Raw genomic sequence first — 115,343 nt, 5'->3', positions numbered from 1 at the left:
ACGACCTGCGTGAGGTTTGCGAGTGCCTGAACGTCACGTTGCAAGATGACACGAATCTGCCCGCGGCAGCAGGAAAAGCCATCTACCAACTCCGCAATAGGATCGTCCATTACCGGCCGGCACTGGCCACGTCCCGCTGAGTGGTGGTCTTTCGTTTCCACTCGATGATCAGCTGGTTGCAGTTTAGGCGGCCGTGATCTCGGGCAGCATCACCGCGTCCTCGACCGAGTTGGTGGCGGCGAGTTCGGCCATAGACGCTTCGGAGAAGTAGCGGCGGTCGCCGGCTTCCCATTCGTCGTGCTGCTCGATCAGAACGGCGCCGGTCAGGCGCAGCAGGCTGGCAGCGTTCGGGAACACTCCGACGACGTCGGTGCGACGTTTGATCTCCCGGTTCAGCCGTTCCAGCGGGTTCGTCGACCAGATCTGCCGCCAATGCCGGGCTGGGAAGTGCTTGAACGCCAGCACGTCGGCTCGGGCATCGTGGAGCATCTCAGCCGCCTTGGGGTGAACGCGGTCGATCATGCGTGCAACCTCATCGAACTGTGCATCAATGTGCTCAGCGTCGGGTTGGGCGAAGATCGTGCGGATGATCGAGGCGACCATCTCCTGCCGACCCTTGGGTAAGGCGGTGAGCACGTTGCGCATGAAGTGCACGCGACACCGCTGCCAACTGGCTCCCTGCAACACCACTGCGGCGGCTGCTTTCAAGCCAGCGTGTGCGTCGGAGATCACCAGCTTCACCCCGCCAAGGCCTCGGGCTTTCAGGGACCGTAAGAATGCTTTCCAGAACTCCTCGGTTTCGCTGTCGCCCACGTCGAAGCCGAGCACCTGACGGTGCCCGTCAGCGGTTATCCCGATCGCGACGACAACCGCTTGGGACACCACCCGACCGTCGATGCGAACCTTGCAGTAGGTGGCGTCCAGGAAGACGTAGGGGTAGGCGATCTGGGACAGGGAGCGGTCGCGGAATGCCGCAACCGTCGCGTCAAGGCCTTCGCAGATGCGCGACACCTCGGACTTCGAGATGCCGGTGTCGGCGCCGAGCGCTTTGACCAGGTCGTCGACTTTGCGGGTGGACACGCCGTGCAGGTAGGCCTCCATCACGACGGCGAACAGCGCCTGATCAACCCGACGGCGCCTCTCCAACAGCGACGGGAAGAAACTGCCGGCCCGTAGCTTCGGGATTCGTAACTCCAGATCTCCCGCAGTGGTCGACAGGGTGCGCAGCCTCGCCCCGTTGCGGGTAGCGGTGCGCTCGACGGTGCGCTCGTAGGGTCCGGCACCGATCACCGACGCGGCTTCAGCGTCGATGAGTTCTTGGTAGAGCCGTTCGGTCATCTGACGGATCCGGTCGGTGGTGTCGGTGAGTTTCAGCTCGGCGAGCAGCTCGAGCAGGGCAGACTGATTGAGGGCCATCGTGCGATCTCCTGTCGTGAGTAACTTGGTCGTTCTCACTGACCATCGCACGGTGGCCCCCCACGTCAATGACACGACGCTCAAGACCGGAAAGTCCACCACTCAACGGGACTCAGGCCCGGCACTCGCCCCCGTCGATTCCGCGGAGATCGATTGGAACCGCCTGTGCATCGCACTGGTATCCGTCGCGCACGCGGTCTTCTACACCGCGTACGGTCAGGAACGTGCGGCGTAGTCGCGTTGCACCCCTGATTCGGCCGGCCGGACGGACTCGACAGAACGCCTAGATCCCGCACGAGACTGCTCTGGGCTCACGTAGAGCAAACACCAATTGCTCGACCATGAGCTCCGGGGGAACTCGGCGGCCATCGCTGCCCTCGACACAGGGCGCAGTGCGGCAAGTCGCCTCCCTCGGCGACCGCGATGCGCTCGTCGTTGAGACAGGCTTCGTGCCCCGAAAAGTGTCACGACAACGTCGAAGCAGCGGGTCTGAAAGTTGCCTCGCGACGTGACATCCAGTGTCATCTCACTGCAATATCGACACCGTCTGTCAGTGCAAGATGACATCGAGTCCGGCGACCGCGCCCCTCCCCAGCCCGTTCGACCGCGGCAAAGTGCGGGTCTCAACGGCGCGCACCCGCAGGATGCCGCGGTTGAAGCGGCCGGCGCACCCCTAGGGCCGGCGCGACCCTAGGCCTGCGGGACCGGGACCACCAGCGGCGTGGCGGTGTGCGGGTCGGGGATGATCGTGCAGGGGAGGCCGAAGACGTCTTCGACGAGCGCGGCGGTGAGCACGTCGGCGGGACGCCCGCTCGTGACGACGGCGCCGTCGCGCATGACGATGAGGTGGTCGGCGTAGCGCGCCGCCTGGTTGAGGTCGTGCAGCACGGCGACGAGCGTGCGCTCGCCCGCGCGGTGCAGGCGCCGCAGCAGGTCGAGCAGCTCGTACTGGTGCGCGATGTCGAGGAACGTCGTGGGCTCGTCGAGCAGCAGCAGGGGCGTCTGCTGGGCGAGCACCATCGCGACCCACACGCGCTGCCGCTGCCCGCCCGAGAGCTCCTCGACGAGCCGTCCCGACAGGTCGGTCGTGCTCGTCGCGGCGAGCGCGTCGGCGACCGCCTGCTCGTCGGCGCGCGTCCACTGCCGGAACATCCCCTGGTGCGGATGCCGGCCGCGCGCGACCAGGTCGGCGACCGTGATGCCGTCGGGGGCGATCGAGGTCTGCGGCAGCAGGCCGAGCCGGCGCGCCACCTCCTTCGGCGGGTACGACGCGATCGTCTTGCCGTCGAGCAGCACGGTGCCCGCGGCGGGGGCCAGCACGCGCGCGAGCGCGCGCAGCAGCGTCGACTTGCCGCACGCGTTCGGGCCGATGATGACGGTGAACGAGCCCTCCGGCACGTCGACGGAGAGGTCCTCGGCGATGACGCGGCGATCGTACGAGAGCGTCACCCCCTCGGCGCGCAGCGGGCTCTCGGCACGCCGCGGACCCCCGTCCGCCCGCGGACCGGCATCCGCCGCCGAAACCCCATCCACACGCGAATCCCCATCCACACGCGAGCCCACGCCCGTCGCCGAACCCCCGGCATCCGTCACCGTCTTCTCCCCTCTCTGATCAGCAGCCAGATCAGATACAGGCCGCCGACGGCGACCGTGACGATGCCGACCGGCAGCTGGGTCGGCGCGAACAGGCGCTGCGCCGCGAAGTCGCTCGCCGCCAGCAGCAGGGCGCCCATCGCGGCGGATGCCGCGAGCGTGACGCTCGCGGAGCGCGTGAGGCGCCGCGCGAGCTGGGGCGCGGCGAGCGAGACGAACGCGATCGGCCCGGCCGCGGCGGTCGCGGTCGCGGTGAAGGCGACGCCGGTGCCGACGAGCGCGAGCCGCACGCGGCCTCCCCGAACGCCGAGCGCGATCGCGGCGTCGTCGCCCATCTCCAGCAGGCGCATGCGTCCCGCGAGCGTGGCCGCGACGGCCCACAGCACGAGCAGCACCGCGACGGCGGGCGTGGCCTGCGCCCAGCCGACCGTGTTGAGCGACCCGCTCCCCCACGCCCCGGCGGCGATCGCGACGTACAGGTCGGCGTTGAGGATGATCCACGTGTTGAGGGACATCAGCATGGCGGCGACGGCGATGCCCACGATGATGAGGCGGAATCCCTGGAACCCCCGCCGGTAGGCGATGAGGTACACGGCGAAGGCGGTCGCGAGGCCGCCCGCCATCGCGCCGCCCGCGACGGCGGCGTAGCCCGTGCCGATCGTCGTGATCACCAGCAGGGCGCCCGTGTAGGCGCCCGCGTCGAAGCCGATGATGTCGGGGCTGCCGAGCGGGTTGCGCGTGAGCGACTGGAAGATCGCGCCGCCGACGCCGAGCCCCGCGCCGAGGGCGACGGCCAGCAGCACCCGCGGCATCCGCCATTCGAACACGACGAGCCGGGTGCGGTCGTCACCCTGGCCGAGCAGTGTCGCGACGACGTCGCCGACGGGGATGAAGAAGTCGCCCGTCGCGAGGCTGACGACCGCGACGGCGAGCGTCGCGAGCACGAGCGCCGCGACGACGATCGTGTGACGGATGCCGATGCGCATGCCGTAGCGGCCGTCGCGGCTGCGCAGGGTGACGGCGCGGTAGCCGGGGTCGACGACCGGCGCGGACGCGGCGGCGATGGGCGTGACGGTCACAGTCCGCTCGCCTTTCGCCGGCGCACGAGCACGATGAGCACGGGCGCCCCGACGAACGCCGTCACGATGCCGACGGGCAGCTCGCCGCTGCTGAGCACGAGCCGGCCGACGATGTCGCTCGCGAGCACCAGCACGGGAGCCGCGACGGCGCTGCCGGCGAAGATCCACCGCTGGTCGGGTCCGGTGAACCAGCGCACGACGTGCGGCACCATGAGCCCGACGAACCCGATCGGCCCCGCCGCGGCGGTCGCTCCCGCGCACAGCAGCGTCGACGCGACGATCGACACGACACGCGTCGTGACGACGCGGGAGCCCAGGGCGGCCGCGAGCTCGTCGCCCAGCGCGACGGCGTTGAGCGGCTTCGCGACGAGGAACGCGAGCACGAGCCCCACGACGATGAAGGGCACGATGCCGTTCATCAGGTCGGCCGGCACGCTCGCGATGCTGCCCGCGTTCCAGCCGCGCATGCGGTTGAACACCTGCGGCAGCAGCAGGCTGACCCCCGACGTCACACCGCCGAGGAACGCGCCGATCGCGATGCCCGCGAGCGTGATGCGCAACGGGTCGGGGGCGCCGCGCCCCGCGGTGCCGATGAAGTAGACGGCGACCGTGGCGACGACGGCACCGGCGAACGCGAACCAGATCGTGCCGCTCAGCGACGTGAGCCCGAACGCGGCGGCGCCGACGGCGACGGCGAACGCGGCGCCCGCGTTGACGCCGAGGATGCCGGGGTCGGCGAGCGGGTTGCGCGTGAAGGCCTGCATGAGGGCGCCCGCGACGCCCAGCGCGGCGCCGACGAGCACGCCGAGCACGGTGCGGGGCACGCGCATGTCGCGCACGATCGTGCCGGCGTCACCGGGCGCACCGGAGAGCGCGTCGACGACCTCGGCCAGGCTGAGCCGCTGCGAGCCGATCGCGAGGCTGAGCAGGCAGCACACGACGAGCACGACGAGCGTGACCGCGAACCCGAGGGCGCGGCGCCGCCGCAGCGCGCCGATCGTCTCGGCGGCGGCCGAGACGGCGGTCGCCGGGGCGTCGTCGGCCGTCGTGGTCGTCATCCCTGGTGCACGCCTCATCCGCCGTGCGCGCCTCAGAGCCCGAGCGACTCGAGGGTGGCCTCGTACTCGTCCTCGACCTCTTCGACGTCACGGGTCTCGTCGGCCCACATGCTGCTGAGCCGCTCGCGCACCTCGTCGGGCAGCGCCTCGTACTTCTCGGTCCACTGCTCGGCGTTCTCGGTCCAGTAGCCGACGATCTTGTAGGCCGTGGCGGGCAGCTTGAGCTCGTGGCGCAGGTAGCGGCGCACGCCGCGCGTGACGCGCGTCTCGCCCGCGACCCACACGTAGCCGGGCTCCCTCGGGAACTCGCTGGAGCGCACGATCTCCTCGACGCGGCTCGGACCGTGCCCGTTGCCGCCGTGCACCCACGTCAGCTCGACCCCGGCGGGAAGGTCGGCGGGCTGCTCGTGCTCGGGGCTCTCGACCTCGATCACGACGCGCGTGCGCACGGTCGCCTGCTCGGCCAGCCGCAGAGCGGCCGGCAGGCCCGTCGCGTCGGCGACCAGCAGCTGCCACGCGATGCCCTCGGGCGGTGCGTAGAGCCCGCGGGGCGTGTTGACGCCCACGACGTGCCCGGGCCGGGCTCCCAGCGCCCACGCCGCGGCGATGCCGCCCTCGTGCACGACGAAGTCGATGACGAGGCGCCGCCCGTCGGCATCCCACTCGCGCACCGTGTAGGTGCGCACCTGCGTCTCGGCGCCCTCGGGGAACTCCCAGTACCCGTCGTCGGTCGGCGTGGGCAGCACGGGCTCGTCGTGGCCGGCCGGCGGCAGGAACACCCGCAGGTACTCGTCGCCGACGCCCGAGGAGACGAAGCCCTCCAGCCCGGCGCCGGTGAACACGATGCGCACCATGCCCGGCGTCAGGCGGACGACGTCTGCGACCTCGACGCGGTGCACGAGGTTGACGTCGCGACGGTTCGCGGCGCTCACGGCAGCAGGGCCTTCGCGACGATCTCCAGCAGGGCGCTCTGGCCGCTGGGCGAGCCGTAGCTCATCTCGTAGTTGTAGCCGAACACCTGGCCGTTCGCGACGAACGGCAGCGCGGTCCACAGCGGGTTGGCCGTGAGGGCGTCCTCGTCGGTGATCAGGCCCGAGCCGTCCTCGTTGACGCCGGTGAAGATGACGTCGATGTCGGAGAGCTGGCCGAGCTGCTCCATGCTGAGGGCACGACCCGTGCTGTCGACCTTCCCGTCGCCGTCGCCGTCGGCGAGCGGGCTGATCTCCAGGCCCAGGTCGGCGAAGACGAGGCACGAGATGCTGTAGCAGCCGATGTTGACCTGGCCGTCCCAGAACGAGACGTCGGCGACGGTCGGCGCGATGCCGTTCTCCTCCAGCTCGGCCTTGATCTCGGCGGCGCGCGCCTCGTACGCGTCGAACCACGCCCGGGCCTGCTCCTCGCGGCCGAGGTCCGTCGCGACGGCGAGGAACTTCTCGCGCCAGTCGCCGCCGTCGAAGCCGTTGTAGGTGTAGGTCGGCGCGATGGGGGTGAGCTTGTCGTGCAGGTCGGTCTCGTAGCCGAGGCCGTTGAGGATGAAGTCGGGGCCCACCTGCAGGATGTGCTCGAGGTTGAACTCGGGGTAGTTGTGGAAGCCCGTGATGCCCTCGAGGTCGTCGAGCGGGAAGAAGCTGGGGAAGGTGTCCCAGTCGTCGCGGATGGGCTGCTCGGCGGCGAGCGGGTAGCCGAGCGTGATGAGCATGTCGACGTCGGTCGTGTAGAAGCCCAGCGCGGCCTTCGGCTCGGCCGGGATGGTGACCTCGCCGAAGTCGGTGTCGATCGTGATCGTCTCGGCGGATGCCGTGTCGCCGCCCGGCTCGTCGCCACCGGGGGACGAGGCGCACGAGGCGAGCAGGAGGGTGGATGCGGCGATCGCGGTCGCCGTGCGCAGCAGGCGTGCGGTGGTGGAGGTCATGGTGCCTTCCGTGCGGGAAACGGTGTGCGGGAACGGGTGCGGGGGCGCGTCGACCATGCGGCGAGTTAGCGAAGCCTCACCTCATGCGGCCTTCCGATTCTGCACCCGCGGAATGTCGCGTACCCGCCAGAGTGCGTCGCCAAGCCGCTGAGTTCTACGAAATGTCTTGCGGGCGGTGTCCGATCGGGTGCGCGACCGGCGTGAACCGGCCGCCCGCGTTCGCGAAGGTGCCCGGTGTGATGCCCAGCTCGCGGCGGAACGCCTGCACGAACGCGCTCGTGGTGCCGTACCCGATGCGGCGCGCGACGACGGCGACGGGCTGGTCCATCGCGAGCAGCTCGACGGCGGCGCGCAGCCGCGCCCGGGTGCGCCAGTCGGCGAACGACATGCCCGTGTCGCGGCGGAACAGGCGCGACAGGTTGCGCTCGCTCGCCCCCACGACGGCGCCCCACTGCTCGAGCGTGCGCACGTCGGCGGGATCGGCGAGCACCGCGTCGGCGATGCGGCGCGTGCGGTCGTCGACGGGCAGCGGCAGGTCGAGCCGGGGCAGGTCGGCGACGTCGAGCATCCGCACCGCGACGCGCTCGGCGAGCGCGCGCGTCTCGGGATCGAGGTCGCGCAGCCGCAGCTCCGAGAGCAGGGCGCGCACGGCGGGCGTCACGCCGACCGCGCCGACGTCGGCGCGAGGCGGCTCGCACAGCTCGGGGGCCAGGTAGGTGCACGAGAACTGCGTGCCCGATCCGGCCATGACGCGGTGCGGCTCGCCGGCGGGGATCCACAGCCCCACGCTCCACGGCACGGCGCGCACGCCGTCGCGGCACTCGACCACGAGCGAGCCGCGCGTGCCCCAGAGCAGCTCGTGCTGCTCGTGCCAGTGCCAGTCCCACTCCTCGTCGCGCACGACGTCGAACGCGTTCGTGACGACACCGAACCATGCGACCGGGTCGTCGGGGTTCTGTCCGATCTGCGACATGATCGGTCGTCCTATCGTCGAAGCCGCCTGGTGAGGCGATCCTAAGCTACCGGGGTGAGCCGCTCCGCTTCGTTACGCATCCTGCTGTCGCGCCGCCGCGCGCTGTTCGCCGTGGCGACCGCGGGTCTCATCGGCCATCAGATCGCCGAGGCCCTCGTGCCCGTCGTGATCGGCGTCGTGATCGACCGCGCGATCGAGCCGGGCGACGGCGTGCAGCTGGCGCTGTGGCTGGGCGTGCTCGCGCTGCTGTTCGCGGGCCTGCTGCTCTCGTGGCGGTACGGCGAGCTCGCCTCGGTGCGTGCGAGCGAGAAGGGCGCCCGGGCGCTGCGGCACGCGCTCGTGGCGCGCATCCTGGCGCCGTCGGGCTTCGCGTCGCCGCGCCGCTCGGGCGATCTGCTGAGCGTCGCGGGCACCGACGTGGAGCGCGCGACGGGACTCGTGTGGGTCGTCGGCTCGTCGCTCGCGCAGCTCGCCGCGGTGCTCACGGCCGCCGTGTCGCTGCTGATCATCTCGGTACCGGTGGGGCTGCTCGTGCTCGTCGCGACGCCCGTGCTCGTGCTCGTGCTGCACGTCGTGACCGCGCCCCTGGAGCGGCGGATGGATGCCGAGCAGGCCGCCGCCGCGAGCGCGAGCGCCGTCGCGGCCGACCTGCTGACGGGCCTGCGCGCGCTGCGCGACATCGGCGCCGAGGCGGAGGCGAGCGCGCGCTTCGCGGAGGCGAGCGGGCGCGCCCGCGTGGCATCGCGCCGCGCGGTCGCCGCGAAGGGCGCGTTCGCGATGGTGAGCATGTCGGCGTCGGCGCTGCTGCTCGCGGCGATCGCATGGGCGGGAGCCGCGCAGGCGCAGGCGGGCGCACTGAGCGTCGGCGAGCTGGTGGCCGTGCTCGGCCTCGCCCAGTTCCTGCACGGCCCGGTGAGCGGCCTCGCGTTCGTGGGCGCCGAGCTCGCGGGCGTGCGCGCGTCGGCCAAGCGCACGGATGCCGTGCTCGACGCGCCGCCCGCGCTCGAGGTGCGGCCGGTGCCGGATGCCGCGCGCGACGGCACCGTCGCCCTCGAGGGGGTCACGACCCCGCACGCGGGGCCCGTATCGGCGACGATCCCCGCCGGCGCGTGGGCGGCGCTGCGGGTCGCCGACCCGCGCGGCGCACGCGAGCTGCGGGAGGTGCTCGCGGGCGTGCGGCTGCCCGACGCGGGCCGCGTGACCGTCGACGGGGAGACGGTCGTGGATGCCGGGGCCGCGGCATCCGTCATCCTCGCGCCGCCCGCGCAGCCCGCCGTGTTCGCGGGCACGCTGCACGACAACGTCGTCTTCCACGGCGACGGCGCCGGGAACGGCGCGGCGCAGGCGGCGGCGCACGCCGCAGCGCTCGACGACGTGCTCGAGCTCGCGCGGCACGACTGGGACATGTCGATCGGCGAGCGCGGGCTCACCCTGTCGGGCGGCCAGCGCCAGCGCGTGTCGCTCGCGCGAGCGCTGGCGCGCGACGCCGCCGTGCTGGTGCTGCACGCGCCGACGAGCGCGGCCGACTCGGTGACCGAGGCGCTCATCGCCCAGCGCACGCGGCGGCTGCGCGCGGGCCGCACGACCGTGCTGATCGACGCGGCGCCCGCGCTCGTGCAGGGCGCCGACGTCGTGATCGACGTGGAGGCGGGCCGATGACCGCGATCCCCGTCGCCGAGCCGCGGCAGACCCGCCGCCTGCTCGGCCGCATGCTGGGCGAGCGCCGCGGCGCCCTGGTGCTGTCGGCGCTGACGCTCACGGTCGCGTCGTCGGCGAGCCTCGTGCTCCCCCTCGCGCTCGGCGCGATCGTGGACGCCGTCATCGCGGGCGATCCGGCGCGGCTGCCGCTGCTGATCGGCGCGGTCGCCGTCGCGGGCGTCGTGCACGGCGTGCTCACCGGCGTGGGGCGGCTGCTGATCGCCCGGCTCGGCGAGGACGTGCTCGCCGAGCTGCGCGAGCGCGTCGTCACGCGGCTGCTCGCGCTGCCGGCGCGCCTCGTCGAGAGGGCCGGCCGCGGCGAGCTCGTCTCGCGCGCCGCAGGCGACTCGCGCGTGGTCGGCGACGTCGTGACGGGCGTGGTGCCCGCGTTCATGTCCGCCGCGTTCGCGGTCGTGGTCACCGCGGTCGGGCTCGGCGCGATCGATCTGCGGTTCATGCTCGCGGCGGCGCTCGCCGTGCCCGTGCAGGTGCTCGCGGTGCGGCGGCTGCTGCGCCGCGCGCGGCCCGCGTACCAGGCGGCGCGCGAGGCGGAGGGCGAGCGGTCGCAGCTCATGCTCGAGTCGATCGACGCGTCCGACACGGTGCGGGCGATGGGCGTGTCGGCGGCGCGGGAGGCGCGCATCGACGAGGCCGCGGGCGTGGTGGTCGCACGCGAGCTGGCCGCGACGCGCGTCGTCGTGCGGTTCTGGAACAGCCTGAACCTCGCCGAGCTGATCGGCCTCGCGGCGGTGCTCGCGGCGGGGTTCGTGCTCGTGCGCGACGGGTCGACGACCGTCGGCGGCGCGACGGCGGCGGCGCTGTACTTCCACGCGCTGTTCGGGCCGATCGGCATGGTGCTCGGCGGCGTCGACGAGCTGCAGAAGGCCGGCGCCTCGCTCGCGCGCATGGCGGGCGTGCTGCAGCTGCCGGCGCCGGACGCGCCCGCCGCGCCGACGTCGCGCGGCCCGGTGGACGTCGTGCTCGACGACGTGACCTTCGCCTACGACGGCGGGTTCGCCCTGCACGACGTGAGCTTCACGGTCCCCGCGGGCGCGACGGCGGCCCTCGTGGGCGCGAGCGGCGCGGGCAAGAGCACCGTCGCGGCGCTCGTGCACGGGTCGCTCGCGCCGTCGGCGGGGCGCGTGCGCTTCGGCGGCGACGCCGTTCCCCGCATCGGCATGGCGGGTCAGGAGCCGCACGTGTTCACGGGCACGGTCGCCGACAACCTGCGTCTCGCCCGGCCCGACGCCGACGAGGCGGCGCTGCGCGAGGCGCTGGATGCCGTGGGCGCCCTCGCCGCGTTCGAGCACCTGCCCGAGGGGCTGGAGACCGAGATCGGCGCGGGCGGCCATGCCCTCGGGCCCGTCGAGAGCCAGCAGCTCGCGCTCGCCCGCGTGCTGCTGCACGACCCCGACGTGCTCGTGCTCGACGAGGCGACCGCGGCGTCGGACGACGTGCTCGACCGCGCCGTCGCACGGCTCGCACGGGGCCGCACCGCGATCACGATCGCGCACCGCCTCGACCAGGCCGTGCGCGCCGACCTCGTGGTCGTGATGGAGCACGGCCGCGTCGTCGAACAGGGCCCGCACGCCGAGCTGCTCGACCGCGGCGGCACCTACGCCCGCCTCTGGACCGCCTGGTCCGCAGGCCGCAGCGCCGATTAGGCCCCGAGGGACACGGTAGGCCCCGGGGCGACCCCAGGTGAGGCACGAGTAGGCCCTAAGTAGGCCCCCGGGGAGCACGCTTCCACCCCGCCCTCACCCCTTGCTCCCAACCCCACCCACTTTCAACCGCGGCAAAGTGTCAGTCCCCGGCATCCACACCCGCAGGATGCCGCGGTCGAACGGATGACGCCGGGCGGCGCCCGGCGGTCCAGCGCATGGCGGCGGCCGGATCAGGTCAGCGCGACCCGATCAGGTCAGCGCGGCCGGGGCGACCGCGAGTCCCTCGGCACGGGCCGCCGTCCACAGCCGGCGGTCCCACGTGATGCAGACCGTGGACGCGGGGCCGAGGGCGTGCGCGCTGGCGAGGTGCACGGCGTCTGCGCCGCTCAGCACATGGGCGACGGCGCGCGCGCCCGCCGCGCGCGCGATGCCCGGGGTCAGCTCGACCCAGCGCACCGAGCCGGCGAGCCCGTCCCACACGGCGAGCGCCCTCTCGACGTCGGCGGGCGACAGGCGATGCGCCCGTCCGGCGCCCGCGATCGCCGCGGGGACCTCGGCGCACGCGAGCCGGCTGGACGTCACGACGTCGCATCCGTCCCAGAGCGCGGAGACGAGCTCGCCGTCCGGCTCGTCGACGAGGAGCTTCACGAGCGCGCTGCTGTCGAAATAGCCGATCACAGGCCGCGCGACCGCCGTTGCTCGGCCACGAGCGGAGACACCGGCTCGCTCGCCGGCACGCGCTCGATGCCGCTCGCGAGCGGTCGCGACGCGACCTCGGGCCTGCTCAGGATGCCGTCCTGCACCAGCTGCTCGATCCGGGTCGCGGTATCGACGGGCGAGAGCCGCGCAACCGGTACGCCCCGATCGGTGACGACCACCTCCTCGCCCGCGCGCACGCGCTCGATCCAGCGCGCGAGCTCGGAACGCAGCGCGCTCACGGAGACGTCCATGCTCACATCGTACATTTCAACCGCTCCCATTCGTACATCTCCCTTTCGATGACGCCGCCGTCACGACGCCCAGCATGGCCCGCACAGACGGGGCGCTCGCCGGCATCCGTGCGATCGGTGGACAGCTGCGTGGATGGCACGGCTGTGGACGAGGCGACGCCGCCGCTCTCCCCCGGCATCCGTTCACCCGTTGTTCTCCTGGGACCGCATGATCGGGCATCCGGGTCCGCTAGCGTCGCGCGCGCATCCCCGCATGACGAAAGTAAGGAAAGACACACATGCCGACAACGACACGGAGGCCGGCCTTGCGCTCAGGCCGCGCCCTGCTGGCATCCGGCCTCGCCCTGGGCGTCTGTGCGCTCGGCGTCGGCGTGGTCCCGGCGTACGCCGACGCGGCGCACCCCGACCACGTCGCGCTGTTCGGAGAGTTCGGCACGTACTGGCAGGCCGAGGCGTTCGACCCGACCGACCACGACACGAAGGCCGCCACCGCCTTCCGCGGCCGCGTGCTCGACGAGGGCCGCGACATCCTCGGCGCGAACGACGCCATCCTGCAGCAGATCAACGCCCTCGGCGCGACCGATCCGGTGCAGTCGAAGCGCGCGCTCGTCGACGCCGACCTCGACTGGAAGCAGACCTTCGCCGACGCCTTCGGTCCCGTGCTCGGCGCCTACTTCGTCGAGGGCATCGCCGACGGCTCGCTCCCGAAGACCACGGCGATGTACGACGCCATCGGGGTGAGCCTCGCGAGCACCGGCGACGCCAAGAACGTCTACAACTACCCGCGTCCCTTCCTCGACGACCGCAGCTTCGGCGCGCCCGAGAAGCTCAACGGGCTCGCGACCAACCTCGGCATCGTCAAGGTCGACCCCTGGACCGATCCCGCGACCGGCCTCACCCACGACGGCACCTACGACCTGGTGCTCGACCACTTCAGCCAGGCGTTCCCCTCCGGCCACACCGCCTACGCCTACGGCGAGGGCATCGTGCTGGCGTCGCTGCTGCCCGAGCTGGGGCCCGAGATCCTCACCCGCGCCTCCGAGGCCGGCCTCGCGCGCAACGTGCTCGGCGTGCACTACCCGCTCGACGTCATCGGCGGCCGGGTGTCGGGCCACGTCAACGTCGCCACCCTCTACGCGGATGCCGCCTACATCCCCGACACGATCGTGCCGGCGCGCGCGGAGCTCACCGCCTACCTCGCCGACCGGTGCGACGACGACGGGTTCGGCGCGACGCTCGAGGAGTGCATCGCCGCGGTGGGCGCGAACGCCGACCGCGGCTACCAGAACGCCTTCACGGACGTCGTGTCGACGGCACCGGTGACCGACCGCGCCTCGGCCCTCGCCGCCTACGAGGCGCGCATGACCTACGGCTTCCCCCAGGTCGGCGACGCCGGCCAGCCGGCCGTCGTTCCCGAGGGCGCCGAGACCCTTCTGGTCACCGCGTTCCCCGACCTCACCGACGAGCAGCGCCGCGCGGTGCTCGCAGCCACCCAGATCGACTCGGGCTACCCGCTCGACTCGACCTCGGAGGGCTGGCAGCGCATCAACCTGCCCGCCGCTCTGAGCGCGAAGGTCACGCTCGACTCGGCGGGCGCGGTCGTCGCCGTGGAGCCGGGTCAGCCTGCGGCATCCGTCGTGCAGCAGGAGGTGCCCGCTCAGCCGAAGGACCGCATCACGACGCTCCTCGACGAGTTCGAGATCTACTGGACTCCCGAGACCTTCGACATGACGAACGACGCCACGAAGGACGCGACCGCCTACCGCGGCCAGGTCACCGACGCGGGTCGTGACGTTCTCGCGCAGAACGACGCGATCGTCCAGCAGATCAACGCCAAGGGCGCGATCGATCCGGTGCAGTCGAAGCGCGCGCTCGTCGACGCCGACGCGGACTGGAAGCAGACCTACGCCGATGCGCTCGGACCGGTGCTCGGCGGCTATCTCGCGAAGGGCCTGGCCGACGGGTCGCTGGCCCTGACGGCCGAGCTGTACGACCACCTCGGGCACTCGGTGGCGGGCACGGGCAACGCGAAGTACTACTACAACTACCCGCGCCCGTTCCTGGAGGACCGCAGCTTCGGCGATCCCGCCCGGCTCAACGGCCTGGCGACGAACCTCGGCATCACCGAGGTCGCGCCGTGGACCGACCCGGCGACCGGCATCACCCACGACGGCACCTACGACCTGATCCGCGAGCTCCGCAACCAGGCGTTCCCGTCGGGCCACACCGCCTACGCCTACGGCACGGGCATCGTGCTGGCCACGCTGCTGCCCGAGCTGGGACCGGAGATCATCACGCGCGCCTCCGAGGCGGGCCTGGCGCGCAACGTGCTCGGCGTGCACTACCCGCTCGACGTCATCGGCGGCCGGGTGTCGGGTCACGTCAACGTCGCCGAGCTGTACGCGGATGCCGCCTACCTCACCGACACCATCCTCCCCGCGCGCGCGGAGCTGACGGCCTACCTCACGGCCCAGTGCGCGGCCGACGGCCACGGCATCACGCTCGCCACGTGCATCACCGCGGTGGGCGCGAACGCCGACCGCGGCTACCAGAACGCCTTCACGGACGTCGTGTCGACGGCGCCGGTGACCGACCGTGCGTCGGCTCTGGCCGCCTACGAGGCCCGGATGACGTACGGCTTCGCGCCGGTCGGCGACACCGGCCAGGCGGCCGTCGTCCCCGAGGGCGCCGAGACGCTGCTGGTCACCGCGTTCCCCGCGCTCACGAACGAGCAGCGTCGCGCGGTGCTGGCGGCGACCGAGATCGACTCGGGGTACCCGCTCGACTCCAGCTCCGAGGGCTGGCAGCGGATCAACCTGGCCGCCGCGCTCAGCGCCAAGGTGACGCTGGACGCCCAGGGCACCGTCGTCTCGGTGGAGCCCGGACAGCCCGCTCCGTCGGTCGTGGCGCCCTCGGTGACCCCGACGCCGACGCCGACAGGGACGCCCACCGTCACCCCGACGCCCACCCCGACGGGGACGCCCACCGTCACGCCGACGCCGACCGTCGCTCCCACCCCGACCGTCACGCCGGCTCCGACCACGGTGCCCACCCCGACGACCGCGCCGACCGCCGCACCCACCCCGACGGTCGCGCCGACCGCCGCACCGGCACCGACGACCGCGCCGACCGCTGCGCCCGCGCCGACCGCGCAGCCGCAGGCCGACGCTCAGCGGCAGCTCGCGCAGACCGGCTCGACGTACGGCTTCATCCTGCCGGTGGCCTCGCTGCTGCTGATCGGGGGCGGAATCGTCGCCCTCGTCGTGGCGCGCCGCAGGACGACGGCCGAGTAAGGCGCCGTCGCCGAACAGACGCCGAGGGGCGCATCCGCGATCCGTGCGGGTGCGCCCCTCGGCGTTCCGTCGTCCGGCATCCCGGCGTCACCGCAGCAGGGGGCCGACCTGCTCGGCGATGCGGGCGAGCTCCTCGCGGGCGGGCGACGACTGGATGAGCAGCAGGGTGACCCCCGCGTCGGCGTAGGCGCGGATGCGCTCGGCGACCTGCGCGGGCGTGCCCACCAGGTCGGGACGCAGGCCGCGCGTGCCGACCGAGTACTCGCGGCGCGACACCTCGACGTCGAGCTGCGAGTTGCGCACGAACTCCTCGAACGAGGCGTATCCGGGCGAGGCGGGGTCGACGGTCGTGATGCGCTCGAGCTCCCGCCGCGCCTCGGCCTCGGTGTCGCGCACGATGACGTAGGCCGACATCGCGAACTCGTCGAACGGCCGGCCGTGCCGCCGCACGCGGCGCGCGTTCATGTCGGCGACCTTCTCGCGCACCTCGTCGAGCGTGCCGCCGTGCAGCGCGTACGAGTCGGCGAAGCCCGCGATCGTCTCGCGCCCGTGCTCGCTCTCGCCGCCCGCGAAGATCGCGGGCGCGACGCGCGGCTTGGGCTCCAGGATCGTCTCGGTCACCTGGAAGTGCTCGCCCGCGTACGAGAACGGCGTCGTCCGCCACGTGCCCCGCAGGATCTCGACGAACTCCCGCGCCTGCTCGTAGCGCTCGTCGTGGCGCGTGAACCGGCCGCCGTACTGGGCGGCCTCCTGCTCCCACCAGGCCGCGACGACGTTGAGCGCGAACCGGTCGCCGCCGATGTCGGCGAGCGTCACCGACTGCTTGGCCGCGACGGCGGGCAGGTGGAACCCCGGGCGCACGGCCGTGAGCACGCGCAGCCGCTCGGTCGTCGCGAGGATCGCGCTCGACAGCGACCACGCCTCCAAGCTCGGGGCGTGCAGGCCCTTGCGGTCGTTGAGGTACAGCTCGGGCACGAGCGTCGTGTCGTATCCGAGCCGGTCGGCCTCCTGCGACAGCGCCCGCACGTACTCCCAGGTCGCGGGCATGCCCTCGTCGCCGACGTTGCGGAGGAAGCCGCCGTACACGGGCGTCCAGTATCCGAGGCGGAGCCCGGTACCGGATGCCGCGGGCGCCGTGCGGAGGGGAGGATTCGACATGTGGTCAGGCCTTTCGAGGGGAGGTGTCACGAGGGGGCGTGCGCGCCGGCATCCGGTCCGCCAGGGGCGTCCGAACGTCCGCCGGTGCCCGGATGTCCACCGGCATCCGGCCGTCCGTCGGTCGACAGCCGCCACAGGGCGTGCAGCGCGGCGTACTCGCCGCCGGCGGCGAGGAGCGCGGCGGGCGGCCCGTCCTCGACGATGCGCCCGTGCCGCAGCACGACGATGCGGTCGGCCGACTCGACCGTGGAGAGCCGGTGCGCGATCACGAGGGCGGTGCGGCCCTTCAGCAGGGTCGCGAGCCCGCGCTGCACGAGCGCCTCGCTCGGCAGGTCGAGCGACGCGGTCGCCTCGTCGAGGATGAGCACGGCCGGGTCGGCCAGGAACGCGCGCGCGAAGGAGATGAGCTGCCGCTGGCCCGCCGAGAGCCGCCCGCCGCGCTTGTGCACGTCGGTGTCGAGCCCGTCGGGCAGCAGCGACACGAAGCGATCGGCGCCCACGGCGCGTGCGGCCGCCTCGATCTCGGCGCGCGTGGCCGACGGACGGCCGATCGCGATGTTGTCGGCGATCGTGCCGCTGAACAGGAAGCTCTCCTGCGTGACCATCACGACGGCGCGTCGCAGGTCGGCGAACGGCAGCCGCCGCACGTCGATGCCGTCGATGCGCACGGCCCCGTCGCTGACGTCGTAGAAGCGGGCGACGAGCTTCGCGATCGTCGACTTGCCGGCGCCCGTCGAGCCGAGCAGCGCGACCGTCTGCCCCGGCGGGAGGCGCAGGTCGAGGCACGGGATGACGTCGGCGCCGGGGGTGTAGGCGAACCGGGCGGCGTCGAACTCCACGCCGCCCTCCGCGCGCGGCAGCGGCACGGGACGCGTCGGCGCCGCGATCGTCGGCTCCTCCTCGAGCAGCCCCGAGATCTTCTCCAGCGCCGCGATCGACGACTGCAGCGAGTTGTAGAACTGCGCCATCTCCTGCGCGGGGGCGAAGAACCGCTTGGCGTAGAGCAGCGCCGCGATGAGCACGCCGACCTGCAGCTCGCCCGCGAACACGCGGAAGCCGTCGACGGCGAGCACGGCCGCGACCGTCATGTTGCCGATCAGCACGAGCCCCGGGTTGTAGACGCCGATGAGGCCCACGGCGCGCTGGTCGGCGATGCGGTAGTCGTCGGAGAGCTCGCGGTGCCGCGCGATCTCGTGCCGCTCCCGGTGGAACGCCTGCACGGCGCGGATGCCGGCCATCGACTCCACGAACTGCACGATGAGCCGGGCCGACGTGACCCGCGACGACCGGTAGTGCAGCTGCGAGCGCCGGTGGAACCAGCGCGTGAGCAGGGCGACCGGGATCGCCGCCGCGACCAGCACGAGACCGCTCCACGGGTCGAGCCCCAGCAGCATGACAGCCACGAACAGCATGAACAGCAGGCCCGACAGCAGCTGCGTGACGCCGGAGTCGAGCAGCTCGCGCACGGCGTCGAGGTCGGAGGTCTGCCGCGCGATGATGCGCCCCGAGGTGTAGGTCTCGTGGAACTCCAGGCTGAGCCGCTGCGTGTGCCGGAAGACGCGGCGGCGCAGCTCGAACAGCACCGCCTGCGCCAGCTTCGCGCTCAGCCGGATCGACAGCAGCGCGAGCGCCCCGCCGGCGAGGGCGACGGCGAGGTAGCCGGCGCCCGCGGCGAGCACGACCGCCGGCTCTCCGTCGGTGAGGCGCGGCAGGCCCGCGTCGATCACGAGCGCGACGAACAGCGGACCCGCGGCCTTGGCCGCCTGCGCCGCCGCGACGAGCGTGAGCATGAGGGCGAACTGCCACCGCACGGGGCGCAGCAGCGATCCGAGCAGGGCCGTCGACCGTCGGCGCACGCGCCGCGCGAGCGAGCGCTCGAGCTCGATCTGGTCCTCGAACTGCACGCCGCTCATGCGATCGCCCCCGCCCCGACGACGCCGCCGGCCTCGGCATCCACCGTGATGACCGCGCGATAGCGCGCATCGGTGGCCAACAGCTCGGCGTGCGTGCCCAGCGCGACGATGCGGCCCCCGTCGAGCAGCGCGACCCGGTCGGCGAGCGCGACGGTCGACGGGCGGTGCGCGACGACGACCGTGGTCGTGTCGTGCAGGTGCGCGCGCAGCCGCCGCGTGACCGCCTCCTCGGTGTGCACGTCGAGCGCCGAGAGGGGGTCGTCGAGCACGAGGATGCGCGGGGATGCCGCGATCGCGCGCGCCAGCGAGATGCGCTGCCGCTGCCCGCCCGAGAGGTTGAGGCCCTCCTCGCCGATCACGGTGTCGACGCCCTCGGGCAGCTCGTGCACGAACTCGGCGCCCGCGGTCGCGATCGCGGCGTGCAGCACGTCGTCGCCGGCATCCGGAACGCCCAGCAGCACGTTCTCGCGCACGGTCGCCGAGAACAGCACGGGGTCCTCGAAGGCGATCGACACGTGCCGCCGCAGGGTCGTGCGGGCGAGGTCGCGCACGTCGACACCGCCGATCAGCACGCTGCCCTCCGTCGCCTCGTGCAGCCGCGGGACGAGCTGCGCGATCGTGCTCTTGCCCGACCCGGTGACGCCGACGAGCGCGAGCGTCTCGCCGGGCTCGACGACGAGATCGACGCCCCGCAGCACCTCGGGGGCGTCGGCGTCGGCGTCGGGATGCCGGAAGCGCACGCCGCGGAGCTCGAGACGACGCGCCGACCGGGGCACGTCGACGGGAGCGGCCGGATCGAGGATCGTGTTCGGCACGTCGAGCACCTCGAAGAAGCGGTCGATCGCGGCCTTGGCATCCATCGACATCGCGAACTGCTCCCCCAGGCGGCCGAGGGGACCGCTCACGACGGCCGCGGTCGCGAAGAACGCCACGATCGCGCCCGGCGTGAGGTCGCCCGCCGCGATGAGGAAGGCGCCGACGACGAGCGCGGCGGCGAGCGCCGCCTCGGGGAGGGCGGTGAGGATCATCGACACGGTCGACAGCGATCGCGCCTTCTCGATCTCGGTGGCGCGCAGCAGATCGGCCTGCGCCGAGAACGACGCGAGCGCCGAGCGGCCGCGGCCGAACGCCTTGAGCACGCGGATGCCGCGCACCGCCTCCTCGACGGTCGTCGCCAGGTCGCCGGCCTGGTCCTGCGCGAGGCGCGAGGCCGACTGGTACGTGCGGCGGAAGTGGAAGCTCGCGACGACGACGGGCACGGCGGCGACGGCGAAGATCGCACCGAGCACGGGTGCGGCGACAACCATGAGCACGACGCCCGCGACGATCGTGAGCGTGTTGACGCAGATCATGATCATGCCGAAGCTGATCCAGCGGCGGAACCGCCGGATGTCGCTCATCGAGCGCGAGAGCAGCTGGCCGCTGCTCCAGTCGTCGTGGAACGAGACGGGCGCGTCGACGAGGTGCTCGTAGAGCCGCACGCGCAGGTCGGCCTCGAGCTTCGCGCCGGGCGCGAGCACGAGCTGACGCCGCGCGACGAGCAGGCCCGCCTCGGCGACGCCGAGCACCAGCACGATCGCGACGCCGAGCCACAGCCCGCCCGCATCGTGCGCCGCGAACAGCGGGCCGTTCACGATCCACTGCAGCGCCTGCGGGATGGCGAGCGCGATGCCGCTCGCCAGCACGGCGGTGGTGAGGCCGAGGGCGAGGCGTGGCACGACGGGCCGGGCGAGCGGATACAGACGCCGCAGCGAGTGCGTGAGCGTCGACTCCCGCGTTCTCACGAGGTGCGGTCGAGAGGGATCTTCTCCCCCGCCTCCACGGCGAACGGCAGGTGGTTCTCGGGCGGCGCGAGCGGGCAGGGCGAGTAGTCGGTGTACGCGCACTGCAGGTTGGTGGCGCGGTTGAAGTCGAGCACGACGCGGTCGCTGCTGTCGTCGGGGAGCGGGACGGCGAGCGTGCGGCTCGCGGCATAGGTCGTCACGCCGCTCGTCGCGTCGCGGAAGAGCAGCGTCGCGACGCGGGGCCCGCGCGAGATGAGCGTGAGCGCGTACGAGGCGCCGTCCACGGTGAAGCGCACCCGGCCGGGCGTCGAGTGCGTGTGCGTGATCTCGGGGATCGCCGCGGAGATGGGGATGTCGCGGGGCTGCTCACGCTCGAACACGGCCTCGATCACCCAGCGGGGGTCGGGCGCGTACGCGGGAGTGCCGCGGTAGCCGACGCGCAGCACGTGGTCGGGGCGCAGGGGGCGCACGATGTCCTGGCCGCCCCGGCGCGACAGCTCCACGACGACGTGACCGTGCTCGGGCGTCACGTGGTCGGCGGAGTGGAAGGTGCGCTCACCGATGACGCCGTACTCGTGCCGGCCCGTCACCGGCGTGCCGCCGATCACGAGCGTCTCCCCGTCGGCGAGCTCGACGACGGGGCCGCCCTCGCCGGTCGACCATGCGCCGGGAACGCCGTCGAACCGCCGCGGCTCGGCGCCCAGCACGTGGAAGCCCGCGTAGGCGAGGAAGCCGTGCGGCGCGCGGCGGCCCTCCTCGAGGGTCTCGTGCCAGTTCTCCCAGTCCCGCGCGAACGCGTCGACGTCGGTGACGGTGTCTGCAAGGGTCATGTGCTCGTTCCTGTCGTTCGGGGTGTGTTCGGGGAGCGGGCGTTCAAGCGGCCGCCGGCGCGGCGGGCACGGCCGGCGCGGCGGCGCGCTCGGGCGCGGGACGCCAGCCGAGGGCGGGGGCGACCTCGGTGGCCAGCAGCTCCAGCGCGCGGATCGAGGCGTCGAGGCCGGGCCGGCCCGGATTGAACTGCGCGAGCAGGTCGGTCGCCAGCGGCAGCACCCGCTCGGACCGCAGCTGCGCGATCACCTCGTCGGGGTGGCCGTAGTGCGCGTGGTAGCGGAACAGCGCGTTCTCCAGCGTCTCGGGTCCGAGGGGCCGCGCGCCCGCGTTCGAACGGCGGATGCCGTCGATCAGCGCGTCGCCGATCTGGTCGAGCGCGGTCTTGCGGTCGTCGGCGGCGAAGATGAGCCGCGAGAGGCCGATGCGCGGCCGCCGCTGCCCCGTCCACGCGGCGAGGTAGCGCTCGGCCCAGGCGCGCTGCACGACGTCGGTGGGCTCCTCGTATCCGTAGGTCGCACGGTTGAGCAGCAGGTTCGCGCCCTCGCCGGCGACGTGTGCGGCGCCCTCCGCGCTGAACACGCCGTGCCACGACCGGGTGTCGGCCAGGTCGGGCGACGCGGCCTTGACCACGGTGCCGTCGGCGTCGAGCGCCTCGCCGCGCAGGGCCGACCGCACGGCCGCGAACGTCTCGGTCGTCAGCTCGCGCCGGCGGTCGAAGTCCTCGCCGAAGATCGAGTAGGCCGTGCGGTCGAAGCCGGTGCCGACGCCCAGCTCGACGCGACCGTTCGTGATGGCGTCGAGCACGCCGACGTCCTGCGCCAGCTGCACCGGATGGTGCAGCGGGATGAGCGTGACCGCGGTGCCGATGTGGATGCGGCGGGTGCGCGCCGCGGCGTTCGCGAGGAAGATCCACGGCGACGCGAGCCCGTCGGCCTCGCCCGGCCCGAAGTGGTGCTGGGCGACCCAGCCCGAGTCGAAGCCGAGCTCGTCGGCCGCGACGAAGAGCTCGAGCGCGTTGCGATACGTCTCGGCGAGGTCGCCGCCGCCCTCCACGTGCGTGAGGAAGCCGAGACGGAAGGGACGGTCGTCGCTCATGGTTCTCCTTCGGGATGCGGTGTGCGACCGACGGTATCCATTGTTCTCGACGTGTCGAAGAATGTTTGACACAATCCGTCGCTTTTGATTCGGCAGTATTGTGATGTCGGCGAGGGAAACGCGGGGAGACCGACATGACAGTGGCCGACACGACCGCTCGGACGACGACGGCCGGATGGCTGCTCGAACGGCTGCCCGGACGGGGCGCGCGCGACATCGCCGACGGGATCGCGGGGCTCATCGCCTCGGGCGACCTCGCGATCGGGGCGCAGCTCCCCACCATCCGCGACCTGGCGCGCGCCGCCGACGTGAGCGCGGGCACGGTGCTCGCCGCGTGGAACCAGCTGCGCGCGGCGGGCCTCATCGAGACGCACCGCCGCGGCGGCACGATCGTCGTCGACGACGGCGGCACGGCGGCATCCGCCGACGCGTCGCGGCAGCGCGCACGCACGAACGGTCCGCGCACGGGCGGGCCGCGCACGTGGGCGACGATCGACCTGCTGCAGTGCGCCCCCGACATCTCGCTGCAGCCCGGCCTGCGCGACGCGCTCATGGAGAGCCTCTCCGACGAGAGCCTCAACGTCTTCGGCCGCGAGCACATGACCGAGCGGCTGCACGACGCGGTCGCCCCGACGTGGCCGTTCGCCGCCGAGGCCTGGGCCACCGCGGGCGGAGGCACCGAGGCCCTGCTGCTCGCCGTCGCCGCGGCGGCCGAGCCCGGCTCGCTCGTCGCCGTGCACGAGCCCGCGAGCCCCGGCCTGCTCGACACCCTGCGCGTGCTCTCGCTCACCCCGGTCGGCGTCGCGTGCGACGACGACGGCCCGCTGGTCGGCTCCCTGCGCGCGGCGATCGACGCGGGCGCCGTCGCGTTCGTCGTGCAGCCGGGCGGCGAGTTCGCGCTGAGCGGCCGCGTCACGGCGCAGCGCATGGACGACCTCGCGGCCGCGATCGCCGCCGCGCCGCAGCACGTCTGGGTCGTCGAGGACGACGCCGTCGGCCCCCTCGCCGCGACCGAGAGCCCCAGCATGGGCACCGCGCTGCCCGGCCGCACGATCCGCGTGCGCAGCTACTGCAAGGCCTACGGCATCGACGTGCGCACGTCGGTGCTCGGCGGCAGCCGCGAGCTCGTCGAGCGCAGCATCGCGCTGCGCAGCCACGGCGTCGGCTCGAACAGCCGCATCCTGCAGAACGCGCTCGCCCACCTCATCGACAGCCCCGCGGCCGCCGAGTCGGTCGAGCGCGCACGCCGCGTCTACGCGTCGCGCCGCGAGGCGCTGCGCGACGCCCTGGAGCGCCACGGGCTCACCGCCGCCGCGGCGCCGGAGGGCCTCGTGCTGTGGGTCGACGTCGTCGACGAGACCGATGCGCTCGTCGCGCTCGCGACCAAGGGCGTCTCGGTCGCGCCTGCGAGCAAGGTGTTCATCGCTCCGCCCGAACGCCCCATGATCCGCATCTCCCCCCTGCAGCTGCCCGACGACCCCGCCGCGATCGACGAGCTCGCGACCCTCGTGTCGGGAGCGGCACGCGGGACGACGCGCGAGTTCTTCGACTGACGGACGCCTCGGGCGTGCCATCAGGTTTCGTTATGTAACAGGCACAAAATCTGGACAATACTCCGCGAGTGAACATTGCCTCTGTTCACCGACCGGAGGTTCCCCCATGACTGCCCAGAACGAGATCAGCCGCGGAGAGCGGCACGTCGACTCCGTGCTGCTCCCGCACGGCGTGCCGCCCCGCGAGGTGGAGGTGCTCGTCGTGGGCGCCGGGCCCACGGGCCTCGCCACGGCGCTCGACCTGCACCGGCACCGCGTCGACGCGACCGTCGTCGACGCCACGACGTCGTTCCGGCTGCCGCGCGCCGGCGCGATGGGGCACTCCGCACGCACGGTCGAGCTCTTCCGGCAATGGGGCGTCGCCGACCGCGTGCGCCGCGGATGGACGTTCCCGCCGGAATGGAACCTCGGCATCCGCCTGCGCACGTCGCTCGCCGGGCACGACCTGCGCGCCGTCGCGCGCCCCGTGTTCGACTCCCGCCCGACGAACCCGCACTCGTTCGCGCTGCAGATCCGCCGCCCGCAGACGGCCCTGCAGCAGGCGTTCCTCGACCAGCTCGCCGAGCTCGACGTGGTCGTGGCGGGCGGATGGCGGCTGATCTCCGCCGACGAGGACGCCGACGGCGTGACGTCGACGCTCGAGCACACCGAGACGCGCACGACGCGCATCGTGCGCTCGAAGTACGTCGTCGGCGCCGACGGCGCGCGCAGCACGGTGCGGCAGCTCGCCGGCATCGAGCGCGAGGGCGCGTACGCGACGGCGCGGCACTACCGGTTCGTGGTGCGCACGCTCGGGGACTACCCGGGCCGGCATCCGTTCCCCAGCGGCACGAACGTCGTCGTCAACGGCGTGCACTCGGGCTTCCTCGCGGCGCTCAACGAGACCGACTGGCGGGTGTACGCGGGGCCGTTCCCGATCGACCGCACGCCCTCCGACGACGAGCTGCTGGGCCTGGCGCGCGCCGCGTTCGGCTCCGACCTCGAGCTCGAGCTGCTCGACGCGACGCCGTACTTCAAGAGCACGCGCATCGCACGGGAGTTCCGGCGCGGCCGCACGCTGCTCGTGGGCGACGCGGCGCACGTGCGCACGCCCGGCGGCAACCTCGGCGAGGGCTTCGGCGACGTGCTCAACCTCGGCTGGAAGCTCGCCGCCGTGCTGCGCGGCACCGCCGGCGACGCGCTGCTGGACTCGTACGACCGCGAGCGCCGTCCGCACAACCACCGCGTGGCCGCGGCGGCGAAGGCGCGCTCCGACGCCTCCGAGCGCAACGTCGCCGCCGCACGGGCGCTCGGGTTCCCCGCCGACGACGATCTGAGCCCCGAGGCCGGCGCGCGCCGCGCCGAGATCGCGGCGCTCCTCTCCCGGGATGCGGCGCCGAGCTGGGGCATCCACTTCGACGAGCGCTACGACGACTCGCCCGCGGTCTGGTACGAGCCCGAGCAGGCCTCGCGCGAGAAGCCCTGGGACCCGGGCGTCTACGAGCCGGGCGGGCTGCCCGGCCACCGCGCCCCCGACGGACTCGTCGACCCGTACGGCGGCACGCTGTACGACCGCATCCGCAGCGACGTGGCGCTGCTCGTGCTGTCGGACGAGCACGACGCGGTCGCGGCGTTCGAACGCGCCGCCGCCGAGCGCGCGATCGACATCGAGGTGATCCACCTGCCCGACGAGAGCGCCCGGGCGCTCTACGGCGCCCCGTACGCGCTCGTGCGTCCCGACCACCACGTCGCCTGGCGCGGCACCGCCGCCGACCTCGACGCCGGCGCCGTGCTCGACCTCGTCTACGCCCGCCCCGCGCCCGCGGCATCCGCCCCGCACGAGCACGCCGCCGCCCACGCCTGACGCCCCTCCCCCTAGCTTTCCCGCGAGACTGCACGGGCGCAACGAGACTGCCGATCTGGCGTGCTGTCTCGTTGCGCCCGTGCAGTCTCGCTAGGTGCGCGGGTCAGAATCGGGTGGCGTGGCGCGCGGCGTTGACTCTGGCATCGCGCGCTGACGGTCGCGAACGGGAACGGGCGGGCCGTTGCGGTGTGAGAGCGTGCGGGATCGCACGGCGAGGGGCTCGTGGCGACTGTCGGTGCGTGCTGTGACGCCCCGGGACCCCTGGGGAGGCCTATGCGGGCGCCAGCCCGGCGGCTGTAGCGACGCGGAGCTTGCGGAGGTTGTGGCAGATCGTGTGGAGTAGCCATTCGCCTTGGGCGCCGGCGAGTCCGCGTAGCCGGAGCTGTCCGGCGTTTTGCCGGGTCTTCATCTGCCCGAACGCGGGTTCAACGATGGCTTTGCGGCGCGCGTAGTCGGTGCGGCCCTGCTCGGTGCGCAGCGCGTGCGCCATCCGCTCCCGCCGGCTCGCGTCCTCTGGGGCCGGGTCCGGGGCGCCGGCGGTAGGGAAGCTCTCGCCGTGACGTTGCCGTCCCGTCGCGATCAACACCTGTGCGTCCAGATCGTCGGCGGCTTCGAGGTTGGCTTCCGAGCAGTAGCCCGCGTCAGCGAGGACGACCTCTGGGGAACGCTCGATTCCTGCCGCGTCGAGGTTCCGTAGGGTCTGCTCGGCCATCGGGACGAACTGCTGGATATCGGTGGCCTGCTGGGTGACCTCGGCGCTCAGCACGATCTGGTGGCCCTCATCGACAACGGCCTGCGCGTTGAACGCGTAATCGAAGCCGCGGACCGTCTTCATCATCCGCGCCTCAGGATCGGTGAAATTGCGTTGCGCTTTCGGCTTCGGCGCCGCCGTGTCCACTGCAGTCGCGACGGCCGCGTCGGCCTGTTCAGGGGGCTGACCGGCGGCGTCGGCCTTCTTCCGCGCTACGGCTGCCGCCTTCTCGGCGGCGTCGGCCTCGATCGCGTCCTTCGCGGCACGTAGTTTTGCCAGGCGCCCCTCACGGCGGGCCAGCTCCGGGGCGACCTCGTCCCCGCGCCGGTCCTGGCCGAACTGCTGATCCTCGGCCTCATCGACCGCCTCCGCCTCGGCGAGCAGCGCAGCGACCTCGGCTTGGAGCTGATCGATCTTCGGCACGATCCGGTCGTAGCTCATCGCCTTATGCCGCGACGCGTTCGCGGCCAGCTTCGTGCCATCCAGCGCGACACGCCCCAACCGCACCAGCCCCGCCTCCGCGCAGACCCGCAGCACCTGCAGGAACAACCCCGGCAGGGCATCCAGGTGACGCCGACGAAACCGGGCCAGCGACCGGTAGTCGGGCGCCTGGTTGCCCGACAGCCACCGGAAGGCGATATCGCGCTTGCAGCGCCGCTCCAACTCACGAGACGAGGTCACGCCCGTCGCGTACGCGAACAGCAGCAGCTTCAACATCATCCGCGGGTCATACGGAGGCGCACCCGAGGCGGACGCGTACGACGCGTAGACCGGCGTCAGATCCAAGAGCTCTTCGACGACCTCGGAGATGAACCGGGCCTCATCATCCTCGTCCAGCCAGTCATCCAGACTCGGCGGGAGCAGGAAACACTGCCCCTGGTCATACCCACGGAACGTCTTGCCCGCACCCGCCGGTGCAGCCGAGCCCGGCGCCCGCGCCTCACCCGGCTCGACCTCGAACAGACCCTCCAGGCTGGCAGTCACCGTCATGAATCGATTCTCCCAGCACCCCGCGCTATCCACCGGATTCACCCCGGCGCGTTAACGGAAGGATCTGACCCACGCACCTAGAAGAGACGAGAGGGAGAGAGGGGATGCCAGGGGGTCAGTGCGCGGGGGCGGGGGCGGGCAGGCGGGGGTGGATGGCGTGGGCGACGGTGGCGAGGGCGTCGCGGTACTCGGGGGCGTCGAAGGGGAGCGGGATGCTGAAGAGGATGTCGGTGGAGCGGAGGGCCGCGGCATCCGCTCGGAGCGTGCGCACGATGTCGTCGGGCGAGCCGAAGGCGATGTTGGCCTCGACGAGGTGCGTCTCGGTGTCCCTCCCGAGGTCCACCCGGCGGTAGTACTCCGGGCGCTCGAGCACGTAGCGGCGGTACAGCGCGACGGCGGCGTCGCGGTCGCGCGCCGGGAGCACGACGCGTGACACCGCGATGCGACCCGCGACGCCCGGCGGCAGCGCGGCACGGTACACGTCGATGAGCTCGGCCTGCACGGTGCCCGTGTCGCCCTGCGCCGCCTTGCGGTGCAGCTGCAGTCCGTCGCCGGCCGCGCCCGCGGCCCGGGCGGTCGCGGCGCGGCTCGTCGCCTGCCAGATGCGCCGCCGCAGGTGCTCGCGCCGGGGATGGAGCGACAGCTCGCGTCCCTCCGCGATCCCGGCGAGCGCGTCGTGGAAGCGCGCCAGCGCGCTCGCGAAGAGGGCGTCGCGCTCGGTCTCGTCGAGCGCGAACGCCTCGAAGGCCCGCGACGACCACCCGCCGCCGTTGCTCTTGCCGAGCCCCAGCTCGAGCCGGCCGCGGCTGAGCACGTCGACGACGCCCGCGGTCTCGGCGAGCGCGATCGGGTTCTCGAACGCGAGCGTCACGACGGCCGTGCCCAGGCGCAGGGATGCCGTGCGCTGCGAGAGCGCGGCGAGGAACGTCAGCGCGGCCGGCAGGCCGTTCGTCGCGACGTGCCCCTCGGCCACCCAGAACGAGTCGTAGCCGTGGCGCTCGGCCTCGACGGCGAGGCCGATGATCGCCTCGTAGTCGCGCTCCGCGTCGTCGGTCACCTGCGGCACCGCGAAGTGCCCGAGGCGGGGCGGGAGGTCCGCCCGCTCGTCCGCGATCGAATCCGCGTACGCCGCCGAATCCGCGTGTGCCCCATCGCTCATGGCGCCTCCCTCTCGCGAGCCCGCGCTCGCCTCTCGTCGCGGGCCCTCGCCCACCCTCGCGGGCCCGCGCCCGCGTCGCCGCGTCGCGGATCCGTGCCCGCGGCGCAGTTCGACCGTAATGACACAGATACAAACGGCACAAATGTGCGCACTCGGTGACGGATATGTATGTCACATTGTGACCGTTTGTGTGTCATGGTGTCGCATCGCCCCGCGCCCCCGGCATCCGTTCCCGAGACTGGCCCCGGCGCTGCCACCGACCCGGCAGACGCTCGAACCCCGGCAGACGCACGGAACGCACCGAGAGGCATCCCGATGACCATCCCCTTCCCCACCCGGCCGACGCGCCGCCGAGCGCGCACGCGCGCGGCGCGGCGCTCACGGATCACCGCCCTGCTCGCGGCCGCCGCGATCGCGCTGTCGGCCTGCGCCTCGCCGGCGAACGGCGCCGCGGGCGACGACGAGCAGGCCGAGCAGGTCGTGCGCTGGGCCGTGTCGGCCTCGTTCGCCAACTGGGATCCCATCGTCACCGGCAGCACGGCGAGCACCCGCTACCTCACGCCGATCTACGAGTCGCTCACCTCCATCGACGAGTCGGGCAGGCTCGCCCCCGGCCTCGCCGAGAGCTGGGAGTACAACGAGACGGGCGACGCGGTGACCTTCCGCCTGCGCGAGGGCCAGACCTTCCACGACGGCACGCCCGTCGACGCCGAGGCGATCAAGGCGTTCATCGAGCGCGCGAAGACGCAGCAGACGTCGGCGCTCATCGGCGACTACGCGACGATCGACCGCGTCACCGTGGAGGACGACCTCGTCTTCACTGTGCACCTCACGCAGGTCGACTACCAGATCCCCTACCTGCTCAGCGTGCGCGGCGCCCTCATCACGAGCGCCGAGGCGGCCAAGGATCCCGAGCGGCTCAACGTCTCGGCGCCCGTCGGCGCCGGCCCGTTCAAGGTCGTGGAGCTGGTTCCCGAGAGCCGCATCGTGCTGGAGAAGTTCGACGACTACTGGGATGCCGACAACATCCACATCGATCGCATCGAGATCGAGTTCGGCATCGACGGCTCGACGATCGTGAAGGCGCTGCAGACGGGCGTCTACAACTTCGCCATCATCGACGCGAAGAGCGTGAAGGAGGCGCAGGAGTCCGCGCTCGACGTGTGGTTCGGCGACGAGTACGCCTGGTTCGTCAACTTCCTGAGCATCAACGTCCACAAGGAGCCCTTCACGGATCCCGCCGTCGTCGAGGCGGTCAAGCACGCGATCAACCGCGACGAGCTGGTCGAGAAGGTCACGCTCGGCTACGGCAAGGCCGTCGACCAGCCCTTCCCGCCCGGCTACATCGCCTACGACGAGGAGTCGGAGGACGTCTGGCCCTACGACCCCGAGAAGGCGCGGCAGATCCTCGCCGACGCCGGCTACGCGCCCGGCGACATCTCCGTGCCGCTCACCATCTCGGCCGAGAACCCCTCCGCCGAGATCATCCAGGAGCAGCTCGGAGCGATCGGCATCGAGACCCCGATCGTCATCGACAAGAACTGGCGCGTCGGCTACTTCGGCAAGGAGACGGCGCTGTCGCTCTACGGCTACTTCGGCCGCGACTCGCACGTGCAGGCGCTCACGGCGAACTACGACCGCGACGGCGTGCTGAACCTCAGCTCGCCCTACGTCTCCGACGAGTTCACCGCGGCGCTGCGCACGATCCGCGAGACCCCGCTCGACTCGCCCGACTACGAGCGCCTGCTCCGCGAGGCGACGCGCGCCGGGGTGAGGACGTCGCCCACGGTGCACCTCTACACGGTGCCCGCGTTCTACGCGAAGTCGCCGGAGATCTCCGATCTGCCGACGATCCAGGGGCAGCTCAGCTGGAAGGGCGTCACGGTCGGGCAGTGACCGCCGCGGGGTGGGGCGCCCGCGACGCCGCCCCACCCCGCCCGCGCCGGGCCGCCCCGCCCCGCCCCGCCCCGCCAGGATCCGATTACCCCGTATTTCCCATGGGATCGCGAACATTGCTCGCGACTCTCATCCTGTTACAACACCACCGATTGAAACGGATATGTCATGGCTCGCAAAAGCACAAAACTCCGCGCCGCCCTCGCCGCGGCCGTCGTCGGCGTCCTCGCGCTGACGGGGTGCGCCGCGTCCGCCGCGGAGGAGGCGGCCGAGACCCGCGAACCCACGGTCCTGCGCTGGGCGGCGACGCTGCCCGCGAACTGGGACCCGGTGGTGCAGGGCAGCGGCTTCAACTTCAACCTCACGGCGCTCGTGCACGCCTCCCTCACCGAGATCGACGAGCAGGGCAACGCGGTTCCCGGCCTCGCGGAGAGCTGGGAGTACAACGACGCGGGCGACGCCGTCACCTTCCACCTGCGCGAGGGCCTGGAGTTCCAGGACGGCGCCCCCGTGAACGCCGAGGCCGTCAAGCTCTACATCGAGCGCGCCAAGACGCAGGAGAACTCGGCGCTGCACGGCGACCTGACCTCCATCGACCACGTCACCGCCGACGGCGAGCACGACGTGACCGTGCATCTCACGCAGGTCGACCATCAGATCCCCCTGCTGCTCGGCCGCCGCGTCGCGCAGATCACGAGCCCGAAGGCCGCCGAGGACCCCGCCGCGCTCAACCAGTGGCCCGTGGGCGCCGGCCCGTTCCAGGTCGTCGAGTACGTGCCCGAGTCGCACATCACGCTGGAGAAGTTCGACGGGTACTGGGACGCCGAGAACATCCACATCGACCGCGTCGAGCTCTCCGCCGCTCCCGAGCCGTCGACGCTCGTCGCCTCGATCAGCACGGGCGTGTACGACTTCGCGTTCGGGCTCGACCCGTCGCAGTACGACGCCGCGATCGCCGCGGGGCTCGACGTGTCGCAGCATCCCGTGTACTCGGCGCAGAACATCAGCCTCAACGTCAACAAGCCGCCGTTCGACGATCCCGCGGTGGTCGAGGCCGTGCGCCACGGCGTCAACCGGCAGGAGTTCCTCGACAAGGCCGCGTTCGGGCACGGCTACCTCACGACGCAGCCCTTCCCCGAGGGCTACATCGCCTACGACGAGGGGTCGGCCGACCTCTGGCCGTACGACCCCGAGAAGGCGAGGAAGATCCTGGCGGATGCCGGATACGCGCCGGGCGACCTCACGGTGGACTTCGTCGTGAGCCGCGAGTCGGTGTCGAACGAGATCGTGCAGTCGCAGCTGGCGGCCATCGGCATCACGGCGAACCTGCGCGTCGCGCCCGACTGGTCCGGGCCGTTCTTCGCGAAGGACCTCACCCTCTCGACCTACGGCACGACGGGCCGGGAGTCGCCCGTGCAGACGCTCACGGCGCACTTCGGCCCCGACGGCCCGCTCAACCTGTCGAGCCCCTACGAGCCCGAGGGGTTCGAGGAGGCGATCGCGATCGCGCGGGAGACGCCGCTCGACTCGCCCGACTACGCGAAGAACCTGCAGGCGGCCACGCGCGCTGGCCTGCAGAGCGAGGCCCTGATCTTCACGATCGGCGTGCCGCAGCTCATCGTGTCGTCGCCGAAGGTCTCCGCGCTGCCGCAGATCCCCGGTCAGATCCACCTGACCGGCGTCACGATCGAGCACTGAGCCGGGAGCACGGGCACCACCATGACGGTCACGACCCTCGACCACCGGCCGGGCGCGAGCGCCGCGGGCGCGGCGTCCGCCGCTGCGGCGACGCGTCCGCGGCGGGCCGCGCGCGGCCACGGAACGCTCCGGTTCCTCACGCACTCGCTCGTCGTGTTCACGACGGTGTTCTTCTTCGCGACGCTCATCACGTTCGCGCTGCAGGGCCTCAGCGGGCTGAGCCCCGCGCACCTGCTGCTGTCGGAGTCGGCGACCGCCGAGCAGATCGCGGCGCTGGAGCACCAGTGGGGGCTCGACCGCCCGTTCGTCGTGCAGTACTGGGACTGGTTCACCGGCATCCTGCAGGGCGACCTCGGCAACAGCTGGTACAACGACGCGAGCGTGTCGGAGCTGCTCGCCTCGCGCGCCGTCATCAGCCTGTCGGTCGCGGGCCTCGCCCTCGTCATCGGCGTCGTCTTCGGGTTCGCGTTCGGCGTGCTGGCCGCGGTCTTCCAGACGACGTGGATCGACCGGTCGATCACGGCGTTCACGACGTTCATCTCGGTGATGCCGTCGTTCGTCGTCGGCATCGCGCTCGTCGCCGTCTTCGCGGTGGGGCTCGGCTGGTTCCCCTCGGCCGGATACGTGCCGATCGAGCGCGGCGGCTTCGGGTGTGGCTCTGGCATCTCTGGCTGCCCGCGATCGCCCTCAGCTTCGACACCGTCGCCGACGTCGCCCGGCAGATGCGGGTGGGGCTCGTGCAGGCCTACCGCGACAACTACGTCACAGGTGCCGTCGTGCGCGGCCTCAGCCCGCGCCGCATCTTCTTCGTGCACGTGCTGCGCAACGGCAGCGGGCCGGCGCTCACCGTGCTGGGCATGAAGTTCCCGAACCTGCTCGGCGGCGCCGTCGTGACCGAGGCGATCTTCGGCCTCGCGGGCTACGGCAAGTTCGCGGCCGACTCCGCGAGCCGCGGCGACGTGCCCGCGGTGCAGGGCGTGCTCGTCGTCGCGATCGTGCTGGTCGTGCTGTTCAACCTGCTCGTCAACGTGCTGCTCGTGCGGCTCAACCCCGCATCCGCGAGAGGAGTGTGACGTGATCCGCCGCATCCTGAGCCTCCCGTCGGGGCGCTACGCCGTCGCCTTCGTGCTGTTCATCGCGCTGCTGGCCGCGTTCGGCCCGCTGCTGGCGCCCTACGATCCGCTGCAGGGCACCGATGACGCGCTCGCGCACCCGTCGGCGGAGCACTGGCTGGGCACCGACTACCTGGGCCGCGACGTGCTCAGCCGCATCCTCGCCGGCTCGACGATCAGCGTGCTCGGCGCCGTGCAGGTCGCGCTCATCGCGCTCGTTGTCGGCGCGATCCCCGGCATCCTGTCGGTCTATCTCGGCCGCGTGTTCGAGTGGTTCACGCTGCGCTTCGTCGACACCCTCATCGCCCTGCCGTTCCTCGTGTTCGCGGTCGCGATGACGGCGCTGCTCGGCAACGGCATCCCGCAGGCGATGCTCACGGTCGGCGTGCTCGTGTCGCCCCTCTTCTATCGCGTGGCCCGCGCGGCCACGCTGTCGGTCGCGCGCTCGCAGTACGTGGAGGCCGCGATCCTCGCGGGGGCGTCGACAGGCTGGATCGTGCGCACGCACGTGTGGTCGAAGGTGCTGCCGCCCATCGCGATCGCGCTGGCCAACACGATGGGCATCGGGTTCGTGGTGGTCTCCAGCCTCACGTTCCTGGGCATCGGCGTGCAGCCGCCCGCGCCCACGTGGGGCGGTGTGCTGGCATCCGACCTCGGATACCTGAACTACCGGCCGTATGCGCCGTTCTTCACGACCGTGCTGATCATGCTCACCGTGTGGGCGTTCAACCTGCTGGCCGACGTCATCCGCGACGTCGCCGGCGAATCGGGCCGCGCACTGCTCGCCGAACGCGAGTCGGCGAGGCGCGACAAGAGAGACGCGACGAGCGAGCCCGCCGTCGCGCGCGTATGAGGAGGGCGACATGACCGACACGCTCACGACCCAGGCGCTCGACACCGTGCGCACGGCCCCCGACGACGAGGCGGTGCTGCGGCTCGTCGACGTGCGCATCGGCAACCGGCACACCGGGAAGGAGGTCGTGCACGGCGTCTCGTTCGCGCTGCGCCGCGGCCACGTCGTCGGCATCGTCGGCGAGTCGGGCAGCGGCAAGACGCTCACGTGCCGCGCGGTCCTCGGCATCCTCCCCCGCGGGTTCCGCGTGACGGGCGGGCGTATCGAGGTGCTGGGGAGGGATGCCGCGGCCCTCACGCCGCGGGAGTGGACGCAGCTGCGCGGCACGAGCATCACCGCCGTGTTCCAGGATCCCGGGTCGTACCTCAACCCGTCGATCCGCGTCGGGACGCAGATCGCGGAGGTGATCCGGGTGAAGCGGGGCGTGCGGCGCCGCGAGGCCAAGGCGCGCGCCCTCGCGCTGCTCGGCGACGTGCGGCTGCGCGATCCCGAGCTCGTGTACCGGCAGTATCCGCACGAGCTGTCGGGCGGCATGCTGCAGCGCGTGCTCATCGCGGCGGCGCTCTCGCTCGACCCCGACATCCTCATCGCCGACGAGGTGACCACGGCGCTCGACGTGACGATCCAGGCCGAGATCCTCGACCTGCTGCTCGACCTCACGGCGAGCCGCGGGCTCTCGCTCATCGTCGTCTCGCACGACCTCGCCGTGGTCGCGCAGACGTGCGGCGAGGTGCTCGTGCTGCGCGAGGGCGAGGTCGTCGAGCACGGCGCGACCGCCGACATCCTCTTTCACCCGACACACGACTACACGCGGCTGCTGATCGACGAGCACGAGCGCTACGGCCTCGACCGGTTCCTGCGAACCGCGAATGCTGCGAATGCCGCGGACGCGGGCGACGGAGGAGAGGTGCGCCGTGTCGCGTGATGCCGAGGCCACGACGCCCGGCGATCAGAGGGCACCCGGGCCGGAGGCGCTCGTCTCGGTCGATGCGCTCGACGTGCACTACGGCTCGGGACGCGACCGCGTGCACGTGCTGCGCGACGCGACGCTGCACGTCGGCGCCGGGGAGTCGGTGGGGCTCATCGGCGAGACGGGGTCGGGCAAGTCGACGCTGGCCCGCGCCATCGTGGGCCTCGTGCGGCCGAGCGCGGGCCGCGTGCGCATCGCCGGGGAGGACGTCACGAGGCTCACGCAACGCCAGTGGCAGGGCTTCCGGCGTCGCGGCGTCGTGCAGTACGTGTTCCAGGACCCGCTGCGCTCGCTCGACCCCGACCTCACGATCGAGGAGTCGCTCTCGGAGCCGTTGCAGGTGCAGCGGCGGCTGTCGCGGCAGCAGATCCGCGACCGCATCGCGTTCCGCCTGGAGCAGGTGCGGCTCGACACCGCGCTGCTCGAGCGGTTTCCCGGCGAGCTGTCGGGCGGGCAGCGCCAGCGCGTGCTCGTGGCGCGCGCCCTGGCGACCGAGCCGCGCGTGCTCATCCTCGACGAGCCGGTGAGCGCCCTGGACGCCGCCAACCGCGTCGCGGTGCTGGAGATCCTGAACGCGCTGCGGGCCGGCGGCACCTCGCTCGTCTTCATCTCGCACGACCTCGGATCGGTGGCCGGCGTCACCGACCGCGTCGTCGTGATGTACCGCGGCGAGCTCGTCGAGACGGCGGCGACCGGCGACCTGGTCAGCCGCCCGCAGCATCCCTACACGCGCCTGCTCGTGGGCTCGGCCCCCACGCTGTCGGCCGGCGCGATCGACCGCGAGCGCCGCGAAGAGCTGCGGCAACTGCTCGAAACATCCTGATCAACACACATTCTTGGAGCATCATCATGTCGGAACGAAAGCTCAAGCTCGCCCTCAGCGTCTACGGCGTCGGCGGTCCCGGCCAGCACAGCCTGTGGAAGGACCCGCGCATCCCCCGGAACGCGAGCATCGACATCCGCTGGTACATCGCCCGCGCGCAGCAGGCCGAGGCGGCGCTGTTCGACGCGCTCTTCATCGTCGACAGCCAGTTCATCGACGCGAGCTATCCCGCGCACTACCTCAACCGTCTCGAGCCGCTCACGCTGCTGTCGGCCGTCGCGACGCACACGACGCACCTCGGGCTGATCGGCACCGCGAGCTCGACGTACAACTCGCCGTTCAACCTGGCCCGCCGGTTCGGCTCGCTCGACCAGATCAGCGACGGCCGGGCGGGGTGGAACGTCGTGACGAGCTTCGACACGGGCACGTCGCGCAACTACGGGCTCGACGAGCACCTCGACTACGCGACGCGCTACGGCCGGGCGCGCGAGGCCGTCGAGGTCGTGCGCGGGCTGTGGGACTCGTACGAGGACGACGCGTTCGTCGCCGACGTCGAGCGCGGGGTGTTCCTCGATCCCGCGAAGCTGCACGCGCTGAACCACCACGGCGAGCACTTCCGCGTCGACGGCCCGCTCAACCTGTCGCGGTCGCGGCAGGGGCAGCCGGTGATCTTCCAGGCGGGCGTCTCGGAGGAGGGCCGCACCCTCGCGGCGCACGTCGCCGAGGGCATCTACGCGCCCGGCGAGAGCTTCGAGGCCGCCGCGGCGTACTACGCCGACGTCAAGGGCCGGCTCGCCGCCGTGGGCCGCGAATGGGACGACCTCGTCATCCTCGTCGGAGCGACGCCCGTGATCGCGTCGACGGATGCCGAGGCGCATCGCCTCGCGCGCGACATCTTCGAGGCCGACAACGACTTCGACCGCAAGCTCGCGGCGTTCGGGCGTGCGTTCGGCGCCTACGACTTCTCGGTCCACGACCTCGACGCGCCGTTCCCCGACCTCACCGCGCAGGCGGAGCGCGGCGGGCGCACGCGGGCCGCGAAGATCCTCGAGCGGGCGCGCGAGGGCGGGCTGTCGCTGCGCCAGACGGTGCAGGAGTTCACGCAGTTCACGCCGTCGCCGTTCATCGGCACGCCCGCCACCGTCGCCGACACGATCGAGCGCTGGTTCCGCGGGCGCGCCGCCGACGGGCTGAACCTGCGGCTGCGCACGCCCGACGACATCGACGCGCTCACGGGCGAGGTCGTGCCGATCCTGCAGCAGCGCGGCCTCTTCCGCACGGAGTACGAGGCCGACACGCTGCGCGGCAACCTGGGCCTACGGGTGCCGCAGAACCGGTATGCGGCGGGGCGCTCGCTCGTCGGTGCGGGCGTCTGAGGGGGTCGCGCCATGACCGGACGGCAGCTCAAACTCGGCCTCGTGCTCACCGGCGCCGGCGGGCCCGGCAATCACAACCTGTGGCTCGACCCCGCGATCCCCGCGAACGCGAGCGTCGACATCGAGTGGTACATCGCGAACGCGCAGCGGGCCGAGGCGGCGAAGTTCGACCTCGTGTTCATCGTCGACAGCCAGTTCATCACCCCCGACTCGCCGCCGCACTACCTGAGCCGGCTGGAGCCGCTGACGCTGCTGTCGGGCGTCGCGACGCGCACGAGCCGCATCGGCCTCGTGGGCACGCTCACCACCTCGTACAACGCACCGTTCAACGTCGCCCGCCGGTTCGCATCGCTCGACCACATCAGCGGGGGCCGCGCGGGATGGAACGTGGTGACGAGCGGGGATGCCGGCACCGCCGGCAACTACGGACTCGACGAGCACTACGACTACGACACCCGGTACGGCCGCGCGAGCGAGCACGTCGCGGTCGTGCGGGCGCTGTGGGACTCGTACGAGCCCGACGCGCTGCCGCGCGATCGCGAGACCGGGCGGTTCCTCGACCGCGAGAAGCTGCACGCGCTGCACCATCACGGCGAGCACTTCTCGGTGGCGGGGCCGCTCAACCTGGAGCGGCCGCCGCAGGGGCAGCCGGTGATCTTCCAGGCCGGCGACTCGGCGCAGGGCCGCGACCTCGGTGCCGAGGTGGGCGAGGGAATCTTCACCCACGCGGCGACGCTCGCGCAGGCGAAGGCCTTCTACGACGACATCAAGGGCCGTGCCGTCGGCACGTACGGGCGGCGGCCCGAAGACCTCGTCGTGCTGCCCGGCGTCTCCGTCATCCTGGGCGACACCGACGACGAGGCGCGGGAGCTGGAGCAGCACTACCGCGCGTCGGACCACTCGTTCGAGCAGGCACTCGCGGAGCTCGGCCGGTCGTTCGGCTGGCACGACTTCCGCCAGTACGACCTCGACGAGCCGTTCCCGCAGCACACGCTCGTGTACGCGGAGAACAGCTTCCGCACGGGCGCGCAGAAGATCGCGGCTCTCGCCGCCGACCGCGGCTGGACGCTGCGACAGGTGGTGCAGAACAGCCTGCGGCGAGCGCCCGGCCCGTTCGTGGGCACCGCGGAGACCGTCGCGAACACGCTGCAGGAGTGGTTCGAGGCCTACGGCGTCGACGGCTACAACATCCACGCGGGCCACCCCGCGCAGCTCGACCGCTTCATCGACGAGGTCGTGCCGATCCTCGTGGAGCGCGGCGTCTTCCGCTCGGAGTACGAGTCGGACACGCTGCGCGGCAACCTCGGGCTGCCGGTGCCCGCGAACCGGTACGCGGCGGGGAGGGTGGTGGGCGCGGGGGTGTGAAGGGGTGAGGGGCGCGGGGGTGTGTGGTCGGTGCGGCCGTGCGGGGCTCGTCCGGCTGTGCGGAGCTCGTGCGACCGTGCGAGGGCGAGCGCCACATTCCTGCAGTGGCGCCGTCAGGAATCAGCGCCGCGAACGGATTCTGGCGCCATCGCGTGACCCCGTCGGGTGCGCAGCGCCCCCTACATGAGGTCGTCCGGCGCGATCACCCGCAGCCCCTTGGAGTGCAGCAGCAGCTGCGCACGCACGCACGCGCCCTCGGCGACGAGCTCGTCGCGGAGGGTACGGGCCCAGCGCAACGTCTCACCGGCGAGCTCGGCGTCGCCACGGCGTTCCCACACCATCAGGATCTGCGCGAGGTCGCTTCGCGCCATCATGCCCGCGAAGCGGATCGCGAAGAACTGCGCCATCGTCACGGATCCGAACTCATCGCTCCTCACGACGCGGTCGGGATCGCGCGGATAGTCGCCGAACGGCATCACCGGGCCGAGGGGACGGTCGTTCTCGTCGAGGAAGAGGAGCCAGAGCTGCCGCCATCGGGCTCTGCGGAGCAGAGGCGTGACGTAGTCGAGAAGGCTGGTGTCGTCGGTGAGCGGCGAGGCTGTGATCGGGGTGTCCATGCCGACGAGCATGGCCTGAACGGATGCCGCGCGATGCGGCATCCGGCTGATCGGTGGACAGATCCGCGAATCGGATGATTGTGGACGAGGCTGCGCGGGCGCTCCTGGCCAGCTTGAGGGGGATGGGCGGATTCTCGCGTTGCAGGGCGTCGTGGCGCAGCATGGCATCGTCCGCCAGACGGGGGTGGCGGCCAACCTGATGCGTGGCTTGCGCCTCTGCCCGCAGCCGGCAGAGTGAATCCTGAGTCGCCATTGACTCGGACGCGCCGCGGCGCGCATCGTGCTGTCGCCGATCGGCCACGATGCGACCGCGCAGGTGTCATCATCGGGGCACGTGATGGGCGTCACGCTCGATCTGCTCGACACCTGGCTTGTCGAGCCAGGTTGGGCCGCCGGCATCCGCGTTCCCGCGTGGAGAAGCGGGCACGGTGGTGTCGCCGACGACATCCTCGCACTGACGCACAAGGCGCCTATTCGATGCGCGCCACTCGCTGATCGGGCGGTATGGTCGCCTGTACGTATGCGAGGGCTCGGCGCTCGCCGGGCCGGCGGCGATCCGGCAGGTCTCGAAGCTGGGTATTCCCGTTTCCGACGTCGCCCACGACCTGCCCGCGAGCAGCGCCGACATCGAGGGGACGGATGCTGCGGTCCGTCCGGCCGCGACGGTTTCTTCGGCGTTCACACGAAAGCCTGCGTCGGGGAGCAAGCGAGCTACGCGACGCGAAGCAGCAAAACGCGATGCGCACGTGTTGCGAACGTTCCAGCGCTGGCTCTCGCGCTAGGGAAGAGATCCCTGAGCCGTCGGTCGACGACGTCCTGCACGTGCTCGAGGTGATCCTCCCGCTCGCACGCGATGCAGGCATCACCCCTCAGCCGCAGATGGCCTCGAACCCCTCATCGATATCGAGGAGGAGAGCAACGGCTCCGAGGGCATCCTCATGCCGCTGCGCATGGCCCTTGACGAGTATGTGCACTTCGATCCCCAAGGGGATTCGCTCGCTCGGTAGTGGCGCACCGGGCGGCGATCGCAGTGGAGATAATAGGGGCTTTGGCGGGTGATGGGATATGCGGCACAACGCCTGGGCACGGCTGCGGCTGCGGGCGGGATCACCACCACGAGCACAAGGAGGACGGCGGAGCTGCTCCCGAGCTCGACAAACACGAGCCTGCCCCGTGGACCCCAACGATCCGACTGCCGACCTGAGTCCGCTATAAGGGCTTGCTCCTGCAAAACCGCCAAGGGCTGGTCTGCAGTCTCATCGATCACGCATCCGCTGGACGAAGTGAAGCAATTTGGCCCGCAACCCTCAATAAAATGCTGATCAGCAAGAGTGCTCCCCGCTATGCGGGGATGATCCCATCTCCTCGGTGACGCTGCACCAGCTCGTCGAGTGCTCCCCGCTATGCGGGGATGATCCCAGGACCTTGGCTCGCTCGATGACGGTCTCGCCGTGCTCCCCGCTATGCGGGGATGATCCCAGGTCGACGGTCGTCTGCCCGGGCACGTCGATGTGCTCCCCGCTATGCGGGGATGATCCCACCCCCGTCGACGACGTCACCCCGTCTGACCCGTGCTCCCCGCTATGCGGGGATGATCCCTCAACGAGAAGCGGTTCGCCGTGTTCTCCGGCGTGCTCCCCGCTATGCGGGGATGATCCCTCGGCCGTGACGATCAGACTGTCACCGTCAGGGTGCTCCCCGCTATGCGGGGATGATCCCTACCCGTCTGGGGTGCTGTTGTCGCGGTGGCGGTGCTCCCCGCTATGCGGGGATGATCCCCCCCACGCACTCCGCCACGCAGGCGCAACCGCGTGCTCCCCGCTATGCGGGGATGATCCCTTGTGGCTGGTGGGTTTGTTCGTGAAGGGGATGTGCTCCCCGCTATGCGGGGATGATCCCTCGACCGTCACAGCGCCCGCTCACGCAGATGAGTGCTCCCCGCTATGCGGGGATGATCCCACGGTGCCCAGGTCGACCTCCGCCGACGCGTCGTGCTCCCCGCTATGCGGGGATGATCCCGACTCGCCCAGCGTGCGGACGCCGATCGTCGAGTGCTCCCCGCTATGCGGGGATGATCCCGTCGCCGGGAAAGCTGATGCAGGTCACACGACGTGCTCCCCGCTATGCGGGGATGATCCGTCCTGCGCGATGTTCCCGGACCCGGCGGTGAAGTGCTCCCCGCTATGCGGGGATGATCCCGTCCCGGCGATCATCCGGGGGAGGAACTCGAACGTGCTCCCCGCTATGCGGGGATGATCCGTCCCCGTACGCGAACTTCCGGATCGTGCGCTCGTGCTCCCCGCTATGCGGGGATGATCCCAGCAAGAAGCGCGCCCGCCTCATCGCCCCCATGTGCTCCCCGCTATGCGGGGATGATCCCGCGCGCGGCTCTCACCCGACCTACCACGACGGGTGCTCCCCGCTATGCGGGGATGATCCCCGCACGACGGAGGTCGGCGGGTGGGTGGACGAGTGCTCCCCGCTATGCGGGGATGATCCCATGGTCGGCGCCGGGCCGTTCCCGAACGGGTCGTGCTCCCCGCTATGCGGGGATGATCCCATCATCCGACCCATCGACGGGAGCCCCAATGTGTGCTCCCTGCTCGCGCAGGGATGATCCCGCCGTGGCGATCATCAGCCAGGCAGACCCGAAGTGCTCCCTGCTGGCGCAGGGATGATCCCGATCCAAAGGGCGAACTGCTGGTCAAGTACTAGTGCTCCCCGCTCACGCGGGGATGATCCGGCCAGAATTGAGAAGACGTACGCCTTGCAATCAGTGCGAGAGCAGGTCGTACTCAAGCAAGTGTGGGCTTGAGACAGGAATCATCCCCAGTAGTGCCCCTTAACGTGGTGTAGCGCGCGGTGGCTGCCGGTCCTGTCTTGGACGTGGGCGCGGTCACCGTGTGATCCTTCGAGGAAACTCTCACATCCCACTCGAAAGGCATCATCACGATGACCGCACCTCATATTGTCGACCCTGCCCGCCTGCTCGGTGAAGCCCTTGCCGACGGATCTCCCGATCTGATGCGGCAGTTGCTGCAGACGATGATCAACGCGCTGCTGTCCGCCGACGCGGACGCTGTTGTCGGCGCCGAATGGGGCAAGCCCAGCCCCGACCGCACCGCCCAACGCAACGGCTACCGGCACCGCGACCTGGACACTCGTGTCGGCACGATCGACGTTCAGATCCCGAAGCTGCGCACCGGAACCTACTTCCCGGAGTGGTTGCTGGAGCGCCGTAAGCGGGCCGAGACGGCGCTGATCACCGTGGTCGCGGACTGCTACCTCGCCGGCGTCTCCACCCGACGGATGGACAAGCTCGTGAAGACTCTCGGGATCCACTCGCTGTCGAAGTCGCAGGTCTCGCGGATGGCGGCGGACCTCGACGAGCACGTCGACCAGTTCCGTCACCGCCCGCTCGATGATGCAGGCCCGTTCACGTTCGTCGCCGCCGACGCGCTCACCATGAAGGTCCGCGAAGGCGGCCGCGTGATCAACGCGGTCGTGCTCATCGCGACCGGCGTGAATGGGGACGGGCATCGCGAAGTCCTCGGCCTGCGCGTGGCGACCAGCGAGACCGGGGCGGCCTGGAACTCGTTCTTCGCCGACCTCGTCGCCCGCGGCCTCGGCGGGGTCCGCCTGGTCACCTCCGACGCGCACGCCGGGCTGGTGGAAGCGATCTCGGCGAACCTGCCCGGAGCTGTCTGGCAGAGATGCAGAACCCACTACGCGGCGAACCTGATGAGCGTGACACCGAAGGCCATGTGGCCGGCGGTGAAAGCGATGCTGCACTCCGTCTACGACCAGCCCGACAAGGACGCCGTGCACGCCCAGTTCGACCGGCTGCTGGACTACGTCGACGGGAAACTCCCCGACGCGTTCGAGCACCTCGACGCCGCGAGGGCGGACATCCTCGCGTTCACCGGGTTCCCCGACGGGCTCTGGCAGCAGATTTGGTCGAACAATCCGAACGAGCGCCTCAACCGGGAGATCCGCCGCCGCACCGATTCCGTGGGCATCTTCCCCAATCGCGACGCGATCATCCGCCTCGTCGGCGCGGTCCTCGCCGAGCAGACTGACGAATGGGTCGAGGGCCGCCGCTACCTCGGCCTCGAGATCCTTGCCAAGTCCCGCCTCACCCTCGTCGCCGACACCGGAGAGGAGGTGAACACCGACACCGTCCTCGAGCTCAGCGCCTAACCGAAATCAACAACAGAAGGATCACCGTCCGCTACACCACGTCCCGGGGCTTGACCTCATCCCCGTGATGCGAGGAGCATCTTGCTGGCCTGAGAACTGTAGAACGACATCGACGGCATCCCTTCCAGAATGTGTCGGCTGCCCCGCTCAACCAATGACATCCGAGCGGCTGACTGGCGCAACACCCCTCACCTGTTCGGCATGTGATGTCTGACCCGTCCGATACTCTGCCGCCAAGGATCGGAGGTCCATGCCGCATACCACCCCGCCGTCACTGAGCGACCGTGCGCTCACTGTATGGGCGAAGTCGTTCCTCGACCATGCAGACGGCCACGCACTGGTCGGCTGGCTGCCGCTCCACCAGCACCTCGCTGACGCCGCCGGCGTCGCTGCGCGGCTCTGGGATGAGTGGGCGCCCCGTTCCATCAAAGATCTCCTCTCCCGATCCGTTGGCTCCGACGAGGCGGCGCGCTCGCAGCTCGTCTGGCTGGCGGGAACACACGACATCGGCAAGACGTCCCCTGCGTTCGCAGTGCAGGTCGGCGGGCTCGCCGATGGCATGCGTCGCGCTGGTCTCGTCGCAGACCCGCGCATTCGCGATGACGATCAGCGCCGCAGCACCCGTCATGAGCTGGTGAGCTTCCTCGCGATCCGCGCACATCTGCGCGACCGGCACGGATTCGACGCAGACGTGGCCGACCGGATCGCCAGCGTCGCCGCAGCACACCATGGGCGTCCGGCGGATGCCGCGAACATCCGTGCCGCCCAAGATCTGCCGCACTTCATCGGCGAAGGACCATGGATTGAGACGCGTGACGAGCTGCTCCACTGGGCAGACGGGCAGTTCACGGATGGCGACAGCATCCGCGCCTGGCGCGACAGTTCCCTCACGCAGCCCGCGCTGGTGGTGCTGAGCGCGCTGGTCATCGTCGCCGACTGGATCGCAAGCAGCGATCTGTTTCCCTCCGCCCCGCTCGGCGCACAGCCGACGGAGACGACGGATGCGCGCGTCACACGCGCATGGTCTCGTCTCGGCTTCCCCGGGCCCTGGCACGCGCAGCCAGAGAGCACGGATGCCGCCGCGCTCCTCGCCGCCCGATTCGACCTTCCCGATGACGCCACACCGCATGCCACGCAGATCGCTCTGGTCGAGCAGGCGCTCCGTCTGGAACGTCCCGAGCTGCTGATCCTCGAGGCCGAGATGGGCTCGGGCAAGACCGAGGCGGCGCTCCTCGCCGCTGAGATCCTCGCCGGAAGATTCGGCACCAGCGGGATCTTCGTGGGCCTGCCCACACAGGCGACCTCCGACGGCATGTTCTCCCGTGTCCTCGCCTGGGCCGACCGCCTGCGCCTCGACACGCCCTCGAGCGTGTTCCTCGCCCGTTCGAGAGCACAGCTCAACGAGGAGTATGCGCAGCTCGTCGAGGAAACGTCCTTCCGCTCGATCGCGCCTGACAATCCCGCTCGAGACGACACCGAGAGCGACACTTCATCGCTCATCGCCCACCGCTGGTTCAGCGATTCCCGCCGCGGGCCACTGTCGAGCTTCGTCGTCGGAACCGTCGATCAGGCGCTCTTCGCAGGCCTGCGCAGCCGCTACCTGATGCTCCGCCACCTGGCGCTCGCCGGCAAGGTGGTGATCATCGACGAGGTCCACGCATACGACGACTACATGGACAGGTTCCTCACCCGCGTCCTCGAATGGCTCGGCGCATACGAGACTCCCGTCATCCTGCTCTCGGCGACACTCCCCTCACAGAAGCGACGCGACTACATCGCGGCGTATGACCGCGGGCGCCGGTCCCTCCAGCCATCCCCACCGCGCGTCAAGCGCTCCTGGTCGGAGAAACGCAGGGCACAGGATGCCGGAGAGCCCACACCTGTGCCGTACCCTGGCATCGGCGGACTGATCGGCTATCCGGCCATCACCGTGTCCAACGGCACGGAGGCCCCGACCGTCGCCACACCAGCCGCGTCTTCTGCACCGCGCCGAGTTCTCCTCGGCCGCATCGATGACGATGAATCGGGCCTGGCCGGCCTCTTGCGCGATGCGCTCGCAGACGGCGGCAATGTCGCCGTCATCCGCAACACTGTGCGACGTGCGCAGGAGACCGCAGCCGTGCTGCGAGAGATGTTCCCCGACATCCCCGTGACCGTCGCGCACTCACGATACCTCGGTGTGGACCGCGCCCGCAAAGACAGAGAGCTGCTCGGCCTCTACGGGCGACACGGTGCGCGTCCCCCGCGGAGCATTGTTGTCGCCACCCAGGTGATCGAGCAGTCGCTCGACGTCGACTTCGACCTGCTCGTATCGGATGTCGCGCCCATCGACCTCCTCCTGCAGCGGACCGGACGGATGCATCGCCATCACCGCGCCGACCGCCCTGAAGCGCTGCGAACGCCGCGGCTGGTGATCACCGGCGTCGACTGGTCGACGAACCCGCCCGGGATCGACCGCGGCAGCTCCGTCGTCTACGGCGAGGCGCTGCTGTTGCGCACCCTCGCCGCGGTGCGCGAACGCGATGCGCTGACGCTGCCCGACGACATCGCCCCCTTGGTCGAGCAGGTCTACGGCGACGATGCTGACTTCATTCCCGACGATTGGATGCCGGCTCACGACGAAGCCGTCCATGCACGCCGCGAGGAGATCGCCGACAAGCAGCGCCGCGCGCAAACCTTTGCCCTCGGCGCCGTCACGGGCGATGATCCCAGCCTCATCGGATGGATCCGCAACCCGGACGAGGATCCGGATTTCGCACCCCCGGGCCGCGCGACGGTGCGCGACACCGAGGAGACTCTCGAGGTGGTCGTCGTGCAACGAGGTTCCGATGGCATCCTGCGCACGCCTGCCTGGCTGGAGGAGCACGGCGGAGAACAGATACCCGACAACGAACCACCGGATGCCGCGCTCACGCGGACCCTCCTCGGATGCTTCCTCCGCCTGCCCGCCGGCATGTGCCACGGCAATGCGCTGGACCGCCACATCTCCGAGCTTGAGCGCACATTCGAGCTGCCGTCATGGCATGCGAGTCACGCGTTGAAGGGCGAGCTGACTCTCGTGTTCGACGAAGACGGGTACGCGCGCCTCAACGAGTTCGACCTCTTCTACTCCTTCGAGGACGGACTCGACTACCAGCGCCGCACGTGACCAGCCCTCTGCCAGGCCTCGGTGGTTCGACCCCCAAGAGCCGCTACGTCAGGGCATGTTCTCGTACACGGCCCGACGGTGGGCCACGCGGACGATCCGGACGGTGACGACCTGATCCAGCACCCGGTAGAGAACGCGATAGTCGCCGACACGGATGCGCCAGATCTCCTCGTTCCCGACAAGCCGCTTGGCGCCAGAGGGTCGTGGCGCGACCTCCAGCTCTGAGATCGCGCCCAGGATGCGTCGACGGATCGGCGGGTCGAGCTTGCGCAGTTCGCGGGACGCAGCCGAGCTGAACTCGACCGTGTATGACATTCTCAGCCCAGTTCGTCACGCAGTTCGGCCAGCGAGATGCGCACGCCGTCGTCGGCTTCCTCAGCCGCCCGGAACTCCGCAAGATCCCGCGCATCCTCCAGCGCCTCGAGGAGCTCGAAGTCCTCGACACCGATCACGACCGCCGCCAGCTTGCCGTGGCGAGTGATGCCGATGCGCTCGTTGCCGTACGAGACTCGCCCAACGACATCGGCGAGCGTCTCGCGGAGTTCACGAGTGCTGAGCGAGCGGTCGAGCGTGTCCATAGCCGACACTATATCCGTTATGTACATAATTCCCCTTTTGGCCTTCACGAGGTAAGGTCGTCACGCTCCCTGCACTGCGGGGATGATCCCATGTGACCTGCCGAACGGGCGTGCTCCTCGCCTCCGCGAGGATCCATTTGTGCAGTTCTGCGATGCAAATCGCTAACATGTGACCTGTGGAGCGGGCAAAGGGAGAGGTTTGTTTTATTTGCATTCTCGCATCATCTCCGCTACATTGGCCTCCTAGCCACACCTTGCCACCAACCTCGGACACGACCCCGACGCGACAACCAGAGGTATCGAAGCCAAAGGAGCACAGATGCTTTCCACGAGCAGCACGGCCTCAAGCAGCGTCGAGCCCTCGAACCTCAACCTCATCGACGATCCCTGGATCTCGGTGCGCCGGCTCGACGGGCGTACGACCGAGGTGTCGATCCGTGAGGCGTTCCATCGCGCACATGAGATCCGCGACATCGTCGGCGAGCTCCCCACCCAGACCTTCTCGATCCTCCGACTGCTGCTGGCGATCCTTTACCGCGCGATCAGCGACGACGTCACGCCCGACTCCTGGAGCAGACTCTGGAAGAACGGGCTCCCCCTCTACGACATCGACGACTACCTCGACGCGTTCCACGACCGCTTCTGGCTGCTCGACGGCGAGCGCCCGTTCTTCCAGGTAGCTGATTTGACGATTCAGAATGCCAAGCTTCTCAGCGAGAAGAAGAAAGATGTCTCTCCACTTATTTTCGACGTGCCCAGCAACAACCGTCACTTCACCAGCCGCGCAGGGGCTGGGCTTTCCTCCTTGCCGCTCCCAGAGGCTGCACGTTGGCTGGTCAACATCCAGGCGTTCGATATATCAGGAATTAAGTCAGGGGTTCCAGGTCATTTCTCGTTCTCGAACGGCCGAGGTTCTACAATGGGCATACCAGCCTGGAGCGGCCTCCTTGGAGGAGTATACGCTCGAGGTCGGAACCTATCCGACACGCTACTCCTCAACCTTGTCGGGAATAAGTCTGGAATCACGAGGGATCTCGAGCGCGACATTCCGCCCTGGGAAGACCACGAACCGGATTCAGCCGCAGAGCGAGTCAATCTCGCACCCAACGGACCAGTACGGCTATACACGTGGCAGTCGAGGAGAGTACGGCTCTTCGCTGAAGGCAATCAAGTAGTCGGGTGTCTAGTCGCTAACGGTGATCGCCTCGGTGCTCAGAACCTCCAAGTACATGAACCAATGACGGCTTGGACATATAGCCCCGACCAAACGAAGAAGGCTCCAGGCAAGCAACCAACCTACATGCCACGAACTCACAGGAGGGATCGAGCCCTATGGCGCGGCATAGGTGCATTGCTCCCCGGCATCACTCAACCGTTCCCGAAAACCTCCGTCCCAAGCAACTGTATTCCGGGAATCATGGAGTGGCTGTCGCACCTGGATAACAAGGACCTCCTGGACGGCTCTCCTCGGATCCAGCTTCGGGCAATCGGCGTTGCATACGGAACGCAGAATTCCAAAGTCGATGAGCTGATCGACGACACGGTGCTCCTTCCCCTCGCACTCCTTCGCGAGCGCAACCGCTCGCTCGCTGTCCAGGCCGAGCACGCCGTCAGCCTCGCGGATGAGGGCGTCTCTGCCGTCCGCCGGCTCGCGGAGAACCTCGAGCGCGCCGCCGGGGGAACAGGCGAGGCGTCACGTGACCGCGCCGTGGAGGCCGCCTACGCAGCGCTCGACCGCCCCTACCGCTCCTGGCTCGCCTCACTGGACGACGATGTCGACCCTCTCGACGCGATCGAGACGTGGAAGCACACCGCCCGCGGCATCCTGCGCCGGATCGGGGCCGACATCCTCGCCCAGGCGGGCCCTGCCGCGTGGAAGGGCCGCGAGGTCAGCCGCGGCGGGAGCACCGAGCTCGTCACCGCCCCCCGCGCCGAGGGCTGGTTCCTCCGCGCCCTCGACAAGACCTTCGGCAAGCCCACCAGAGAGGATGCCGCAGCATGAGCACCGAGACCAGCACCGCGCCGACCGCGGAGAAGCGCACCGAGACCCCCGTGGAACGGCTGGAGCGCATCGTCGCCGCACGCACATCCCGACTGCAGAAGGAGTATCAGGGCAACGTCAGCACCGCCGTCGCTGCGCTCGCCCTCCTCCGCCGCGGCATCAACCAGGGTCCCGGGGCCGACGCGCGCATCCTCGGTCACACGGTCGCCGACGTCGAGCCTGCTCCGGAAAAGCTCCGCGGCGATCACCCGACTCACGCCGAGATCGCCGCCCACGCGGCCATGACCCTCTTCGCGCTCCATCAGCAGTCGCAGCGCACGGCATCGATGCATCGGGTCGGCTACTCGTTCGGGCGGTCCGCACGACTGCTCGGCCGGCACACGGGCAACCCGGATGCCGTCCGCGCGCGCTTCACCGCCGTCGCGACGGCGACCTCCTGGGAGGAGCGCCTCCACCACGCACGAGGCCTCATACAGCAGCTGCGCGCGAACGGCATCCCCCTCGACTACGGACGCTTCGCCCGCGATCTCTACTACCTGCAGTTCCCCTCCGGGGCCGACAGCGTGCGCCTCGCCTGGGGACGCGACTTCTACCGCGTCCGCAACGCAGACGACCCCGAGACCGAAGACTCAGACGGCGACGACGCCGACGACAACGACTGACCTCGAAGATCCAGGAGCCCACCATGACCCGCACCATCGTCGACATCAACATCCTGCAGACGGTCCCGCCGAGCAACCTCAACCGCGACGACACCGGCAGCCCGAAGTCCGCAGTGTACGGCGGCACCCGCCGCGCCCGCGTATCGAGCCAGGCGTGGAAACGCCCCACCAGGCTGCTGTTCAACAGCGTGCTCGACGGCTCGCAGCTCGGCGTGCGCACCAAGCGCGTGGTCGAGCTTCTCGGCGAGCGCATCCTGACCCGCAGCCCGGAGATCAGCGCGGAGCGCGCACAGGAGCTCGCCGGCCTCGCCTTCACCGCCGCCGGTATCAAGCTGAGCGCGCCGCGCCGCTCCACCCCGGAGAGCCCGCTCCCCGACGAGTCGGGCTACCTCCTCTTCCTCAGCTCTCGCCAGCTCGATCAGGTCGCCGACATGTGCATCGAGGCCGACAGGGCCGACGATCCGAAGGCTCAGCTCAAGGGCGATGGCGTGAAGAAGGCGCTCACCGAGGGCAACTCCATCGACCTCGCGCTGTTCGGGCGCATGGTCGCCGACTCGAGCGATCTCAATGTCGACGCCGCCTGCCAGGTCGCGCACGCGATCAGCGTGCATCCCGTCGACAACGAGTTCGACTACTTCACGGCCGTCGACGACCACAAGAACGCCGACAGCGAGGAGGACGCCGGCGCCGGCATGATCGGCACGGTCGAGTTCAACGCATCGACGCTGTACCGGTACGCGACCGTCGACGTGGATGCACTGCAGCGCAACCTCGGTGACGCGAAGGCCGCGGTCCGCGCTGTGGAGGCCTTCGTCCGCGCCTTCACCACCAGCATGCCCACCGGCAAGCAGAACACCTTCGCGAACCGCACCCTGCCCAACGCCGTGGTGATCAGCATCCGCAACACGCAGCCGGTGAACCTCGCCGGTGCGTTCGAGGAGGCCATCACCGAGCAGCCGCGCCTCCGCCTGGCCAGCGAGCGGCTCGCCGACGAAGCCCAGCAGATAGACGCCGCCTACGGCACGACTCCCGTGTCGACGTGGGTCGTGCGCACGGGCGCTGCGACCGAGGCACTCGACGCCCTCGGAGAGCGGGTGTCGCTCGACGACGCCGTCACCAGGCTCGGATCGGCTGTCGCGGAGCGCCTCGAAGGACAGTCGTGAGCGCACAGACGCTGCTGCTCACCCTGCGCGGCCCGCAGCAGGCCTGGGGCTCGCGCAGCCGGTTCGCGACCCGCGGCACTGAGCGGGCGCCGACGCGCAGCGGCGTGCTCGGGCTGGTCGCCGCCGCCCTCGGCATGGATCGCACCGAGCCCCTCGACCGCTTCGATGACATCCGCTTCGGGGTCCGCATCGACCGGCCAGGGCGTGTCGAGACCGACTTCCAGACCGCGCGCACCCTCGACGGGAAGACCTCGATGCCACTGTCGTATCGCGCGTACCTAGCGGATGCCGTGTTCGTGGCGGGCCTGGAGAGCACGGATGCCGCTCTGATCGCCGAGTTGCGCGAGGCGCTCAGCGCCCCGCGCTACCCGCTGTATCTCGGCCGCCGCGCCTTTCCGCCGGCCGGCCCCGTTCCTGCCGACGTCATCGATGCGTCGCTGCTCGATGCGCTCCACAGCCACCCCTGGCAGGGTGCCGCGAAGGGCGGACGGCGCGCTGATCGGCAGGTGGTGCCCGCAGCCCTCGACGCGCTCGTCGACGCCGCGTCCGACGAGCAGGCCGATCTGAGCCTCGAAGACGTTCCGGTGAGCTTCGATCCGCGCCGACGTCGCTATGCCTGGCGCGACGTGCGGTTTCTCAGCATCCCCACCCCCGGTGTCGAGCCCGAAGCGGATGCCGCCGAGCCCGGCGCCGCCAGGTGGAGCGGCGTGGGCGCCTCCGCCCCGCGCCGCGGCTTCGCCCCGCCTGCGCACGACCCCATGCTCCTCGTGAGCGACAAGGAGGTCTGATGTTCCTGTCCCGCATCCAGCTCAATCCTGCGCGCCGCACCGGTCGGCCTCTGCTCACGTCCCCTCACGCGCTGCACGCGGCGGTGCTCGCCGCATTCCCCGATCCGAGTCCCCGCGACACTGGTCGCGTGCTCTGGCGCCTCGACGCCGAGCCGCACCGTACTCACCTGTACATCGTGAGCCCGGAGCCTCCCGACCTCACGCACATCGCGGAGCAGGCGGGGTGGCCGACCCGGGAGGACAGCTGGCAGGTGCGGCCCTACGCGCCGCTCCTGGAGCGCGTCGAGAACGACCATCGCTATCTGTTCCGTCTCACCGCGAACCCGGTGCGCAGCGAACGACTCCCCGGGGGCACCCGCGGCAAGGTGTACGGCCACGTCACGGTGCGCCAGCAGGAGCAGTGGCTTCTGGATCGGCAAGAACGCCTCGGCATCCACATCGACCTGCTCGGCCCCGATGAGGTCGAAACAGGCCCGGATGCCGATCCGGCGCACGCTCTGCTCGTCAAAGACCGACGCACCCTCAGCTTCACCCGCAGGGAGACCGCGGTCACCCTGCGGGTCGCCACCTATGAGGGGCGCCTGATCGTGACCGACCGCGACCGGTTCGTTCACGCGCTCGGTCACGGCATCGGCCGCGCGAAGGGCTACGGATGCGGTCTGATGACGATCGCGCCGGTGCGGTGACGCCATGGCGAAGGGACCGAAGCCACCCTCGCTCCCTGAGCTGGTGCGTGCGCAGGATCGTCTGACCTTCATCTATCTGGAGCGCTGCAAGATCCACCGCGACGCGAACGCGATCACGGCGACCGATGAGCGCGGTGTGATCCACATCCCGGCGGCCACCCTCGGCGCCCTCATGCTCGGTCCCGGCACGACCGTGTCGCAGCAGGCGATGGTGCTGATGGCCGAGAGCGGGTCGACCGTGGTGTGGGTGGGCGAGGAGGGCGTGCGCTATTACGCACACGGGCGCTCGCTCGCGCACAGCTCGCGGTTCCTCGAGGCACAGGCGAAGCTCGTCACCAACCAGTCCGCGCGCCTGCGGGTCGCGCGCGAGATGTACGCCATGCGGTTTCCCGGGGAGGACACCACAGGGCTCACGATGCAGCAGCTTCGCGGCAGGGAAGGCGCCCGCATCCGCCGTGCATACCGCGAGCACTCGCGCCGCACCGGCGTGAAGTGGAGCGGTCGCGACTACGACGTGGAGTCGTTCGAGAGCAGCGATCCGGTGAACCAGGCCCTCTCCGCAGCCAACATCAGCCTGTACGGCGTCGTGCACTCGGTGATCGTGGCCCTCGGCTGCTCGCCCGGGCTCGGCTTCGTGCACACCGGGCACGTGCGCTCCTTCGTGTACGACATCGCCGATCTCTACAAGGCTGATCTCACGATCCCGCTCGCCTTCGACCTCGCCAAGGAGGAGCCGTTCGACATCGGAGCCGAGGCCCGGCGGGCCCTGCGCGATCAGATGCACGGCGGAGCGTTTCTCGACCGGTGCGTGCACGACATCCGTCATCTGCTCCTGCCGGACAACGAGGATGCTGCAGACGACGAGCTCGCCGAGAACGTCGTGCGGCTCTGGGACGGCTCGCAGCGCAGCGTCGCCGCGGGCACCGGATACGGGACCGATCTCTGATGGTCGTGCTGGTGCTCTCGGCCTGCCCACCTGGCCTCCGCGGCTACCTCACCCGCTGGCTGCTGGAGATCTCCGCCGGCGTGTTCGTCGGTCGCGTCTCGCGGCGCGTCCGAGAGCTGATGTGGCAGCGCACAATTGAGATGGTGCGGACTGGACGCGCGATCATGGTCTTCTCTGCCCGCAATGAGCAAGGCCTGTCCTTCCTCGTGCACGGCCATCACTGGGAGCCCGTCGACATCGATGGCATCACGCTGATGCTGCGACCCAGCACGGACGGGCCTCCTAGGGAATCGGCCAGCAAAGCAGGGCAGCCCTCTCGTACCGGATGGAGCAAGGCAGCGCGACGTCGGGCACGCTAGATTGTCGAGGCGTGAGACGATGAGCTGAGAGCTTTGGATGCGCGCTCGACTCCTCGCCCACGCGAGGATGATCCTTCCCTCTTATACGGGGCATCATCGTCAGTAAAGTGCTCCTCGCCATTGCGGGGCAATGAACTCCCTCTTATATGGGGTTTCCGAATCCAGATAAAATCCTGATCAGGGGGATTTAGTAGCATTGTCACGTCCGGCATCCCAACATTCAGGAGTTCAGCCGCGTGAGCACCCCCGTCGCAGACACCGTCGAAAACGCGATCGCCACCCCTGAGAAGGAGCAGCCGTACGGCGCCCTGGGCCTCAAGGACGACGAGTACGCGAAGATCCGCGAGATCCTCGGCCGCCGGCCCACGAGCGGCGAGCTGGCGATGTACTCGGTGATGTGGAGCGAGCACTGCTCCTACAAGTCCTCCAAGGTGCACCTGCGCGAGTTCGGTCGCGACATGACCGACGAGATGAAGAAGAACCTCATGGTCGGCATGGGGCAGAACGCGGGCGTGATCGACATCGGCGAGGGCTGGGCGGTCACCTTCAAGGTCGAGAGCCACAACCACCCGTCGTACATCGAGCCGTTCCAGGGCGCGGCGACCGGTGTCGGCGGCATCGTGCGCGACATCATCTCGATGGGGGCCCGCCCCGTCGCGGTGATGGACCAGCTGCGCTTCGGCGCGGTCGACGACCCCGACACGGCGCGCGTGGTGCACGGCGTCGTGAGCGGCATCTCGTTCTACGCCAACTGCCTGGGCCTGCCCAACATCGGCGGCGAGACCTACTTCAACTCCGTCTACCAGCGCAATCCGCTCGTCAACGCGCTCGCGGTCGGCGTGCTGCGTCACGAAGACCTCAAGCTCGCCAACGCCTCGGGCGCTGGCAACAAGGTCGTGCTGTTCGGCGCCCGCACGGGCGGCGACGGCATCGGCGGCGCGAGCATCCTGGCATCCGACTCGTTCGACGAGAAGGGTCCCACGAAGCGGCCCGCGGTGCAGGTCGGCGACCCCTTCGCCGAGAAGGTGCTCATCGAGTGCTGCCTCGAGCTCTACAAGAGCGACCTCGTCGAGGCGATCCAGGACCTCGGTGCCGCGGGCATCTCGTGCGCCACGAGCGAGCTCGCCGCGAACGGCGGCTCGGGCATGCGCGTCGACCTGGAGAACGTGCTGCTGCGCGACCCCACGCTCACGCCCGAGGAGATCCTCATGAGCGAGAGCCAGGAGCGCATGATGGCGATCGTCGCGCCCGAGAAGCTCGACGACTTCCTCGCCGTCACCACCCGGTGGGACGTCGAGACGTCCGTGCTCGGCGAGGTCACCGGCGACGGCCGCTTGCAGATCTTCTGGCACGGCGAGCAGATCGTTGACGTCGACCCCGCCACCGTCGCGGTCGACGGCCCGGTCTACGAGCGTCCCATCGCGTACCCCGAGTGGATCGACGCGCTGCAGGAGGACACCGCCACCAAGCTCGAGCGCTCGAACGACCCTGCCGTGCTCACGGAGCAGTTCCGTGGCCTCATCTCCAGCGCCAACCTCTCCGACAAGTCGTGGGTCACCAACCAGTACGACTACTACGTGATGGGAAACACCGCCCTGAGCTTCCCCGACGACGCGGGCATGATCCGCGTCGACGAGCACTCGGGCCTCGGCTTCGCGATCTCCACCGACTGCGACGGCCGCTTCTGCCAGCTCGACCCCTACGCGGGCGCCCAGCACGCCCTCGCCGAGGCGTACCGCAACGTCGCCGTCACGGGCGCGACCCCCGCCGCCGTCACCGACTGCCTCAACTTCGGAAGCCCCGAGAATCCCGAGGTCATGTGGCAGTTCCAGCGCGCCGTGCAGGGTCTGGCCGACGGATGCCGCGAGCTCGGCATCCCCGTCACGGGCGGCAACGTCAGCTTCTACAACCAGACCGGCGACACCCCCATCTTCCCGACGCCCGTCGTGGGCGTGCTGGGCGTCATCGACGACGTCGCCCGCCGCATCCCGTCGGGCTGGCAGGACCCGGGCGAGAACATCTACCTGCTCGGCGTCACGGCGATCGAGCTGAGCGGCTCGGAGTGGGCCGAGGTCGTGCACGACCATCTCGGCGGACGCCCCCCGAAGGTCAACTTCGAGGCCGAGCGCAAGCTCGCCGACCTGCTGCGCGCCGGCTCCGACCAGGGCCTCGTCTCCAGCGCGCACGACCTCTCCGGCGGCGGGCTGGCGCAGTCGCTCGCCGACGGCGTGCTGCGCTTCGGCGTCGGCGCCCGCGTGTGGCTCACCGAGATCATGGAGCGGGACGGCGTGGATGCCGCGACCGCGCTCTTCTCGGAGTCCACCGGCCGCGTCATCGTGACCGTGCCCCGCGAGGAGGACGTGAAGTTCCGCGGCCTGTGCGAGGGGCGCGGCTACCCGGTGCTGCGCATCGGCGTCACCGACTCAGCGGCCGACGGCGACGAGCCGGCGCTCGAGGTGCAGGACGTGTTCCGCATCGAGCTGACCGAGCTGCGCGCTCTATCGGGCGACACACTGCCCGCCGCGTTCGGACCGGTCGTGCAGGAGGCTCACGCATGAGCGACGCCGACGAGTACGCCGGTTTCGCCGATCGGCGCGCGCGCCGCACGCGCATCACCGCCTGGGTCGCGATCATCTCGCTCGTGCTCGTCGGCGGCGGCGCGACCGTGCTCGCCCTGATCTTCGGGTAGCGCCTTCGTCCGCGAGGGTGCCAGTTATCTCCGCGAGGGTGCCAGTTGTCTTCGCGAGGGTGCCAGTTGTCTCCGCGAGGGTGCGAGTTATCTCCGCGAGGGTGCCGATTGTCTTCGCGAGGGTGCTTCCGAAGGCACCCTCGCGGGAGCAAGTAGCACCCTCGCGGGGATAACTGGCACCCTCGCGAGTTGGGGGCACCCGGCCGGGGTTCAGACGGCGCGGGTAGCATGGCGACGTGGATCCCGTGTGGGCGTCGATCGCCGAGATGTGGTGGATCGGCCCCACTGTGCTCGGAGGCGGAATGGTCACGTGGCTCGGTCTGCGCCAGGCGCGCATCTCGCGCCGTCGGCGCCTCGCCCTGGATGCGGCGAAGCTGCGCCTCACCGAGGCGCGACGCCGCGTCGTCGAGGCCCGCGCGGCGGTCAAGGTGCGACGCGCCGAGCTCGCCCGCATCCAGGCGGAGCACAACGCCGGCCGTGCGACGCCCGCCGAGATCGCGGCGGCACGCCACAACCTCACCGTCGCCCAGGGCGAGACGCGCGCCGCATCCGCCGACGTGCGCGTGCAGCGCGCGCAGGTGAGCGCGGCGCGCGCGATGCTGCCGCAGGCGTCGCAGCAGCCTCCGCTCACGCGGCTCATCTCCGAGCACGACACGATCACCGCCCGCTGGCTCGAGTACGAGACCGATCCCGCGCGACTCATCGCCTTCCCGGCCCTCACCGACGTGCGCATGCCCGAGACGGCGGCCTTCGTCGCCGCGCAGCAGCACGCGCTGAGCCTGCGCCCCTCGCTCGACCAGAAGAAGGTCTCGCCCGCCGAGTTCGCCGCCTATCGGGATGCCGTCTCGCACGCCGCGCACGCCTTCGAGGTCGCGGAGCACGCCGCCTGGCAGCGCGCCGAGGGCCGCGCCCCTGGGCCCATGCCGGGCAGTGCGCCCGCCGCGAACTGGACGACCATGGCCGAGTCGGTCATCCGCCGGTCTGCCGAGGCCCTCGGCCGCGCCGCCGACTCCGCCCTCGCCGCGATGCAGGAGGCCGCCGAGACCCGCGAGTCCGCGGCGACCGCCGAGACGGATGCCGCGGGCGCCGCGCGCCGCACCGCCGCCCACCCCACGGGCCCGCAGCCGGCGCCCCGGGCCCAGCCCGCACCGCACGACCACACGCCGCACGCGCCTCGCACGGCGTCCGCTCCCTCCGGCGACGCAGCACAGCACACGGCATCCGCTCCCCCGCAGCCGTCCGACGCACAGCCATCCGACCCGCATCGTTCCGACGCGCACCCGCCCGCCCCGCAGCCGTCCGACGCACAGCCTCACCGCGCCGCGCCCCCGTCGCCGCCGACCGGCCCGCAGCCGGTGTGGCCGGTGCCCTCGCGCACGTCGCGCCCGAACTGACGCGCCCGCGCCACCGCGGAATCGCCGGACCGGCCGCACATCACCGCCGGTCGCCCGTAGCATGGGCGAGGTGGATCAGTTCTGGATGTTCCTGGGCAGCTATTGGTGGCTGGTCTTCCCGTTGATGGGCGTCGCGGGCGGGGCGGCGCGCGGCTGGGAGCGCGCCGCGAAGGCGCGGCACCGACGCCGCCTGGAGATCATCGCCGCGAAGCAGGGCACGCTGCCGGCGCAGGTGGCGACGGCATCCGAGCCCCGTCCCATCACGCGTCCGTCGCCGCTGCCGACGCAGCTCGAGAAGGCGTTCGCGCAGCACGACGCCGTGACCTCCCGCTGGCTCGAGTACGAGCTCGACGTCGCGAAGATCATCGACTATCCGTCGATCAGCGACGGACGCCAGCCGCTCACGGCCGCCTTCCTGCGCGCCAAGAAGGTCGCCGACGGGCTGCGTCCGCCGTCCGCCGAGGCGAAGGTCACGGCCGACCAGGTGGCCGAGTACCGCACCGCCGTCACCGACTACGAGGTCGCGTTCGACCTCGCCGAGCGCGAGGCGCGGCGGCAGAAGGATGCCGCGTTCTCCGATCCCGAGCGCAAGCGCCTCGCGAAGGCGAAGCAGCTGCTCACGGTCGCGGTCGACGAGGCCGCGACGCCCGCCGAGAGGCAGCTCGCCTACCGGCGCGTGCGCGAGGAGATCGACGGCCTGCTCGCGGTCTCCGACGAGGCGATCGTGATCCTGGAGAAGAAGGTCGCGCTCGAGCTCCCGCCGGGGCAGTAGCCCGCATCCCTCCCCTCGCACTGAACCGCGGCAAAGTGCGATGTGCGCGAGCCGGCACCCGCAGATCGCCGCGGTTGAGCTGGAGGGCGAGATTTTCAGCCGCGGCAAAGTGCGGGTCAGGGCAGCAGGTACCCGCAGTTTGCCGCGGTTGGAGCTGCGGGCCGGCCGCTACTCCTGCGTGGAGATCCAGGCGTCGATGCGCTCGAACCACGCGAACAGCCACTCCGCCTGGGCGTCGCGCTCGTCGGGGATCTCCGCGCGCGGCACGCGCCATGCGCGGATCGTGATGCGCTTGCCCATCGGCAGCTCGTGCCAGAGGTCGCCGAGGCTCTGGAACCGGTCCAGACCCGTGTGCCCGATGAAGACCATGTCGGCGTCGGGAGCGGCCTGCAGCGCCGCCTGCACGCCGCCCGGCTGCGGCGGCATCACGTGACGCAGCCGGCCCGCCCGATCGGCGAGCGCGCGGCGGCCCGATCGACGCAGCCTCTCGATGCGGCTGCGCCGCCGCGCCTCCGACACCTGTCCGCCCTCGGGGAAGATCACGAGGGCGTCGTCCGCGCCGAGGCCCCGCGCGAGCGCGCCGATCTGCTCCTCGACGCGCGATCCGCCGCCCGTGCGCGCCGCGCCGAACCCGGAGGGGGTGATGAACTGCGCCGGCACGCGATGCAGCAGCACGTCGATGCCCGGGTCCCACTGCAGGGTGTCCTTCAGCACGATGCGCGGCCGGCGGTGCACACCGTTGAGCAGCGTGTGCACGAGCGTGAACGAGTCGCCCGGGCCGCCGTGCCGGCTCGCCACGACGAGCGGGGCGCCCGACGCGAACAGCGCGCCGAACGCCACCCGCGACTCGCCAGCGTCGTCGCCCGTGACGATGATCCGCAGCCGCAGCACGACGCCGATCATCCAGAACAGCGCCCGCAGGAAGAGGCTCGCGACCGCGTAGTGGGCGCTCAGGAACCCCGCGGAGCGCAGCCTCCAGCCGAACCCCGATGCGATCCACAGCCCGAACATCGCGAGCAGCAGCGCCGAGTCGAGCACGAGATACACCGTGACGAGCCAGAGCACGCGCGGCAACCGGAAGATCCCCGGCACGAGCGACGTGATCGCGAGCGCCACGAGCAGCCACACCGGCGCCGCGACGAGCATCGCGACCGCGACGAGCACGACCCCCGGCGCGATCACGAGGCGCCGCACCCACACCGGGGGAACCCTCACCGCTCCTTCTCCAGGTAGGCCGAGCTGGCCTCGTAGGCGCGGTCGATGCGATCGCGCACGGTCGCCAGGTTGCGGTACGACATCATCCTGTCGTCGCCCTCGAGCGCGCCGCCGCTCGGCAGCACGTGCACGGTCACGCGCGGCGGCAGGGTCGCGAGATCGCGGGCGTAGCGGTGCCGCCGGGCGATCTCGAACGCCACGCGGGCGGTGTCGACGAGCGTGCGCGGCGGCGTCAGCGGCTGCTCGACCCGGCCGACCTGCATCACGTAGATCGTGCGCGCCCCGGCATCCACGGCGGGCGAGATCGGGATCGAGTCGACGACGCCGCCGTCGATGAAGTGCTCGTCGCCGACCTTCGCGGCCGGGAACAGCCCGGGCACGGCGGCCGAGGCGAGGATCGCGGGCACGAGCGGTCCCGAGTCGAACACGTGCTCCGCGGCGCGCTCGATGGATGCCGCGACGACCCGCAGCGGCACCGCGAGGTCTTCGAACCGGGTGTCGGCCCCCAGCATGCCGGCGAGCAGGCCGCGCAGCGGCTCGGGCGAGTTGAGGTGCGTGCGGGTGCGCACGACCCGCCCCGCCTGCGAGAGGAACCCGTCGCCGTAGACGGCGGCCGCCGCGGGCGACGCCCACGCGGTCATCAGCGACCCGATGACCGAGAGATCGGGGTTGCGGGCCACGAGTGCCCCGTTGATCGAGCCGACGGACGTCCCGACGATGAGATCGGGACGGATGCCGCGTTCGAGCAGCGCCCGCAGCATGCCGATCTGCACCGCCCCGCGCACGCCGCCGCCGCCGAGCACAAACGCCGTGCGAGGTCTTCTCATGTGCCGAACCTACTCGGTTCTCGCACTCGTGCCTCGCACGGCCGATCAGCGCGCGACGCGCAGGAAATGCGGCGGCGGCCCTTCCAGACGCGCCACCCTGGTGCTGAGGTGCGAGAGCTCGGTGCGCACCTCCCGGAGCTCGATGCGCACGCCTCCGATGCTCGCAACGAGATCGGCGCGAAGACCGCCGACCTCCTGCGCGACGTCCGTTCTCACGGCACGGATCTCCTCCCGGACCTCGGCACGAAGCCCACCGATCTCCTCACGAAACTCTGCACGAACCCCACCGAGCCCGCTCGCAAGCTCGGCACGAAGCCCGCCGATCTCCTCACGAAACTCTGTACGAAGACCAACGAGCCCGCTCGCCAGATCCGCACGAAGCCCACCGACCTCCTCACGGAACTCCGCACGAACCCCAACGAGCCCGCTCGTCAACTCCGCACGAAGCCCACCGACCTCCTCACGGCCCGCGTCGAGCCCGCTGGTCAACTCCGAACGAACCTCAGCGAGCCCGCTCGCCAGATCCGCACGAACTCCGCCGATCTCCGCACGAACCCCACCGAGCCCGCTCGCCAGATCCGCACGAACTCCGCCGATCTCCGCACGAAGCCCACCGACCTCCGTGTCGAGCTTGGTCTCCAGCCGATCGATGCGGCCGTCGGCCTCGGAGAAGCGGCGATCGATGCGGCGCATCGCCCAGCCGCCCAGCGTGCCCATCGCCACCAGCAGAGTGACGATCGTCGCGGCGCTCGTGGCGATCGCGGTGATCTGATCCGGTGACATGTACATCCCCCCATTGTGCCAACTGTGTGTGACATCGACCATAGGCTCGGCACGCCGGTCGCGGCGCATGCTCGGCAGCATCCGTGGACAACTGCCGAGCATGCGCCGCTGGGGACGAGAAGTCGGGATCAGCCCTCGATGAGCGTCGGGAAGGCGCCCGGGTTCTGCTCGATGAAGGCGACGATCGCCTCGGCCTCACGGCCCTCGCCGTACTCGTTCACGACGAGGTCCTCGAGCGACGCGTACGTCGCGTCGTCGAGCTGGATGCCGGCGATCAGGTCGGCCGCCTCGGGGCAGCGCTCCGAGAAGCCCTTCGTGCCGAGGAAGTGCAGCGCCTCGGGGTCGCCCATCGCGCCCAGCGGGTCGGCGAGATCCTTGACGGGGTAGGCGTCGTTCGCCCAGAACGGACGCCAGAGCGTCACGACGATGTCCTCCTTCGCGTTCACGGCGCTCTCGAACTGCACGAGCATCGCCGAGGTCGACGACGTGACGAGCTCGTACGAGTCCTCGAGCCCGTAGGCGGGGATCATCGACTCCTGCGTCTGCCTGGTCAGGCCGGCGCCGGGCTCGATGCCGTAGATCTTGCCGTCGAAGCGGTCGACGTTCGCAGCGAGGTCCTCGAGCGAGTCGATGTCGACGTAGTCGGGCACCGCGATCGTGAGCTTCGCGTTGTCGTAGTAGGCGCCGAGGTCTTCGATGCGGTCGCCGTACTCGTCCATGTACGACGCGTGCGTGAGCTCGGGCCACGCCGACGGATAGATGTCGATGTCGCCCTCGGCGAGGCCCGTGTACAGCGGCCCGGCCTCGGTGAGGGTCTGCAGGCGCACGTCGACGCCGAGCCGGGTGAGCTGGTTCTCCAGCAGGTAGGCGGTGCTCAGGCCGTCGGTCCAGCCGGGCAGGAAGCCCAGGGTCACCACGTCGCACGTCGCGGTGCCGCCCGTGTCGCCGGCCTCGCCTCCCGCGGTCGTGTCGTCGGCGGGAGCGTCGCTCCCGCCCGCGCAGCCCGCGAGGGCGAGGCTCGCGGCGGCGCCGAAGGCGAGGATTCCTGTCAGGTGTCGCTTGTTCATCGTTCTTCCTTCCGTATCGATGTCATTCGTTCCGTATGAGCTGTGCAGGGCGGCGCGGATGCCGCCCCGGTCAGAGGCCGGGCCCCGGCCGGCGCGGCGCGACGGTCTCGCGCTCGGCCTGCGACGCCGCGGCGGCGTCGGCGGCGACCGCGTCGGCGCGCCGGGCCCGCCGGCCGCGCGCCAGCAGGGCGAGCAGCGACGAGGGATAGTCGGCGCGGTTGCCGAGCGCGGCCGTGAGCCGGTCGAGGAACACGGCCAGCAGCACGACGCCCAGCCCCGCCTCGACGCCCTTGCCGACGTTCACCGTCGAGATGGCCTCGACGACCATCTTCCCCAGTCCGTCGGCGCCCGCCATGCCGGCGATGACGACCATCGAGAGCGCGAGCATGATCACCTGGTTGACGCCCGCCATGATCGTCGGCAGCGCGAGCGGCAGCTGCGTTCCGCGCAGGATCTGCCCCGGTGTCGCGCCGAACGCGTGGCCGGCCTCGACGGTCTCGGCGTCCACGCCGCGGATCCCGAGCTCGGTGAGGCGCACGCCGGGCGGCAGCGAGAAGATCACGGTCGCGACGAGCCCGGGCACGACGCCGATGCTGAAGAAGACGATCGCGGGCACCAGGTACACCATCGCGGGCATCGTCTGCATGAGGTCGAGCACGGGCTTGAGCATCGCCCGCACGGTGTCGTTGCGCGCCGACCAGATGCCGAGGGGCACCGCGATCAGCAGCGCGACGAACGCGGCGATGACCACGAGCGCGAGCGTCTGCATCGACGGCTTCCACAGGTCCATGCCGACGATCAGCACGAACGACACGGCGGTGCCGACGGCGAACTGCCACGACCGCACGAGCCACGCCAACAGCACGAACAGCACGATCATCGCGGGGAACGGCACGACCAGCAGCAGGTCGGTGAGGCCGCCGACCAGCCCGCGGCCGATGTCGGCGACCACGTCGAGCAGCCCGTCGAGGTTGGCCTTGACCCAGTCGACGACGGCCTTGGCGCCCTGCCCCACGGGAATGCGGAACCCGTCCATCAGCGCACCTCCTCGCCGGCCGACTCCGCCAGCACCTGATCGATCTCCGTCGCCGGCACGGGCGGCTGCGGCAGCGCGATCTCTCCCGTCGCCCCCGGCCCGGGCCCGAGGGCGCTCAGCAGCGTCACGCGCGGGATGACGCCGACGAGCCGCTCGCGGTCGTCGACCACGGCGAGCGGCAGCGGCGACTCCGCGGCGGGGACGAACAGGTCGATGAGCACGTCGTCGGTGCCCACGCGCTGCGGCACGGGCCGCATGACCGAGGCGAGGGAGCTCTCGCCCCGGCGCACGAGCCGGATCGCGTCGCGGTCGGTGACGATGCCCAGCAGGCGCCGGTCGCGGTCGACGACGTACGCCGCCGACATGTAGCTGTCGCGCATCCGGCGCAGCGCGGTGCGCGGCCCCGCGGCATCCGTCACGACGGGCTGCGGACGCTCCATCACGTTGGATGCCGTCAGCACGCGCGCCCGGTCGACGTCCTGCACGAACTGCGCGACGTAGTCGTTGGCGGGGTCGGTGAGGATGTCCTCGGGCGTGCCGATCTGCACGATGCGCCCGTCGCGCATGACGGCGATGCGGTCGCCCAGGAACATCGCCTCGTTGAGGTCGTGCGTGATGAACACGATGGTCTTGTTCAGCTGCCGCTGCAGCTCGACGAGCTGCTCCTGCATCTCGCGGCGGATGAGCGGGTCGAGGGCGCTGAAGGCCTCGTCCATGAGCAGGATGTCGGTGTCGGCGGCGAGCGCGCGGGCGATGCCGACGCGCTGCTTCATGCCGCCCGAGAGCTCGGACGGATACCTGTCGCCCCAGCCGGCGAGGTCGACGAGCACGAGCACCTCCTCGGCCTTGGCCTGCCGCTGCGCCCGGGGCACGCCCTTGAGCTCGAGCGGGTAGGCGACGTTGTCGACGACCGTGCGGTGCGGCAGCAGCGCGAAGTGCTGGAACACCATGGAGATGCGGTCGCGGCGCACCTGGCGCAGGCGCGCGGGCGGGATGCCGGTGATCGGGTCGCCGTAGACGCTCACACTGCCGTCGGTGGCCTCGAACAGGCCGTTGAGCATGCGGATGACGGTCGACTTGCCCGAGCCCGAGAGGCCCATGATCACGAAGATCTCGCCGGGCTGCACGGTGAAGCTCGCGTCGATCACGGCGGCGGTGCCGGCGTCGGCGACGTCGGCACGGGTCTGGCCCGCGCGCAGGCGGCGGATGACCTCTTTCGGATTGCGGCCGAAGACCTTGAACAGGCCGGTGACCTCGAGCGCGGGCACGCCGAGTACGGGTGTTGACATCACTTGCTTCACCTAGGCGGCACGCGCGTGCCGCTATCGGTTACGCCCGGGTGACGATCATCGACGCGGGGCGCGCCCGTCGTCCGTTGACGGAGTCCCTCCCGCGCTCTGGCGACACACATCGGGTCCGTCGCCCAGACCGCCGACCATACGCCCGCATGTTCTGACGCCCGGGACTCTCCCCGGCGACCGACTCACGCGGCCGCGGACTGGTCGTATGGCCGCCGTGCGGCCTCCTCCACCCTATGAACGACTTGTGCACGGGGCAAAACCGGGGCGGGGTCTTGACAGAATCGTGATCTCGTTGCATGGTTAGTTAGTCAAGTAAGTAACCAACCAAGCGGAGGCGTGAATGATCGACGACGGCCGGCCGATCTTCGTGCAGATCGCGGAGAGCATCGAGAACGCCATCGTGGACGGCAGTCTCGCCGAAGAGGCGCAGGCCCCGTCGACGAACGAGCTGGCCGCGTTCCATCGCATCAATCCCGCCACCGCAGCGAAGGGAATCGGAATGCTCACCGACAAGGGCGTGCTCGTCAAGCGCCGCGGCATCGGCATGTTCGTCGCGCCGGGCGCGCGCGAGCTGTTGCTCACCGAGCGTCGCGCGGCCTTCGCGGAGCGCTACCTCGACCCCCTCCTCGCCGAGGCCCGCACGATCGGCCTCGCACCCGACGACGTGCTCGCCCTGCTGCAGCAGCGGGCGGCATCCACCTCCGAAGGGACAGCCCCATGACCACCGTGATCGAGGTGACCGGCCTCACCAAGCGATACAAGGACACGCTCGCCGTCGACGACGTGAGCTTCGCGCTCGAGCAGAACACCATCTATGGCCTGCTCGGCCGCAACGGCGCCGGCAAGACGACGATCATGTCGATCCTCACGGCGCAGAACTTCGCCACGAGCGGCGACGTGCGCGTCTTCGGCGAGCAGCCGTACGAGAACGCCCGCGTGCTCAGCCGCATGTGCTTCGTGCGGGAGAGCCAGAAGTACCCCGAGGACGCGACGCCGCTGCACGCGTTCCGCATCGCGCGCCTGTTCTATCCGCACTGGGACCAGGCGTTCGCCGACCGGCTCGTCGCCGAGTTCCGGCTGCCGACCAAGACGCGCATCAAGAAGCTCTCGCGCGGGCAGCTGTCGGCCGTGGGGGTCATCATCGGCCTCGCCGCGCGCGCGGAGATCACCTTCTTCGACGAGCCCTACCTCGGCCTCGACGCCGTCGCGCGGCAGATCTTCTACGACCGGCTGATCGAGGACTACGCGGAGCACCCGCGCACGATCATCCTCTCGTCGCACCTGATCGACGAGGTGTCGAACCTGCTCGAGCGCGTGATCGTGATCGACGCCGGCCGCATCATCATGGACGAGGAGACGGATGCCGTGCGCGCCCGCGCCGCGAACGTCATCGGCGACACGGCGGCGGTCGACGCCTTCGTCGCGGGCCGCGAGGTCATCCACCGCGAGAGCCTCGGCCGCGTCTCTAGCGTCACGGTGCTCGGCGAGCTGTCGGCAGCCGACCACGCCGCCCTCGAGGCCGCGGGCCTCGACGTCGCGCCGGTCTCGCTGCAGCAGCTGATCGTGCGCCTCACCCAGCATTCGGCGGACGCCGCGGCATCCGCCTCGTCGGAAGGGGCCCTGTCATGAACCGCACCGTGAACGTCGTCCGCATGCAGCTGGTGAACCGGGAGACCTTCATCTGGATCCCGCTCATGGTCCTCGGCGGCGCACTCGTGATCAGCCTCGCGATCTACTGGATCATCGCCAGCGCGGGCGGCGAGGGACCCATGTACGGCGGCGGCGCGCAGGCACCGCTGTGGTACTTCGCGGTCGTCGGCGCGCAGGCGCTGACGCTCACCTTCCCGTTCTCGCAGGCGATGAGCGTCACGCGGCGCGAGTTCTACCTCGGCACGCTGCTCACCGCCGGCATGACCGGCGCGATCCTCGCGATCACGTTCGTGATCGGCGGGTACGTCGAGGAGGCGACCGGAGGATGGGGGTTCAACGGCTACTTCTTCCAGATCCCCTGGGTGTTGGATGCCGGTCCCGCGGGCGCCGCGCTGTTCTTCTTCGCCCTCGCGATGCTGTTCTTCGGCTTCGGGTTCTGGGGCGCGACGATCTGGAAGCGCTTCGGCCCGCTCGGGCTGACGATGACGCTCATCGGGCTGGCCGTCGTGATCGTCGGCCTCGTCTGGCTCGTGACCCGGCTCGAGGCGTGGGTCTCGGTGTTCACCTGGATCGTCGAGGTGGGCGTCGTCGGCCTCTCCCTCTGGGGCCTCGTGCTGCTCGCGGTCCTCGCCGGCACCTCGTACCTCACCCTGAGGAGGGCCGTGCCTTAGCCCCCTCCCCATCCCCTCCCGTTCAACCGCGGCAGAACGCGGGTCCTCATCCCGGGCACCCGCAACATGCCGCGGTTGAACCGTGGGGGCTCAGCGGTCCTGGGCGGCGGCGGTGTGGTGGCGGATGACCTCGGCCACCACGAAGTTGAACCACTTCTCGGCGAACTCCGGGTCGAGGTCGGCGGCCTCGGCCAGCTGCCGCAGGCGCGCGGTCTGCTGCTCCTCGCGACCGGGATCGGATGCCGGCATCCCATGCTCCGCCTTCAGCACTCCCACCTGCTTCGTGCAGCGGAAGCGCTCGGCGAGCATGAAGACGAGCGCGGCGTCGATGTTGTCGATACTCGCACGCAGCGCGTGCAGCTGGGCCGTGGCATCCGTCATGCCCACGAGACTACCCGCCGCGCCCTAGAGTTCTCACTATGAGACCGCGCAAGAGCCCCGGCCGCCCGGCCGCCCCCGACGCCGCGAGCGAGCCGCGCACCGCCCTCCGCACCGACGACCTCGAGGCGCCCGAGGGACGCACCTTCTGGGCGTCGCTGAACCACCCGTTCGGCGTCGGCTTCCTGCTGACGCTCGGTGGTCTCGCGGCCCTCGCGCTGGGCTTCGCCATCCGCGATCTCGCGACCGTGTGGATCTACATCGCGTTCGCGCTGTTCATCGCCCTCGGCCTCGACCCGCTCGTGCGGCGCCTGGAGAGGGCCGGCGTCTCGCGGGCGTGGTCGATCGTGATCGTGTTCTTCGGCTTCGCCCTCGTGCTCGCGGGCGTGCTGTGGCTCATCATCCCGACGGTCGTCGAGCAGATCTCGCAGTTCGTCCGCGACCTGCCCGACGCGATCCGCGAGTTCCAGAACAGCGACGCCTACGCGTGGGTGAGCGAGCGGTTCGGCGAGCAGGCGCAGTCGCTGCTGGCCGACGTGCAGGCCTTCCTCACCGACCCCGGCAACATCGCCGCGATCGGCGGCGGCGTGCTGCAGGTGGGCGCGTCGATCGCCACGACGCTGTCGGGCCTGCTGATCGTGATCGTGCTGAGCCTGTACTTCGTCGCGACGCTCGACACCATGAAGCAGGCGTTCTACCGCCTCGTGCCGGCGCGCAACCGCCCGGGCGCGGCCGAGCTGACCGAGGAGATCACGGCGTCGGTCGGCGGCTACCTCGGCGGCATGGTGATCCTGGCGTTCATCAACTCGGTGTTCGTGTTCATCATGCATCTCGTGCTCGGGCTGCCGTTCCCCATGCTGATGGCCGTCGTGGCGTTCTGCATCACGCTCATCCCGCTCATCGGTACCGTGCTGTTCTGGGTGATCGCGACGGCGCTCGCGCTGTTCACCAGCCCGCTCATGGCGCTCATCTTCGGCGTCGCGTACCTCGTCTACATGCAGCTCGAGGCATACGTGCTCACCCCGCGGGTCATGAACCGCACGATCTCGGTGCCCGGCTCGCTCGTCGTCATCGGCGCCCTCGTCGGCGGCACGCTCATGGGGCTGCTCGGCGCCCTCGTCGCGATCCCGGTCACGGCATCCATCCTCCTCATCATCAAGAAGGTCTTCATCCCCCGTCAGGACGCGAAGGTCTAGCCGCGCTCCGGGCTTCGCGGAGCTCGGAGAATGTGAGGAGCCTCGGACGATTCCGGCGAGAACGTCCGAGGCTCGCGCGATGGACCGAGGTCGGTGGATGCCGCGGTGCTATCCCACGGGCAGCAGGCAGCTGGGCGAGGGCGTCTCCGCGCGGAAGCGCACCCGGCCCGGGATGCCGGTGCGCAGATCCAGCGAGCGCGACGCGACCTCGTCGGAGTGCTGGCCGGCGACGAGCAGGGTGTCGCGCAGCACGACGTGGTGCCGCGGCCACGCGACGCCCGCCTCGACGAGGGCGACCGGCGCGAGCTCGGCCCCCGTGCCGCGCACGCGCAGCACCGCGATCGTGTCGCTGCCGCGCACGCCCGCGTAGAGCACCTCGCCGTCGCGCGACATCGCGAGCTCGGCGGCGGCATCGCCCGGCAGCGTCGCGGGCGCCAGCGGCGTGCCCGCGACGATCCGCCACGCGCCGGCGGCATCGGGAGCGAGCACGAACACCTCGAGCGACAGCTCCGTCACGACGTAGAGGTGGCCGGACGGATGCCACACCATGTGCCGCGGCCCGCTGCCGAGCGGCAGCACGACGCGGCCGCGCTCGACGAGCCGGCCGTCGGCGACGCGCCAGAACCGCACCAGGTCGAAGCCCAGATCGGTCGTCGCGATGAGCCCGCCGGGCAGGAAGACCGCCTGATGCGCCCGCGAGACGCGCGCCGGCTCCCCGGCATCCGTCCCGGCGGCCCCGCCCGCATCGGGCGGCTCCGGCACGTCCGGCAGCAGGTGCGCGAACTCCGCGCCCGCGGCATCCCGCAGCGCCCGCACCGCCGCCGCATACCCCTCGTCCCCCGCCGCGTCGACCCAGCCCACACCGCCGGCATCCCCCGCATCCCCAGCGAGACTGCCCCGGTGCAACGAGACAGCCGGTTCAGCGAGCAGTCTCGTCGCGCCCGTGCTGTCTCGCCGATCAAGCGGGGCGGGCGGGGCGGGCGGAGCGGGGTGGGGGTCGGACGCGGCGGGGGCGATGTGCGGGGACGACGGGATGCCGGTGGCGTTCAGCGGCATGCGCACGACGCGGCCGTCGCCCCAGCAGGAGGCGAGCAGCGCCGAGCCGTCGGGGGCGACGGCGACGTGGCAGACGGCGGCACCGGCCTCCACGGGCATGCCGAGGCGGGAATATCTCTCCTCGCCGGTGCGGCGGAACGCCTGGACCTCGCCGGTGCCCTCCATCGCCGCGTAGACGACGTCGAGCGAGGGATGCCGCGTGAGCCATGACGGCGAGCCGCCCGTCGCCACGGCATCCGTCCGGCGCGACAGCGCGCCGCCGGCGAGCGCGTCGTCTGCGGCGCCCGCGTGCAGCACGCCGATGCCGTTCGCGCGGCCCCGCATCTCAGCGGTGTATCCGCCGACGAGCAGCCTCACGGCCGGGTCAGACCAGGTCGTGGCGCACGATCACCGCGTCGCGGGCGGCCCCGACGCCGATCACCGAGATGCGCGTGCCGCTCATGCCCTCCAGCGCGAGCACATAGTCCTGCGCGGCCTGCGGCAGGTCGTCGAACGTGCGCGCCGTCGAGATGTCCTCGCTCCAGCCCGGGAAGTACTCCAGGATCGGCTTCGCGTGGTGGAAGTCGCTCTGGTTGACGGGCACCTCGTCGAAGCGCTGCCCGTCGACGTCGTATGCGACGCACACGGGGATCTGCTCCAGCCCCGTGAGGATGTCGAGCTTGGTCAGCACGAGGTCGGTGATGCCGTTGATGCGCGTCGCGTAGCGCGTGATGGGCGCGTCGTACCAGCCGACGCGGCGCGGCCGCCCCGTCGTGGTGCCGAACTCGAAGCCGCGCGAGCGCAGCCACTCGCCCTGCTCGTCGAACAGCTCGGTCGGGAACGGCCCCGAGCCCACGCGGGTCGTGTAAGCCTTGACGATGCCGACGATGCGGTCGAGCCGGTTCGGCCCGACGCCCGAGCCCGTCGACGCGCCGCCGGCCGTGGCCGACGACGACGTGACGAACGGGTAGGTGCCGTGGTCGATGTCGAGCATCGTGGCCTGGCCGCCCTCGAAGACGACGACGTCACCGGCATCCAGCGCGTCGTTCAGCAGCTGGCTCGTGTCGGCGATCATGGGACGCAGGCGCTCGACGTACGACAGCAGGTCGTCGACGATCTCGTCGACCGTGATCGCGCGGCGGTTGAACACCTTGACGAGCAGGTGGTTCTTCTGGTCGAGCGCGCCCTCGACCTTCTGCCGCAGGATGTTCTCGTCGAGCAGGTCCTGCACGCGGATGCCGACGCGGTTGATCTTGTCGGCGTAGGTGGGGCCGATGCCGCGGCCGGTCGTGCCGATCATGCGCCTGCCGAGGAAGCGCTCCGTGACCTTGTCGAGCGTGCGGTGGTAGTGCGTGATGATGTGCGCGTTGGCCGAGACGCGCAGCCGCGACGTGTCGACGCCGCGCGCGCTCAGCGCCTCGAGCTCGGCGAACAGCACCTCCAGGTCTACGACGACGCCGTTGCCGATCACGGGGTTGACACCGGGGGTGAGGATGCCGCTCGGCAGCAGGTGCAGCGCGTACTTCTTGTCGCCGATCACGACCGTGTGACCCGCGTTGTTGCCGCCGTTGAACTTGACGACCCAGTCGGTGCGCTCACCGAGCAGATCGGTCGCCTTGCCCTTGCCCTCGTCGCCCCACTGGACGCCGACGATCACGATTCCTGGCATGGGTGTGCTCCCTTTTCTTCGCCGAGGGGATCAAGCACCCAGTCTACCGGGCGGGTGCCGCTCGCCCGGCTGCCGCTCAGCGCCTCGGCATCGCCGGTTCACCCCGTCGGCTGCGGTCTCCTGCTCGGGCGCGCACGATCGATGCGGCCCGAGCAGGAGAGCGCAGCCGTCGCGGGGGATGAGCCCGCGTCAGCGGTCGGCCGGGTCGGCCGTGCCGACGAGGATGCCGCGGCCGAGCGACCGGAAGTGGCGGTTGAAGCCCAGCACGGCCGGCGTGGATGCCGGGTCGAGCTCCAGCGAGGCGACGGGCAGCGCGTCGATGACGAAGAAGTAGCGGTGCACGCCCGTGCCGGCGGGCGGCGCGGAGCCGACGTAGCGGCGCGAGCCGGCCTCGTTCGGCAGCACGAGCACGCCGGCGGGCAGCGACTCCGCGGTGCCGTCGCCAGCGGGGAGCGAGCGCACGTCAGCGGGGATGTCGGCGACGGCCCAGTGCCAGTACCCGGAGCCGGTCGGGGCGTCGGGGTCGTAGCACGAGATCGCGAAGCTCTTCGTGCCGGCGGGCGGCTCGCCCCAGGTCAGCGTGGGCGCGAGGTCCTCGCCGCCGCGCGAGGCCGACCAGGCCGAGACGGGCAGCGGCTGCCCGTCGGCGAAGTCGGGACTGGTGAGCTCCAGCGGCGCGAAGTCGCGCAGCTCGGCAAGGGCGGCATAGGGATCGACGTTGAGCATGGTGCCTCCGTGACTCGGTGATGACGCTGCCTCCATCCTGGCATCCGCCCGCCTCCCCGTCCCTCTCCCCCACCCTCCATCCCCCCACCCACCCTCCACCCCCCTCCAACCGCGGCGAAGTGCGGGTGCACCCCGGCCGCACCCGCACTTCGCCGCAGTTGAACAAGGGGGAGGGGGATCCGCAAGCCGCGGCGAAACGATTCGTCATGGATTTCGTCAGGCGGGCGAGAACGGGTTGGATGGGCGGGTGATCTCGATCGACCATGTCACGAAGCGCTACGGCGGCTTCACGGCCGTCGACGACGTGACCCTCGAGATCCCCACGGGCACCGTCTACGGCATCGTCGGCCAGAGCGGCGCCGGCAAGAGCACGCTCGCGCGCATCGTCAACCTGCTCGAGCGTCCCGACTCCGGCACGGTCACGGTCGACGGCACCGAGCTGACGAGCCTGAAGGATGCCGAGCTGCGCGCCGCGCGCCGCCGCATCGGCATGGTGTTCCAGCGCTTCAACCTGCTCGGCAGCCGCAGCGTGCGCGGCAACGTCGAGCTCGCCCTCGAGCTCGACGGCGTCGGCTCGCGCACCGAGCGCCGCGCCCGCGCACAGGAGATGCTCGACCTCGTGGGGCTCGGCGGCCGCGGCGACGCGTCGGTGCACGAGCTGTCGGGCGGGCAGCAGCAGCGCGTCGGCATCGCCCGGGCGCTGGCCGCGCGCCCGACGGTGCTGCTCTCCGACGAGGCGACGAGCGCCCTCGACCCCGACACCACGGCATCCATCCTCGACCTCTACCGCCGCATCAACGCGGAGCTCGGCCTCACCGTGCTGCTCATCACGCACGAGATGGACGTCGTGAAGTCGATCTGCGACTCCGCCGCGCTCCTCGAGAACGGCCGCGTCGTCGAGAGCGGCCAGCTCGTCGACATCATCCAGACCCCCGGGTCGCGGCTCACGGCGCAGCTGTTCCCGATCGGCGCGATCCCCGCGAGCGTGCCGGCGGATGCCGCGGTCATCGACATCACCTTCGCGGGCGGCACCGCCGACCGACCCGTCATCGCCCGTCTCGCGCGCGACCACCAGGTGGACGTGTCGATCCTCGGCGCGCTCGTCGAGCAGATCGGCGGCACGCAGGCCGGCCGCACGCGCCTGGAGGTGCCGGCGAGCGCCGCGGATGCCGTGATCGCCGACCTGCGCGGCCGCGGCCTGCTGGTCGAGGTGCGCCGCTCGCACGGCATCCCTTCCGGCGATGCCTCCGGGCGGACGGGAGCGTCCGCATGAACGACGCGCTGCTCCAGACGCTCCTCGTCGCCACGGGCCAGACCCTCTATATGGTCGGCGCCGCCCTGGTGTTCACGGTGCTGTTCGGCCTGCCGCTCGGCATCGTGCTCGTCGGCACCGAGAAGGGCGGCTTCCTGGAGCGGCCGTTCGGCTCGCGCCGCGCGGGCATCGTCATCAACCGCGTGCTCGACCTGATCGTCAACTTCGGACGCAGCGTGCCGTTCATCATCCTCATGGTCGCGCTCATCCCCGTGACGCGCTTCATCGTCGGCACGTTCATCGGGCCCACGGCATCCATCGTTCCGCTCTCGGTCGTCGCGATCCCGTTCTTCGCGCGCATGGTCGAGATCGCGATCAAGGAGGTCGACCCCGGCCTGCTGGAGGTCGCCTCCTCGCTCGGCGCGAGCCGCTGGGAGCTCGTGACGAAGGTGCTCGTGCCGGAGTCGGCGCCCTCGATGCTGCTCGGGCTGTCGACGACCGTCACGTCGATCATCAACTTCTCGGCGATGGTCGGCACGGTCGGCGGCGGCGGCCTCGGCGACGTCGCGATCCGCTACGGATATCAGCAGTACAGCACGATCCACATGGTGACCGTCATCATCATCATCTTCGCGATCGTCATGATCCTGCAGGCGATCGCGACGTGGGGCGCCCGCCGGCTCGCCCGGCGCAGCACCGCCACCACCCGCGCGCTCGCCTGACGCGGCCCGCCGCGTCATCTCCCCCGCACCCGACCGAGAGGAAACTCCCATGCCCCGCGCCCTCCGCGCCTCCCTGCTCGCCGCGACCGCCGCGGCCCTCGCCCTGACCCTCACCGCGTGCGGCGGCGGCTCGGCCCCCGCATCCTCCGACGCCCCCGCCGAGGGCGAAGCGCTCGGCACCATCAAGGTCGGCGCGCTGCAGACGCCCGCCGGCGACATCCTGAACTTCGTGAACGAGGGCCCCGCCAAGGAGCTCGGCCTCACGATCGAGTTCGTGCCGTTCACCGACTACAACACGCCCAACACGGCCCTCGCCGACGGGTCGATCGACGCGAACCTGTTCCAGAACACCACGTTCCTGGAGAACTTCAACACGAACACGGGCGGCGACCTCATCAGCCTCGGCGAGGCCTACCTGCCGAGCGCCGCGTTCTACTCGAACAAGGTGAAGAGCTTCGACGAGCTCGAGGAGGGCGCGAGCATCGCGATCCCCAACGACCCCACCAACGAGGGCCGCGCGCTCAAGATGCTCGCCGCCGAGGGGCTCATCGAGGTGGCCGACGACGTCACGAACCTCAGCGGCATCACGGCGAACCCCAAGAAGTTCGACTTCAAGGAGGTCGAGAACGCGTCGCTCGGCCGTGCGATCGACGACGTCGACGTGGCGTTCGTGACGATCACGTTCGCGCTGCCGGCCGGGCTCACCTCGGAGCAGGCGATCCTCATCGAGGGCACCGACAGCGCCTACTACAACGTGCTCGCGACGCGTCCCGAGCTGAAGGACGACCCGCGCGTCACGGCGCTGTACGAGCTGCTCGTCTCCGACGAGACCGCCGAGTACATGAACGACACGTGGGGCGGCCTGGTGGTCCCCGTCGCGCGCTGATCCGCGCATCCCTCCCCGCAGCGGCGGGCGGTCCTCGGGCCGCCCGCCGCTGCGTGTTCTCCCCGGCCGCTCGCGGAGACGGTGGGTTCGGCGCCGAGATGGTGGGTTCGGCGCCGAGACGGTGCGTTCTGTGCCGAGACGGTGGGTTTCTCGCCGAAACGGTGCCCACCTTCTCGCCGAGAAACCCACCATCTCGGCAAGGAAGGTACCGGAGCACCGCGGCGACGGCGTGACGGTGCGTGGCGCGGTGTTGCGGTGCGTGACGGCGCGAGGGGGATGCCGGGGGCGCGGCGGCGCACAGTGGAGGGCACCGCGGGGCAGTCGGGCCCGCACGAGAGAGGAGCGGCGGCCATGAGCGACCCGCGGCGTCTGCTGTTCGTCGGTGCGGGGCCGCGCGCCGCGATGCTGCTCGAGCGCTTGCTGGCGCGCGTGGGAGCGGATGCCGTGCTGCACGTCGACCTCGTCGATCCGCACCCGCCCGGGGCCGGACGCATCTGGCGGCGCGCGCAGTCGCCCCTGCTGAAGCTCAACTCGATGGCCCGCGACGTCAGCGTGTTCACCGACGACAGCTGCACGATCGACGGGCCCGTCCGGCCGGGGCCCTCGCTCATCGAGTGGGCCGAGGCGTGGCGCGCGGGCGATCTGCCCGACGTGCGGATCGACGACGAGCTCGCGGCCGCCGAGGCGCGCGGGCTGCGCGGCGACAGCTTTCCGACGCGCCGGCTGCACAGCTTCTACCTGGAGTGGTTCTCCCGCCGCACCGTCGCCCAGGCGCCCGCGGGCGTCACCGTGCGCTGGCACCGCGACAGCGTGACCGGCGTGCGCGAGACCGCCGGCGGCCACCGCGTCTGGCTGGCGAGCGGCGCGACGCGGGATGCCGACGTCGTCGTGTACTGCGTCGGCCACAACGGCCGGGCTCCCGAGGCCGCGGCGAGCGCCCTCGGCGACGCCGCCGACCGCGAGGGCCTCGTCTACATCGCGCCCGACTTCACGGCCGACGTCGACCTGTCGGTGCTGCCCGAGGGCGGCGACGTGATCGTGCGCGGCTTCGGCCTGGCATCCATCGACCTCATCGTGCTGCTCACGCAGGGCCGCGGCGGGCGATTCACGCAGACCGACGACGGAGTGCTGCGCTACGAGCCGTCGGGGCGCGAGCCGCGCCTGCACATCGGGTCGCGGCGGGGCGTGCCGTATCGCTCCAAGGTGTCGTCGCAGGTGCAGGGCGAGGCGCCGCAGCGCGACGTGCTCACGCCCGAGGTCGTCGCCGGGCTCACGACGCGCACGGCAACCCTCGACTTCGAGCGGGATGCCTGGCCGCTCATCGCCTCGGAGCTGCTGCACGGGCACTATCGCGAGCTGTGCACGGGCCACCCCGAGCGCGTGCGGGGCACGTGGCCCGAGGTGCGCGCGCTGCTGCAGGCGCACGCGTGGGACGATCCCGCGTTGCGGGCGCGGCTCGACGCCCTCGTGCCCGATCCGCTCGACCGGTTCGACGTGGGGCTGCTCGACCGGCCGTTCGCGGACGTCGACCTCGCCGACGACGACGCCGTGCAGCGCCGCGTGCGCGGGCACATCGCCGACGACCTCGTGCTGCGCACGACGCAGGAGCGCAGTCCCGCACAGGGGGTGTTCATCGCGGCGCTGCTGTCGTTCCTCGCGCTCGCGGAGATCCCGGCCGAGCGCTGGAACGCGCGCTCGCGCGCGGTGTCGCTGCCGGTGCGCTGGCACACCTTCTTCAGCTACGTCGCGAGCGGCCCGCCCGCACACCGGCTCGAAGAGGTGCTCGCGCTCGCCGACGCCGGCATCCTGCGCTTCCTCGGCCCCGACGTCGACGTACGCGTGGATGCCGGCACCTTCGTCGCACAGCGGCGGGTGGGGGAGCTCGCGGCGCCGAGCCTCGTCGACGCCTGGCTGCCGCACGCCGACGCGGCCGCGAGCGACAACGCCGCGCTGCGGGAGCTCGCCACGGTGCACGGCACCGAGCTGCACGTGCGCGACGAGGGGTTCGCGGGCTCGCTCGGCCGCGTGCACGTGGACGACGCGGGCCGGGTGCTGCGCGCCGACGGCCGCGCCCACGACGGCCTGTTCGCGACCGGTCCGTTCACGTCAGGCATCGAGGGCGGCGCGTTCTCGCACCCCGGCATCGACGCGCTCGCCTTCCGCCAGACCGATCGGGTCGCGGCCGCGATCGCCGCCGCCCTCGGCATCCCGGACGAGGCTCGAGCGCACGCCGCGCCCGCGTCGGAGCCCGCCCGTCCCGAGCAGGAGTCGTCGGCGCATCCTGCTCCGAGAACAGGCGCTCCGGCGAGCACGGGCTGATCGTCCGGCATCCGCCCCGCGGCGGAGCGCGAGGCACGGGCTCACTAAACTGGAACCCATGGCCAACGTCCTCCAGTCCCTCCCCGTCGGCGAGCGCGTCGGCATCGCCTTCTCCGGAGGTCTCGACACCTCCGTCGCGGTCGCGTGGATGCGCGACAAGGGAGCGGTGCCCTGCACCTACACGGGCGACCTCGGCCAGTACGACGAAGACGACATCGCGTCGATCCCCGGTCGCGCACTGCAGTACGGCGCCGAGCTGTCGCGCCTCATCGACTGCAAGCCCATGCTCGTCGAGGAGGGCCTCGTGGCGCTCGCGTGCGGCGCGTTCCACATCCGCAGCGCGGGCCGCACCTACTTCAACACGACGCCGATCGGCCGCGCCGTCACCGGCACGCTGCTCGTGCGCGCGATGCGCGAGGACGGCGTCGACATCTGGGGCGACGGCTCGACCTACAAGGGCAACGACATCGAGCGCTTCTACCGCTACGGGCTGCTCGCCAACCCCGCGCTGCGCATCTACAAGCCGTGGCTCGACGCCGACTTCGTCACCGAGCTCGGCGGCCGCCAGGAGATGAGCGAGTGGCTCGTCGCGCACGGCTTCCCCTACCGCGACAGCGCCGAGAAAGCCTACTCGACGGATGCCAACATCTGGGGCGCCACGCACGAGGCCAAGACCCTCGAGCACCTCGACGTGTCGCTCGAGACCGTCGAGCCCATCATGGGCGTGCGGTTCTGGGACCCGGCCGTCGAGATCCCGACCGAGGACGTCACGATCGCGTTCGACGCGGGCCGCCCCGTCGCGATCAACGGCGTGGAGTTCGCGGATGCCGTGGCCCTCGTGCGCGAGGCGAACGCGATCGGCGGTCGTCACGGGCTCGGCATGAGCGACCAGATCGAGAACCGCATCATCGAGGCGAAGTCGCGCGGCATCTACGAGGCGCCCGGCATGGCGCTGCTGTTCATCGCCTACGAGCGGCTCGTCAACGGCATCCTCAACGAGGACACGCTCGCGACCTATCACGAGCAGGGCCGCCGCCTCGGCCGCCTCATGTACGAGGGCCGCTGGCTGGAGCCGCAGTCGTTCATGCTGCGCGAGTCGATCCAGCGCTGGGTCGGCTCTGCGATCACGGGCACCGTGACGCTGCGCCTGCGCCGCGGCGAGGACTACACGATCCTCGACACCACCGGCCCGCACCTGTCGTACGCCGCTGAGAAGCTGTCGATGGAGCGCGTGGGGGATGCCGCCTTCGGCCCCACCGACCGCATCGGCCAGCTCACGATGCGCAACCTCGACATCGCCGACTCGCGCGCACGCCTGGAGCAGTATGCCGGGCTCGGGCTCATCGGCGGCGCGACCGCCGAGCTCGTGGGCGAGCTGTCGTCGGGCGAGGCCGCGAAGATCACCGCGCACGCCGTGCCCTACGACGCCGAGCGCGAGGAGCTCGCCGAGGCCGTCGACGAGGCGAGCGAGTCGGCCTCGTTCGACTTCGGCGCGGACTGACCGGGTTCGGCGCAGCGGGCGGTTCGGCGGGTCTCGATACGCCGCCGCTCCGCGGCGGCTACTCGACCAGCGGGGTGAGTGGGGGCCGGGATCGGTCGGCGGGGTGTGAGGCTGCGGGGCGCGGCCGGCGGAGTGGGTTGTGGCCGGGTACGGCCGCAGGATGTGAGCCGTGCAGGACGGATCGCGGATGCCGGGGGTGTTGAGCGGCGCTCAGTTCGTTGTGCCCGGAATCTCCTGCACGGGGCACGTGCAGGCGCGGGGCTCGACCACCGGAGTAGGGCGGCCGGGATCGGCCGGCGGGGTGTGAGCCGTGCAGGACGGATCGCGGATGCCGGGCGTGTTGAGCGGCGCTCGGCCTGTCGCGTGCGGAATCTCCTGCACGGGGCACGCGCGGGGTGCGGGGCACGGGGCGGAGCAACGGCACCACACAGGCCCGGAGCACCGGCACCACACAGGCCCGGAGCACCGGCACCACGCAGGCGCGGAGCACCGGCACCACGCAGGCGCGGAGCAGCGGCACCGCACGGGCGCGGGGCACAGACGACGGGCCCGGGGCACAGACGTAGGCCGAGGCGTGGCCGGGGCGGCGGGGCGAAGTCGACGGGGTGGGGTGTGCGGGCTACGATGCGAAGACCGGTTCGGACGGGGGAGGTCCGCGCCGTTGCGCCGCACAGACCCTGAGGCGTGCCCGACGTTTGTCTCCCTGGGGAGCCGCACCGATGTCCGACCGCGTACCCGAGCGACCTGACGCGCCCGACGGCCGAGCCGAGGCGTTCTTCGACGAGGCCGCGCCGCCGACGCGGCGCTCGCGCGCGCTCATGCGCGACGACCTCGTCGAGCCGCAGCCGGCGAAGCGCTCGCTGGGCCGCAAGATCGGCATCGGCGTCTTCACCGCCGTGGCCGCTCTCACCGTCATCGCGCTCATCGCGGCGGGCCTCGTGGTGTTCACGATCCAGCGCTCGTTCCCGCAGCTGGAGGGCACGGTCGCGCTCGACGGCCTGGCCGGCGAGGTCACCGTGCAGCGCGACGACCTCGGCATCCCGACGATCGTCGCCGACACCGACCACGACCTGTTCTTCGCGCAGGGCTACGTGCACGCGCAGGACCGCTTCTGGGAGATGGACTTCCGCCGGCACCTCACGAGCGGCCGGCTCGCGGAGCTGTTCGGCGAGTCGCAGCTGAAGACCGACGCGTTCCTGCGCACCCTCGGCTGGCGCGACATCGCCGAGCAGGAGGTCGCGGCGTTCGACGACGACGTGCGCGCCAACTACGAGGCGTACGCCGACGGCGTCAACGCCTACCTCGCCGACCACGACGGCGCCGCGCTGTCGTTCGAGTACGCGGTGCTGGGCCTGCAGAACTCCGGCTACGAGGTCGAGCCATGGACGCCCGCCGACTCCGTCGCCTGGCTCAAGGCGATGGCCTGGGACCTGCGCGCCAACGTCGAGACCGAGGCCGAGCGCGCCCTGCTCGCCCAGACGTACACGGCCGAGGAGCTGCTGACGCTGTACCCGGGCTATCCCTTCGACAGGAACCCGGTGATCGTCTCCGAGATCACGACGGGCCTCCCCGCCGTGGGCGCGGAGACGGATGCCGGCACGACGGCGACGCCGGCCGGCATCCCCTCGTCCGCCATCGACTGGCGCGAGGTCTCCGACGTCGTGGCGGCCGCGAGCGACCTCATCGGCGGCGCGGGCGAGGGCATCGGCTCGAACTCGTGGGTCGTGTCGGGCCGGCTCACCGAGAGCGGCCTGCCGCTGCTCGCGAACGATCCGCACCTCGGCGCGAGCCTGCCGAGCGTGTGGCACCAGTCGCAGCTGCGCTGCCGCGAGAAGACGTCGGCGTGCACCTACTCGGCCGCGGGCTTCGGGTTCTCGGGCGTCCCCGGGGTCATCATCGGGCACAACGACGACATCGCGTGGGGGTTCACCAACCTCAGCACCGACGTCTCCGACCTCTACATCGAGCGCGTGCAGGGCGACCAGTACTGGCGCGACGGCGCCCTCGTGCCGCTCGAGGTGCGCACCGAGACGCTGCGGGTCGCGGGCGGCGACCCCGTCGAGATCGAGGTGCGCTCGACCGTGCACGGCCCGATCGTCTCGGGCCTGACCGACACGTTCACCGCGATCGCCGACGACCCGTACGTCGGCGACGCCCGCGTCGCCGTGACGCCCGACGAGGTCGCGGGCGGCCCGCCCGCCGACGGCGAGTTCGCCGTGTCGCTCGCCTGGACGGCGCTGGAGCCGGGCACCACGGCATCCGCGATCTTCGCGATGGGCACGGCCCAGGACTTCGACGACTTCCGCGCCGCCGCGGCGCAGTTCGACGTGCCGGCGCAGAACCTCGTCTACGCCGACCTGGAGGGCAACATCGGCTACCAGACGCCCGGCAAGCTGCCCGTGCGGCACAGCGGCGACGGGTCGATGCCCGTGCCCGGCTGGACGTCGCAGTTCGACTGGCAGGGGTTCGTGCCCTTCGAGGAGCTGCCGGTCGTCTACAACCCGCCGTCGGGGTACATCGTGACGGCCAACAACGCGATCATCGGCCCCGACTACCCCCACCACCTCACGAACGACTGGGACTACGGCTGGCGCGCCGCGCGCATCGCCGACCTCATCGAGCGCACGTCGGCGGTGCGCAAGCTCACCGCCGACGACATGTCGGCGTTCCAGGCCGACGAGGAGTTCTGGATCGGCAAGCGGCTGGCCGCCGAGTACAGCGGCATCGCGGTCGACGACCCGAAGGTGCAGGAGGCGCTCGACCTGCTCGACATGTGGGACGCGCAGAACAGCGCGTCGTCGGCCGAGGCGGCGTTCGCGAACGTGCTGTGGGACGAGCTGGCGCAGAACCTTTTCGCGCGCCGCGACGACCCCGTGCCGCTGTCGAACCAGGCCCGCCTGTTCCTCGTCGTCGACCGGCTGTTCGACGACCCGACGTCGCCGTGGTGGACGAACGACGAGATCGACGTGTCGGGCAAGGATGCCATGCTGCGCGACGCCGCGGAGCGCGCCTACGCGCGGCTGTCGGCGCTGCAGGGCGACACGCCGCACCGGTGGAACTGGGGACGGCTGCACGCGATCGGCCTCACGCACGGCACGTTCGGCTCGAGCGGGATCGCGCCGATCGAGATGCTGTTCAACCGCGGCCCCTACCCGGTGGGCGGCGGCGCATCGGTCGTCAACGCGACGGGGTGGGCGCTCGGCTCGGGCTCGTTCGCGACGACCACGGTGCCGTCGATGCGCATGACGGTCGACCTCTCCGACTTCGACGCGTCGCGCTGGAACCACCTGACGGGCACGAGCGGCCACGTGTTCCACCCGAACTACGTCGACCAGGTCGAGGCGTGGCAGCAGTACCGGCAGACCCCGTGGCGCTACTCGCTCGAGGCGCTGGAGGATGCCGCGACGCACACCCTCGTGCTGACACCGGCGGGGTAGGGCTCCCGCATGACGGACGTCGCGGTCGTCGGCGCCGGCCCGAACGGGCTCGCGGCGGCCGTCACGCTCGCCCGTGCGGGCCTGCGCGTGCGGGTGTACGAGCGGGCGGCGACCGCCGGGGGCGGGTCGCGCACCGCGGAGCTCACGCTGCCGGGATTCCGGCACGACGTCTGCTCGGCGGTGCATCCGATGGCGGTGGCCTCGCCGTTCTTCCGCGCGTTCGGCCTGACCGGGCGCGTGCCGTTCGTGACGCCCGAGGTCTCGTTCGCGCACCCGCTGCCGGACGGCCGATCCGGCATCGCCTACCGCGATCTGGAGCGCACGGCCGACGGGCTGGGCCGGGACGCGCGCCTGTACCGGGCGCTCGTGCGGCCGCTCGCGTCGCACGCCGCGGAGGTCGCCGAGGTGACCCTCGCGCCGCTGCTGGCGGTGCCCCGGCATCCCGTGCTGCTCGCACGGTTCGGCATCCGCTCGTTCGTCGAGGGCCGCGGCGCACGCTTCCGCGACGAGGTCGCGCCCGCGCTGCTCACGGGTGCCGCGGCGCACGCGATCGTGCGGCAGCCGAGCCTCGCGGGGGCCGGCGCGGGCCTCATGCTCACGGCGCACGCCCACGCGGGCGGCTGGCCCGTTCCCGTCGGCGGCTCGCAGGCGATCGTCGACGCCCTGGTGGCCGATCTCGTGGCGCACGGCGGCGAGGTCGTGACGGGACACGAGGTGACGAGCCTCGACGAGCTCGATGCGACCGCGATCGTGCTCGACGTCACGCCCCGCGCGTTCGTGCGCCTCGCGGGGGCGCGGATGCCGGCGCGCGCCCGGCGTCGCTACGAGCGCTTCCGCTACGGGCCCGGCATCGCCAAGCTCGACCTCGCACTGTCGGCGCCCGTGCCGTGGCGCGATCCCGAGCTGGCGCGCGCGGGCACCGTGCACCTCGGCGGCACCCGCGCGCAGATCGCCCGCGCCGAGGACGCCGTGCTGCGGGGCCGGCACGCGGAGCGGCCCTTCACGATCGTCGCGCAGCCCTCGCTGTTCGACGCCTCGCGCGCCCCCGGCGACGCGCACACGCTGTGGGCCTACGCGCACATGCCCTCGGGGTCCGACCGCGACCCGACCGAGACGATCCTCACCGCGCTCGAGGAGCACGCGCCCGGCATCCGCGACGTCGTCATCGCGCATCACGCGCGCTCGGCCGCGCAGGTCGCCACCGAGAACCCGAACTACGTCGGCGGCGACATCGCGGCCGGGGCCGCGACCCTGGGTCAGCTGTTCGCGCGGCCCGTGGCGAGCCCGGCGCCGTGGCGCACGCCGCTGCCCGGCGTCTACCTGTGCGGCGCCTCGACCGCGCCGGGCCCCGGCGTGCACGGCCAGTCGGGATGGCTGGCCGCCCGCTGCGCCCTGCGCGACGTCTTCGGCATCCGCACCGCCCCGGAGCTGGGGACGTAACCCGCAGACACGTCCGCTGAAGGCTGCTGCTTCCTGCACCGGCGGCGAATGACTCTGCCGCCGATGCAGGATGCCGGCGCCAAGCCTCGAAGGATGTCACGTCCTCGGACGCGCGTCAGCCGTGAAGGAGCCCCGACGCACGCAGAACCAGCCGAACAAGGCCCGCACCGACCACGAGAGTCACCGCCACGCCCGTTGCGATCGCGACCCAGCGTCGGCGCTCCATGACGGCCACCCACGGCTGGGATATCGCCCCGCACCAGACTCCGGCGAGAGCAGCGAGGGTCCCCGGCAACAGCGCCGCGAAGGGATTCGCCTGCCTGAATGCCTCGAAGAGTCCGACGAGAACACCGCCGGCCACGGCGAACAGCGCCGCCGCGGTCAGCGTAAGGGAGACAACCCGGTTGCTCTCCTCAGCCGTACGCGCGACGACCCGCATCCACGACATCGCGACGAGCACGACGAAGGGAAGTCCGAGGATCGCGACATCCGAGACGAACTCGAAAGGCGACGCTCCGAGACCGTTCTCGAGATTGACCAGCACCACGACGGCGAGTCCCAGGATCAGCGCGGCCTCGATCCCCACAACCTGCGTGACCAGGCGTGTCCAACGCCGAGTGCGCGTGGCGTCTCCTGCGTCGGTGCGACCTTGCTTCATGCGGATGATGCACTCCCCCGTCACGGAAGATCCATAAACTCCCAGTAGGGAAACGTTCCGCATATTCCTGTCAGGCAATCAAAGAGTAGTGCCCCTTAACGTGGTGTAGCGCGCGGTGGCTGCCGGTCCTGTCTTGGACGTGGGCGCGGTCACCGTGTGATCCTTCGAGGAAACTCTCACATCCCACTCGAAAGGCATCATCACGATGACCGCACCTCATATTGTCGACCCTGCCCGCCTGCTCGGTGAAGCCCTTGCCGACGGATCTCCCGATCTGATGCGGCAGTTGCTGCAGACGATGATCAACGCGCTGCTGTCCGCCGACGCGGACGCTGTTGTCGGCGCCGAATGGGGCAAGCCCAGCCCCGACCGCACCGCCCAACGCAACGGCTACCGGCACCGCGACCTGGACACTCGTGTCGGCACGATCGACGTTCAGATCCCGAAGCTGCGCACCGGAACCTACTTCCCGGAGTGGTTGCTGGAGCGCCGTAAGCGGGCCGAGACGGCGCTGATCACCGTGGTCGCGGACTGCTACCTCGCCGGCGTCTCCACCCGACGGATGGACAAGCTCGTGAAGACTCTCGGGATCCACTCGCTGTCGAAGTCGCAGGTCTCGCGGATGGCGGCGGACCTCGACGAGCACGTCGACCAGTTCCGTCACCGCCCGCTCGATGATGCAGGCCCGTTCACGTTCGTCGCCGCCGACGCGCTCACCATGAAGGTCCGCGAAGGCGGCCGCGTGATCAACGCGGTCGTGCTCATCGCGACCGGCGTGAATGGGGACGGGCATCGCGAAGTCCTCGGCCTGCGCGTGGCGACCAGCGAGACCGGGGCGGCCTGGAACTCGTTCTTCGCCGACCTCGTCGCCCGCGGCCTCGGCGGGGTCCGCCTGGTCACCTCCGACGCGCACGCCGGGCTGGTGGAAGCGATCTCGGCGAACCTGCCCGGAGCTGTCTGGCAGAGATGCAGAACCCACTACGCGGCGAACCTGATGAGCGTGACACCGAAGGCCATGTGGCCGGCGGTGAAAGCGATGCTGCACTCCGTCTACGACCAGCCCGACAAGGACGCCGTGCACGCCCAGTTCGACCGGCTGCTGGACTACGTCGACGGGAAACTCCCCGACGCGTTCGAGCACCTCGACGCCGCGAGGGCGGACATCCTCGCGTTCACCGGGTTCCCCGACGGGCTCTGGCAGCAGATTTGGTCGAACAATCCGAACGAGCGCCTCAACCGGGAGATCCGCCGCCGCACCGATTCCGTGGGCATCTTCCCCAATCGCGACGCGATCATCCGCCTCGTCGGCGCGGTCCTCGCCGAGCAGACTGACGAATGGGTCGAGGGCCGCCGCTACCTCGGCCTCGAGATCCTTGCCAAGTCCCGCCTCACCCTCGTCGCCGACACCGGAGAGGAGGTGAACACCGACACCGTCCTCGAGCTCAGCGCCTAACCGAAATCAACAACAGAAGGATCACCGTCCGCTACACCACGTCCCGGGGCTTGACCAATCAAAGCCGACGTTCGTCGTCCGCAACAATGTACGCCAGATAGGAGTTCCGTACCCGGGATAGAAGTATGCCTCATGGTGAGGAACTCTGTAGGACTCTCCGAAGACCTCGACCATACCCGATCTCCACAAGCCGACGTGCTCCGCGTACCAGATCGATCCGACCGTGCAGAACGGATTGCCGACGTCATGATTGATGTCGGTGCTCGCGTAACTACCGGAACGAATTCCGTTGGAGGCGTAGACGTTCCCCATTCCCGCGACACGCGTTTCAACGAGAACATTGTTGACATACTTCCGGGACGGATTGACGCTCTTGGCGAATCCAAGCGCAGGAGTTCCCTGCCAGTTCACCCAGAAGTGAACGCTAGTTCGATAGTCAGGGTGACTGAGCTTAGGGTTTGCCGTCGTAGGTACGACAAAACCGCGATTGTCACCTCCGTGCTGCGCCCCCTCCCAAGGCGCCCCGCCGCAACCGATTTGCTGATACCAGTTCAAGGCGACACGCGAGTTCTGGATGAACGCCTTGTGGTTGTATGCAGAGACAGCAGGTTGGCTCATTGCGGCGAGCACTCGCGCTTCGGTCTCGGAAGACCACGCTTCGGGGGTAGTCGAGATGGTCAAGCCCCGGGACGTGGTGTAGCGGACGGTGATCCTTCTGTTGTTGATTTCGGTTAGGCGCTGAGCTCGAGGACGGTGTCGGTGTTCACCTCCTCTCCGGTGTCGGCGACGAGGGTGAGGCGGGACTTGGCAAGGATCTCGAGGCCGAGGTAGCGGCGGCCCTCGACCCATTCGTCAGTCTGCTCGGCGAGGACCGCGCCGACGAGGCGGATGATCGCGTCGCGATTGGGGAAGATGCCCACGGAATCGGTGCGGCGGCGGATCTCCCGGTTGAGGCGCTCGTTCGGATTGTTCGACCAAATCTGCTGCCAGAGCCCGTCGGGGAACCCGGTGAACGCGAGGATGTCCGCCCTCGCGGCGTCGAGGTGCTCGAACGCGTCGGGGAGTTTCCCGTCGACGTAGTCCAGCAGCCGGTCGAACTGGGCGTGCACGGCGTCCTTGTCGGGCTGGTCGTAGACGGAGTGCAGCATCGCTTTCACCGCCGGCCACATGGCCTTCGGTGTCACGCTCATCAGGTTCGCCGCGTAGTGGGTTCTGCATCTCTGCCAGACAGCTCCGGGCAGGTTCGCCGAGATCGCTTCCACCAGCCCGGCGTGCGCGTCGGAGGTGACCAGGCGGACCCCGCCGAGGCCGCGGGCGACGAGGTCGGCGAAGAACGAGTTCCAGGCCGCCCCGGTCTCGCTGGTCGCCACGCGCAGGCCGAGGACTTCGCGATGCCCGTCCCCATTCACGCCGGTCGCGATGAGCACGACCGCGTTGATCACGCGGCCGCCTTCGCGGACCTTCATGGTGAGCGCGTCGGCGGCGACGAACGTGAACGGGCCTGCATCATCGAGCGGGCGGTGACGGAACTGGTCGACGTGCTCGTCGAGGTCCGCCGCCATCCGCGAGACCTGCGACTTCGACAGCGAGTGGATCCCGAGAGTCTTCACGAGCTTGTCCATCCGTCGGGTGGAGACGCCGGCGAGGTAGCAGTCCGCGACCACGGTGATCAGCGCCGTCTCGGCCCGCTTACGGCGCTCCAGCAACCACTCCGGGAAGTAGGTTCCGGTGCGCAGCTTCGGGATCTGAACGTCGATCGTGCCGACACGAGTGTCCAGGTCGCGGTGCCGGTAGCCGTTGCGTTGGGCGGTGCGGTCGGGGCTGGGCTTGCCCCATTCGGCGCCGACAACAGCGTCCGCGTCGGCGGACAGCAGCGCGTTGATCATCGTCTGCAGCAACTGCCGCATCAGATCGGGAGATCCGTCGGCAAGGGCTTCACCGAGCAGGCGGGCAGGGTCGACAATATGAGGTGCGGTCATCGTGATGATGCCTTTCGAGTGGGATGTGAGAGTTTCCTCGAAGGATCACACGGTGACCGCGCCCACGTCCAAGACAGGACCGGCAGCCACCGCGCGCTACACCACGTTAAGGGGCACTACTGTCGAGATTGTCGCTTGGATCGAAGTAGACCTTACTAGGTGCGACTCATAGGCTTCCTTCTCCGCGGGCTCGGAGAGAACTGATACATCGTAGCTGTGTGAAGGGCGAAGACCGCTGATGACGTACGATCCGGTCGCAGACGTCCCCACCTTTCTTCCGTCGACGTATACCGATCTGTTCCCCCTTCGATCCTCTTCGTTCCAGGTGACGTCCCTGGGAGTGGTGTAGTTCTCGGGCTCGAGTGTCACGTCGTGAACGTGGTGAGCCATCGTGCGATGGTCAGTGAGAACTGTCTAGGAAACTCACGGAAGGACACAAACGCACGATGGCTCTTGACCAGTCTGCCCTGCTCGAGCTGCTCGGGGAACTGAAACTCACCGATGTCACCGACCGGATCCGGGTCGCGACCGAGACGCTCTACCAGGAGCTGATCAACGCGGAAGCGACCGCGTTGATCGGTGCCGCCCCGTTCGAACGGTCGTCCACCCGGACGACACAGCGCAACGGCTCCCGACCGAGGACCCTGTCCACGACCGCCGGGGATCTGGAGCTGCGGATCCCGAAGCTGCGGCAGGGGACGTTCTTCCCGTCGCTGCTGGAGCGACGTCGCCGCGTCGATCAGGCACTGTTCGCGGTGGTGATGGAGGCCTACCTGCACGGCGTCTCCACGAGGAAGGTCGACGACCTGGTGAAGGCGCTCGGCGCCGACACCGGGATCTCGAAGTCCGAGGTGTCCAGGATCTGCGCCGACCTGGACGCCGAGGTCGCCGCGTTCCGCGACCGCGATCTTGCGACGATGGGCTACCCGTATGTGTTCCTCGACGCCACCTACTGCAAAGCACGAGTGAATCATCGGGTGGTGTCGCAGGCGATCGTCGTCGCCGTCGGCGTCGCCGCAGACGGACGCCGCGAAGTGCTCGGCTTCGACGTCGGCGACACCGAGAGTGAGCCGTTCTGGACCAGCTTCCTGCGCTCTCTGAAGGCCCGTGGGCTGGCCGGCACGCAACTGGTGATCTCCGACGCCCACACCGGGCTGAAGAAAGCGATCAGCACCGTTCTGCAGGGCGCCGCCTGGCAACGCTGCCGGGTGCACTTCATGCGCAACGTCCTCGCGGTGGTGCCCAAGGCCAGCGGCGAGATGGTCGCCTCGATCATCCGCACGATCTTCGCCCAACCCGACAAGGAGCATGTTCAGGCCCAGTTCGACGAAGTCGTCCGCATGCTCGACCGGTCGCACCCGAAGGTTGCCGAGATGCTCTCCGACGCACGAGACGACCTGCTCGCGTTCACTGGGTTCCCGCAGAAGCACTGGCGGCAGATCTGGTCCACGAACCCGCTGGAACGGGTGAACAAGGAGATCAAGCGTCGCACCGACGTGGTCGGGGTGTTCCCCAACCCCGCCGCGCTGCTGCGCCTGGCCGGCGCGGTCCTGGTCGAGCAGCACGACGAATGGGAAGCCGGCGACCGCCGCTACTTCTCCGAGCACTCCATGCGGCAACTCGACGCCATGAACACCGCCCACATCGAGGAGGTGGTCATCCCCGAAATCGCTGCGGCATAATCAAACCCAACTGACCGCACGGTGTCGAGAAACTCCACCACTCAGCGGGACGTCACCTCGTTCCATGCAACGGAAATAGATGACGCGGTCGCGGCGATGATAATCCGAGGAACAAGAGCATCCGGATCAACCTGCACTTCGTCGGCCGAGAAATACTGCACTTCCTCGGTTCGACTGAGATCGACACCCCACTCGTCGGTGACTTCCTGTTGCTGCTTTGAGTACTCATCGGGAGATACGAATCCATCGCTTCGCGGAACACCCTGATACCGGTGAACCGTCATCGCCGAACCATCATCCCGAGTCCACAACTCGAGGCTCTCTCCCGCGTCTCCCACACGATGAACGACTTTCCCGGTAGCAGAAACAAAAAATTCTTTATCAGCTATCGATACGGTGACCGGGAGTTCCGCCCCTTCCGCTACGTGCACCACCCCGACCGCCAAGCAAGCAGCACTGAACAGAGCAACAACTGCTCTTGTAAGCAGCTTCTGTTTCCGCGATCTTTCCATTTAGGACCCCCTTTGTATGATCTGTTGATGTTAGCCCGCTTTGATCGAGTGGTCAACGGATGATGTACATCCACACATCGCGACAAGTTCTGCATCCGCTGTTCGTACGGCCGACGGCGAACCCGACCCTGGGGCGTAACCCGCAGACACCTCCGGTGAAGGCTGCTGCTTCCTGCACCGGCGGCGAATGACTCTGCCGCCGATGCAGGATGCCGGCGCCGTTGCCGGCTCGAAGCGTTCGCGCGCCGGCACGGAGACCCGGCGAGGGCGTCAGGTGCGGGGCCAGGGGCGGCCGCTGTGCGCCTCGATCTCGGTGTTGAGCCGCTCGAGCAGCTCGGCGAGCGCCGCGAGGTCGTCGGCATCCCACTCGTTCAGCAGGCGCCCCAGGATGCGGCGGTTGGCCTCGCGCTCCTGCCGGAGGCGGCGCGTGCCCTCGGCGGTGATGCGGAACTTGCGTGCGATGCCGCCGTCGGGGTCGGGGATGCGCTCGGCGAGGCCGGTGCGGCAGAGCGACGACGTCTGCCGGTTCAACGTCGACGCGTCGAGCCCCAGGGCCGCGGCGAGCTCCGCGATGCTCATCGGCCCGCCGGCGTCGAGGCAGGCGAGCAGCGTGATGGCACTGCGATGGATGCCGTCGGGATGCCGCGAGATCGCGGTCTGGTGCCGTCCGATCAGCATGAACTCCCGCTCGATGCGAGCGATCGAGGCATCCATGCTCACACCATCCCGTCGCGGCTCGCGCCTCCGGCGCGGAAGGCCCCAGTCTAGCGATGTGTATGATGCACATACTGTGCATGACGCACATCACGGGTGACGAGGCCTGAGGAGATGTGGATGGATCCCCACGAGAACGTGCGCAGCGGACCCCTGATCACGGTGCTCGTGATCGGCGGCATCCTGGGCTCGCTGACCCAGACGATCGTGGTGCCGCTGATCGCACAGCTGCCCGCCATCTTCGACACCACCCCCTCCAACGCCTCGTGGATCATCACCGTGACCCTGCTGACGGCGGCGGTGTCGACGCCGATCGTCGGACGCCTGGCCGACATGTACGGCAAGAAGCGGATGCTGCTGATCGCCCTGCTGCCGCTCGTGATCGGCTCCGCGCTGTGCGCGCTGTCGACCTCGCTCGCGCCGATGATCGTGGGCCGGGCGCTGCAGGGCCTCGCGACCGGCACGATCCCGCTGGGCGTCAGCGTGCTGCACGAGCTGCTGCCTCCCCGGAAGGTGCCCGGCGCCGTCGCCCTCACGAGCGCCTCGCTCGGCGTCGGCGGCGCCGTCGGCCTGCCGATCGCCGCCGCGGTCGCGCAGTTCGCCACGTGGCGCGTCATGTTCGCGTCGGTCGCGACGCTCGCGCTGCTGGTGATCGTCGCGATGTGGCTCGTCATCCCCGCACGGCGCGACGCCCAGGCCCCTGCGCCGCCGGCTCGGCGACGATTCGACTACCTCGGCGCATTGCTGCTGGCCGCGGGACTCGTGGCGCTGCTGCTGGGCGTGTCGAAGGGAAACGAGTGGGGCTGGGCGAGCGCCGTCGTCGTCGCGCTGCTCGTGGGCGCGGTCGTCGTGCTGGCGCTGTGGGGATGGTGGGAGCTGCGCACGCCGCACGCGATGATCGACCTGCGCGCCACGGCGCGCCGCCCCGTGCTGCTCACCAACATCGCGTCGGTGCTCGTCGGGTTCGCGATGTTCGCGCAGTCGCTCATCGTGCCGCAGCTCATGCAGCTGCCCGCCGAGACGGGCTACGGACACGGGCAGAGCATGCTGCAGATGGGGCTGTGGATGGCGCCCACGGGCATCGCCATGATGGCGCTGTCTCCGCTGGGAGCGCGCCTCACCCGCGCCCGCGGACCCCGCACGACGCTCATCGTCGGCTCGGCCATCATCGCCGCCGGCTATGCGCTGTCGACGCTGCTGGCCGGATCGCTCGTCGCGCTCGCGGTCACGAGCAGCATCGTGAGCGCGGGCGTCGGCTTCGCCTACGGCGCGATGCCCGCGGTGATCATGGCCGCCACCCCCGCGAGCGACCGGGCCGCCGCGAACAGCTTCAACTCCCTCATGCGCTCGTTCGGCACCGCGACGTCGGGAGCCGTGATCGGCGTCGTGCTCGCGCAGTTCAGCGTCGTCGTCGCGGGCCACGCGGTGCCGACGTTCGACGGCATCCGTCTCGGCCTGCTCATCGGCAGCGGCGTCGCGGTCGGCGCCGCCGTGCTCGCGGCGTTCCTCCCCCGGCCGGCGCGGTGACTCAGCGCCGCTTCTTCTCGGCCAGCTCGTCGGCGTACAGCGAGGACTCGTCGATCGTGCCGTTGCGGTAGGCCTGGCGGCCGACCATGTGCGCCGAGAGCGGCGCGGTCGCCAGCTGCACGATCACGACGACGACGAGGAACGTCACGACGGGCCACGAGCGCAGCGACAGCGCGACCGCGAGACAGATGAGGATGAGGCCGAGCACCTGCGGCTTGGTCGCCGCGTGCAGGCGGGTGGGGACGTCGCGGAACCGCAGCAGGCCGATCGCGGCCGTGAGGCACAGCAGCGCGCCGATGAGGATGAGCACGACGGCGATGAGATCGAGCAGCTCGTTCATGGCTTGTTGTCCCTTCTCGCCACGAAGCGCGCGATCGAGATCGACCCGAACACGCCCACGGCGGCGATGATGAGCAGCACCGGCAGACTGCGCGTGTGATGGTTGATCGCCATGTCGGCGCCCAGCACGCACAGCACGAGCGTCATCAGCACGTCCGAGGCGACCGCGCGGTCGAGGATCGACGGGCCCGTGATGATGCGCCACACCGTGAGCAGCGCGGCGAGCGCGAAGACGACGTAGATGACCAGCAGCAGAACGCTCATCGGATGCCGCTCCCCTCGCCCGCACGGCCGCCGGCGCCGGTGCCCACGGCACCGGCACCCGGTCCGTCGAACAGCGCCACCTGGGCGCGGCTGCCCACGGCCCGCACGATGCGCTTCTCCCAGCGCTCGACCGCGCGGCGCTGCTGCTCGACGTCGGCGTCGTCGCGCACGCCGATCACGTGCAGGTAGAGGATGTGCCGGTCGCGGTCGGTGTCGACGATGAGCGAACCGGGGATGAGCGACGCGGTCACCGCGACGTGGGTCATGATGAGGTCGTCGGCGGAGCGCATCTGCACGCCGATGATCGCGGTGCCCGGGTAGCTCCAGGGATTGAGCACCTGCCACGCCACCGTCAGCGAGCCGCGCACGAGCGCCCACAGGAACGTGACGATGAACACGAAGCCGTACCAGAGGTTGACGCGGCCCGACAGCTCCACGGGCGGGAGCCGGAACACGGTCGTGACGAAGAGGGCGACGACGATGCCCGTGAGCGCGGCGAGCACCGTGAACTGGCCCCACAGCAGCATCCAGACCGCGACGAGCCACACGAAGAACGGCAGCTGCCGCCACAGGATCTCGAAGGCGTTGCGCTTGATGTCGGGGCTCACTGCTGCACCTCCTCGTCGAGCTGGTGGATGGTCACGGGGGTGACGAGAGCCGCACCCGCGCGCGCGCAGATGTCGTAGAGCGGACCGGCGAAGATCGTCAGGCACACCGTGAGCGCGACCATCCCCGTCGTCGTGGCCGTCATGATACGCGGGATCACCCGGGTCTCGGTCTGCACCGACGCGGCGGGCGCGTTACCGAGGTACGAGATGCGGTCGGTGCCCGCGCCGACGAGCTCGTCGAGGTGCTCGTCGTCCTCGCGCCAGAACGACAGGTTCCACGCGCGCATGAGCGCGTACAGCGTGAGCAGAGACGTGACGATGCCGCCCACGATGAGCACGTACATGATCGGCGTGCCCACCTCGGCCGCCGCGTTGAACAGCGAGAACTTGCCGATGAATCCCGAGAACGGCGGGATGCCGCCGAGGTTCACCGCGGGGATGAAGTACAGCACGGCGAGCAGCGGGGCCGCGCGCATGAGCCCCTTGACCCGCAGGATCGACGTCGAGCCGGCGCGCCGCTCGACGAGGCCCACGGCGAGGAACAGCGTCGTCTGCACCACGATGTGGTGGATCATGTAGTAGATCGTGGCGCCCAGCGCGACGGGCGTGGCGATCGCGAGCCCGAACACGAGATAGCCGATGTGACTGACGAGCGTGAACGACAGGATGCGTTTGAGCTCGGCCTGCGCGACGGCGCCGAGCACCCCGACGATGAGCGTCGCGAGCGCGACGATGAGCAGGAGCGTGTTCACGTCGCTGTCGAGGAAGAGCTGCGTCTCCGTGCGGATCATGGCGTAGACGCCGACCTTGGTCAGCAGGCCCGCGAACACGGCCGTGACGGGCGCGGGAGCCGTCGGATACGAGTCGGGCAGCCAGAACGAGAGCGGGAAGACCGCGGCCTTGATGCTGAACGCGAGCAGCAGCAGCAGGTGCAGCACGAGCTGCACCTCGTCGGGCAGCTCGCTGAGACGCTCGGCCAGCTGCGCCATGTTGACGGTGCCGACGGCGCCGTAGATCGCGGCGATCGCCGAGAGGAAGAGGATCGACGACACCAGCGACACGACGATGTACACGACGCCCGCGCGGATGCGCGACTGCGTCGAGCCGAGCGTGATGAGCACGTACGACGCGACGAGCAGGATCTCGAAGCCGACGTAGAGGTTGAACAGGTCGCCCGCGATGAACGCGTTGAAGATGCCCGCCGCGAGGATCAGGTACGAGGGGTGGAAGATCGTGACCGGCGTCTCGTCGTCGCCGTCGGCGGCGCCCTGGCCCACCGAGAAGAGCAGCACCGCGAGCAGCACGATCGACGAGACGACCACGAGCAGGGCCGACAGGTGGTCGACGTACAGCACGATGCCGAACGGCACCGGCCATCCGCCCACCGACACCGCGATCGGCAGGCCCGTCGAGTCGACCGTGTAGAGCAGCACCGACGCGATGATCATCGTGACGGTGAGGGATGCCACCGACACGCCGACCTGCACGCGGCGGCGACGGCCGAACACGAGGGCGATCGCCGCGCCGAGCAGCGGCACCGCGACGAGCAGGGGGACCAGCGCGCTCACCGGCGCTCACCCCCCGGACGGTCGACCGGGGCGTCGTCGATGATGGCATCGAGATCACGGTGGTGCAGCGCGACGATGGGACCCGTCGCGTCGTCGACGAAGTCGGTCGTGGCGTCGTCGTCGGCCTCGGTGATCTCGTCGTCCATCTGCTCCTCGTCCTCGATGGCGCGCTCGCGCACCTCGATGTCGGCCTCGTCGTCCTCGACGGTGTCGGCCTGTCCGAGCTGCCACGACCGGTAGATGAGCGCGAGCAGGAACGCCGAGACGGCGAACGTGATGACGATGGCCGTGAGGGTGAGCGCCTGCGGCAGCGGGTCGCTCATGCCCTCGGGCTCGGCCGCGCCGAAGAAGGGGGCGACGCCCGGGGCTCCCATGACGATCAGCAGGAACAGGTTGGCCGCGTTGCCGAGCAGCAGGAAGCCGATGAGCACGCGCGTGAGGCTGCGCTCCAGCATCGCGTAGACGCCCGCGGCGAACAGCACCGCCATGATGACGACGAGGGTGAGCGAGACGGTCATCGGCGCACCACCCCGCGCTCGCGCTCCTCCTGCGCCTGGCGGTCGACCTCGGCGCCCAGCGAGCGCAGCACGTCGAGCACGAGCCCGATGACGACGAGGTATACGCCGATGTCGAAGAGGGTCGAGGTGACGAACTCGACGTGGCCGATGCCGGGGATCTCCGTCTCCCAGAAGCTGCTGGTGAGCGGCGCCTGGCCGAACAGCAGCGGCGCGACCGCCGTGCCGACGGCGAGCACCATGCCCGCGCCGAGCAGGCGCCCGGCGTCGGTGGGCGCGGCGGCCCCGAGCTCGTAGCGGCCGCCCGCGACGTAGCGCATGACGAGCGCCATGCCCGCGACGAGACCGCCCGCGAACCCGCCGCCGGGAAGGTTGTGGCCCGCGAAGAGCAGGTAGATGGACACGACGATGATCGTGTGGAAGAGGATGCGCACGACCACTTCGAGCATGATCGAGCGGTTCTCGGGGTTGACCTTCTGGCCGCCCACGAGCCACGCCTGACGCGACCGCCCGCTGCCCGCCTGGCGCGGCCGGGGGCCGTCGGCGGTCTCGACGAGCGGCCGGCGCGTGCGGATCGCGGCCGTCGGCAGCGACGAGATCGTGCGCGAGAGCAGGTCGAAGCGGTGCGTGACGAAGACGAGCGACGACACGCCCGTGGCGGCGAGCACGAGCACCGACAGCTCGCCCATCGTGTCCCAGCCGCGCAGGTCGACGAGCGCGACGTTGACGACGTTCTTGCCGTGGCCGATCTCGTAGGCGAGGTCGGGGAACGCCTGCGAGATGGGCTCGGCGATGCGCGCGCCGGTCGCGACGAGGGCGACGACGGCCATCGTGACGCCCACGCCCACGCCGATCACGGCGCGCACGATCGGCAGCACCGACGCGTTGTGCTCGCCCATGCGCGAGGGGATGCGGCGCAGCACGAGCGCGAAGGTCACGAGGGTGACCGTCTCGACGAGGATCTGCGTGAGCGCGAGGTCGGGCGCGCCGCTCGTGGCGAACAGCAGCACCATGCCGAGCCCCGTGACCGACACGAGCACGACGCCCGTGTAGCGCTTTCGGGCGCGCACCGCGATGAGGCCCGCGACGATCATGAGCGGCGCCACCATGAGCTGCATCTCGTGCTGCCAGGGGGCGAAGTCGAGGCGCCACTCGGGGCTCGCGAGCAGCACGGTGCCCTCGGCGGCGATGAACACCACGAGGATCGTGCCGACGTAGACGGGCAGCGAGCCGCGCTGCGTCGCCGACGTGACGGCGACCGAGAGGCGCAGGATGCCGCGCAGCACCGCGTTGTAGGCGTCGTTGGCCGTGAACGGCAGGGCGCGCGAGTGCCAGTGCGTCACCTGCACGAGCCAGAACACGAGGGCGCCCACGGCGATGCTGCCGAGCGAGAGGAACAGGGCGGGCTCGAGGCCGTGCCAGAGCGCCAGATGGTAGTGGCCGTCGCCGGGCACCGCGTCGGCGTAGCCCGTGAGCGCGCGGTCGACGAAGGGCGCCGCGATGCCCGCGACGAGCGTGAGCCCGCTCAGCACGATGGGCGAGATCAGGAAGCCGATGGGCGGGTCGGGCCACTCGGTGCGCGGCTTCGCGGCGCCCTCGGCATCCTTCTTGGTCCAGAACGCGCCCCAGACGAAGCGCATGCCGTAGGCGGCGGTGAGCGCCGAGCCCAGCACGATGCCGATCAGCGGCGCGATGCCGTCGGTGCCGCCCTCCAGCAACGAGGTGAGCGCGGCCTCCTTCGCCACGAAGCCGATCGTGGGGATGATGCCCGCCATCGAGCAGACGGCGACGATCGCGAACGTCGCGAGCGTCGGCGCCTGCCGTCCGACGCCGCTGAGCTCCTCGATGTCGCGCGTGGCGAGCTGACGGTCGATGACGCCGACGATCAGGAACAGCGACGACTTGAACAGCGCGTGCCCGAGCAGCAGCGCGAGCCCCGCGAGGGCGGCGTCGCGCGTGCCGAAGCCGAGCACGACGGTCAGCATGCCCAGCTGGCTGACGGTGCCGAACGCGAGGATGCGCTTGAGGTCCGACTCGCGCAGCGCCTGCACGCCGCCCAGCAGCATCGTGAACACGCCGAGCGTGATGACGATGGGACGCCAGGGCTCGGCGACGGTGGCGATGGGCGCGAACCGCGCGATGAGGTAGATGCCCGCCTTGACCATCGCCGCGGCGTGCAGGTACGCGCTCACCGGCGTGGGCGCGGCCATCGCGCCGGGCAGCCAGAAGTGGAAGGGGAAGATCGCCGACTTGCTGAGCGCGCCGACGAGCAGCAGCACGGCGGCCGTGTTCAGCAGGCCGTCGCCCGACGCCGTCGGCGATGTCGACCAGGCCTCGACGATCGTGCTCATGCTCGTGGTGCCGAAGTGCACGACGAGGATCACGACGCCCACGAACATCACGAGGCCGCCGAGCGTCGTCACGAGCAGCGCCTGCAGCGCCGCACGACGGCTCGCGCCGCGCTGGTGGTAGAAGCCGATGAGCAGATAGGAGAGGATGCTCGTGATCTCCCAGAACATCACGAGCACGACGATGTCGTCGGTGAGCACGAGCCCGTACATCGCGCCCGAGAAGGCGAGCAGCACCGCGGCGAACAGCGGTACGCCCTTGCTCTTGCCGGCGAAGTACCAGCGGCAGTAGAACAGGACGAGCGCCCCGACGCCGGTCACGATGAGCGCGAGCACCCAGCCGAGGACGTCCATGCGCATCGACAGCTCGAGGCCGAGCTGCGGGATCCACCGGTAGGTCTCGAACGGCACCTCGCCGCCGAGCACGAGCGGCGCCTGCGCGATCGCGTGCGCGAAGGCGATGGTCGGCACGAGCGCCCCGAGGAGGAATGCGCGGGGCCCGAAGCGATGGATCAACCACGGCAGCAACAGCGGAACGGCTGCGAACGCACCGAGGAGGATCAGCAACCTGGCCTCCTCGGGATCATGTGCGCGGGGGTCGTGGCTTCTATTCTAACGGGCGCATATGACACTGACGGCGCGGGTTTCGCGGCGAGACGCGTCACCGGGGTCGATCAACGCCACGGCGGGGCGGTCGTGTTCCCGAGGCGGAAGGCGCACTCGAGCGCGACCGCGTCGGGCTCGCCGCCCGCGAGCATGCTCGCGACCGCGTCGCCGGCCGCACGGCCCTTGGCTCCGGCATCCTGCACGAGCGTGGTCAGCTCGTAGGGGGTCAGCCCGTCGACGCGCACGCCGTCGAAGCCCGTGACGCTGAGGTCGTCGGGCACCCGCAGCCCCGCCTCCTCCGCGGCGCGGATGACGCCGGCCGCCAGCAGGTCGCTCTGGGCGATCACCGCGGTCGGGCGCGTCGCGGGATCGCCCAGCAGCACGCGCCCCGCTGCGAGGCCCTCGTCGATCGACGTCGCGCGCGTGAGATAGGCCGGCGCGTCGGGGTAGACGTCGCGCACGCCCTGCAGGCGCGCCCGCGTGACCTCGACGCTGATCTCGTCGGCGTCGGCGAGCCATCCGGGCCCGGCCCCGCCGCCGCGCGGCAGGCCCACGACGGCGACCCGCTCGTGACCGAGGTCGCGCACGTGCCGGGCAGCCTCGCCCTGCGCCTCGCGATTGTTCAGCGTGATGACCGCGGTGTCGTCGCCCGCGTTCGACTCGATCGCGACGACCGGGACGCCGCGGGAGCGGAGCACGGCGACCTGCTCGCGCATCGCGTCGTCGCACGCGAGCAGCACGGCCGCGTCGATGGGCGCCGTCAGGAGCGTGGGGCCGTCGGCGCCGGCATCCGCGCGCAGGAGCAGCAGGCCCGCGCCGAGGGGGGCGACCGCGTCGGCGAGGCCGTCCATCATGAGGATGTTGACGGGGTCGCGGAAGGCGTGCGCGAGGTGCTGCGGAAAGACCACGCCGACGATGCCGCTGCGCCCGCGCCGCAGCGACGCGGCGCGGGGATCGGGGCCCGCGTAGCCGAGCGCGGCGGCGGCATCGCGCACGCGGCGGCTGGTCTCGGGAGAGATCGGCGCCTTCCCGCTGAACGCGACGGATGCCGTGGACGCCGACACTCCCGCGGCGCGCGCGACGTCGGCGATGGTCACCCGACGCGTCGTCATGCCCTCATCGTAGCGATACCGACGTCGAATCGATTCGATACACTGATGCGGTGGACACGACCCTCACGCGCGCGCAGCTGACCCGGTGGCGCCTGGCGATCTTCGCCATCTTCTTCGTCTGCGGCTTCGGCTTCGCCTCGTGGGCCTCTCGCCTGCCCGCCGTCAAGACCGCGCTCGGCACCGACGACCAGGGCATCGGCGCCCTGCTGTTCGTGTCGGGGGCGACCTCGCTCATCGGCCTCTCGCTCGCCAATGTCGTCGTCGCCCGCTGGGGCGCCCGTCGCGGGATGTACGGCACGCTCGCCGCGCTCGCGGGCGGCATGGCCGTCGTGGGCGTGGGCGTGCAGGTCGCCGAGTCGTTCGCGCTGACGGCCGTCGGCCTCGCGATCATGGGCGTCGGCATGAGCTCGACCGACATCCTCATGAACGTCGAGGCCGCAGCCGCCGAGCAGGCGACGGGGCGCACGCTCATGCCGCTGTTCCACGCCTTCTTCAGCTTCGGCACCGTCGCCGGCGCGGGAGCCGGCATCGCGATGGCGGCGTGGGGCGTCGGCGTCGGCTGGCACCTGTGGAGCGTCGCCGCGCTCATGATCGCGGCGGGCATCGTCGGGCTGGGCGCCGTGCCCGTGCGCGCCGCCGCCGGCGATGACGACGCCGCCGCGCCGAGCCGTCGGGAGCGGTTCGTCGCGGCGCTCGCGGTGTGGCGCGAGCCGCGCATCTACGCGATCGGCGCGATCATGCTCGGCATGGCGTTCGCCGAGGGCAGCGCCAACGACTGGCTCGCGATCGCGATGGTCGACGGACACGCGCAGTCGGAGGCGACGGGCGCCATCGCGCTGACCGTGTTCTCGATCGCGATGACCGTGTTCCGCGTCATCGGCGGTCCGCTCGTCGACCGGTTCGGCCGCGTGTGGACGCTGCGCATCCTCGCGGTGCTCGCCGGCGGCGGGCTCGTGCTGTTCATCCTCGCGCCGAACGTGCCGCTCGCCTTCGTCGGCATCGCGCTGTGGGGCGCCGGGGCGTCGATGGGCTTCCCCCTCGGCATGTCCGCCGCCGCCGACGACCCCGAGAAGGCCGCGGCATCCGTGTCGGCCGCCGCGACGATCGGCTACCTGGCGTTCCTCGCCGGCCCGCCGGCGCTCGGCTGGATCAGCCACCAGATCGGCATCCTGCCCACCCTGTGGATCATCGTCGGGCTCATCGTCGTCTCGGGCCTCGCCTCGGGCGCCGCGAAGCCCGTCGCCGGCTCCACCGTGGGCGCCGGGCACCACTGAGCGGGGGCGCGCTGAGCGTCGCCGCGCCCGGTGGTGCCACGCTCGGTGGCGCCACGGCGACGCCTCACCGCGGGGCGAGCACCGCGACGATCGGGCGGTGGTCGCTGCCGGCCTCGTCGTAGGAGGTGAGCACGGTCGCGCCGCGCACCTCCCACGCCGACCCGACGAGCACGTGGTCGATCGGCGCGGCGATCCACACCGGCACGGATGCCGGCCACGTGCCCACCGCGGCGGCACCGGCCTCGGCGGCGGCATCCCGGCATCCGCCCGCCAGAGCGGTCGCGAAGTGATCGACCGTCGCGTTCAGGTCGCCCGCGACGATCACCGTCGGGTCGTCGCAGCGGTCGGCGATCCACGCCAGGCCGTCCTGCCACCGGCCGAACATGCTGGGCAGCGGCGGCATCGGGTGCGCGGCCACGATCGTGGGGCCGTCGCCGCCGACCGGCCGCCACACCGCGCTCGGGATGCCGGGGGTCGAGCCCGCCGCGGCGTCGATCCGGTACTCCCCGAGGTCGGCCGAGACGAGCAGGGACGTCGGCAGCCACGTGCTGCCGTCGGGGCCGTAGGCGGTGTCGGCGACCATCCGCTTCCCCTCGAGGGCGAGCAGCCGCACGACCTCGGTCACGGTGCGCGAGCCGGTCTCGGGCAGGCTGACGATGTCGGCATCCGTCTCGAGCGCCAGCCGGGCGATCTCGGCGGGGCGCGTCGACCGCTCGTGCGTGTTCCACGCGACGACCACCAGCTCGCCCTCGGCGAGGGCGCCGTGCGAGCCGCGCGCGAGCATGATGCCGCCGTTCGCGACGGATGCCACGCCGAGCAGCACCGCGAGCGCCGCCGCGACGCCCCAGCGGCGGCGGGCCAGGGCGATCGCGGCGAACGCCAGCGCGAGCACGCCGAGGCCGATCGCCAGCGCCGTGCGGAACGACAGCGCGTGCGCGACGAGCATCGCCTGCTCGGCCCCGAACGCCTGCGGCCAGACGAGCAGCACGACCAGCGGCGCGCCGACGAGCAGCGTCAGGACGAGGCCCAGACGCGGGCGCGCCGTCGTACGTGGACGCGAGATCATACGGGTGCCCCTCTCGGCGGCGTGCGGTGCGGCCCCACGATCGTCGCAGATCCCGCATGGGCGTCGGCCGGGTACCGTGGAGCGGTGAGACTCGTGATCGCCCGCTGCTCCGTCGACTACACCGGCCGCCTCAACGCGCACCTGCCGCTCGCGACGCGGCTGCTCGTGCACAAGGGCGACGGGTCGCTGCTCGTGCACTCCGACGGCGGGTCGTACAAGCCGCTCAACTGGATGAGCCCGCCCTGCCGGCTCGATGTCGAAGAGCCGGATGCCGAGTCGGGCGCCGCGGGGGTCGTCGAGCACTGGCGGGTGACGCACGCCAAGACCGGCGACGCGCTGCTCGTGCGCATCTACGAGGTGCTGCACGACTCGCAGCACGATCTGGGCATCGACCCCGGCCTGCAGAAGGACGGCGTCGAGGCCGACCTGCAGCGACTGCTCGCCGAGCAGGTGGGGATCATCGGCGACGGGCTCACGCTCGTGCGACGCGAGTATCCGACCGCGATCGGCCCCGTCGACCTGCTGCTGCGCGACCCCGCCGGCGGGACGATCGCCGTCGAGGTCAAGCGCCGCGGCGACATCGACGGCGTCGAGCAGCTCACCCGCTACCTGGAGCTGCTGGGTCGCGACCCGCACCTCTCCCCCGTGACCGGCGTCTTCGCCGCCCAGGAGATCAAGCCCCAGGCGAAGGTGCTCGCCGCCGACCGCGGCATCCGCTGCGTCACCCTCGACTACGAGGACATGAAAGGCACCGAGTCCGGCATCCCCCGCCTCTTCTGACCCTCGGGCGCGGAGCGCGCGGGCTCGGCGGGGGCGAGGGGCGCGGTTACGCTGGGGGGATGACCCCCCGATCGCCCTGGACCTGCGTGCTGTGGGACGTCGACGGCACGATCGTCGACGCGTCGGAAGGCATCCTCACGCGCCTCGACCGCACGCTCACCGACTTCGGGCTGCCCTCGCCGCGCCCCGAGGAGCTCGCGCACTGGATCGGCCCGCCGCTGCACGTGTCGTTCCAGGAGAACGCGGACATGACCCCCGAGCAGGCCGCCGAGGCGGTCGTGCACTACCGGGCCATCGCCCGCGCGCACGGGTTCACCGAGGGCGCCCGCACGTATCCCGGCATCGTCGAGCTCATCGCCGACCTCGACGCGGCGGGCGTCGCCCAGGCGACCGCGAGCTCGAAGCCCGAGGACCAGGTCGTCGCGCTCATGGAGCACTTCGGCATCGCGCCGCACCTGCGTGCCACGGTTGGCGAGTCGGCCGACGGCCGCACGCTCGCGAGCAAAGCCGCGGTCATCGGCGAGGCCCTGCAGCGTCTGCGTGCCGAGGGGGCCGACACGTCGCGTCCCATCCTCGTCGGCGACCGGCACCACGACATCGAGGGCGCCGCGGAGTACGGCATCCCCGTCGTCTTCGCGCGCTGGGGGTTCAGCTGGCCGCACGAGTCGGAGGGCGCGCACGCCGTCGTCGACGACGTCGCCCAGCTGCGCGCGCTGCTGCTCGTCGAGAGCGGTGACGAGGCGTAGACCGTGGATGCCGTCTGGTCCTGGCTCGTTCCGACCGTCGTCGGCCTCGGTCTCGCGGCGCTGCTGCTGGCCGGCGGGGTCTGGGCGCTGCGGCGCAGCCGGCGCTCGCCGAAGGCGCGGCAGGCGGCGGAGGCCGAGCGCACCGCGGCGGGCGTCGCGCTCGTGATCCTCGACGACGCTGTCGCCGAGCTCGACATCGAGGTGGAGCTCTCGGGCGCCCTCTACGACGGCACGGCGCCCGATTCCCTGCGCCGCGCGCGCATGACCGCGCAGCACGCCCGCGACGAGGCGTTCGAGCAGTACCGCGCGCTCGACGACGCCACCCATCCCGACGAGATCCGCCGCGCGGCCACCCGCATCCAGACCCGCGCCGACGCGGCCCGGGCGGTCATCGCACGGGCCCGCGCCGATCACGCGGCGTGGATGGATGCCAACGTCAGCGCCACGCGCCAGGTCGCCGCGACCCGCGAGCGGGCGGCCGCGCTGCGCGTCGAGCTCGGCGACCCCGCGGCGCTGCTCGCCGAGCTGGAGCAGCGGTTCGACCCGCGCGAGTGGGCCGAGGCGCAGCGCGCCGCCCACGAGGCGACGCGCGCGCTGGACGAGGCCGATCGGCAGCTCCGCGACGCGGCGGAGCGCGCCGGCGATCCCACCCGCAGCGCGCTGCGCCCGCTGAGCGACGCCGAACGGCAGCTGCGGCGCGCCCGCGAGGCCGCGCGCGCCTTCGAGAACAGCGCCCGCGCGGTCACCGACGCGGCGCGCACCGTGCCCGACGAGATCGCCCGCGCGCGCGAGGCGCTGCGCCAGGCGACGGCGCTGCGCGGCGGCCTCGAGCCCGACGCCGCGGCGCGTCTGGGCGACGAGGTGCGCGAGATCGAGGCGGCGCTCGCGCAGCACGAGACGGATGCCGCGCGGCTTCCCTCCGCGACGGCCCAGGCCGTGATGCGGCTGCGCGACCGGCTCGACCAGGCGGTGGGCGACGCCCGCACGGCGCAGCAGCGGCTGCACGGCGCCCGCTCCGCCCTGCCGGGCGCCCTGCGCACGGCGGATGCCGTCGTGCTGCGCGCCGAGTCGGCGGCGTCGCACGCGGGAGCGGACGCCCGGGTGCGGCTCGCGTCGGCGCAGCGGGAGCTGAGCACGGCCCGCGACGAGGCGGACCCGGTCGCCGCGCTCGACGCCGCGCGCCGCGCGATGCGGCACGCCGAGGACGCGATCGCCCTCGCCGACTACGACCGCCTCGGCCGGCGCTGATCCGCGCCACCGGCTGCCCGCTGAGCCGGGCCGTCGCCGGCGCGGACGGCATCCCGCCCCTGCCGAGTCCGGGCGTCGCCGGACCCGGCGGCATCCCGCCCGCGCCGTCCCGGGCGGCGCCGGAAGCCCGCCTCGTCCCGCCCGTCAGCCCTGGCCGACGAGCCGCTCGTGCAGGAGGTCGAGCACGCGGTCGTCCACGCCGTGCGCGCGCAGCATGGGCGTCACGCCGCCCCAGGTCTCGTCCACGGTGTCGAGAACGGCGCCGAGCACCTCGGCGGGACTCGTCGCGGCGAGGTGCATGAACTCGTCGCTCGCCGCGTGCCCGTTGCGCTCCTCGTACAGCGCGACGATGCGGTCCAGCCAGGGACCGGCGAGATTCCCCGCGCTCGCGGCGTAGTCGTCGAGCACGTGCTCGCGCGCGACGCCGACGGCCTCCAGCACCGTCGCGACCACGAGTCCCGTGCGGTCCTTGCCGGCCGTGCAGTGCACGAGCACGGCGCCCGCCGGGGCGTCGGCCACCAGCTGCACGGCGCGCGCGATCTGCGGCAGCCGGGTCCGCATGATGATCTGGTACATCTCGCCCAGCGGGCGGGGGGCCGCCCCGTCCAGGGCGGACGCCTGGCCGTAGAGCTCCACCTGCACGGTCTCGATGTGCGACGGGACGAGGCTGGGCGACCGATCGACCTCGGTCGACGCGCGCAGATCGACGATGCGCGAGAGGCCGAGCCGGGCGATCGCCGCGCGGCCGCGCTCGCTCACCCTGTCGAGCCCGTCCGACCGGTAGAGCGCCCCCTCGCGCACGGTTCCGTATCGCGCGGGATACCCGGCAGGGGTGCGGAAGTTGACGGTGCCCTCGACGTCGAGCGGCGGATTGACGGCGAAGCTTCGCGAAGCGGTGCTCATGGGGGTTCCTTCGATGTTCGGCCCGGATCGCGCAGATCCGGAGGGATGCCGGGGCAGACGTGAGGGCGCCGTCGACGACGGCGCCCTCACCGGGGGTCAGCTGTGGTGCTTCGTGAAGAGCTCTTCCCAGCCCTTGCGCAGCGCGTCGGGGTTCTCGTGCACCCACTCCCAGTCGCGCTCGAGCCAGTTGATCTCGCTCAGCGGCGGCAGCAGCTCGTGCGTGGGGATGTCGGCGCTCGTGGTCATGCGCCGCGGCATCTCGACGGCGATGGCCGCCTGCCCCTCGGGACTCATGATGTAGTTGCCGACATCCTTGGCGAGCTCCGGGTTCGGCCCGCCCTTGATGATGCCGAGGCCCGTGATGACACCGCTCGTGCCCTCCTCGGGGTAGACGACGCGCACGTTCGTGAGCCCGCTGGCGATGAGCTCGATGGCGGTGTTCTCGTTCGCGATGCTCACGGCGTACTCGCCGCCCGCGATGCCGGCCGTCTGCGCCGACGACGAGGCGCCGATCACGAGCCCGTTCGCCAGGAGCGCGTCGATGAAGTCCCACGCCTCGTCGGAGTCGAGGCCGAGCGCCGTGTGGATGCCGTGGATGCCGCTGAGCGCGCCCGCCGACTTGAGCGGGTCGCCCGAGAGCACCTTGCCCTTGAGCTCGGGCGCGAGCAGATCGGCGTAGCCCTGGATGTCGAGGCCGAGCTCCTTCTCGATGTCGGTGTTGACGAGAAGGACAGATGCCCCGACGTTGTAGTAGTTGAAGTAGCCGTTCGAGGAGCGGAACTCGGGCTCGAGCGTGTCGTCGTAGTCGCTCACCCAGGGCTCGAAGAGCGCCGCGTGCATGTCGCCGTCCTGGATGTTCGCGCCGCCGAGCATCATGTCGCCCTGCGGGTTGCCCGACTCGGCGCTGATGCGGGCGATCGACTCGCCGGTGCTGCCGTAGACCATCTCGAGCTCGATGTCGGGGAACTGCGCCTCGATGAGCTCCGTGAAGACCTCGGCGTCGTGATCGACGAGCTGCGTGTAGACGACCAGCTTGTTGCTCTCGTAGCCCCCGGTCTCGTTGCCGGCGCTCTCCGTCGAGCCGTTCGAGGTTCCCGAGCCCGAGCCCGAGCCGGTGCCGCCGCCGCAGGCGGCGAGCGCGAGGGTCAGGACGGCTGCTGCGCCGAGGGCCCCCGTTCTCATGAGTCGTCGCGTACGCATGTGTCTCTCCTTCGTGGGATGTGTTGCAGGTGATGAGGTGGGATGGATGTCGGACCGCCGGCTCACAGGCGCACGTCCTCCTCGCGCGTGAAGCGCAGGTAGACGTACATGAGCACCGCCGTGATCACGGTGAGGATCGACGAGTACGCCGCGCCGAGGCCGTAGTTGCCGCGCGAGATCTCGAGGAACGCGGCCATCGTGAGCGTGATCGTCTGGTTGTTGTAGAGGATGATCGCCGCCGACAGCTCGGTGAGCAGCGTCACGAAGCTGAGGAACGCGCCCGAGGCGATGCCCGCCGACATCATCGGCATGGTCACCCGGAAGAAGGTCTTCATCTTCGAGGCGCCGAGGCTGCGCGCGGCCTCCTCCATCGAGATCGGCATGTGCATGAGCGTCGCGGTCGCGGAGCGGATCGTGTACGGCATCCGTCGGATGACCATCGCGATGACCATGATCGCGACCGTGCCGGTGAGCGCGAGCGGCGGCCCGTTGAAGGCGACGACGAGGCCGATCGCGAGCACGGCGCCGGGCATGATGTACGGCAGCATCGCGAGCGTGTCGATCGCGTTGTTGATCGGGTTCGGCCGCCGAACGACGAGGTAGGCGATGAGCACCGAGATCAGCACGATGATGACGAGCGAGATGCCGCTGAACCAGAGCGTGTTCCACGTCGACTGGGCCAGCACGCGGTCGGCCGCCCGGGTGTAGTTGTCGAGGGTGAACCCCGGCAGGAACACCGACTGCGTGCTGTTGCGGAACGACAGGTAGATGACGTAGATCTTCGGCAGGAAGGCGAGCCCGATCAGCCCGTACATGTACACGTACACCGCCGCGCCGCCGAGACCCCGCAGTCGCTTCTTCTCCGGCGGACGGCTGGCCTTGATCGTGAAGCTGAAGCGTCCGGCGACGAACTTCTGTCCGAGGAAGATCACGGTCGTGACGAGGATGCCGACGATGCCCAACGCCGACGCGAAGGCGTGGTCCTGTCCCGTCTCGGCGAGGTACTGGTTGTAGATCTCGACCGTGAACACGCGGAATCCCTCGCCGATGAGCAGCGGGGTGCCGAAGTCGGCGAAGGCGCGCATGAAGACCAGGAGCGATGCGGCGAGCAGGGTCGGGATCGTGAGCCGCAGGATGACGCTGCCGAGGCGCTTCAGCCCCGTCGTCCCCATGAGGGCGGACGCCTCGAGCAGCGACGAGTCGACGTTGCGGAAGGCGGCGTTCATGAAGACCGACACGAGGGGGAACAGCTTGAGCGTCAGCACGAAGACGATGCCGCCGAACCCGTAGACGGTGGGGATCTCGAAGGGCCAGACGGGCTGCAGGATGTTGCGCACGAGTCCGTTGCGGCCCAGCAGCAGGATCCACGCGTACGCCCCGATGAAGGGGGCCGACATGATCGAGAGCACCGCCAGGATGAACAGCAGTCGCGCGCCCTTGATGCGGAAGTACGTGTAGAAGTACGAGAACGGGATCGCGACGGCGAGCGACGCGACCGTCACCCAGAAGCTCACGGCGAAGCTGTTGCGGATCGTCACGAAGTAGTAGTTGTTCGTGAAGAAGCGTGCGAAGTTGTCGAAGGAGAAGTTGCCCTCGGCGTCGATCACCGACTGCTGGAAGACGCCCCACAGTGGGTAGACGAGGAAGACGCCGAAGATGAGCAGCAGCACGAGCGACACGACGGTCCAGACGTCGAAGCCGAAGCGCTTGCGGCGCTGCCGGGGCGCCTGCCCCGCGAGCGCGACGAGCTCGGTGGTGGCGCTCACGTGCGCACCGCCTCGCCCGCGACGGCCGGCTCGTCGGCGCCGATCAGCAGGTTGCGCTCGCCGGCCTCGTCGAACACGTTGATGCGTGACGTCTCGACGTCGACGCGCACGGCCGTGCCCGGCGACAGCGGCTGCGCGAAGTGCGAGGTCTCGACGATCTCGACCTGTGTGCCGTCTTCGAGGTCGACGGCGTACTGGATCGTGCGACCGAGGAAGACGCTGTGCACGATCGTTCCGGGGATGCCGCGGTCGCCGCGCTCGTCGATGACGAGCTGCTCGGGGCGCACCGAGAGGCGCACGCGACCCGACGCGGGCGGGTCGTAGAGACGACCGGGCAGGGGGAACGCGCGGCCGGCGATGCGCAGGCTCTCGCCGTCCAGCTCGGCCGTGAAGGTGTTGGAGCGGCCGATGAACGTCGAGACGTACTCGTTGCGGGGCCGGTGGTAGAGCTCGGGAGGGGTGCCGAGGTGCTGCACCGTGCCGTCGCGCATGACGGCGATGCGGTCCGACACGGCCATGGCCTCCTCCTGGTCGTGCGTGACGTAGACCGTGGTGATGCCGACGCGCTGCTGGATCTCGCGGATCACCTCGCGCATCTCGACGCGGAGCTTCGCGTCGAGGTTCGACAGCGGCTCGTCCATCAGCAGCACGTCGGGCGAGGTCACGAGCGCGCGGGCGAGCGCGACGCGCTGCTGCTGGCCGCCCGAGAGCCGGTCGGGCATCGTGTCGGCCCAGCGCTCGATCTGCACGAGCTCGATGTACTCCTGGGCGCGATCGCGGATCTCGCCGCGCGAGACGTTCGCGTTCTTCAGGCCGAACTCGACGTTCTTGCGCACCGAGAGGTGCGGGAAGATCGCGTAGTTCTGAAAGACCATGCCGATCCGCCGCTTCGCGGGGTCGACGTCGTTGATCCGCTTCTCGTTGAAGTAGATGTCGCCGCCCTGGATCGAGTTGAAGCCCGCGATCATGCGGAGCAGCGTCGTCTTGCCGCAGCCCGAGGGGCCGAGCAGGGTGAAGAACTCGCTCTCGCGGATCTCCAGCGACATGCCCTCGATGACGGTGACGTCGCCGTACTTCTTGACGACGTCGCGGATCGAGATGTTGATGCTCACTGCGCGCCTCCGGCCCGGTGCGAACCGTGGTCGTGCATGCGGAGGGACGAACGGGGGGTCCTCGAGTTCATCGTCGAACTTTCTGTCGGCGCTCGCGAAGAGCGGCGGTGCGTCGGAGTCAAAAGTGGCACCTGTGCCACTTTTTCGTTGGCGCAAAGATAGGCGACGTCATCGACGGGTGTCAAGCCCGCGGCATCCGCCCGGGCGTCTCAGGTCTCGCGTGCGGGCACGGACGTCCGTGCCCGGGCCGGGATCAGGCGTCGTGCACGATGGCGTCAGACGCTGCGGACGTCGGGCTCAGACACCGCGGGCGTCGGGCACGACGGGGAACGTCGACAGCGCCGACTCGATCGCGACGCGCCATTCGTCGAGCTTCGGCGACACCTGGTCGAGCTCGCCGGCCTCGAAGTGGTAGTGCAGGATCGCCCTGAGCAGAGCCGCGGCGACATAGGCGGTCTTCTCCTGGTCAGGGCCGAAATGCTCGAGCAGGATCGTGCGCATCTGGCGCTCGGTGCCGAGCAGCAGGGCCTCGTAGTGCGCGCGGATCGGCGCCTCGTCGAGAAGCCGACGGCGCAGCCGACGGCGGCGTTCCGTCATCAGGTCGACGGCGGGGGGACGCTGCTCCAGCTCGAAGAACGTCCGCCGCACGGCCTCGAAGAACGTCGCGCCCGCGATCAGGTGCTCGCGGATGAGCTCGTGGCCGACCTCGAAGTAGGTGTTCGAGAACAGCAGCGACTCCTTCGTGGGGAAGTAGCGGAAGAAGGTCCGCCGGCCCACGCCGGTCTCCTCGGCGATGTCGGCGATCGTCGTCTCGTGGTAGCCGCGCTGCTCGAACAGCTCGATCGCCGTGGCCTGAATGCCCTCGCGCGTGTGCTGCTTCTTCTCTTCGCGCGTCGGCTTGGTGCGGCTCATCAGGGCGTCCTCTCCTGCGTACGTGTACCGTACACTCCCCTGACGACGCCGACGCGAACGCCCCTGAGGCGGGGTCGCGGATCACACGGCGGACAAGACAACTGAGGGATGCCTCGCGGCATCCCTCAGTCCGTCCTTGACTCTGATCTCAGATCAGAGAGGGCGGATGTTCTCTGCCTGCAGGCCCTTGGGGCCCTGGGCCACGTCGAACTCGACGCGCTGGTTCTCTTCGAGCGAGCGGTAGCCGCTCGACTGGATGGCGGAATAGTGGGCGAAGACGTCGGCGCCGCCTTCATCGGGCGCGATGAAGCCGAAGCCCTTCTCCGAGTTGAACCACTTGACGGTACCGCTGGTGCTCATGACTGCCTTACTGTAACTGCCCGGAGCAGGTGCCCCGGCACCTCCTAAGGTACTGGGTGACGGGCGCCCCGGGGCCCCTGTTTCGTTTCTCTACGGCAACGGTTATGTGACGAGTTCTTATCGCCCGCGCCCCCCGCCATCTCGGCGGGGAGGGGGCACGGGGCGGGTCATTCGAAGCGGGTGGCGGGGAGGGCGGTGCGGCGGCGGGCGGTGCGGAAGGTCGCGGCGATCGCGATCGCGGCGAGGGCCAGGCTCACCGCGATCGTCACGTAGTAGTCGGGGTCGGGCCACGAGACGGTGCGGCGTCCGCCCGTGAGCCCCGCGAGCAGCGTCCAGGCGACCACGAAGCCGAGCCCGACGCACAGCACGAACACGGTCGCGAGCGGGATCGCCGCCTCCGCCGCGAGCATGCGGCGGAGGGCGGACGCCGGCATCCCCGTCAGCCGCAGCAGCCCCAGCGTGCGCCGCCGGTCGAGCACGCCCGCGATCGTGGAGACGGCGAGCGAGATCGCGGAGACGACGGTCGCGATGAGGATGCCGACGTTCGCGAGCCCCGCGTAGCGCGCGGCCCAGGTCAGCTGGCCGTGGCCGGCGTCCTCCTCGCGCGTCGACGGCGGCAGCCACGGCGCGAGGTCGCTCGTGAGCAGCGCCGTGCGCGCCCGCTCCAGCGCCGCCGGCGAGCCGTCGGTGAGCACGATCACGGAGCTGATCCACGCCTCGGCCGCCACGTCGGCCGGCACCGGATCGACGGCGACCGGGCCCTCCGAGGGCTGGTTGGTGAAGTACGCGTTGTCGACGCGCACCCATTCGGCGTCGGGAACCGCGAGGCCGAGGGCCGCGGCATCCGTCGCACGCAGGATGGATCCCGTGTCGGGGTGCGAACGGTCCAGCGCGACCGCCGTCACGCCCGGTGTCGCCGCGAGGACCTCGAGCGCCGCCGCTGCGACGTCGTCGTCGTGCAGGCTCACGTGGCCGACGAGCGCGCTCGCGGCGAGGCGCTCGTCGGGCGGCGCCGCGACGAAGCCGTCGACGCGTGCCGTCGTGATCCCGGCGGCGAACACCGACACGACGAACACGGCGAGCACGAGGCCGCTCACGGTGCGGAACGTCGCGCGCGGATGCCGCAGGATGCGGTTCGCCGCCAGCACCCCCGCCGGACCCCGTGCGCCCGCAGCGAGGAGCCGGCTGACGCCCGCCGTGAGCACGGGTCCCGCGAGCACGAGTCCCACCGCGACGACGACGAACCCTCCGACGAGGATCAGGTCGGCGCGCGGCAACGGGCGGCCGCTGATGGACAGCAGGGTCAGGACGACCATGCCCGCGACACCGGCGAGCAGCGGCACGACGGCGACGAGGCGCGGGCGCCGCTCCGCGCGCTCGCGGCTCGCGCCGAGCGGGCCGAGGTCGGCGCGACGCGCCGTGACGTACGCGACGAGCGAGGCGACGAGCACCGTGCCGGCGACGATGGCCGCGATCGTCGCGGGGTCGACGTGCAGATCCCCGGCGAAGAACCGTCCGTCCTCGATGGAGAAGAGGGATGCCACCGGCACGAGCGCCCAGAACAGCACGAGGCCGCCGACGGCGCCGGCGAGCGCCGAGGCACCGGTCTCGATCGCGGCGACGGATGCCACCCGGTGCGGCGTGGCGCCCATGAGCCGCAGCGCGGCGAAGCGCTCGGCGCGGGCGGCGCTGCCGAGGCGGGTGACGATGCCGATGAGCACGACCACGGGGAACAGCACGGCGATGCCGCCGACGATCGCGATCACGCGATAGCTCTCGTTGGGATAGGGCGTGCCCTGGAAGGCGCGCACCCTCAGCGTGCCGGGCAGGCCGGCGACGGCATCCGCCTCGACGCCGACGACGGCGACGAGGGAGTCGGGGCTCGCGAGCGCATCGTCGGCGATGAGGCCGGCGATCGTGCCGAAGCGGTCGCCCAGCTGGTCGGCGGGAACGGAGGCGATGAGCGCGGCGAGCGCGGGCGAGACGTACGCGGTGCCGGGCGCGGGAGGCGCGCCGACACCGGGGACCTCGACGGTCGTGCCGGGCGTCGAGGCGATCGCGACGCGCGTGATCGCGTGCGGGCCGAAGCGCTCCGGGGCCATCTGCCCCATGCTGGAGACGAGGACCTCGCCGTCGGTCACGGTGGCGTCGCCGGGCGTCTGGACGGCGGTCGCGCCGGCGCCGGCGTACGGATACGTCCAGGTCGAGCGCTCCGCGCGATCGGTGAGCCCGTTGTAGGCGGCGAGGACGAGCAGCAGCAGGGCGACGCCGACCGCGACGCCCGCGGCCGTGCCGATGAGGCGCGCCCGGCCGCCCCGCGCCCGGCCCGCGACCAGCCAGGCGAGCGAGAGCGTGTTCACGCGAGCACCCCGACGGTGCTGACACGGCCATCGCGCACGACGATCTCGCGGTCGGCGTACGACGCCGTGCGCGCGTCGTGCGTGACGACCACGACGGTCGTCCCGGATGCCCGGGCGAGCTCGGTCAGGGTCGTCATGACCTTCTCGGCCGCGAGCGAGTCGAGCGAGCCCGTCGGCTCGTCGGCGAAGACGACCCGCGGCGCGGTCACGAGGGCACGGGCGACGGCGACGCGCTGCGCCTGTCCGCCCGAGAGCTCGCCGGGCAGCTTCGGGGCCTGGTCGGCGAGGCCCAGGCGCTCGAGCCAGCTGCGGGCCTGGCGCGCGGCGTCCCGGCGCGATCCGCCCGCGAGCAGCAACGGCAGCGCGACGTTGTCGGCCGCCGACAGATCGGGCAGGAGCTGCCCGAACTGGAAGACGAAGCCGAACTCGGTCAGCCGCAGCCGGGCGCGATCCGTCTCGTTCAGCGCGTCGATGCGGCGGCCCGCGTACTCGACCGCGCCCTCGTCGGGTGCGAGCACGCCGGCCAGCACGTGCAGCAGCGTCGACTTGCCCGACCCCGAGGGGCCCATGATCGCGAGGATCTCGCCCGCCCGGATGTCGACGTCGACGCCCCGCAGCGCCTCGGTGAGCCCGAACGAGCGCCGCACGCCGCGGGCGCTCAGCAGCACGTCGCTCACGACAGCACCTCCGCCCGCAGCTCGGCGAGCCGCGCCGCTGTGAGGTCGATCCACCGCAGGTCGGCCTCGAGGTGGAACAGCGCGTGGTCGCACAGCAGCACGGTGGACAGGTCGGCGCCGTGCTTGCGGCGGGTCAGCTCGCGCATGCGCGCCAGGTGCTCGGCCCGCTGCACGTCGAGGAGAGCCTCGGCGTCGTCGCCGAGCAGCAGCGCGATGACGGTCTTCGCGAAGAGGTTGCTCTGCAGGGATCCCGAGGGCGCATCGGGCGCGAACAGCCACTCGGCGACCTTGGTGCGGCCCTCCGGCGTGATCTCGTAGCGCTTGCGGTCGGGGCCCGCGCCGGCCTCGTCGCCGAGCAGCTCGATCAGCCCGCTGCGCAGGAGGCGGGCGAGCGTCGCGTACACCTGCCCGAACGCGAGCGGCTTCTCCGCGCCGAACAGCCGGTCGTATCCGTGCTTCAGGTCGTACCCGTAGCTCGGCCCCGTGCCCAGCAGCCCGAGCAGCACCGTCGAATTGTCCATGGAACCCATACACAGAGCGTATACACCTGATGTATAGATCGCAACACCCTGCCCGTGCCGAACCCGCCGCGGCGCCGCGGCACCGACCGCCGGGTCGAACTTGTGGGCGCCCGTCCTTGTGGGCGCCCGTCGCCGCTTCCCGCCCCGCAAGGCGACCACGAGCACCCACTGTTCGCCACCGCCCGCGGATCGTGGACAGTGGATGCCGCCATCACCGCGCCGACGCGACCACAAGCGCCCACGAGATACGTCGCGCGCACACGCGGCACACGCGGCATCCAGACCGCGGAGCAGGCGTTCAGCGGCCTGCGGGGTCTCCAGATGGTGGGCGCTTCTGGGCGCTTCACGCGCCGGGAAGCAGCCACAAGCGCCCATCATTCATGGACCGGCGGAGATCGTGGGCGCTCGTCGTCACGACCGCGCGGCTCAAGCGGCGACAAGCGCCCACAAGATGTGCGACGGCGGATGCCCGCGAGGCAGGCGCGGGCGACCGGAAGGGCGGCCGGAAACGAGACGATCCCCGTCCCGGGGGCCCGGGACGGGGATCGAACTGCTGTGCGCGAGGGGGGAGTTGAACCCCCACGCCCTTTCGGGCACTGGCACCTGAAGCCA

97 protein-coding genes, 1 tRNA gene, 1 pseudogene and 1 CRISPR repeat array (2 of these 100 only partly in view) are annotated in these 115,343 nt (G+C 70.9%); of the genes and pseudogenes, 47 read left to right on the top strand and 52 right to left on the bottom strand.

Going from position 1 to position 115,343, the window contains the following annotated elements; genetic code table 11:
- Positions 1-140 carry the 3' portion of a hypothetical protein gene (locus AOA12_RS01000; protein ID WP_156366336.1) on the top strand. It extends 814 nt beyond the left edge of the window, so only the last 140 of its 954 coding nucleotides appear in the window; its start codon lies off the left edge, out of view; it ends in the stop codon at positions 138-140.
- Between the two features lie 43 nt (positions 141-183).
- Here AOA12_RS01000 and AOA12_RS00995 read toward each other — a convergent pair whose 3' ends face one another.
- A complete protein-coding gene (locus AOA12_RS00995) occupies positions 184-1,416 on the bottom strand; it encodes an IS256 family transposase (RefSeq protein WP_054678500.1) in 1,233 nt (410 codons plus the stop codon).
- A 52-nt stretch (positions 1,417-1,468) separates the two neighbouring features.
- On the opposite strand from AOA12_RS00995, the gene AOA12_RS22905 reads away from it, so the two are divergent.
- Complete coding sequence (locus tag AOA12_RS22905) at positions 1,469-1,651, top strand: hypothetical protein (protein ID WP_156366335.1); 183 nt, start codon at positions 1,469-1,471, stop codon at positions 1,649-1,651.
- A gap of 455 nt (positions 1,652-2,106) precedes the next feature.
- On the opposite strand, the gene AOA12_RS00990 is transcribed toward AOA12_RS22905, so the two are convergent.
- From AOA12_RS00990 to AOA12_RS00965, 6 genes are all read right to left on the bottom strand, one after another.
- Positions 2,107-2,949 carry an ABC transporter ATP-binding protein gene (locus AOA12_RS00990; protein WP_156366334.1) on the bottom strand — a complete coding sequence of 281 codons (843 nt, stop codon included), beginning with the start codon at positions 2,947-2,949 and terminating at the stop codon, positions 2,107-2,109.
- Positions 2,950-3,005: 56 nt separating this feature from the next.
- A complete protein-coding gene (locus AOA12_RS00985; protein ID WP_231637153.1) occupies positions 3,006-4,088 on the bottom strand; it encodes a FecCD family ABC transporter permease in 1,083 nt (360 codons plus the stop codon).
- Positions 4,085-5,146 carry an iron chelate uptake ABC transporter family permease subunit gene (locus AOA12_RS00980; protein ID WP_054678918.1) on the bottom strand — a complete coding sequence of 354 codons (1,062 nt, stop codon included), beginning with the start codon at positions 5,144-5,146 and terminating at the stop codon, positions 4,085-4,087. The genes AOA12_RS00985 and AOA12_RS00980 overlap by 4 nt, the downstream gene beginning before the upstream one ends.
- A gap of 32 nt (positions 5,147-5,178) precedes the next feature.
- Complete coding sequence (locus tag AOA12_RS00975) at positions 5,179-6,078, bottom strand: siderophore-interacting protein (protein WP_231637152.1); 900 nt, start codon at positions 6,076-6,078, stop codon at positions 5,179-5,181.
- Positions 6,075-7,058: an ABC transporter substrate-binding protein gene (locus AOA12_RS00970; RefSeq protein ID WP_054686729.1), complete on the bottom strand. Its 984-nt coding sequence runs from the start codon at positions 7,056-7,058 to the stop codon at positions 6,075-6,077. The genes AOA12_RS00975 and AOA12_RS00970 overlap by 4 nt, the downstream gene beginning before the upstream one ends.
- A 154-nt stretch (positions 7,059-7,212) precedes the next feature.
- A complete protein-coding gene (locus AOA12_RS00965; protein ID WP_054678914.1) occupies positions 7,213-8,031 on the bottom strand; it encodes an AraC family transcriptional regulator in 819 nt (272 codons plus the stop codon).
- Positions 8,032-8,085: 54 nt separating this feature from the next.
- Here AOA12_RS00965 and AOA12_RS00960 point away from each other — a divergent pair, with 54 nt between their 5' ends.
- Together AOA12_RS00960 and AOA12_RS00955 are read left to right on the top strand one after the other, a co-directional pair.
- Complete coding sequence (locus AOA12_RS00960; protein WP_054678911.1) at positions 8,086-9,690, top strand: ABC transporter transmembrane domain-containing protein; 1,605 nt, start codon at positions 8,086-8,088, stop codon at positions 9,688-9,690.
- The gene (locus AOA12_RS00955) at positions 9,687-11,393 is read left to right on the top strand and encodes an ABC transporter ATP-binding protein (protein ID WP_054678908.1); all 1,707 of its coding nucleotides are present in this window, start codon (positions 9,687-9,689) and stop codon (positions 11,391-11,393) included. Before AOA12_RS00960 ends, AOA12_RS00955 begins: the two co-directional genes overlap by 4 nt.
- Before the next feature lie 249 nt (positions 11,394-11,642).
- Here the strand turns inward: AOA12_RS00955 and AOA12_RS00950 are convergent, their stop codons facing one another.
- The gene (locus AOA12_RS00950; RefSeq protein ID WP_054678904.1) at positions 11,643-12,071 is read right to left on the bottom strand and encodes a type II toxin-antitoxin system VapC family toxin; all 429 of its coding nucleotides are present in this window, start codon (positions 12,069-12,071) and stop codon (positions 11,643-11,645) included.
- The gene (locus AOA12_RS00945; protein ID WP_054678901.1) at positions 12,068-12,343 is read right to left on the bottom strand and encodes a type II toxin-antitoxin system Phd/YefM family antitoxin; all 276 of its coding nucleotides are present in this window, start codon (positions 12,341-12,343) and stop codon (positions 12,068-12,070) included. The genes AOA12_RS00950 and AOA12_RS00945 overlap by 4 nt, the downstream gene beginning before the upstream one ends.
- A gap of 278 nt (positions 12,344-12,621) precedes the next feature.
- Between AOA12_RS00945 and AOA12_RS23480 the strand changes: the two genes are divergently transcribed.
- A complete protein-coding gene (locus AOA12_RS23480) occupies positions 12,622-15,636 on the top strand; it encodes a phosphatase PAP2 family protein (protein WP_082405844.1) in 3,015 nt (1,004 codons plus the stop codon).
- 87 nt (positions 15,637-15,723) lie between these two features.
- Here the strand turns inward: AOA12_RS23480 and AOA12_RS00935 are convergent, their stop codons facing one another.
- The 5 genes from AOA12_RS00935 to AOA12_RS00915 are packed head-to-tail and all read right to left on the bottom strand — an operon-like array spanning position 15,724 to position 22,417.
- Entirely contained in the window at positions 15,724-16,794 is a 1,071-nt protein-coding gene (locus tag AOA12_RS00935; protein ID WP_054678897.1) for an LLM class flavin-dependent oxidoreductase, read from the bottom strand.
- 26 nt (positions 16,795-16,820) lie between these two features.
- Entirely contained in the window at positions 16,821-18,707 is a 1,887-nt protein-coding gene (locus tag AOA12_RS00930) for an ABC transporter ATP-binding protein (protein ID WP_082405843.1), read from the bottom strand.
- The gene (locus tag AOA12_RS00925) at positions 18,704-20,491 is read right to left on the bottom strand and encodes an ABC transporter ATP-binding protein (protein ID WP_054678894.1); all 1,788 of its coding nucleotides are present in this window, start codon (positions 20,489-20,491) and stop codon (positions 18,704-18,706) included. Before AOA12_RS00925 ends, AOA12_RS00930 begins: the two co-directional genes overlap by 4 nt.
- Complete coding sequence (locus AOA12_RS00920) at positions 20,488-21,321, bottom strand: DUF1684 domain-containing protein (protein WP_054678890.1); 834 nt, start codon at positions 21,319-21,321, stop codon at positions 20,488-20,490. Before AOA12_RS00920 ends, AOA12_RS00925 begins: the two co-directional genes overlap by 4 nt.
- A 43-nt stretch (positions 21,322-21,364) precedes the next feature.
- Positions 21,365-22,417: an LLM class flavin-dependent oxidoreductase gene (locus AOA12_RS00915; RefSeq protein WP_054678887.1), complete on the bottom strand. Its 1,053-nt coding sequence runs from the start codon at positions 22,415-22,417 to the stop codon at positions 21,365-21,367.
- Positions 22,418-22,551: 134 nt separating this feature from the next.
- On the opposite strand from AOA12_RS00915, the gene AOA12_RS00910 reads away from it, so the two are divergent.
- Entirely contained in the window at positions 22,552-23,970 is a 1,419-nt protein-coding gene (locus tag AOA12_RS00910) for an aminotransferase class I/II-fold pyridoxal phosphate-dependent enzyme (protein WP_054678883.1), read from the top strand.
- 106 nt (positions 23,971-24,076) lie between these two features.
- Complete coding sequence (locus tag AOA12_RS00905; protein WP_054678879.1) at positions 24,077-25,813, top strand: FAD-dependent monooxygenase; 1,737 nt, start codon at positions 24,077-24,079, stop codon at positions 25,811-25,813.
- Between the two features lie 271 nt (positions 25,814-26,084).
- Here AOA12_RS00905 and AOA12_RS00900 read toward each other — a convergent pair whose 3' ends face one another.
- Positions 26,085-27,596, bottom strand: a complete 1,512-nt coding sequence (locus AOA12_RS00900; RefSeq protein WP_442922247.1) for an IS1182 family transposase — start codon at positions 27,594-27,596, stop codon at positions 26,085-26,087.
- Positions 27,597-27,669: 73 nt separating this feature from the next.
- Positions 27,670-28,713 (bottom strand): LLM class flavin-dependent oxidoreductase, encoded by a 1,044-nt coding sequence (locus tag AOA12_RS00895; protein WP_054678876.1) that lies wholly within the window; start codon positions 28,711-28,713, stop codon positions 27,670-27,672.
- Between the two features lie 315 nt (positions 28,714-29,028).
- Here AOA12_RS00895 and AOA12_RS00890 point away from each other — a divergent pair, with 315 nt between their 5' ends.
- The 9 genes and pseudogenes from AOA12_RS00890 to AOA12_RS00855 all read left to right on the top strand — a co-directional run bounded on the left by AOA12_RS00890 (position 29,029) and on the right by AOA12_RS00855 (position 38,806).
- Complete coding sequence (locus AOA12_RS00890) at positions 29,029-30,609, top strand: ABC transporter substrate-binding protein (RefSeq protein ID WP_054678873.1); 1,581 nt, start codon at positions 29,029-29,031, stop codon at positions 30,607-30,609.
- A 168-nt stretch (positions 30,610-30,777) separates the two neighbouring features.
- Positions 30,778-32,307, top strand: coding sequence for an ABC transporter substrate-binding protein (locus AOA12_RS00885; RefSeq protein WP_054678870.1), 1,530 nt, complete (start codon positions 30,778-30,780; stop codon positions 32,305-32,307).
- 21 nt (positions 32,308-32,328) lie between these two features.
- A pseudogene (locus AOA12_RS23780) lies at positions 32,329-32,598 on the top strand (hypothetical protein); the annotation flags it as partial.
- On the top strand, positions 32,592-33,380 hold the full coding sequence (locus AOA12_RS23775; protein WP_231637227.1) for an ABC transporter permease subunit: 789 nt from the start codon (positions 32,592-32,594) through the stop codon (positions 33,378-33,380). The pseudogene AOA12_RS23780 and the gene AOA12_RS23775, both read left to right, overlap by 7 nt.
- A gap of 1 nt (position 33,381) precedes the next feature.
- Positions 33,382-34,272 (top strand): ABC transporter permease, encoded by an 891-nt coding sequence (locus AOA12_RS00875; RefSeq protein WP_054678866.1) that lies wholly within the window; start codon positions 33,382-33,384, stop codon positions 34,270-34,272.
- A gap of 10 nt (positions 34,273-34,282) precedes the next feature.
- A complete protein-coding gene (locus AOA12_RS00870; protein ID WP_082405842.1) occupies positions 34,283-35,197 on the top strand; it encodes an ABC transporter ATP-binding protein in 915 nt (304 codons plus the stop codon).
- Positions 35,187-36,065, top strand: a complete 879-nt coding sequence (locus AOA12_RS00865; RefSeq protein ID WP_054678863.1) for an ABC transporter ATP-binding protein — start codon at positions 35,187-35,189, stop codon at positions 36,063-36,065. The genes AOA12_RS00870 and AOA12_RS00865 overlap by 11 nt, the downstream gene beginning before the upstream one ends.
- Positions 36,066-36,091: 26 nt before the next feature.
- Positions 36,092-37,441 (top strand): NtaA/DmoA family FMN-dependent monooxygenase, encoded by a 1,350-nt coding sequence (locus AOA12_RS00860; protein WP_054678861.1) that lies wholly within the window; start codon positions 36,092-36,094, stop codon positions 37,439-37,441.
- 12 nt (positions 37,442-37,453) lie between these two features.
- Positions 37,454-38,806: an LLM class flavin-dependent oxidoreductase gene (locus AOA12_RS00855; protein WP_054678858.1), complete on the top strand. Its 1,353-nt coding sequence runs from the start codon at positions 37,454-37,456 to the stop codon at positions 38,804-38,806.
- A gap of 179 nt (positions 38,807-38,985) precedes the next feature.
- On the opposite strand, the gene AOA12_RS00850 is transcribed toward AOA12_RS00855, so the two are convergent.
- Both AOA12_RS00850 and AOA12_RS22885 read right to left on the bottom strand, forming a co-directional pair.
- Positions 38,986-39,423, bottom strand: a complete 438-nt coding sequence (locus tag AOA12_RS00850) for a hypothetical protein (protein ID WP_156366333.1) — start codon at positions 39,421-39,423, stop codon at positions 38,986-38,988.
- A gap of 322 nt (positions 39,424-39,745) precedes the next feature.
- Positions 39,746-40,105, bottom strand: a complete 360-nt coding sequence (locus tag AOA12_RS22885; protein WP_156366332.1) for a hypothetical protein — start codon at positions 40,103-40,105, stop codon at positions 39,746-39,748.
- Positions 40,106-40,754: 649 nt separating this feature from the next.
- Positions 40,755-41,983: direct repeats of the CRISPR family, unit length 28 nt; unit sequence GTGCTCCCCGCTATGCGGGGATGATCCC.
- A gap of 392 nt (positions 41,984-42,375) precedes the next feature.
- Between AOA12_RS22885 and AOA12_RS00845 the strand changes: the two genes are divergently transcribed.
- Positions 42,376-43,623 (top strand): IS256 family transposase, encoded by a 1,248-nt coding sequence (locus AOA12_RS00845; RefSeq protein ID WP_054678492.1) that lies wholly within the window; start codon positions 42,376-42,378, stop codon positions 43,621-43,623.
- A 250-nt stretch (positions 43,624-43,873) separates the two neighbouring features.
- The gene (locus AOA12_RS00840) at positions 43,874-46,771 is read left to right on the top strand and encodes a CRISPR-associated helicase/endonuclease Cas3 (RefSeq protein WP_054678851.1); all 2,898 of its coding nucleotides are present in this window, start codon (positions 43,874-43,876) and stop codon (positions 46,769-46,771) included.
- Positions 46,772-46,819: 48 nt separating this feature from the next.
- Here the strand turns inward: AOA12_RS00840 and AOA12_RS00835 are convergent, their stop codons facing one another.
- Both AOA12_RS00835 and AOA12_RS00830 read right to left on the bottom strand, forming a co-directional pair.
- The gene (locus tag AOA12_RS00835; RefSeq protein WP_054678848.1) at positions 46,820-47,086 is read right to left on the bottom strand and encodes a type II toxin-antitoxin system RelE family toxin; all 267 of its coding nucleotides are present in this window, start codon (positions 47,084-47,086) and stop codon (positions 46,820-46,822) included.
- Positions 47,087-47,088: 2 nt separating this feature from the next.
- Positions 47,089-47,349, bottom strand: a complete 261-nt coding sequence (locus AOA12_RS00830; RefSeq protein WP_054678845.1) for a type II toxin-antitoxin system Phd/YefM family antitoxin — start codon at positions 47,347-47,349, stop codon at positions 47,089-47,091.
- A gap of 319 nt (positions 47,350-47,668) precedes the next feature.
- Between AOA12_RS00830 and casA the strand changes: the two genes are divergently transcribed.
- The 11 genes from casA to AOA12_RS00775 all read left to right on the top strand — a co-directional run bounded on the left by casA (position 47,669) and on the right by AOA12_RS00775 (position 58,810).
- Positions 47,669-49,351: a type I-E CRISPR-associated protein Cse1/CasA gene (gene casA, locus AOA12_RS22425; RefSeq protein ID WP_082405840.1), complete on the top strand. Its 1,683-nt coding sequence runs from the start codon at positions 47,669-47,671 to the stop codon at positions 49,349-49,351.
- Positions 49,348-50,013 (top strand): type I-E CRISPR-associated protein Cse2/CasB, encoded by a 666-nt coding sequence (casB, locus tag AOA12_RS00815; RefSeq protein ID WP_054678837.1) that lies wholly within the window; start codon positions 49,348-49,350, stop codon positions 50,011-50,013. Before casA ends, casB begins: the two co-directional genes overlap by 4 nt.
- Positions 50,014-50,036: 23 nt before the next feature.
- A complete protein-coding gene (gene cas7e, locus AOA12_RS00810; protein ID WP_054678834.1) occupies positions 50,037-51,176 on the top strand; it encodes a type I-E CRISPR-associated protein Cas7/Cse4/CasC in 1,140 nt (379 codons plus the stop codon).
- On the top strand, positions 51,173-51,964 hold the full coding sequence (cas5e, locus tag AOA12_RS00805; RefSeq protein WP_082405839.1) for a type I-E CRISPR-associated protein Cas5/CasD: 792 nt from the start codon (positions 51,173-51,175) through the stop codon (positions 51,962-51,964). The genes cas7e and cas5e overlap by 4 nt, the downstream gene beginning before the upstream one ends.
- Positions 51,964-52,650 carry a type I-E CRISPR-associated protein Cas6/Cse3/CasE gene (gene cas6e, locus AOA12_RS00800; RefSeq protein WP_054678831.1) on the top strand — a complete coding sequence of 229 codons (687 nt, stop codon included), beginning with the start codon at positions 51,964-51,966 and terminating at the stop codon, positions 52,648-52,650. Before cas5e ends, cas6e begins: the two co-directional genes overlap by 1 nt.
- Positions 52,651-52,693: 43 nt before the next feature.
- Positions 52,694-53,596: a type I-E CRISPR-associated endonuclease Cas1e gene (cas1e, locus tag AOA12_RS00795; RefSeq protein ID WP_231637151.1), complete on the top strand. Its 903-nt coding sequence runs from the start codon at positions 52,694-52,696 to the stop codon at positions 53,594-53,596.
- On the top strand, positions 53,596-53,955 hold the full coding sequence (gene cas2e / locus AOA12_RS00790) for a type I-E CRISPR-associated endoribonuclease Cas2e (RefSeq protein ID WP_054678825.1): 360 nt from the start codon (positions 53,596-53,598) through the stop codon (positions 53,953-53,955). The genes cas1e and cas2e overlap by 1 nt, the downstream gene beginning before the upstream one ends.
- Positions 53,956-54,191: 236 nt before the next feature.
- Positions 54,192-56,513: a phosphoribosylformylglycinamidine synthase subunit PurL gene (gene purL / locus AOA12_RS00785; RefSeq protein WP_054678821.1), complete on the top strand. Its 2,322-nt coding sequence runs from the start codon at positions 54,192-54,194 to the stop codon at positions 56,511-56,513.
- The gene (locus tag AOA12_RS24000) at positions 56,510-56,644 is read left to right on the top strand and encodes a hypothetical protein (protein WP_257720150.1); all 135 of its coding nucleotides are present in this window, start codon (positions 56,510-56,512) and stop codon (positions 56,642-56,644) included. The genes purL and AOA12_RS24000 overlap by 4 nt, the downstream gene beginning before the upstream one ends.
- Positions 56,645-56,880: 236 nt before the next feature.
- Positions 56,881-58,038: a hypothetical protein gene (locus tag AOA12_RS00780; RefSeq protein ID WP_156366331.1), complete on the top strand. Its 1,158-nt coding sequence runs from the start codon at positions 56,881-56,883 to the stop codon at positions 58,036-58,038.
- A gap of 70 nt (positions 58,039-58,108) precedes the next feature.
- Positions 58,109-58,810, top strand: coding sequence for a hypothetical protein (locus AOA12_RS00775; protein ID WP_156366330.1), 702 nt, complete (start codon positions 58,109-58,111; stop codon positions 58,808-58,810).
- A gap of 168 nt (positions 58,811-58,978) precedes the next feature.
- Here the strand turns inward: AOA12_RS00775 and AOA12_RS00770 are convergent, their stop codons facing one another.
- The 6 genes from AOA12_RS00770 to AOA12_RS00745 form a co-directional block, all read right to left on the bottom strand.
- Positions 58,979-60,025, bottom strand: a complete 1,047-nt coding sequence (locus tag AOA12_RS00770) for a 1-acyl-sn-glycerol-3-phosphate acyltransferase (RefSeq protein WP_054678811.1) — start codon at positions 60,023-60,025, stop codon at positions 58,979-58,981.
- Positions 60,022-60,852, bottom strand: coding sequence for a patatin-like phospholipase family protein (locus tag AOA12_RS00765; protein ID WP_054678809.1), 831 nt, complete (start codon positions 60,850-60,852; stop codon positions 60,022-60,024). The genes AOA12_RS00770 and AOA12_RS00765 overlap by 4 nt, the downstream gene beginning before the upstream one ends.
- Before the next feature lie 45 nt (positions 60,853-60,897).
- Positions 60,898-61,641: a hypothetical protein gene (locus AOA12_RS00760; protein WP_054678806.1), complete on the bottom strand. Its 744-nt coding sequence runs from the start codon at positions 61,639-61,641 to the stop codon at positions 60,898-60,900.
- Positions 61,642-61,763: 122 nt separating this feature from the next.
- On the bottom strand, positions 61,764-62,702 hold the full coding sequence (locus AOA12_RS00755) for a glycine betaine ABC transporter substrate-binding protein (RefSeq protein WP_054678803.1): 939 nt from the start codon (positions 62,700-62,702) through the stop codon (positions 61,764-61,766).
- 70 nt (positions 62,703-62,772) lie between these two features.
- Positions 62,773-63,738: an ABC transporter permease gene (locus AOA12_RS00750; protein WP_054678800.1), complete on the bottom strand. Its 966-nt coding sequence runs from the start codon at positions 63,736-63,738 to the stop codon at positions 62,773-62,775.
- A complete protein-coding gene (locus AOA12_RS00745; RefSeq protein WP_054678798.1) occupies positions 63,738-65,027 on the bottom strand; it encodes a quaternary amine ABC transporter ATP-binding protein in 1,290 nt (429 codons plus the stop codon). The genes AOA12_RS00750 and AOA12_RS00745 overlap by 1 nt, the downstream gene beginning before the upstream one ends.
- A 352-nt stretch (positions 65,028-65,379) precedes the next feature.
- Here AOA12_RS00745 and AOA12_RS00740 point away from each other — a divergent pair, with 352 nt between their 5' ends.
- From AOA12_RS00740 to AOA12_RS00730, 3 genes are read left to right on the top strand one after another with little or no spacing between them, the layout of a single operon-like run.
- Complete coding sequence (locus AOA12_RS00740; RefSeq protein WP_054678795.1) at positions 65,380-65,760, top strand: GntR family transcriptional regulator; 381 nt, start codon at positions 65,380-65,382, stop codon at positions 65,758-65,760.
- Positions 65,757-66,668 carry an ABC transporter ATP-binding protein gene (locus tag AOA12_RS00735; RefSeq protein WP_054678792.1) on the top strand — a complete coding sequence of 304 codons (912 nt, stop codon included), beginning with the start codon at positions 65,757-65,759 and terminating at the stop codon, positions 66,666-66,668. Before AOA12_RS00740 ends, AOA12_RS00735 begins: the two co-directional genes overlap by 4 nt.
- Complete coding sequence (locus AOA12_RS00730) at positions 66,665-67,360, top strand: hypothetical protein (protein WP_054678789.1); 696 nt, start codon at positions 66,665-66,667, stop codon at positions 67,358-67,360. Before AOA12_RS00735 ends, AOA12_RS00730 begins: the two co-directional genes overlap by 4 nt.
- A 90-nt stretch (positions 67,361-67,450) precedes the next feature.
- Here the strand turns inward: AOA12_RS00730 and AOA12_RS00725 are convergent, their stop codons facing one another.
- Positions 67,451-67,741: a chorismate mutase gene (locus AOA12_RS00725; protein ID WP_054678785.1), complete on the bottom strand. Its 291-nt coding sequence runs from the start codon at positions 67,739-67,741 to the stop codon at positions 67,451-67,453.
- Between the two features lie 38 nt (positions 67,742-67,779).
- Here AOA12_RS00725 and AOA12_RS00720 point away from each other — a divergent pair, with 38 nt between their 5' ends.
- Positions 67,780-68,934 (top strand): AI-2E family transporter, encoded by a 1,155-nt coding sequence (locus AOA12_RS00720; RefSeq protein ID WP_054678782.1) that lies wholly within the window; start codon positions 67,780-67,782, stop codon positions 68,932-68,934.
- A 108-nt stretch (positions 68,935-69,042) separates the two neighbouring features.
- Here the strand turns inward: AOA12_RS00720 and AOA12_RS00715 are convergent, their stop codons facing one another.
- The 3 genes from AOA12_RS00715 to AOA12_RS00705 all read right to left on the bottom strand — a co-directional run bounded on the left by AOA12_RS00715 (position 69,043) and on the right by AOA12_RS00705 (position 72,364).
- Positions 69,043-70,347, bottom strand: a complete 1,305-nt coding sequence (locus AOA12_RS00715) for a lactonase family protein (protein WP_054678778.1) — start codon at positions 70,345-70,347, stop codon at positions 69,043-69,045.
- A gap of 7 nt (positions 70,348-70,354) precedes the next feature.
- The gene (locus AOA12_RS00710; protein ID WP_054678775.1) at positions 70,355-71,638 is read right to left on the bottom strand and encodes an adenylosuccinate synthase; all 1,284 of its coding nucleotides are present in this window, start codon (positions 71,636-71,638) and stop codon (positions 70,355-70,357) included.
- 189 nt (positions 71,639-71,827) lie between these two features.
- Positions 71,828-72,364, bottom strand: a complete 537-nt coding sequence (locus AOA12_RS00705; RefSeq protein WP_054678773.1) for a YbhB/YbcL family Raf kinase inhibitor-like protein — start codon at positions 72,362-72,364, stop codon at positions 71,828-71,830.
- Positions 72,365-72,611: 247 nt separating this feature from the next.
- Between AOA12_RS00705 and AOA12_RS00700 the strand changes: the two genes are divergently transcribed.
- The 7 genes from AOA12_RS00700 (at position 72,612) to AOA12_RS00670 (ending at position 83,921) form a co-directional block, all read left to right on the top strand.
- Positions 72,612-73,637 carry a methionine ABC transporter ATP-binding protein gene (locus AOA12_RS00700; RefSeq protein WP_054678767.1) on the top strand — a complete coding sequence of 342 codons (1,026 nt, stop codon included), beginning with the start codon at positions 72,612-72,614 and terminating at the stop codon, positions 73,635-73,637.
- Positions 73,634-74,338, top strand: a complete 705-nt coding sequence (locus tag AOA12_RS00695) for a methionine ABC transporter permease (RefSeq protein WP_054678764.1) — start codon at positions 73,634-73,636, stop codon at positions 74,336-74,338. The genes AOA12_RS00700 and AOA12_RS00695 overlap by 4 nt, the downstream gene beginning before the upstream one ends.
- Before the next feature lie 49 nt (positions 74,339-74,387).
- On the top strand, positions 74,388-75,224 hold the full coding sequence (locus tag AOA12_RS00690; RefSeq protein WP_054678761.1) for a MetQ/NlpA family ABC transporter substrate-binding protein: 837 nt from the start codon (positions 74,388-74,390) through the stop codon (positions 75,222-75,224).
- A 351-nt stretch (positions 75,225-75,575) separates the two neighbouring features.
- Positions 75,576-77,543 (top strand): FAD/NAD(P)-binding protein, encoded by a 1,968-nt coding sequence (locus tag AOA12_RS00685; protein WP_054678758.1) that lies wholly within the window; start codon positions 75,576-75,578, stop codon positions 77,541-77,543.
- Between the two features lie 58 nt (positions 77,544-77,601).
- Entirely contained in the window at positions 77,602-79,044 is a 1,443-nt protein-coding gene (argG, locus tag AOA12_RS00680) for an argininosuccinate synthase (RefSeq protein WP_054678754.1), read from the top strand.
- A gap of 719 nt (positions 79,045-79,763) precedes the next feature.
- Entirely contained in the window at positions 79,764-82,481 is a 2,718-nt protein-coding gene (locus AOA12_RS00675) for a penicillin acylase family protein (protein WP_231637150.1), read from the top strand.
- Between the two features lie 9 nt (positions 82,482-82,490).
- Positions 82,491-83,921 (top strand): phytoene desaturase family protein, encoded by a 1,431-nt coding sequence (locus AOA12_RS00670; RefSeq protein ID WP_054678753.1) that lies wholly within the window; start codon positions 82,491-82,493, stop codon positions 83,919-83,921.
- 115 nt (positions 83,922-84,036) lie between these two features.
- Here the strand turns inward: AOA12_RS00670 and AOA12_RS00665 are convergent, their stop codons facing one another.
- Positions 84,037-84,603: a hypothetical protein gene (locus AOA12_RS00665; RefSeq protein WP_054678749.1), complete on the bottom strand. Its 567-nt coding sequence runs from the start codon at positions 84,601-84,603 to the stop codon at positions 84,037-84,039.
- Positions 84,604-84,784: 181 nt separating this feature from the next.
- Here AOA12_RS00665 and AOA12_RS00660 point away from each other — a divergent pair, with 181 nt between their 5' ends.
- A complete protein-coding gene (locus AOA12_RS00660) occupies positions 84,785-86,032 on the top strand; it encodes an IS256 family transposase (protein WP_054678492.1) in 1,248 nt (415 codons plus the stop codon).
- 731 nt (positions 86,033-86,763) lie between these two features.
- Here AOA12_RS00660 and AOA12_RS00655 read toward each other — a convergent pair.
- Positions 86,764-88,011 carry an IS256 family transposase gene (locus AOA12_RS00655; protein ID WP_054678492.1) on the bottom strand — a complete coding sequence of 416 codons (1,248 nt, stop codon included), beginning with the start codon at positions 88,009-88,011 and terminating at the stop codon, positions 86,764-86,766.
- A gap of 446 nt (positions 88,012-88,457) precedes the next feature.
- Here AOA12_RS00655 and AOA12_RS00650 point away from each other — a divergent pair, with 446 nt between their 5' ends.
- Positions 88,458-89,693: an IS256 family transposase gene (locus tag AOA12_RS00650; protein ID WP_054678746.1), complete on the top strand. Its 1,236-nt coding sequence runs from the start codon at positions 88,458-88,460 to the stop codon at positions 89,691-89,693.
- Between the two features lie 41 nt (positions 89,694-89,734).
- Here the strand turns inward: AOA12_RS00650 and AOA12_RS22880 are convergent, their stop codons facing one another.
- The gene (locus tag AOA12_RS22880) at positions 89,735-90,205 is read right to left on the bottom strand and encodes a hypothetical protein (RefSeq protein ID WP_156366329.1); all 471 of its coding nucleotides are present in this window, start codon (positions 90,203-90,205) and stop codon (positions 89,735-89,737) included.
- A 270-nt stretch (positions 90,206-90,475) separates the two neighbouring features.
- Positions 90,476-90,919, bottom strand: coding sequence for a MarR family winged helix-turn-helix transcriptional regulator (locus AOA12_RS00645; RefSeq protein WP_054678741.1), 444 nt, complete (start codon positions 90,917-90,919; stop codon positions 90,476-90,478).
- A 120-nt stretch (positions 90,920-91,039) separates the two neighbouring features.
- Here AOA12_RS00645 and AOA12_RS00640 point away from each other — a divergent pair, with 120 nt between their 5' ends.
- Complete coding sequence (locus AOA12_RS00640) at positions 91,040-92,446, top strand: MFS transporter (RefSeq protein ID WP_054678737.1); 1,407 nt, start codon at positions 91,040-91,042, stop codon at positions 92,444-92,446.
- A 1-nt stretch (position 92,447) separates the two neighbouring features.
- Here the strand turns inward: AOA12_RS00640 and mnhG are convergent, their stop codons facing one another.
- From mnhG to AOA12_RS00605, 7 genes are all read right to left on the bottom strand, one after another.
- Positions 92,448-92,786, bottom strand: a complete 339-nt coding sequence (gene mnhG, locus AOA12_RS00635) for a monovalent cation/H(+) antiporter subunit G (protein ID WP_054678735.1) — start codon at positions 92,784-92,786, stop codon at positions 92,448-92,450.
- Positions 92,783-93,049, bottom strand: coding sequence for a monovalent cation/H+ antiporter complex subunit F (locus AOA12_RS00630; RefSeq protein WP_054678733.1), 267 nt, complete (start codon positions 93,047-93,049; stop codon positions 92,783-92,785). The genes mnhG and AOA12_RS00630 overlap by 4 nt, the downstream gene beginning before the upstream one ends.
- On the bottom strand, positions 93,046-93,657 hold the full coding sequence (locus AOA12_RS00625) for a Na+/H+ antiporter subunit E (protein WP_082405837.1): 612 nt from the start codon (positions 93,655-93,657) through the stop codon (positions 93,046-93,048). Before AOA12_RS00625 ends, AOA12_RS00630 begins: the two co-directional genes overlap by 4 nt.
- Positions 93,654-95,225 (bottom strand): Na+/H+ antiporter subunit D, encoded by a 1,572-nt coding sequence (locus tag AOA12_RS00620; protein WP_054678729.1) that lies wholly within the window; start codon positions 95,223-95,225, stop codon positions 93,654-93,656. Before AOA12_RS00620 ends, AOA12_RS00625 begins: the two co-directional genes overlap by 4 nt.
- Complete coding sequence (locus tag AOA12_RS00615; protein WP_054678726.1) at positions 95,222-95,743, bottom strand: Na(+)/H(+) antiporter subunit C; 522 nt, start codon at positions 95,741-95,743, stop codon at positions 95,222-95,224. Before AOA12_RS00615 ends, AOA12_RS00620 begins: the two co-directional genes overlap by 4 nt.
- Positions 95,740-98,655, bottom strand: coding sequence for a Na+/H+ antiporter subunit A (locus AOA12_RS00610; protein WP_054678723.1), 2,916 nt, complete (start codon positions 98,653-98,655; stop codon positions 95,740-95,742). Before AOA12_RS00610 ends, AOA12_RS00615 begins: the two co-directional genes overlap by 4 nt.
- Before the next feature lie 107 nt (positions 98,656-98,762).
- Positions 98,763-99,806 (bottom strand): LacI family DNA-binding transcriptional regulator, encoded by a 1,044-nt coding sequence (locus AOA12_RS00605; protein ID WP_054678719.1) that lies wholly within the window; start codon positions 99,804-99,806, stop codon positions 98,763-98,765.
- A 50-nt stretch (positions 99,807-99,856) separates the two neighbouring features.
- Here AOA12_RS00605 and AOA12_RS00600 point away from each other — a divergent pair, with 50 nt between their 5' ends.
- Complete coding sequence (locus AOA12_RS00600) at positions 99,857-101,080, top strand: MFS transporter (protein ID WP_054678716.1); 1,224 nt, start codon at positions 99,857-99,859, stop codon at positions 101,078-101,080.
- A 64-nt stretch (positions 101,081-101,144) separates the two neighbouring features.
- Here the strand turns inward: AOA12_RS00600 and AOA12_RS00595 are convergent, their stop codons facing one another.
- A complete protein-coding gene (locus tag AOA12_RS00595) occupies positions 101,145-102,146 on the bottom strand; it encodes an endonuclease/exonuclease/phosphatase family protein (protein ID WP_054678711.1) in 1,002 nt (333 codons plus the stop codon).
- Positions 102,147-102,230: 84 nt separating this feature from the next.
- On the opposite strand from AOA12_RS00595, the gene nucS reads away from it, so the two are divergent.
- Genes nucS through AOA12_RS00580 form a run of 3 tightly spaced genes read left to right on the top strand, consistent with a single transcriptional unit; the run spans position 102,231 to position 104,920 of the window.
- On the top strand, positions 102,231-102,926 hold the full coding sequence (nucS, locus tag AOA12_RS00590) for an endonuclease NucS (protein ID WP_054678708.1): 696 nt from the start codon (positions 102,231-102,233) through the stop codon (positions 102,924-102,926).
- A gap of 59 nt (positions 102,927-102,985) precedes the next feature.
- The gene (locus AOA12_RS00585) at positions 102,986-103,672 is read left to right on the top strand and encodes an HAD hydrolase-like protein (RefSeq protein WP_054678705.1); all 687 of its coding nucleotides are present in this window, start codon (positions 102,986-102,988) and stop codon (positions 103,670-103,672) included.
- Positions 103,673-103,675: 3 nt separating this feature from the next.
- A complete protein-coding gene (locus AOA12_RS00580) occupies positions 103,676-104,920 on the top strand; it encodes a hypothetical protein (protein WP_054678703.1) in 1,245 nt (414 codons plus the stop codon).
- Between the two features lie 144 nt (positions 104,921-105,064).
- Here AOA12_RS00580 and AOA12_RS00575 read toward each other — a convergent pair whose 3' ends face one another.
- The 10 genes from AOA12_RS00575 to AOA12_RS00530 form a co-directional block, all read right to left on the bottom strand.
- Positions 105,065-105,823 (bottom strand): tyrosine-protein phosphatase, encoded by a 759-nt coding sequence (locus AOA12_RS00575; protein ID WP_054678698.1) that lies wholly within the window; start codon positions 105,821-105,823, stop codon positions 105,065-105,067.
- A 96-nt stretch (positions 105,824-105,919) separates the two neighbouring features.
- On the bottom strand, positions 105,920-107,023 hold the full coding sequence (locus AOA12_RS00570; RefSeq protein WP_082405835.1) for an extracellular solute-binding protein: 1,104 nt from the start codon (positions 107,021-107,023) through the stop codon (positions 105,920-105,922).
- Positions 107,024-107,085: 62 nt separating this feature from the next.
- Positions 107,086-108,789, bottom strand: a complete 1,704-nt coding sequence (locus AOA12_RS00565; protein WP_082405834.1) for an ABC transporter permease — start codon at positions 108,787-108,789, stop codon at positions 107,086-107,088.
- On the bottom strand, positions 108,786-109,901 hold the full coding sequence (locus tag AOA12_RS00560; RefSeq protein WP_054678692.1) for an ABC transporter ATP-binding protein: 1,116 nt from the start codon (positions 109,899-109,901) through the stop codon (positions 108,786-108,788). Before AOA12_RS00560 ends, AOA12_RS00565 begins: the two co-directional genes overlap by 4 nt.
- A gap of 297 nt (positions 109,902-110,198) precedes the next feature.
- Positions 110,199-110,813, bottom strand: coding sequence for a TetR/AcrR family transcriptional regulator (locus tag AOA12_RS00555; protein WP_054678689.1), 615 nt, complete (start codon positions 110,811-110,813; stop codon positions 110,199-110,201).
- 153 nt (positions 110,814-110,966) lie between these two features.
- Positions 110,967-111,173 carry a cold-shock protein gene (locus AOA12_RS00550; RefSeq protein ID WP_054678686.1) on the bottom strand — a complete coding sequence of 69 codons (207 nt, stop codon included), beginning with the start codon at positions 111,171-111,173 and terminating at the stop codon, positions 110,967-110,969.
- A 167-nt stretch (positions 111,174-111,340) separates the two neighbouring features.
- Positions 111,341-113,533, bottom strand: a complete 2,193-nt coding sequence (locus tag AOA12_RS00545; protein WP_054678681.1) for an ABC transporter permease — start codon at positions 113,531-113,533, stop codon at positions 111,341-111,343.
- Positions 113,530-114,210, bottom strand: coding sequence for an ABC transporter ATP-binding protein (locus tag AOA12_RS00540; RefSeq protein ID WP_054678679.1), 681 nt, complete (start codon positions 114,208-114,210; stop codon positions 113,530-113,532). The genes AOA12_RS00545 and AOA12_RS00540 overlap by 4 nt, the downstream gene beginning before the upstream one ends.
- Positions 114,207-114,740, bottom strand: a complete 534-nt coding sequence (locus AOA12_RS00535) for a PadR family transcriptional regulator (RefSeq protein WP_231637149.1) — start codon at positions 114,738-114,740, stop codon at positions 114,207-114,209. The genes AOA12_RS00540 and AOA12_RS00535 overlap by 4 nt, the downstream gene beginning before the upstream one ends.
- Positions 114,741-115,287: 547 nt before the next feature.
- Positions 115,288-115,343: transfer RNA gene (locus tag AOA12_RS00530), tRNA-Leu, on the bottom strand; it runs 28 nt beyond the window's last position.

Origin of the sequence: Microbacterium sp. No. 7, from assembly GCF_001314225.1 — a bacterium.
Classification (GTDB): Bacteria; Actinomycetota; Actinomycetes; order Actinomycetales; family Microbacteriaceae; genus Microbacterium.
The sequence above is the reverse complement of the archived record's forward strand: the minus strand, read 5'-3'. Positions and strand labels throughout refer to the sequence as shown.

What these genes read in the sequence shown, in the direction of transcription:
- AOA12_RS00995 (WP_054678500.1), bottom strand. Translation starts at nt 1,416, where the DNA reads ATGGCCCTCAATCAGTCTGCCCTGCTCGAGCTGCTCGCCGAGCTGAAA.
- AOA12_RS00980 (WP_054678918.1), bottom strand. Translation starts at nt 5,146, where the DNA reads ATGACGACCACGACGGCCGACGACGCCCCGGCGACCGCCGTCTCGGCC.
- AOA12_RS00970 (WP_054686729.1), bottom strand. Translation starts at nt 7,058, where the DNA reads ATGACCTCCACCACCGCACGCCTGCTGCGCACGGCGACCGCGATCGCC.
- AOA12_RS00965 (WP_054678914.1), bottom strand. Translation starts at nt 8,031, where the DNA reads ATGTCGCAGATCGGACAGAACCCCGACGACCCGGTCGCATGGTTCGGT.
- AOA12_RS00955 (WP_054678908.1), top strand. Translation starts at nt 9,687, where the DNA reads ATGACCGCGATCCCCGTCGCCGAGCCGCGGCAGACCCGCCGCCTGCTC.
- AOA12_RS00945 (WP_054678901.1), bottom strand. Translation starts at nt 12,343, where the DNA reads ATGGACGTCTCCGTGAGCGCGCTGCGTTCCGAGCTCGCGCGCTGGATC.
- AOA12_RS23480 (WP_082405844.1), top strand. Translation starts at nt 12,622, where the DNA reads ATGCCGACAACGACACGGAGGCCGGCCTTGCGCTCAGGCCGCGCCCTG.
- AOA12_RS00935 (WP_054678897.1), bottom strand. Translation starts at nt 16,794, where the DNA reads ATGTCGAATCCTCCCCTCCGCACGGCGCCCGCGGCATCCGGTACCGGG.
- AOA12_RS00930 (WP_082405843.1), bottom strand. Translation starts at nt 18,707, where the DNA reads ATGAGCGGCGTGCAGTTCGAGGACCAGATCGAGCTCGAGCGCTCGCTC.
- AOA12_RS00920 (WP_054678890.1), bottom strand. Translation starts at nt 21,321, where the DNA reads ATGACCCTTGCAGACACCGTCACCGACGTCGACGCGTTCGCGCGGGAC.
- AOA12_RS00915 (WP_054678887.1), bottom strand. Translation starts at nt 22,417, where the DNA reads ATGAGCGACGACCGTCCCTTCCGTCTCGGCTTCCTCACGCACGTGGAG.
- AOA12_RS00910 (WP_054678883.1), top strand. Translation starts at nt 22,552, where the DNA reads ATGACAGTGGCCGACACGACCGCTCGGACGACGACGGCCGGATGGCTG.
- AOA12_RS00905 (WP_054678879.1), top strand. Translation starts at nt 24,077, where the DNA reads ATGACTGCCCAGAACGAGATCAGCCGCGGAGAGCGGCACGTCGACTCC.
- AOA12_RS00895 (WP_054678876.1), bottom strand. Translation starts at nt 28,713, where the DNA reads ATGAGCGATGGGGCACACGCGGATTCGGCGGCGTACGCGGATTCGATC.
- AOA12_RS00890 (WP_054678873.1), top strand. Translation starts at nt 29,029, where the DNA reads ATGACCATCCCCTTCCCCACCCGGCCGACGCGCCGCCGAGCGCGCACG.
- AOA12_RS00885 (WP_054678870.1), top strand. Translation starts at nt 30,778, where the DNA reads ATGGCTCGCAAAAGCACAAAACTCCGCGCCGCCCTCGCCGCGGCCGTC.
- AOA12_RS00870 (WP_082405842.1), top strand. Translation starts at nt 34,283, where the DNA reads ATGACCGACACGCTCACGACCCAGGCGCTCGACACCGTGCGCACGGCC.
- AOA12_RS00860 (WP_054678861.1), top strand. Translation starts at nt 36,092, where the DNA reads ATGTCGGAACGAAAGCTCAAGCTCGCCCTCAGCGTCTACGGCGTCGGC.
- AOA12_RS00855 (WP_054678858.1), top strand. Translation starts at nt 37,454, where the DNA reads ATGACCGGACGGCAGCTCAAACTCGGCCTCGTGCTCACCGGCGCCGGC.
- AOA12_RS00850 (WP_156366333.1), bottom strand. Translation starts at nt 39,423, where the DNA reads ATGGACACCCCGATCACAGCCTCGCCGCTCACCGACGACACCAGCCTT.
- AOA12_RS00845 (WP_054678492.1), top strand. Translation starts at nt 42,376, where the DNA reads ATGACCGCACCTCATATTGTCGACCCTGCCCGCCTGCTCGGTGAAGCC.
- AOA12_RS00840 (WP_054678851.1), top strand. Translation starts at nt 43,874, where the DNA reads ATGCCGCATACCACCCCGCCGTCACTGAGCGACCGTGCGCTCACTGTA.
- AOA12_RS00835 (WP_054678848.1), bottom strand. Translation starts at nt 47,086, where the DNA reads ATGTCATACACGGTCGAGTTCAGCTCGGCTGCGTCCCGCGAACTGCGC.
- AOA12_RS00830 (WP_054678845.1), bottom strand. Translation starts at nt 47,349, where the DNA reads ATGGACACGCTCGACCGCTCGCTCAGCACTCGTGAACTCCGCGAGACG.
- casA (WP_082405840.1), top strand. Translation starts at nt 47,669, where the DNA reads ATGCTTTCCACGAGCAGCACGGCCTCAAGCAGCGTCGAGCCCTCGAAC.
- casB (WP_054678837.1), top strand. Translation starts at nt 49,348, where the DNA reads ATGAGCACCGAGACCAGCACCGCGCCGACCGCGGAGAAGCGCACCGAG.
- cas7e (WP_054678834.1), top strand. Translation starts at nt 50,037, where the DNA reads ATGACCCGCACCATCGTCGACATCAACATCCTGCAGACGGTCCCGCCG.
- cas6e (WP_054678831.1), top strand. Translation starts at nt 51,964, where the DNA reads ATGTTCCTGTCCCGCATCCAGCTCAATCCTGCGCGCCGCACCGGTCGG.
- cas2e (WP_054678825.1), top strand. Translation starts at nt 53,596, where the DNA reads ATGGTCGTGCTGGTGCTCTCGGCCTGCCCACCTGGCCTCCGCGGCTAC.
- AOA12_RS24000 (WP_257720150.1), top strand. Translation starts at nt 56,510, where the DNA reads ATGAGCGACGCCGACGAGTACGCCGGTTTCGCCGATCGGCGCGCGCGC.
- AOA12_RS00765 (WP_054678809.1), bottom strand. Translation starts at nt 60,852, where the DNA reads ATGAGAAGACCTCGCACGGCGTTTGTGCTCGGCGGCGGCGGCGTGCGC.
- AOA12_RS00760 (WP_054678806.1), bottom strand. Translation starts at nt 61,641, where the DNA reads ATGTACATGTCACCGGATCAGATCACCGCGATCGCCACGAGCGCCGCG.
- AOA12_RS00755 (WP_054678803.1), bottom strand. Translation starts at nt 62,702, where the DNA reads ATGAACAAGCGACACCTGACAGGAATCCTCGCCTTCGGCGCCGCCGCG.
- AOA12_RS00750 (WP_054678800.1), bottom strand. Translation starts at nt 63,738, where the DNA reads ATGGACGGGTTCCGCATTCCCGTGGGGCAGGGCGCCAAGGCCGTCGTC.
- AOA12_RS00745 (WP_054678798.1), bottom strand. Translation starts at nt 65,027, where the DNA reads ATGTCAACACCCGTACTCGGCGTGCCCGCGCTCGAGGTCACCGGCCTG.
- AOA12_RS00740 (WP_054678795.1), top strand. Translation starts at nt 65,380, where the DNA reads ATGATCGACGACGGCCGGCCGATCTTCGTGCAGATCGCGGAGAGCATC.
- AOA12_RS00735 (WP_054678792.1), top strand. Translation starts at nt 65,757, where the DNA reads ATGACCACCGTGATCGAGGTGACCGGCCTCACCAAGCGATACAAGGAC.
- AOA12_RS00730 (WP_054678789.1), top strand. Translation starts at nt 66,665, where the DNA reads ATGAACCGCACCGTGAACGTCGTCCGCATGCAGCTGGTGAACCGGGAG.
- AOA12_RS00725 (WP_054678785.1), bottom strand. Translation starts at nt 67,741, where the DNA reads ATGACGGATGCCACGGCCCAGCTGCACGCGCTGCGTGCGAGTATCGAC.
- AOA12_RS00720 (WP_054678782.1), top strand. Translation starts at nt 67,780, where the DNA reads ATGAGACCGCGCAAGAGCCCCGGCCGCCCGGCCGCCCCCGACGCCGCG.
- AOA12_RS00710 (WP_054678775.1), bottom strand. Translation starts at nt 71,638, where the DNA reads ATGCCAGGAATCGTGATCGTCGGCGTCCAGTGGGGCGACGAGGGCAAG.
- AOA12_RS00705 (WP_054678773.1), bottom strand. Translation starts at nt 72,364, where the DNA reads ATGCTCAACGTCGATCCCTATGCCGCCCTTGCCGAGCTGCGCGACTTC.
- AOA12_RS00695 (WP_054678764.1), top strand. Translation starts at nt 73,634, where the DNA reads ATGAACGACGCGCTGCTCCAGACGCTCCTCGTCGCCACGGGCCAGACC.
- AOA12_RS00690 (WP_054678761.1), top strand. Translation starts at nt 74,388, where the DNA reads ATGCCCCGCGCCCTCCGCGCCTCCCTGCTCGCCGCGACCGCCGCGGCC.
- AOA12_RS00685 (WP_054678758.1), top strand. Translation starts at nt 75,576, where the DNA reads ATGAGCGACCCGCGGCGTCTGCTGTTCGTCGGTGCGGGGCCGCGCGCC.
- argG (WP_054678754.1), top strand. Translation starts at nt 77,602, where the DNA reads ATGGCCAACGTCCTCCAGTCCCTCCCCGTCGGCGAGCGCGTCGGCATC.
- AOA12_RS00675 (WP_231637150.1), top strand. Translation starts at nt 79,764, where the DNA reads ATGTCCGACCGCGTACCCGAGCGACCTGACGCGCCCGACGGCCGAGCC.
- AOA12_RS00670 (WP_054678753.1), top strand. Translation starts at nt 82,491, where the DNA reads ATGACGGACGTCGCGGTCGTCGGCGCCGGCCCGAACGGGCTCGCGGCG.
- AOA12_RS00660 (WP_054678492.1), top strand. Translation starts at nt 84,785, where the DNA reads ATGACCGCACCTCATATTGTCGACCCTGCCCGCCTGCTCGGTGAAGCC.
- AOA12_RS00655 (WP_054678492.1), bottom strand. Translation starts at nt 88,011, where the DNA reads ATGACCGCACCTCATATTGTCGACCCTGCCCGCCTGCTCGGTGAAGCC.
- AOA12_RS00650 (WP_054678746.1), top strand. Translation starts at nt 88,458, where the DNA reads ATGGCTCTTGACCAGTCTGCCCTGCTCGAGCTGCTCGGGGAACTGAAA.
- AOA12_RS22880 (WP_156366329.1), bottom strand. Translation starts at nt 90,205, where the DNA reads ATGGAAAGATCGCGGAAACAGAAGCTGCTTACAAGAGCAGTTGTTGCT.
- AOA12_RS00645 (WP_054678741.1), bottom strand. Translation starts at nt 90,919, where the DNA reads ATGGATGCCTCGATCGCTCGCATCGAGCGGGAGTTCATGCTGATCGGA.
- AOA12_RS00640 (WP_054678737.1), top strand. Translation starts at nt 91,040, where the DNA reads ATGGATCCCCACGAGAACGTGCGCAGCGGACCCCTGATCACGGTGCTC.
- mnhG (WP_054678735.1), bottom strand. Translation starts at nt 92,786, where the DNA reads ATGAACGAGCTGCTCGATCTCATCGCCGTCGTGCTCATCCTCATCGGC.
- AOA12_RS00630 (WP_054678733.1), bottom strand. Translation starts at nt 93,049, where the DNA reads ATGAGCGTTCTGCTGCTGGTCATCTACGTCGTCTTCGCGCTCGCCGCG.
- AOA12_RS00615 (WP_054678726.1), bottom strand. Translation starts at nt 95,743, where the DNA reads ATGACCGTCTCGCTCACCCTCGTCGTCATCATGGCGGTGCTGTTCGCC.
- AOA12_RS00605 (WP_054678719.1), bottom strand. Translation starts at nt 99,806, where the DNA reads ATGACGACGCGTCGGGTGACCATCGCCGACGTCGCGCGCGCCGCGGGA.
- AOA12_RS00595 (WP_054678711.1), bottom strand. Translation starts at nt 102,146, where the DNA reads ATGATCTCGCGTCCACGTACGACGGCGCGCCCGCGTCTGGGCCTCGTC.
- AOA12_RS00585 (WP_054678705.1), top strand. Translation starts at nt 102,986, where the DNA reads ATGACCCCCCGATCGCCCTGGACCTGCGTGCTGTGGGACGTCGACGGC.
- AOA12_RS00575 (WP_054678698.1), bottom strand. Translation starts at nt 105,823, where the DNA reads ATGAGCACCGCTTCGCGAAGCTTCGCCGTCAATCCGCCGCTCGACGTC.
- AOA12_RS00570 (WP_082405835.1), bottom strand. Translation starts at nt 107,023, where the DNA reads ATGCGTACGCGACGACTCATGAGAACGGGGGCCCTCGGCGCAGCAGCC.
- AOA12_RS00555 (WP_054678689.1), bottom strand. Translation starts at nt 110,813, where the DNA reads ATGAGCCGCACCAAGCCGACGCGCGAAGAGAAGAAGCAGCACACGCGC.
- AOA12_RS00550 (WP_054678686.1), bottom strand. Translation starts at nt 111,173, where the DNA reads ATGAGCACCAGCGGTACCGTCAAGTGGTTCAACTCGGAGAAGGGCTTC.
- AOA12_RS00535 (WP_231637149.1), bottom strand. Translation starts at nt 114,740, where the DNA reads ATGGGTTCCATGGACAATTCGACGGTGCTGCTCGGGCTGCTGGGCACG.